Annotated in this window: 82 protein-coding genes, 2 tRNA genes, 3 pseudogenes and 1 riboswitch (1 of these 88 only partly in view); of the genes and pseudogenes, 42 read left to right on the forward strand and 45 right to left on the reverse strand. The window is 68.7% G+C overall.

Annotated features, from left to right (window positions below; genetic code table 11):
* From IE209_RS20060 to IE209_RS20085, 6 genes are all read right to left on the reverse strand, one after another.
* On the reverse strand, positions 1 to 548 hold the 5' portion of the coding sequence (locus IE209_RS20060) for a DUF924 family protein (protein WP_189688681.1). 31 nt of this gene lie to the left of the window's left edge; 548 of the gene's 579 nt are visible here — the first part of the coding sequence; its start codon is at positions 546 to 548; its stop codon lies beyond the left edge, outside the window.
* The gene (locus tag IE209_RS20065; RefSeq protein ID WP_189688682.1) at positions 523 to 2,313 is read right to left on the reverse strand and encodes a monovalent cation:proton antiporter-2 (CPA2) family protein; all 1,791 of its coding nucleotides are present in this window, start codon (positions 2,311 to 2,313) and stop codon (positions 523 to 525) included. Before IE209_RS20065 ends, IE209_RS20060 begins: the two co-directional genes overlap by 26 nt.
* A 105-nt stretch (positions 2,314 to 2,418) precedes the next feature.
* Positions 2,419 to 2,688 (reverse strand): hypothetical protein, encoded by a 270-nt coding sequence (locus IE209_RS20070; RefSeq protein ID WP_189688683.1) that lies wholly within the window; start codon positions 2,686 to 2,688, stop codon positions 2,419 to 2,421.
* A gap of 39 nt (positions 2,689 to 2,727) precedes the next feature.
* Positions 2,728 to 3,252, reverse strand: coding sequence for a hypothetical protein (locus IE209_RS20075; protein ID WP_189688684.1), 525 nt, complete (start codon positions 3,250 to 3,252; stop codon positions 2,728 to 2,730).
* 4 nt (positions 3,253 to 3,256) lie between these two features.
* Positions 3,257 to 4,633, reverse strand: coding sequence for an aldehyde dehydrogenase family protein (locus IE209_RS20080; protein WP_189688685.1), 1,377 nt, complete (start codon positions 4,631 to 4,633; stop codon positions 3,257 to 3,259).
* Positions 4,634 to 4,666: 33 nt separating this feature from the next.
* A complete protein-coding gene (locus tag IE209_RS20085; protein WP_189688686.1) occupies positions 4,667 to 5,440 on the reverse strand; it encodes an SDR family oxidoreductase in 774 nt (257 codons plus the stop codon).
* 102 nt (positions 5,441 to 5,542) lie between these two features.
* On the opposite strand from IE209_RS20085, the gene IE209_RS20090 reads away from it, so the two are divergent.
* A complete protein-coding gene (locus IE209_RS20090; RefSeq protein WP_189688687.1) occupies positions 5,543 to 6,460 on the forward strand; it encodes a LysR family transcriptional regulator in 918 nt (305 codons plus the stop codon).
* Positions 6,461 to 6,468: 8 nt separating this feature from the next.
* Here IE209_RS20090 and IE209_RS20095 read toward each other — a convergent pair whose 3' ends face one another.
* Positions 6,469 to 7,401: a LysR family transcriptional regulator gene (locus tag IE209_RS20095; protein WP_189688688.1), complete on the reverse strand. Its 933-nt coding sequence runs from the start codon at positions 7,399 to 7,401 to the stop codon at positions 6,469 to 6,471.
* Positions 7,402 to 7,498: 97 nt separating this feature from the next.
* On the opposite strand from IE209_RS20095, the gene ilvD reads away from it, so the two are divergent.
* Positions 7,499 to 9,190 (forward strand): dihydroxy-acid dehydratase, encoded by a 1,692-nt coding sequence (gene ilvD, locus IE209_RS20100; protein ID WP_189688689.1) that lies wholly within the window; start codon positions 7,499 to 7,501, stop codon positions 9,188 to 9,190.
* A 190-nt stretch (positions 9,191 to 9,380) separates the two neighbouring features.
* Here the strand turns inward: ilvD and IE209_RS20105 are convergent, their stop codons facing one another.
* Positions 9,381 to 9,623, reverse strand: coding sequence for a TIGR04438 family Trp-rich protein (locus IE209_RS20105; RefSeq protein WP_189688690.1), 243 nt, complete (start codon positions 9,621 to 9,623; stop codon positions 9,381 to 9,383).
* A gap of 93 nt (positions 9,624 to 9,716) precedes the next feature.
* On the opposite strand from IE209_RS20105, the gene IE209_RS20110 reads away from it, so the two are divergent.
* From IE209_RS20110 to IE209_RS20120, 3 genes are all read left to right on the forward strand, one after another.
* Positions 9,717 to 10,028, forward strand: a complete 312-nt coding sequence (locus tag IE209_RS20110; protein WP_145545553.1) for a c-type cytochrome — start codon at positions 9,717 to 9,719, stop codon at positions 10,026 to 10,028.
* A gap of 86 nt (positions 10,029 to 10,114) precedes the next feature.
* A complete protein-coding gene (locus IE209_RS20115) occupies positions 10,115 to 10,828 on the forward strand; it encodes a helix-turn-helix transcriptional regulator (protein ID WP_189688691.1) in 714 nt (237 codons plus the stop codon).
* Between the two features lie 53 nt (positions 10,829 to 10,881).
* Positions 10,882 to 11,496: a glutathione S-transferase family protein gene (locus IE209_RS20120; protein WP_189688692.1), complete on the forward strand. Its 615-nt coding sequence runs from the start codon at positions 10,882 to 10,884 to the stop codon at positions 11,494 to 11,496.
* Position 11,497: 1 nt separating this feature from the next.
* Here the strand turns inward: IE209_RS20120 and acs are convergent, their stop codons facing one another.
* Positions 11,498 to 13,483, reverse strand: a complete 1,986-nt coding sequence (acs, locus tag IE209_RS20125) for an acetate--CoA ligase (RefSeq protein WP_189688693.1) — start codon at positions 13,481 to 13,483, stop codon at positions 11,498 to 11,500.
* Between the two features lie 178 nt (positions 13,484 to 13,661).
* On the opposite strand from acs, the gene IE209_RS20130 reads away from it, so the two are divergent.
* Positions 13,662 to 14,225: a TIGR00645 family protein gene (locus IE209_RS20130; RefSeq protein WP_373305390.1), complete on the forward strand. Its 564-nt coding sequence runs from the start codon at positions 13,662 to 13,664 to the stop codon at positions 14,223 to 14,225.
* Positions 14,226 to 14,252: 27 nt separating this feature from the next.
* On the opposite strand, the gene IE209_RS20135 is transcribed toward IE209_RS20130, so the two are convergent.
* On the reverse strand, positions 14,253 to 14,528 hold the full coding sequence (locus IE209_RS20135; protein ID WP_373305391.1) for a BrnA antitoxin family protein: 276 nt from the start codon (positions 14,526 to 14,528) through the stop codon (positions 14,253 to 14,255).
* Entirely contained in the window at positions 14,515 to 14,793 is a 279-nt protein-coding gene (locus tag IE209_RS20140; RefSeq protein ID WP_189688696.1) for a BrnT family toxin, read from the reverse strand. Before IE209_RS20140 ends, IE209_RS20135 begins: the two co-directional genes overlap by 14 nt.
* 458 nt (positions 14,794 to 15,251) lie before the next feature.
* On the opposite strand from IE209_RS20140, the gene proV reads away from it, so the two are divergent.
* The 3 genes from proV to proX are packed head-to-tail and all read left to right on the forward strand — an operon-like array spanning position 15,252 to position 18,728.
* On the forward strand, positions 15,252 to 16,451 hold the full coding sequence (gene proV / locus IE209_RS20145) for a glycine betaine/L-proline ABC transporter ATP-binding protein ProV (RefSeq protein WP_189688697.1): 1,200 nt from the start codon (positions 15,252 to 15,254) through the stop codon (positions 16,449 to 16,451).
* Positions 16,452 to 16,471: 20 nt separating this feature from the next.
* On the forward strand, positions 16,472 to 17,701 hold the full coding sequence (proW, locus tag IE209_RS20150) for a glycine betaine/L-proline ABC transporter permease ProW (protein WP_189688698.1): 1,230 nt from the start codon (positions 16,472 to 16,474) through the stop codon (positions 17,699 to 17,701).
* A 22-nt stretch (positions 17,702 to 17,723) separates the two neighbouring features.
* Positions 17,724 to 18,728: a glycine betaine/L-proline ABC transporter substrate-binding protein ProX gene (proX, locus tag IE209_RS20155; RefSeq protein ID WP_189688699.1), complete on the forward strand. Its 1,005-nt coding sequence runs from the start codon at positions 17,724 to 17,726 to the stop codon at positions 18,726 to 18,728.
* 126 nt (positions 18,729 to 18,854) lie between these two features.
* Here the strand turns inward: proX and IE209_RS20160 are convergent, their stop codons facing one another.
* Positions 18,855 to 19,154 (reverse strand): nucleotidyltransferase family protein, encoded by a 300-nt coding sequence (locus IE209_RS20160; protein ID WP_189688700.1) that lies wholly within the window; start codon positions 19,152 to 19,154, stop codon positions 18,855 to 18,857.
* 191 nt (positions 19,155 to 19,345) lie between these two features.
* Here IE209_RS20160 and IE209_RS20165 point away from each other — a divergent pair, with 191 nt between their 5' ends.
* Together IE209_RS20165 and IE209_RS20170 are read left to right on the forward strand one after the other, a co-directional pair.
* A complete protein-coding gene (locus IE209_RS20165; RefSeq protein ID WP_189688701.1) occupies positions 19,346 to 20,197 on the forward strand; it encodes a hypothetical protein in 852 nt (283 codons plus the stop codon).
* Complete coding sequence (locus IE209_RS20170) at positions 20,194 to 20,397, forward strand: hypothetical protein (RefSeq protein WP_189688702.1); 204 nt, start codon at positions 20,194 to 20,196, stop codon at positions 20,395 to 20,397. Before IE209_RS20165 ends, IE209_RS20170 begins: the two co-directional genes overlap by 4 nt.
* On the opposite strand, the gene IE209_RS20175 is transcribed toward IE209_RS20170, so the two are convergent.
* A complete protein-coding gene (locus IE209_RS20175) occupies positions 20,394 to 20,834 on the reverse strand; it encodes a hypothetical protein (protein ID WP_189688703.1) in 441 nt (146 codons plus the stop codon). The two genes, IE209_RS20170 and IE209_RS20175, sit on opposite strands and share 4 nt — an antisense overlap.
* 205 nt (positions 20,835 to 21,039) lie before the next feature.
* Between IE209_RS20175 and IE209_RS20180 the strand changes: the two genes are divergently transcribed.
* On the forward strand, positions 21,040 to 22,077 hold the full coding sequence (locus IE209_RS20180; protein ID WP_189688704.1) for a GGDEF domain-containing protein: 1,038 nt from the start codon (positions 21,040 to 21,042) through the stop codon (positions 22,075 to 22,077).
* Here the strand turns inward: IE209_RS20180 and IE209_RS20185 are convergent.
* From IE209_RS20185 to IE209_RS20200, 4 genes are read right to left on the reverse strand one after another with little or no spacing between them, the layout of a single operon-like run.
* Positions 22,074 to 23,066: an acrylyl-CoA reductase family protein gene (locus tag IE209_RS20185; RefSeq protein WP_189688705.1), complete on the reverse strand. Its 993-nt coding sequence runs from the start codon at positions 23,064 to 23,066 to the stop codon at positions 22,074 to 22,076. The genes IE209_RS20180 and IE209_RS20185 overlap by 4 nt on opposite strands.
* A 1-nt stretch (position 23,067) precedes the next feature.
* Positions 23,068 to 24,045, reverse strand: a complete 978-nt coding sequence (locus tag IE209_RS20190) for a tripartite tricarboxylate transporter substrate binding protein (RefSeq protein WP_189688706.1) — start codon at positions 24,043 to 24,045, stop codon at positions 23,068 to 23,070.
* A 19-nt stretch (positions 24,046 to 24,064) separates the two neighbouring features.
* A complete protein-coding gene (locus tag IE209_RS20195) occupies positions 24,065 to 25,228 on the reverse strand; it encodes an acyl-CoA dehydrogenase family protein (protein WP_189688707.1) in 1,164 nt (387 codons plus the stop codon).
* 17 nt (positions 25,229 to 25,245) lie between these two features.
* Positions 25,246 to 26,448 (reverse strand): CaiB/BaiF CoA transferase family protein, encoded by a 1,203-nt coding sequence (locus tag IE209_RS20200; RefSeq protein ID WP_189688708.1) that lies wholly within the window; start codon positions 26,446 to 26,448, stop codon positions 25,246 to 25,248.
* Between the two features lie 131 nt (positions 26,449 to 26,579).
* Here IE209_RS20200 and IE209_RS34355 point away from each other — a divergent pair, with 131 nt between their 5' ends.
* Positions 26,580 to 28,187 carry an IclR family transcriptional regulator gene (locus IE209_RS34355; RefSeq protein WP_189688709.1) on the forward strand — a complete coding sequence of 536 codons (1,608 nt, stop codon included), beginning with the start codon at positions 26,580 to 26,582 and terminating at the stop codon, positions 28,185 to 28,187.
* Here IE209_RS34355 and IE209_RS20210 read toward each other — a convergent pair.
* The 7 genes from IE209_RS20210 to IE209_RS20240 all read right to left on the reverse strand — a co-directional run bounded on the left by IE209_RS20210 (position 28,184) and on the right by IE209_RS20240 (position 34,775).
* Positions 28,184 to 28,975, reverse strand: coding sequence for a THxN family PEP-CTERM protein (locus tag IE209_RS20210; protein ID WP_189688710.1), 792 nt, complete (start codon positions 28,973 to 28,975; stop codon positions 28,184 to 28,186). The genes IE209_RS34355 and IE209_RS20210 overlap by 4 nt on opposite strands.
* Before the next feature lie 66 nt (positions 28,976 to 29,041).
* Positions 29,042 to 29,254 (reverse strand): hypothetical protein, encoded by a 213-nt coding sequence (locus tag IE209_RS20215; protein WP_189688711.1) that lies wholly within the window; start codon positions 29,252 to 29,254, stop codon positions 29,042 to 29,044.
* 58 nt (positions 29,255 to 29,312) lie between these two features.
* Positions 29,313 to 30,311, reverse strand: a complete 999-nt coding sequence (locus tag IE209_RS20220; protein ID WP_189688712.1) for an SGNH/GDSL hydrolase family protein — start codon at positions 30,309 to 30,311, stop codon at positions 29,313 to 29,315.
* A gap of 237 nt (positions 30,312 to 30,548) precedes the next feature.
* A complete protein-coding gene (locus tag IE209_RS20225) occupies positions 30,549 to 31,211 on the reverse strand; it encodes an N-acetyltransferase (protein WP_189688713.1) in 663 nt (220 codons plus the stop codon).
* Positions 31,208 to 32,191: a universal stress protein gene (locus IE209_RS20230; protein ID WP_189688714.1), complete on the reverse strand. Its 984-nt coding sequence runs from the start codon at positions 32,189 to 32,191 to the stop codon at positions 31,208 to 31,210. Before IE209_RS20230 ends, IE209_RS20225 begins: the two co-directional genes overlap by 4 nt.
* Before the next feature lie 320 nt (positions 32,192 to 32,511).
* Positions 32,512 to 33,498, reverse strand: a complete 987-nt coding sequence (locus IE209_RS20235) for a hypothetical protein (protein ID WP_189688715.1) — start codon at positions 33,496 to 33,498, stop codon at positions 32,512 to 32,514.
* A 149-nt stretch (positions 33,499 to 33,647) separates the two neighbouring features.
* A complete protein-coding gene (locus IE209_RS20240) occupies positions 33,648 to 34,775 on the reverse strand; it encodes an alpha/beta fold hydrolase (protein ID WP_189688716.1) in 1,128 nt (375 codons plus the stop codon).
* 275 nt (positions 34,776 to 35,050) lie between these two features.
* Here IE209_RS20240 and IE209_RS20245 point away from each other — a divergent pair, with 275 nt between their 5' ends.
* Positions 35,051 to 36,451, forward strand: a complete 1,401-nt coding sequence (locus IE209_RS20245; RefSeq protein ID WP_189688717.1) for a GntP family permease — start codon at positions 35,051 to 35,053, stop codon at positions 36,449 to 36,451.
* A gap of 12 nt (positions 36,452 to 36,463) precedes the next feature.
* On the opposite strand, the gene IE209_RS20250 is transcribed toward IE209_RS20245, so the two are convergent.
* The 3 genes from IE209_RS20250 to IE209_RS20260 form a co-directional block, all read right to left on the reverse strand.
* Positions 36,464 to 37,612: a Fic family protein gene (locus tag IE209_RS20250; protein ID WP_189688718.1), complete on the reverse strand. Its 1,149-nt coding sequence runs from the start codon at positions 37,610 to 37,612 to the stop codon at positions 36,464 to 36,466.
* A gap of 230 nt (positions 37,613 to 37,842) precedes the next feature.
* A complete protein-coding gene (locus IE209_RS20255; RefSeq protein WP_189688719.1) occupies positions 37,843 to 38,415 on the reverse strand; it encodes a PEP-CTERM sorting domain-containing protein in 573 nt (190 codons plus the stop codon).
* Between the two features lie 44 nt (positions 38,416 to 38,459).
* Positions 38,460 to 40,859, reverse strand: coding sequence for a S8 family serine peptidase (locus IE209_RS20260; RefSeq protein WP_189688720.1), 2,400 nt, complete (start codon positions 40,857 to 40,859; stop codon positions 38,460 to 38,462).
* Positions 40,860 to 42,184: 1,325 nt separating this feature from the next.
* Between IE209_RS20260 and IE209_RS33930 the strand changes: the two genes are divergently transcribed.
* From IE209_RS33930 to IE209_RS20280, 4 genes are read left to right on the forward strand one after another with little or no spacing between them, the layout of a single operon-like run.
* Positions 42,185 to 42,769: a KwaA family protein gene (locus tag IE209_RS33930; RefSeq protein WP_229882954.1), complete on the forward strand. Its 585-nt coding sequence runs from the start codon at positions 42,185 to 42,187 to the stop codon at positions 42,767 to 42,769.
* The gene (locus tag IE209_RS20270; RefSeq protein WP_189688721.1) at positions 42,762 to 43,676 is read left to right on the forward strand and encodes a Kiwa anti-phage protein KwaB-like domain-containing protein; all 915 of its coding nucleotides are present in this window, start codon (positions 42,762 to 42,764) and stop codon (positions 43,674 to 43,676) included. Before IE209_RS33930 ends, IE209_RS20270 begins: the two co-directional genes overlap by 8 nt.
* 33 nt (positions 43,677 to 43,709) lie before the next feature.
* A complete protein-coding gene (locus IE209_RS20275; RefSeq protein WP_189688722.1) occupies positions 43,710 to 44,801 on the forward strand; it encodes a ParA family protein in 1,092 nt (363 codons plus the stop codon).
* An 8-nt stretch (positions 44,802 to 44,809) separates the two neighbouring features.
* Positions 44,810 to 45,592 carry a RelA/SpoT domain-containing protein gene (locus IE209_RS20280; protein WP_189688723.1) on the forward strand — a complete coding sequence of 261 codons (783 nt, stop codon included), beginning with the start codon at positions 44,810 to 44,812 and terminating at the stop codon, positions 45,590 to 45,592.
* Here IE209_RS20280 and IE209_RS20285 read toward each other — a convergent pair whose 3' ends face one another.
* Entirely contained in the window at positions 45,593 to 46,495 is a 903-nt protein-coding gene (locus IE209_RS20285) for a LysR family transcriptional regulator (RefSeq protein WP_189688724.1), read from the reverse strand. It abuts the gene before it with no gap.
* 72 nt (positions 46,496 to 46,567) lie between these two features.
* Between IE209_RS20285 and IE209_RS20290 the strand changes: the two genes are divergently transcribed.
* Complete coding sequence (locus IE209_RS20290; RefSeq protein WP_189688725.1) at positions 46,568 to 46,999, forward strand: PACE efflux transporter; 432 nt, start codon at positions 46,568 to 46,570, stop codon at positions 46,997 to 46,999.
* 18 nt (positions 47,000 to 47,017) lie between these two features.
* On the opposite strand, the gene IE209_RS20295 is transcribed toward IE209_RS20290, so the two are convergent.
* From IE209_RS20295 to IE209_RS20310, 4 genes are all read right to left on the reverse strand, one after another.
* Positions 47,018 to 48,370 (reverse strand): sulfatase-like hydrolase/transferase, encoded by a 1,353-nt coding sequence (locus IE209_RS20295; RefSeq protein ID WP_189688726.1) that lies wholly within the window; start codon positions 48,368 to 48,370, stop codon positions 47,018 to 47,020.
* Positions 48,367 to 49,341 carry a Bug family tripartite tricarboxylate transporter substrate binding protein gene (locus tag IE209_RS20300; protein ID WP_189688727.1) on the reverse strand — a complete coding sequence of 325 codons (975 nt, stop codon included), beginning with the start codon at positions 49,339 to 49,341 and terminating at the stop codon, positions 48,367 to 48,369. Before IE209_RS20300 ends, IE209_RS20295 begins: the two co-directional genes overlap by 4 nt.
* 28 nt (positions 49,342 to 49,369) lie before the next feature.
* Positions 49,370 to 50,701: an arylsulfatase gene (locus tag IE209_RS20305; RefSeq protein WP_189688728.1), complete on the reverse strand. Its 1,332-nt coding sequence runs from the start codon at positions 50,699 to 50,701 to the stop codon at positions 49,370 to 49,372.
* 92 nt (positions 50,702 to 50,793) lie between these two features.
* A complete protein-coding gene (locus IE209_RS20310) occupies positions 50,794 to 51,711 on the reverse strand; it encodes a LysR family transcriptional regulator (protein WP_189688729.1) in 918 nt (305 codons plus the stop codon).
* Between the two features lie 226 nt (positions 51,712 to 51,937).
* On the opposite strand from IE209_RS20310, the gene IE209_RS20315 reads away from it, so the two are divergent.
* The 3 genes from IE209_RS20315 to IE209_RS20325 all read left to right on the forward strand — a co-directional run bounded on the left by IE209_RS20315 (position 51,938) and on the right by IE209_RS20325 (position 54,975).
* Positions 51,938 to 52,882, forward strand: coding sequence for a phosphate acetyltransferase (locus IE209_RS20315; protein WP_189688730.1), 945 nt, complete (start codon positions 51,938 to 51,940; stop codon positions 52,880 to 52,882).
* Positions 52,883 to 53,000: 118 nt separating this feature from the next.
* The gene (locus tag IE209_RS20320; RefSeq protein WP_229882955.1) at positions 53,001 to 53,681 is read left to right on the forward strand and encodes a GAF domain-containing protein; all 681 of its coding nucleotides are present in this window, start codon (positions 53,001 to 53,003) and stop codon (positions 53,679 to 53,681) included.
* Between the two features lie 298 nt (positions 53,682 to 53,979).
* Positions 53,980 to 54,975: a 2-hydroxyacid dehydrogenase gene (locus IE209_RS20325; protein WP_189688731.1), complete on the forward strand. Its 996-nt coding sequence runs from the start codon at positions 53,980 to 53,982 to the stop codon at positions 54,973 to 54,975.
* 4 nt (positions 54,976 to 54,979) lie between these two features.
* Here IE209_RS20325 and IE209_RS20330 read toward each other — a convergent pair whose 3' ends face one another.
* Both IE209_RS20330 and IE209_RS20335 read right to left on the reverse strand, forming a co-directional pair.
* Positions 54,980 to 55,591, reverse strand: a complete 612-nt coding sequence (locus IE209_RS20330) for a nitroreductase family protein (protein WP_189688732.1) — start codon at positions 55,589 to 55,591, stop codon at positions 54,980 to 54,982.
* Positions 55,592 to 55,916: 325 nt separating this feature from the next.
* Positions 55,917 to 56,822 carry a LysR family transcriptional regulator gene (locus tag IE209_RS20335; RefSeq protein WP_189688733.1) on the reverse strand — a complete coding sequence of 302 codons (906 nt, stop codon included), beginning with the start codon at positions 56,820 to 56,822 and terminating at the stop codon, positions 55,917 to 55,919.
* A gap of 108 nt (positions 56,823 to 56,930) precedes the next feature.
* Here IE209_RS20335 and IE209_RS20340 point away from each other — a divergent pair, with 108 nt between their 5' ends.
* The 5 genes from IE209_RS20340 to IE209_RS20360 all read left to right on the forward strand — a co-directional run bounded on the left by IE209_RS20340 (position 56,931) and on the right by IE209_RS20360 (position 63,479).
* Positions 56,931 to 58,124 (forward strand): M20 aminoacylase family protein, encoded by a 1,194-nt coding sequence (locus tag IE209_RS20340; RefSeq protein WP_189688734.1) that lies wholly within the window; start codon positions 56,931 to 56,933, stop codon positions 58,122 to 58,124.
* 26 nt (positions 58,125 to 58,150) lie between these two features.
* Positions 58,151 to 59,494 carry an MFS transporter gene (locus IE209_RS20345; RefSeq protein ID WP_189688735.1) on the forward strand — a complete coding sequence of 448 codons (1,344 nt, stop codon included), beginning with the start codon at positions 58,151 to 58,153 and terminating at the stop codon, positions 59,492 to 59,494.
* Positions 59,495 to 59,606: 112 nt separating this feature from the next.
* Positions 59,607 to 59,701: riboswitch (glycine riboswitch) on the forward strand.
* 159 nt (positions 59,702 to 59,860) lie between these two features.
* A complete protein-coding gene (locus IE209_RS20350; protein ID WP_189688736.1) occupies positions 59,861 to 61,132 on the forward strand; it encodes a D-amino acid dehydrogenase in 1,272 nt (423 codons plus the stop codon).
* Between the two features lie 217 nt (positions 61,133 to 61,349).
* On the forward strand, positions 61,350 to 63,008 hold the full coding sequence (locus tag IE209_RS20355) for a tannase/feruloyl esterase family alpha/beta hydrolase (RefSeq protein ID WP_189688737.1): 1,659 nt from the start codon (positions 61,350 to 61,352) through the stop codon (positions 63,006 to 63,008).
* A gap of 9 nt (positions 63,009 to 63,017) precedes the next feature.
* Complete coding sequence (locus IE209_RS20360) at positions 63,018 to 63,479, forward strand: MarR family winged helix-turn-helix transcriptional regulator (protein ID WP_189688738.1); 462 nt, start codon at positions 63,018 to 63,020, stop codon at positions 63,477 to 63,479.
* Between the two features lie 13 nt (positions 63,480 to 63,492).
* Here the strand turns inward: IE209_RS20360 and fumC are convergent, their stop codons facing one another.
* Entirely contained in the window at positions 63,493 to 64,878 is a 1,386-nt protein-coding gene (gene fumC, locus IE209_RS20365; RefSeq protein WP_189688739.1) for a class II fumarate hydratase, read from the reverse strand.
* 104 nt (positions 64,879 to 64,982) lie between these two features.
* Between fumC and IE209_RS20370 the strand changes: the two genes are divergently transcribed.
* From IE209_RS20370 to IE209_RS20380, 3 genes are read left to right on the forward strand one after another with little or no spacing between them, the layout of a single operon-like run.
* Entirely contained in the window at positions 64,983 to 66,536 is a 1,554-nt protein-coding gene (locus tag IE209_RS20370; protein WP_189688740.1) for a fumarate hydratase, read from the forward strand.
* Positions 66,536 to 67,378: a glutamate racemase gene (gene murI / locus IE209_RS20375; protein WP_229882956.1), complete on the forward strand. Its 843-nt coding sequence runs from the start codon at positions 66,536 to 66,538 to the stop codon at positions 67,376 to 67,378. The genes IE209_RS20370 and murI overlap by 1 nt, the downstream gene beginning before the upstream one ends.
* A gap of 22 nt (positions 67,379 to 67,400) precedes the next feature.
* Entirely contained in the window at positions 67,401 to 68,318 is a 918-nt protein-coding gene (locus IE209_RS20380; protein ID WP_189688741.1) for an SDR family NAD(P)-dependent oxidoreductase, read from the forward strand.
* Between the two features lie 3 nt (positions 68,319 to 68,321).
* Here the strand turns inward: IE209_RS20380 and IE209_RS20385 are convergent, their stop codons facing one another.
* Positions 68,322 to 68,990 carry a glutathione S-transferase family protein gene (locus IE209_RS20385; RefSeq protein WP_189688742.1) on the reverse strand — a complete coding sequence of 223 codons (669 nt, stop codon included), beginning with the start codon at positions 68,988 to 68,990 and terminating at the stop codon, positions 68,322 to 68,324.
* A gap of 175 nt (positions 68,991 to 69,165) precedes the next feature.
* Here IE209_RS20385 and phhA point away from each other — a divergent pair, with 175 nt between their 5' ends.
* The 4 genes from phhA to IE209_RS20405 all read left to right on the forward strand — a co-directional run bounded on the left by phhA (position 69,166) and on the right by IE209_RS20405 (position 71,439).
* Positions 69,166 to 70,065, forward strand: coding sequence for a phenylalanine 4-monooxygenase (gene phhA, locus IE209_RS20390; RefSeq protein ID WP_189688743.1), 900 nt, complete (start codon positions 69,166 to 69,168; stop codon positions 70,063 to 70,065).
* Between the two features lie 14 nt (positions 70,066 to 70,079).
* Positions 70,080 to 70,153, forward strand: a tRNA-Cys gene (locus IE209_RS20395).
* An 81-nt stretch (positions 70,154 to 70,234) separates the two neighbouring features.
* Positions 70,235 to 70,327 (forward strand) — tRNA-Leu (locus tag IE209_RS20400).
* A gap of 68 nt (positions 70,328 to 70,395) precedes the next feature.
* Entirely contained in the window at positions 70,396 to 71,439 is a 1,044-nt protein-coding gene (locus tag IE209_RS20405) for a patatin-like phospholipase family protein (RefSeq protein ID WP_189688744.1), read from the forward strand.
* Positions 71,440 to 71,442: 3 nt separating this feature from the next.
* On the opposite strand, the gene IE209_RS20410 is transcribed toward IE209_RS20405, so the two are convergent.
* A complete protein-coding gene (locus IE209_RS20410; protein ID WP_189688745.1) occupies positions 71,443 to 73,836 on the reverse strand; it encodes a glycerophosphodiester phosphodiesterase family protein in 2,394 nt (797 codons plus the stop codon).
* A 220-nt stretch (positions 73,837 to 74,056) separates the two neighbouring features.
* On the opposite strand from IE209_RS20410, the gene IE209_RS20415 reads away from it, so the two are divergent.
* Entirely contained in the window at positions 74,057 to 75,118 is a 1,062-nt protein-coding gene (locus tag IE209_RS20415) for a P1 family peptidase (RefSeq protein WP_189688746.1), read from the forward strand.
* Here IE209_RS20415 and IE209_RS20420 read toward each other — a convergent pair.
* Positions 75,108 to 75,353, reverse strand: coding sequence for a hypothetical protein (locus tag IE209_RS20420; RefSeq protein WP_189688747.1), 246 nt, complete (start codon positions 75,351 to 75,353; stop codon positions 75,108 to 75,110). The two genes, IE209_RS20415 and IE209_RS20420, sit on opposite strands and share 11 nt — an antisense overlap.
* Positions 75,354 to 75,707: 354 nt before the next feature.
* On the opposite strand from IE209_RS20420, the gene IE209_RS20425 reads away from it, so the two are divergent.
* Entirely contained in the window at positions 75,708 to 76,346 is a 639-nt protein-coding gene (locus IE209_RS20425; RefSeq protein WP_189688748.1) for a DUF6806 family protein, read from the forward strand.
* A gap of 4 nt (positions 76,347 to 76,350) precedes the next feature.
* Here the strand turns inward: IE209_RS20425 and IE209_RS20430 are convergent, their stop codons facing one another.
* The gene (locus tag IE209_RS20430; RefSeq protein ID WP_189688749.1) at positions 76,351 to 77,262 is read right to left on the reverse strand and encodes a DMT family transporter; all 912 of its coding nucleotides are present in this window, start codon (positions 77,260 to 77,262) and stop codon (positions 76,351 to 76,353) included.
* A gap of 115 nt (positions 77,263 to 77,377) precedes the next feature.
* Between IE209_RS20430 and IE209_RS20435 the strand changes: the two genes are divergently transcribed.
* Positions 77,378 to 78,718 carry an NAD(P)H-dependent oxidoreductase gene (locus IE209_RS20435; protein ID WP_189688750.1) on the forward strand — a complete coding sequence of 447 codons (1,341 nt, stop codon included), beginning with the start codon at positions 77,378 to 77,380 and terminating at the stop codon, positions 78,716 to 78,718.
* On the opposite strand, the gene hppD is transcribed toward IE209_RS20435, so the two are convergent.
* Both hppD and IE209_RS20445 read right to left on the reverse strand, forming a co-directional pair.
* Entirely contained in the window at positions 78,719 to 79,804 is a 1,086-nt protein-coding gene (gene hppD / locus IE209_RS20440) for a 4-hydroxyphenylpyruvate dioxygenase (RefSeq protein ID WP_189688751.1), read from the reverse strand. It lies immediately after the preceding gene.
* Between the two features lie 127 nt (positions 79,805 to 79,931).
* Positions 79,932 to 80,630 (reverse strand): SDR family NAD(P)-dependent oxidoreductase, encoded by a 699-nt coding sequence (locus tag IE209_RS20445; protein ID WP_189688752.1) that lies wholly within the window; start codon positions 80,628 to 80,630, stop codon positions 79,932 to 79,934.
* A gap of 104 nt (positions 80,631 to 80,734) precedes the next feature.
* Here IE209_RS20445 and IE209_RS20450 point away from each other — a divergent pair, with 104 nt between their 5' ends.
* Positions 80,735 to 82,099, forward strand: coding sequence for a class II 3-deoxy-7-phosphoheptulonate synthase (locus tag IE209_RS20450; protein WP_189688753.1), 1,365 nt, complete (start codon positions 80,735 to 80,737; stop codon positions 82,097 to 82,099).
* 225 nt (positions 82,100 to 82,324) lie between these two features.
* Here the strand turns inward: IE209_RS20450 and IE209_RS20455 are convergent, their stop codons facing one another.
* Positions 82,325 to 83,293, reverse strand: a complete 969-nt coding sequence (locus IE209_RS20455) for a tripartite tricarboxylate transporter substrate binding protein (protein WP_189688754.1) — start codon at positions 83,291 to 83,293, stop codon at positions 82,325 to 82,327.
* Positions 83,294 to 83,318: 25 nt separating this feature from the next.
* A pseudogene (locus IE209_RS20460) lies at positions 83,319 to 83,840 on the reverse strand (CoA transferase); the annotation flags it as partial.
* Between the two features lie 1,878 nt (positions 83,841 to 85,718).
* Between IE209_RS20460 and IE209_RS20465 the strand changes: the two are divergent.
* The 4 genes from IE209_RS20465 to IE209_RS20480 all read left to right on the forward strand — a co-directional run bounded on the left by IE209_RS20465 (position 85,719) and on the right by IE209_RS20480 (position 90,539).
* The gene (locus IE209_RS20465) at positions 85,719 to 86,909 is read left to right on the forward strand and encodes a CaiB/BaiF CoA transferase family protein (protein ID WP_189688756.1); all 1,191 of its coding nucleotides are present in this window, start codon (positions 85,719 to 85,721) and stop codon (positions 86,907 to 86,909) included.
* Between the two features lie 23 nt (positions 86,910 to 86,932).
* On the forward strand, positions 86,933 to 87,907 hold the full coding sequence (locus IE209_RS20470; protein WP_189688757.1) for a tripartite tricarboxylate transporter substrate binding protein: 975 nt from the start codon (positions 86,933 to 86,935) through the stop codon (positions 87,905 to 87,907).
* A gap of 212 nt (positions 87,908 to 88,119) precedes the next feature.
* The gene (locus IE209_RS20475; protein ID WP_189688758.1) at positions 88,120 to 88,638 is read left to right on the forward strand and encodes a hypothetical protein; all 519 of its coding nucleotides are present in this window, start codon (positions 88,120 to 88,122) and stop codon (positions 88,636 to 88,638) included.
* Positions 88,635 to 90,539, forward strand: coding sequence for a pentapeptide repeat-containing protein (locus IE209_RS20480; protein WP_189688759.1), 1,905 nt, complete (start codon positions 88,635 to 88,637; stop codon positions 90,537 to 90,539). The genes IE209_RS20475 and IE209_RS20480 overlap by 4 nt, the downstream gene beginning before the upstream one ends.
* Positions 90,540 to 90,929: 390 nt before the next feature.
* On the opposite strand, the pseudogene IE209_RS20485 reads toward IE209_RS20480, so the two are convergent.
* A pseudogene (locus IE209_RS20485) lies at positions 90,930 to 91,322 on the reverse strand (transposase); the annotation flags it as partial.
* Between the two features lie 68 nt (positions 91,323 to 91,390).
* Positions 91,391 to 91,563 (reverse strand): annotated as a pseudogene (locus IE209_RS33940) (IS3 family transposase); the annotation flags it as partial.

Genomic DNA, 91,563 nt, shown 5'->3' on the forward strand with positions numbered 1-91,563 from the left:
GCCTGCTCGGCCACCGTGGTCGCGCGCCCCAGCATGGCGTTGCGGTGCGGAAAGCGGCCGAAGCGCGCCACGATGTCCAGGTGGCCCTGCGCATGGCTGGCGAACGGCTCGCCCAGCGCGCGGTTGAGCGCCAGCGCCCGCTCCTGGTCGGGCAGATGCTCGGAATGCGAGAGCGGCAGGTAGAAGAACAACCGCAGGTCCTGCGGCACCTGCCGGTCCAGGCCGGCGTCCAGCGCCTGGCGACAGAACATGCGGGCCAGCGGATCGGTCGCGTACATGTGGCCGGTGCCGCGAAAGCTGTTGCGCGGGTACTGGTCGAGCAGCAACAGCAAGGCCAGCGCGCCCTCGGCCGTCGCCACCCAGGCATCGCAGCGGCGCGCGGCCGCGGCGAAATGCAGGTCGTGGAAACGTTCGCGGAACGCGCGGTCGAAGGCCGCGTCCTTGGCGAACCAGCGCGCAGAACCGGCGTCGCGCCAGAACTGCACGACGGCGGCAGCCTGCGCCGGCGGCACGGGGTCGTGCTCAGGCGGGCTTGGCTTGCGTGGCATCGTCGTTCTCCTTGTTGCGCAGATGGCCCAGCACCAGGGCCCGGCCGGCGAAGGCGTCGCCGGCCACTTCCAGGTCGAAGCGTTCGCCGTCCAGGCGGCGCAGGTCGGCCATCACGGCATCGGCCTCCTCCGGCGTGGCGCCCGTGGCCAGCACCGCCTCGCGGCCCAGAAGCATGGCCGACTCGAAGGTCTCGCGCACCACATAGTCGGCGCCGCCGGTCTTGACCAGCTCCAGCGCATGCTCGCGGTCGAAGGCCCGCACCAGCACGCGCGCATGCGGGCATTCGGCCTTGGCGTTCTCGGCGATGCGCGTGGCGGCTGCCTTGTCGTCCACGCAGACCAGGATGGCGCTGGCGCTGTGCGCACCGGCCGCATGCAGCACGTCGGCACGGGCGCCGTCGCCGTAGTAGACCTTGAAGCCCAGGTAGGACTGGGCGTCACGGATGACCTGGGTGTCGTTGTCGATCACGGTCAGCGAGGCGCCGCGTGCCACCACGCCCTGGCTGGCGATCTGGCCGACGCGGCCGAAGCCGATCACGAGCACGCTGGCACGCCGGTCCTGCGCAGCCTCCACGCCCTCCATCGAACTGGCCGGCCGCGGGCCGAAGCGGCCGTGCAACAGCACCACCAGCGGCGTGAGCGCCATGGACAGCACCACGATGGCCGTCATGTTGGCGTTGACGGTCGCGTCGATCACGCCGGCGCCCAGCGCCGCGGCGAACAGCACGAAGGCGAACTCGCCGCCCTGGGCCATCAGCACGGCGCGGTCCAGCGCATCGGCGTGCGAACTCCTGGCCAAGCGCGCCACGCCGTAGATGCAAAGCGCCTTGACCGCCATCATCGCGACCACGCCCGCCGCGATCAGCGGCCAGTTGCGCGCCACCACGGCCAGGTCCAGCGACATGCCCACGCCCAGGAAGAACAGGCCCAGCAGCAGGCCGCGGAAGGGCTCGATGTCGGCCTCCAGCTGGTGGCGAAACGTGGACTCCGAAAGCAGCACGCCGGCCAGGAAAGCGCCCATGGCCATGGACAGGCCACCCAGTTGCATCAGCAGCGCCGCGCCCAGCACCACCAGGAGCGCGGCCGCCGTCATCACCTCGCGCGCCTTGGCGGTGGCCAGCACGCGGAACAGCGGGTTGAGCAGCCACACGCCGGCCGCCACCAGTGCGGCCAGCGCACCCAGGGCCAGGCCGACGACGCCCCAGCGCGAGGGCGCCACCGCCTGCGCATCGAGCGCGGGCGGCGCGATGAAGGCGACGATGGCCAGCAGCGGCACGATCAGCAGGTCCTCGAAAAGCAGGATGGAGACGATGCGCTGCCCGCGGGGCGCGGCGATGTCGCCGCGCTCGCCCAAGAGCTGCATGACGATGGCCGTGGAGGTCAGCACGAAGCCCATGGCGCTCACGAAGGACACGGCCAAGGGAAAGCCGAAGCCGATGCCCACCAGCGTCAGCAGCAAGCCGCAGACCAGGCACTGCAGGCTGCCCAGGCCGAAGATCTGGCGCCGCAGGCTCCACAGGTGCGAGGGCTGCATCTCCAGCCCGATCACGAACAGGAACATCACCACGCCGAGCTCGGCCACGTGCAGGATGGCCTGCGGATCGTCGAACAGCCTGAGCCCGAACGGCCCGATGGCCAGGCCGGCCGCCAGGTAGCCCAGCACCGAGCCCAGGCCGAGCCGCTTGAACAGCGGCACGCCGACCACGGCTGCACCGAGCAGACTGACGACCCGCACGAGATCGTTCGCACTTCCTTCTACCGCCATCGAGGCCCTCCCAAAAACAAAAAAGCGCGGCCCTTGCGCAGGCCGCGCCCATATCCAGCACGGATCAACGGGGTTCGCACCCCGAACGGATGCTTCTTCTTGTGATCAGCTGCGCGACAGTTGCCAGGCCACCAGTCCTGCCACCAGCGCCGGAACGGCGAACACGACGAGCAGGATCGGCAATTCTTCCCGCACTGTATAGCCAGCGTGCGTCACGCCCACCCACATGTTGAGCAGCGCGACCAGCAGCCAGACCGGCACGAAGGCCTTGGCGGCCAGCGCCATGGCGGCGCCGCTGGCGCCCCACAGCCATCCGAACAACACGAACACCACGAGCAGCAGCACGCCCGCCCCCATCGTCATCGCCATGTGCATGGCAGCCTCCCTTTCAAGGTTTGAAACATGTCCGGCGCGCTAGCGTAGCAGCGCGCGGTAGAAGTCCAGCCCGGCCTGCAGGTGCGGTCCCAGCGGCAGGCCGCGGCCCAGCATCTCGTCCAGCGCGGGCTGCGCGATCTCCATCACGTAGCTGCTGCGCGTGGCGACCAGCCGCGTGGGCGGCAGGCCCAAGGCCACCATGTCACGCCCGCCATACCACTTGGCCGGGTCGGCATGTCCCGCCGCGATGCTGCGGCCGGCCACCTGCAGCTGCCAGCCACCGTCCAGCAGCGTCCAGAAGCTGTCGATGCCGCGCTGGCTGCTCGCCACCTCGGCCCCGGGCTCGACCGACCATTCGCGCGAATGGTCGATGACCCATTGCAGCTGCTCGTTCGACATGCCGCGGAACATCGGCACCTTGGCCAGAAGATGCAGGTAGGTGACCGAGGCCTTCATGCCGGGGCCGGGCGGCGTGGCGCCGGAGCTCGCGCACCCCGGCAGTGCGGCGCCCAGGGGCAATGCGGCCGCAGCGGCGAGCCATCGGCGTCGGGTGGAAATGCCCATGTGTTCACTCCGAGAAGACCGACAGGTTCTTGGCGATGTCCTTGCCCGCGTAGGGCGGGAACACGTCGAGCACCTGGTCGGGGTTGCCCAGCAGCATGGCCTTGGTGTTGGACAAGGCGTCGAAGCCGGCCTTGCCGTAGTACTTGCCCATGCCCGAGTAGCCGACTCCGCCGAACGGCAGGCTGTCGATCCAGCAGTGCAGGTTGGTCTGGTTCACGCAACCGCCGCCGAACGAGACGCGGCCCAGGAAGCGGTCGATGTGGTCCTGGTTCTTGCTGAAGATGTAGGCCGCCAGCGATTTGGGCTTGCGCATGATAGTCTCCACCATGGCGTCGAAGTCCTCGTAGGGCAGCACCGGCAGCACGGGGCCGAACACCTCCTGCTGCATGGCCGGGTCGTCCCAGCTGGAGGGGTAGAGCACGGTGGGCTCGACGTAGCGGTCGGCGACGTCGTGGCGGCCACCGTGCACCACCTTGTCCGGCAGGATGTAGGAAGCCACGCGCTCGGTGTCGTGCGTGCTGATCATGCGCGCGAAATCGGGGCTTTGCTGCGGATCGCTGCCGTACATGGCCGTCAACGAGCGCTTGAGCCGCGCGATGAAGTCCTCGGCGATGGAGCGGTGCACGTAGACATAGCCCGGTGCGATGCACCACTGGCCCGAGATCGCGTTGTGGCCCCAGGCGATGCGGTCCACCGCGATGTCCAGGTTGGCGGTCTCGTCGACCACCGTGGGGTTCTGGCCGCCGAGTTCCAGAACGACGGGCGTCAGGTGCTCGGCCGCCGCCCGCATGACGACCTTGCCGACATTGGAACTGCCGGTGAAGAAGATGAAATCGAACGGCAGTTCCAGCAGCGTGGCGATCTCCTCGCGCCCGCCTGTGACGATGGACACGGCCTCGGGCGCGAAATAGCGTGGCACGAGTTCGGCCAGCAGTGCCGCCACGCGCGGCGTGGTGTTCGCCGGCTTGAGCACCACGGTGTTGCCGGCCGCCAGCGCCGCGATGGCCGGATCGAGCAGCAGCAGGATGGGGGCGTTGAACGGGCCGATGACCAGCGTGACGCCGTACGGCTCCTTGTGGACCACGCCGCGGTTGCCTGCTGCCTCCAGCCCCTTGGGAATGGCGACCGGCTGCGGCGCCATCAATTCGGCCAGGTTGTTGCGGTAGTACGCGATGACGCCCAGCGGCACCGTGATCTCGAACAGCTGCTCGAACGGTGGCTTGCGGAAGTCCTGGTAGAGCGCATCGCACAGCGCCTGCTGGTTCTCGCGCAGCAGCCGCTCCATGCGCCCGAGCTGGTCCGTGCGCCAGGCATGGGACCGGCTCGCGCCGCTGAAGAAGAATTCCCGCTGACGGTCCAACAGGGGTTGGAATCGGTTCATGGTGTCCCTTCCCGGCGGCGCGTGCCGCAACGTTCAGCGGGTGGTGTAGCCGCCGTTGGCGAAGATGGTCTGGCCCGTGATCCACCAGCCTTCGGTCACCAGGAACTTGACGATGGGGGCGATGTCCTCGATGTCCGTCAGTCCCTTCTTGGAGTAGCCCGACAGCGCGGCCGCGGACGAGTGGTAGGCCGTCGACTCCTTGGATTCCTGGCCGTAGAAGAACGGCGTGTCCATGGGGCCGGGGCCGATGGCGTTGACGCTGATGCCGCGGGCGCCGAACTCCTTGGAGGCCGCGCGCGTGTAGTGCTCCACCGGCGCCTTGCTGCCGGGGTAGACGGCGTAGGAATCGGTGTAGGCCGCCAGCAGCGAACTGACGATGGTGACGATGCTGCCGCGCTCGGCCAGCACGCGGCCGGCCTGCTGGATGAAGAAGAACGCCGCCTTGGAGTTGGCCGCGAAGCTCTTTTCGTAGTCGGCCTCGGTGATCTGCAGGATGGGCTTCTTGATCACGACACCGGCGGTGTTGATCGCGACGTTGAGCTCGCCGAACTGAGACACGGCGCGGTCAAAGAGCTGCACGCAGTTCTCGACCACGGACAGGTCGCCCTGGAAGGTGAGGACGCCAACGCCCTTGGCCTTCAGCGCGGCCGCGGTTCTTTCCGTCTCGTCGCGCGAACCATCGCTGTTGTAGTGAAGAACCAGACCGCGCACGCCGGCATCGGCGAACTGGTGGGCGATCAAGGCTCCCAGGTTCTTACCACCGCCGCTGATGACAGCCACTTTGTCCTTCAAGGTCGGAGAAGACATTCATTACCCCTTTGTATGGAATGGAGAGAGAAGTCTATGTTTGGAAACAATCAGGATAAAGTCGGCTCTCCTGTCTACACCATCCAGGAATCACGAACAATCATGGACCGGCTGGACCACCTGAGGATCTTTCTGCGCATCGCGCAGTGCAGCAGCTTCACTCTCGCAGCGGACCAGCTCGGCTTGCCGCGCGCCAGCGTCTCGGGCGCGCTGCAGCAGCTCGAGGCCCGTCTTGGCGCGCGTCTGCTGCACAGAACTACCCGGCGGGTGCGGCTCACGGCCGAGGGCGAGAGCCTGCTGGAGCGCGCGCGCTCCCTGGTCCACGGGATGGAGGCGCTGGAGCAGCAGTTCAGCGCGGCCGGCCAGGGGCTCCGAGGCCGGCTGCGCGTGGAGATGCCCAGCCGCATCGCCCACCGGCTGGTGGCGCCGGCGCTGCCCGAGTTCCTGGCCCGCCATCCCGGCGTGGAGCTGGAGCTCGGTTCCAGCGACCGCGCCGTGGACCTGGTGCACGATGGCGTGGACTGCGCGCTGCGCGTGGGCCCGCTGGCGCCCAGCAGCCTGGTGGCGCGTCCGCTCGGTTCCTTCGCGGTGATCAGCTGCGCCAGCCCGCGCTATCTCGCGCGCCACGGCACGCCGCGCGACATGCACGACCTGCTGACCCAGCAGCACCGCCAGGTGAACTACGCCGCTGCTGCAGGCGGGCGATACGCGCCCTGGGAATGGACCGAGGACGGCCGCACGCGCTCGGCCATGCTGCCCGGCGATGTGGCGGCCGGCAATGTGGAAACCTACATCGCCTGCGCGCTGGCCGGCGTGGGACTGGTGCAGGTGCCGGCCTACGACGTGCAGGACCACCTGGAGAGCGGCGCCCTGGTCGAGGTGCTGTCGCCATGGTGCCCGCCGGCCCTGCCCGTGCACCTGGTCTATCCGCACCGCCGCCATCTGGCGGACCGTGTGCAGGCCTTCGGCCACTGGATCGAGGACCTGCTCCGTCCCCATCTGGACCGAGCGGCAAGCTGAGCGCGCGGTCAGGCCGGGCTGCGCGCGCGCACGAAGTCGACGAAACGCGCCAGCGCGGGCGACATCGCCCCGGCCGGCCAGACCAGGCTGGTCTCGCAGACCGGCAGCACCGGCCGCTTGCGGCCCAGGGCCAGCCGGGCCGCTTCGCGGTAGACCACCCCGGCGCGGCGGAACTGCATCACGCTGGCCGGTACCCAGGCCAGGCCATTGCCGCCCCAGACCAGGTTCACGATGGTCTGCATCTGGATCGCCTCCTGCGCCACGCGCGGCACCGTGCCCTGGGCGCGGTACATCTCCACCACCGCGTCGTGCAGCGATGGCAGGATGCGGCGCGGGAACAGCACCAGCGGTTCGGCCAGCACGGCGGCCAGCGGCAACGGGTCCAGCCGTGCCAGCGCATGGCGCGCGCCCAGCGCCAGCACCAGCGGCTCCTGGCCGACCACCAGCCGATCCAGCCCGGCCGGCGCCTGACCCGGCGCGTGCAGCATGAGGCCGGCGTCGATGCTGCCGCGCGCGAAGGCGTCCAGCTGCACGTCGCCCGTGGCCTCCATGAGCTCCAGCGCCACGCCGGGGCTCTCGGCATGGAAGTCGCGCACCCACAGCGGCAGCTGCGCGAAGCCCACGGTGGACACGAAGGCCAGCCGCACGCGGCCGTGCTCGCCCGTGGCCGCCGCCCGCGCCAGCGCCGGCAGGGCTTCGGCCCGCGCCAGCAGTTCGCGCACCTCGGGCAGCAGCGCCTCGCCAGCCGGCGTCAGGCCCACACGCCGGCGCGTGCGCTCGAACAACGCCACGCCCAGGCCCTTCTCGAGCTGGGCGATGGCCTGGGTCAGCGGCGGCTGCGTCATGTGCAGGCGCTGCGCCGCGCGGCCGAAGTGCAGTTCCTCGGCCAGCACGGCGAACTGGCGCCACACGCGCAGGTCGGGCGACACCGGGTTTTTCATATGCCAAGCATATCAATGAGCGCTGCAAAAGCGATTGGAACCAATCAAGCATCGTTGGCATACTGCGCGCTCCCCTGTTCCCCACGAGAGAGACACGATGGAAACCAAGACCATCCAGATCAACCGCCGCTCGGCCAACATCACCGAAGGCAAGTCGCGCGCACCCAACCGCTCCATGTTCTACGCCATGGGCTACGAGGAAGGCGACTTCAAGAAGCCCATGGTCGGCGTGGCCAACGGCCATTCCACGATCACGCCGTGCAACAGCGGCCTGCAGAAGCTGGCCGACGCAGCCATCGCCGGCATCGAGGAAGCGGGCGGCAACGCCCAGGTGTTCGGCACGCCCACGATCTCGGACGGCATGGCCATGGGCACCGAGGGCATGAAGTACTCCCTCGTGAGCCGCGAGGTCATCTCCGACTGCATCGAGACCTGCGTGGGCGGCCAGTGGATGGATGGCGTGCTCGTGGTGGGCGGCTGCGACAAGAACATGCCGGGCGGCATGATGGGCATGCTGCGCGCCAACGTGCCGGCCATCTACGTCTACGGCGGCACCATCCTGCCGGGCCGCTACCAGGGCAAGGACCTCAACATCGTCAGCGTGTTCGAGGCCGTGGGCGAGAACGCGGCCGGCAAGCTCAGCGACCACGACCTGACTGAGATCGAGAAGCGCGCCATCCCGGGCACGGGCTCGTGCGGCGGCATGTACACGGCCAACACCATGTCCAGCGCCTTCGAAGCCCTGGGCATGAGCCTGCCCTACTCGTCCACCATGGCCAACCCGCACGACGAGAAGCAGAACTCGGCCAAGGAATCGGCCAAGGTGCTGATCGAGGCGATCAGGAAGGACCTGAAGCCGCGCGACATCGTCACCCGCAAGGCCATCGAGAACGCCGTGGCCGTGATCATGGCCACGGGGGGCTCCACCAATGCCGTGCTGCACTTCCTGGCCATCGCCCACGCGGCCGGTGTGGAATGGTCCATCGACGACTTCGAGCGCATGCGCAAGAAGATCCCCGTGATCTGCGACCTGAAGCCCAGCGGCAAGTACCTGGCCGTGGACCTGCACCAGGCCGGCGGCATTCCCGCCGTCATGAAGGTGTTGCTGGACGCCGGCCTGCTGCACGGCGACTGCATCACGATCACGGGCAAGACCATCGCCGAGACGCTGGCCGACGTGCCGCCGCTGCGCGCCGACCAGGACGTGATCCGCCCGATCAGCAACCCCATGTACGCCGAAGGCCACCTGGCCATCCTCAAGGGCAACCTGTCGCCCGAAGGCGCCGTGGCCAAGATCACGGGCCTCAAGAACCCCGTCATCACCGGCCCGGCCCGCGTGTTCGACGACGAGCAGTCGGCGCTGAAGGCCATCCTGGACGGCAAGATCCGGGCCGGCGACGTGATGGTGCTGCGCTACCTGGGCCCCAAGGGCGGCCCCGGCATGCCCGAGATGCTGGCGCCCACGGGCGCGCTGATCGGCGCCGGCCTGGGCGAGTCTGTCGGCCTGATCACCGACGGCCGTTTCTCCGGCGGCACCTGGGGCATGGTGGTCGGCCACGTGGCGCCCGAGGCCGCGGCCGGCGGCACCATCGCCTTCGTGCACGAGGGTGACTCCATCACGATCGACGCGCACCAACTCAAGCTCGAACTCAACGTGCCCGAGGCCGAGATCGCCAAGCGCCGCGAGGGCTGGACGCCGCCCGCGCCGCGCTACACGCGCGGCGTGCAGGCCAAGTTCGCGTTCAACGCTTCCACCGCCAGCAAGGGCGCGGTGCTGGACGATTATTGAAATCGCCCCCGTCTGGACTTCTCACTGCGTGTAGAAGTCCTATACCCCCCAGGGGGCGCCGCCAGCGGCCGGGCAGAGCCCGTTCCGCGGCGTCCGCTGGCATGGCCTGCTCCGCGGCCTTCTGAGCCTTTGCATGCGTGCCGCCTCTGTGCCTTGCAAGCGGCAAGCGGGAGGGGGAGGGCCGAGGGCCTCAGCGCCGCTTCCGGGGATTCAGCCCCAGCGCATCGCGCTGGCGGTCGACGCGGGCGGCCTTGCGTGCCGCCTCGCGCTCCATGGCCTTGCGCTTGGTGTAGCCCGAGGCGTCGGCCCAGGCCCACCACAGGATGGCCAGACCGAACGGCGCCAGCACCACCCACCAGGCCCACCCCGCCACGGGCCCCCACTGCGCCCACTTGAGCAGCAGCAGCACCAGGCCCAGACCCAGCAGATACATGACGGCCTCCTTGTGCGTGTTTCGGCGAGCCGGGGAACCCTGCTCTCTAGAATGGGTCGGAAGACTGTACCCCAACCCCCACGAGGAAGAACGATGAAACAAGTGTTGCTCGGCGCCGTGCTGCTCGCAGGCGGTGTGCTGGCCCTGCCGAGCTGGGCCGACGAAGCGCTGGCCAAGTCCAAGAACTGCATGGCCTGCCACGCCGTCGACAAGAAGCTGGTCGGCCCGGCCTACAAGGACATCGCCGCCAAGTACAAGGGCGACGGCAGCGCGGCCGACAAGCTGGCCGTCAAGATCCAGAAGGGCGGCTCGGGCGTCTGGGGTCCGGTGCCCATGCCCGCGAACCCGCAGGTCAACGAGGCCGATGCCAAGAAGCTGGCCGCATGGGTGTTGAGCCTGAACTGAACACGCCCCGCCTCGCGCCAGGAGCCCGCCGCGCCGCGGGCTTTTTTGTGGGCGTTCGCCACCGCACGCCTGCCTAAACTGCCACCATGTCGAGAGCCGCCCGCCTGCTGCACCTGCTGGAACGTCTGCGTGCCCACCGCCGCCCGCTGCCCGGGGCACAGCTGGCAGCCCAGGCCGGCATCAGCCTGCGCACGCTGTACCGCGACATCGCCACGCTGCGCGAACAGGGCGCGCGCATCGAGGGCGATCCAGGCGTGGGCTATGTGCTGCGGCCCGGCTTCACGCTGCCACCGCTGATGTTCAGCGAAGAGGAACTCGAAGCCCTGGTGCTGGGCGCACGCTGGGTGGCCAGCCAGTCCGCCGACCCGGCGCTGGCACAGGCTGCCCAGGGCGTCGTCAACCGCATCGGCAGCACGCTGCCCGAGACGCTGCGCCTGGCCGTGGAGACCAGCGGCCTGTTCGTGCCGCCGCGCGCGGACCCGTATCCCAGCGCCCCCTGGCTACCGGCGCTGCGCCAGGCCGTGCGGGCCGAGCATGCCGTGTGGCTCGACTACCTCGACGAGGCCGGCCGGACCACGCGGCGGCGCGTGTGGCCCTTCGCGCTGGCCTTTTTCGACCAGGCGCGGCTGGTGGCGGCCTGGTGCGAACTGCGGCAGGACTTCCGGCACTTCCGTGCCGACCGCGTGCGCGACCTCGCCGACACGGGCGAACGCTATCCCGAACGCCGCCACCTGCTGATCCGCCGCTGGAGCGTGCAGATGGGCCACGCGCGCCACATGGACGCTGCTGACAGAAGCTGACACCGGCCCCCGCGACACTGGTGCCACTCCCTCCCAACCAAAGGACCTGCACCATGAATGCCGCACTGACCTTCTACACCAACCCCATGTCGCGCGCCCGCGTGACGCGCTGGATGCTCGAGGAAACCGGCCTGCCCTACCAGACCGAAATCCTGGAATACGGCACCAGCATGAAGGCGCCCGCCTACCGCGCCATCAACCCCATGGGCAAGGTACCGGCGATCCGCCACGGCGACACCGTGGTGACCGAGAACGCCGCCATCTGCATGTACCTGGCCGACCTCGTGCCCGAGAAGAAGCTCGCGCCGCCCGCAGGCAGCCCGGCGCGCGGCCCCTACTACCGCTGGATCAGCTTCATGGGGCCGCTGGAGCAGCTCATGGTGGCCAAGTCAACCGGCGTCCAGCTGCCCGACCCGGGCATGGCCGGCTTCGGCACCGAGGAAGACCTCGTGCAGACGCTGGCCGGCGCCGTGGAAGGCCGCGACCACCTGGCGGGCGACCACTTCACGGCCGCCGACCTGCTCGTCTCGGCCTACATCGGCTGGTACCTGCAGTTCCAGCTGCTGCCGGCGCTGCCCGCGTTCACGCGCTTCGTCGAACTGCACCGCAAGCGCCCGGCGGCCGCGCGTGCCAACGAACTGGACGGCCCGATTCCGGCGCGCGGCTAACTCAGTTCGACTGGGCGAGTTGCTCCAGGATTGCGGGATTTTCCAAAGTGCTCGTGTCCTGCGTGATCGCCTCGCCCTTGGCGATGGACCGCAGCAGCCGCCGCATGATCTTGCCGCTGCGCGTCTTGGGCAGGTTGTCGCCGAAGCGGATGTCCTTGGGCTTGGCGATGGGCCCGATCTCCTTGGCCACCCAGTTGCGCAGTTCGGCCGCAATGGCCTTGGCCTCCTCGCCCGTGGGCCGCGCGCGCTTCAGGACCACGAAGGCGCAGACGGCCTCGCCCGTCACGTCGTCGGGCCGGCCGACCACGGCGGCCTCGGCCACGAGGTCGGTCTTGGCCACCAGGGCCGACTCGATCTCCATGGTCCCAAGCCGGTGGCCGGAGACGTTGAGCACGTCGTCGATGCGGCCCGTGATGCGGAAGTAGCCGCGGTCCGCCGAGCGCACCGCGCCGTCGCCGGCCAGGTAGATGCGACCGCCCATCTCTTCGGGAAAGTAGGCCTTCTTGAAGCGCTCGGGGTCGTTCCAGATCGTGCGGATCATCGAGGGCCAGGGCCGCTTGATGACCAGCATGCCGCCTGCGCCGTGGGGCATGTCTTTGCCGGTCTCGTCGACGATGGCAGCCGCGATGCCGGGCAGCGGCAGCGTGCACGAGCCCGGCACCAGCGGCGTGGCACCCGGCAGCGGCGTGATCACGTGGCCGCCGGTCTCGGTCTGCCAGAAGGTGTCGACGATGGGGCAGCGCTCTCCGCCCACGTTCCGGTGGTACCACATCCAGGCCTCGGGATTGATCGGCTCGCCGACCGAACCCAGGATGCGCAGGCTCTGCAGGTTCCAGTTCTTCGGGTGCACCTTCTCGTCGGTCTCGGCCGCCTTGATCAGCGAGCGGATGGCCGTGGGCGCCGTGTAGAAGATCGAGACCTTGTGCTTGTCGATCATCTGCCAGAAGCGTCCTGCATGCGGGAAGGTCGGGATGCCCTCGAACACCAGCTGTGTGGCGCCGGCGGCCAGCGGCCCGTAGGCCACGTAGCTGTGGCCCGTGATCCAGCCGATGTCGGCCGTGCACCAGAACAGGTCGTCCGGCCGCAGGTCGAAGGTCCAGTCCATCGTGAGCCTGGCCCACAGCAGGTAGCCCGCGCTGGAATGCTGCACGCCCTTGGGTTTGCCCGTGGAGCCCGAGGTGTAGAGGATGAACAGCGGGTGCTCGGCATCGACCGGCACGGGCGCGCATTCCGTGGCCTGGCCGGCCAGCGCTTCGGCAAAGGTCTTGTCGCGCCCCTCGACCCTGTTCCAGGCCGTGGGCGTGCGTTCGTAGACCAGCACGGTCCTGAGCGTGGTGCAGCCGCCCAGGGCGATGGCGTCGTCGACGATGGACTTGAGCGGCAGCTCCTTGCCGCCGCGCAGCTGGTAGTTGGCCGTCACCACGGCCACGGCGCCGGCGTCGATGATGCGTTCCTGCAGCGCCTTGGCCGAGAAACCGCCGAACACCACGGAGTGCGTGGCGCCGATGCGCGCGCAGGCCTGCATGGCCACGATCCCTTCCACGCCCATGGGCATGTAGACCACCACGCGGTCGCCCTTGCCGATGCCCTGGGCTTGGAGCGCGTTGGCGAACTGCGCCACGCGACCCAGCAACTCCTTGTAGCTCACGCGCGTGACGGCGCCGTCGTCGGCCTCGAACACGATGGCCGTCTTGTCCTGCACGGGCGTGCCCATGTGCCGGTCCAGGCAGTTGGCCGAGACGTTGAGCTGGCCGTCGTCGAACCAGCGGTAGAACGGCGCATTGGATTCGTCCAGCACGCGCGTGAAGGGGCGGGTCCAGGCCAGGTTTTCGCGCGCCAGCCGCGCCCAGAAACCGTCGGGGTCGCGCGCCGCCTCGTCGCACAGCGCCTGGTAGGCGGCCATGCCGGCGATGCGGGCGCCCTGCACGGCAGCGGCGGGCGGCTCGAACACCCGGTTCTCGACCAGCACGGATTCGATGGCGCTCATGGATCTGTCTCCTTTTGTGGTGGGTGCGAAGCGGCGTGGACTGTGGAAGCCGGCCTTTACAGCAGGCTGACAGCCGACACCTCGCCTTCATTTTGCGGGCACGGGCAATCCCTACAATCGCGCGTCCCCGCTTTTGCGCCCTTCCATGTCCGACCCGAATCTGTCCAGCCGCTCCCCGATGCGTCCCCTGCCCAAGCTGATCTTCGCCAGCCGCTGGCTGCAGCTGCCCCTGTACCTGGGCCTGATCGTGGCGCAGGCGGTCTACGTGGTGCATTTCCTGGTCGAGCTCACGCACCTGGTCGAGGCCGCCTTCGGCAGCCAGACTGCGCTGCAGGCCCTCATCAGCAGCATCGGCTACAAGACCGACGCGCCCATCACCACGCTCAACGAGACGGTCATCATGCTGGTGGTGCTGGCATTGATCGACGTGGTCATGATCTCCAACCTGTTGATCATGGTCATCGTGGGCGGCTACGAGACCTTCGTGAGCCGCATGAACCTGGAAGGCCACGAGGACCAGCCCGAATGGCTGAGCCACGTGAACGCCTCGGTGCTCAAGGTCAAGCTGGCCATGTCCATCATCGGCATCAGCTCCATCCACCTGCTCAAGACCTTCATCAACGCCGACAACTACAGCGAGAAGGTGCTCGTCGCGCAGACCGTGATCCACATCGCCTTCCTGCTGTCGGCCATGGCCATCGCCTACACCGACAAGCTGATGTCGGGCAACGGCAAGCACTGAGAGGCGGGCGTCCGGCCTTGCCGCCCCTCAAGCGGCCCTGATCCGGCCCGCACGGATGTCGGCCCGCAGAGCGTCGTTGACGCGGGTCTGCCAGCCAGGGCCTGTGGCCTTCAACGCAGCGAGGATGTCCGGATCCAAGCGGAGCGTCGTCACCGCCTTGGTCGGCTCTTTCTGAGGCCCCCTGCGGCGGACGCCGAGCGTCGCCTGCAGTCCGGCGGGCAGCACCTCGTGGGCCGGCCGGAAGGCCGCGAGGTCCTCGGCCGTGATCTCACGGACCTCTCCGTCCGCATCAGTCATGGGCATGCGCTTGCTCATAAGCTTTGATCTCCCGGTTGTTCGCCTTGCGAAAACTGATGACACGGATGCCCGCGTCGATCGGCGTGAAGCACAGCACGTGCAGACGCCGACGAAGAAAGCCGATGGCCACGTACCGGACTTCGGGATAGGCCTTGCGGTCGTCTTCGCAGACGAGCGCGGTACCGAAGTCGAATGCGGTGACCTCGGTAAAAGACAGGCCGCGCTCTGCGATGTTCCTGTCGTTCTTGCCGGCATCGAACGCGATGTGCATAGAGCAAATTGTATTGACAAAAAGCCAGAATGGCGAACGTGCCGAGGGCCCTGCACCATGCCCGCGGCGCCGCTGCGTCAACGCAGCGGATGGCTTGGAAATGGGTCATGGCTTGACATTCCTTAGATCGAAAAGTTACAATTCCGCGCTTTCAACCAGTCAACAACATCTGTTGACGGTCTGAGCGCTACTCGCGGAGCACCTCGCCTCCCGTCGCGGCGCCAGACATCCCCCGCCGGGTCCGCCCGGCATCCGGCTGGTTTTCCAGCCAACCGACGCCGCGTCATACCGCCCCGTCCAGCCCCCTCGACCAGGCCGCTGAACGGACCCCACGGTGTGTGACAGGCGCTGGCTGCGGCTCCGTCGTCTTCAGTGCCTGCCCTTGCGGCTGCGGATCGCGGCCGCCTGCGCCATCCAGGCGGCCATTGCCAAGCCCACCTTCCAGGAGGCCCGCCGCAATGGCAAAAGACATCCAGATCGACCATGTGTTCAAGGTCTTCGGCGACGATCCCGACGCCGCACTCGCGCTCGTGCGCGACGGCAAGACCAAACAGGAAATCCTGGCCGAGACCGGCCAGTCCATCGGCGTCTTCGACGCCCACTTCCACATCCAGGCCGGCGAGATCTTCGTGATCATGGGCCTGTCGGGTTCGGGCAAGTCCACGCTCGTGCGCCTGCTCAACCGCCTCATCGAGCCCAGCGCCGGCCGCGTCGTGGTCGATGGCGAAGACATCTTCCAGCACGGCAGCCGTGCCTTGCGCGCACTGCGCCGCAAGGACATCAGCATGGTGTTCCAGTCCTTCGCGCTGATGCCGCACATGACCGTGCGCGACAACACCGCCTTCGGCCTGGAACTGGCCGGCGTGCCCAAGGCCCAGCGCCTGGCCGCGGCCGACGATGCGCTGGCCCAGGTCGGCCTGGCCGGCTGGGGCGACAGCTACCCCGACGAGCTTTCGGGCGGCATGCAGCAGCGCGTGGGCCTGGCGCGGGCGCTGGCCTCCGACCCCTCCATCCTGCTCATGGACGAGGCGTTCTCGGCCCTGGACCCCATCATCCGCACCGACATGCAGAGCGAGCTGCTGCGCCTGCAGCAGGTCAAGCGCCGCACCATCGTGTTCATCTCGCACGACCTGGACGAGGCCATGCGCATCGGCGACCGCATCGCCATCATGAAGGACGGCCAGGTCGTGCAGGTCGGCACGCCGGAGGAGATCCTGCGCAACCCGGCCGACGACTACGTGCGCAACTTCGTGCGCGGCGTGGACGCCGCCAAGGTCTTCAAGGCCGGCGACATCGCGCGGCGCAGCCAGGTCGTGGTGTCCGAGAACCCCGCCCGCGGCGCCCGCCCCGCGCTCAAGATGCTGGAAGACCAGGACCGCGAGTTCGCCTACGTGGTCGACCCGCAGCAGCGCTTCCTGGGCATGGTCTCGGCCGATTCGCTGCGCACCGCACTGAAGGACCACGAAGGCACGCTGGGCCTCGCGCGCGCCTTCCTGCCCGGCGTGCAGACCGTGGCCGCCATCCACCCCGTGAACGAATTGTTCGGCCAGGTGGCGCAGTCGCCCTGGCCGCTGCCCGTGGTCGACGACCAGGGCCGCTACATCGGCGCGATCAGCAAGACCACGCTGCTGCGCTTCATGGACAAGAACAGCGACTGACCCATCGAGGAGGATCCCACATGAACGACAACACCACCCTCGCCCAGACCGACCTCACGCCGGGCGCAGATCCCTGGGCGAGCTCGGCACCCGACGCTGCGCCCGCCGTGCCGTCCGCCCCGGCCGCCGATCCCTGGGGCGCCGCCGACGCAGCACCTGCCACCGACAGCACCGACGCCTGGTCCGCCGGCACCGATGCTGCCGCCGGCAGCGACTGGCTCGGCGCCGCCACCGACGCCGCGTCCACGGCGCCCGACGGCTTCTCGCTCACGCAGCTGTGGGACGGCAGCCTGCCCGTGGAGTCCTGGATCAACCACGGCCTGGCCTGGACGGTGGAGCACTTCCGCCCCTTCTTCCAGACCGTGCGCGGCCCCATCGACGCCACGCTGTCCAGCGTCGAAGGCCTGCTGCAGTCCGTGCCCACCGTGGCCATGATCGCGCTGCTGGGCCTCTTGGCCTGGCAGTTCGCAGGCCGTGCCGTGGCCATCGGCGGCGTCATCTCGCTCATGCTCGTGGCCATGCTGGGCATCTGGCCCGAAGCCATGGTCACGTTGTCGCTGGTGCTGACCTCGCTGGCCTTCTGCCTGGTGCTGGGCCTGCCGCTGGGCATCCTGCTGGCCTCGAGCGACCGCGCCAACCGCATCGCCCGCCCCGTGCTGGACGCCATGCAGACCACGCCGGCCTTCGTCTACCTGGTGCCCGTGGTCATGCTGTTCGGCATCGGCAACGTACCGGGCGTGATCGTGACCATCGTGTTCGCGCTGCCGCCACTGGTGCGGCTCACCACGCTGGGCATCCGCCAGGTGCGCCCCGACCTGATCGAGGCCGCGCGTGCCTACGGCGCCTCGCCCTGGCAGCTGCTGACCAAGGTGCAGCTGCCGCTGGCCATGCCGTCCATCATGGCCGGCATCAACCAGGCGCTGATGCTGTCGCTGTCCATGGTCGTCATCGCCTCCATGATCGCCGTGGGCGGCCTGGGCCAGATGGTGCTGCGCGGCATCGGCCGGCTGGACATGGGCCTGGCCACCGTGGGCGGCCTGGGCATCGTGCTCCTGGCCATCACGCTGGACCGCATCACCCAGGCCATGGGGCAGGCCCGCCGCGAGAACGGGAAAGGGGTGCGCCACTGGTGGCAGACCGGCCCGGCCGGCCTGCTCGTGCGCGCCCTGCAGCGCAGGCCCCGGCCAGCCGCCAGGGCCGAACACACCGCTTCCGACGCGACGGCCGCCCTGGCCGCACGCATCCACTGAATCCCCAGAAAGGAGCCTTCGCATGACATTCCCGACCCTTCGCATCGCCTTCGCGGCCGGCCTGCTGGCCGTCTCTGCAGCCGGCATGGCCCAGAACCTGCCCGGCAAGGGCATCCAGGTGCAACCGCTGCAAAGCTCGATCGCCGAAGAGACCTTCCAGACCCTGCTGGTCAGCCGCGCGCTGGAGAAGCTGGGCTACGACGTGCAGCCCATCCGCGAGATCGAGTACGCGACGGCCTATGTGGCCATCGCCAACGGCGACGCCACGCTGATGGCCGCCAGCTGGAACCCGCTGCACGACGACTTCTTCAAGAACGCCGGCGGCGCGGCCAAGCTCTGGCGCCAGGGCACCTACTCGACCAACGCACTGCAGGGTTACCTGATCGACAAGAAGACGGCCGAGGCGCACAAGATCCGCAGCATCGACCAGCTCAAGGACCCGGCCATCGCCAAGCTGTTCGACACCGACGGCGACGGCAAGGCCAACCTCACGGGCTGCAACCCGGGCTGGGGCTGCGAGGGCGTCATCAACCACCACCTGCAGGCCTACGGCATCGCCAACACCGTCCAGCACGTGCAGGGCAGCTACGCCGCGCTGATGGCCGACACCATCACGCGCCACCAGGAAGGCAAGCCCATCCTGTACTACACCTGGACTCCGTACTGGGTCAGCGGCGTGCTCAAGCCCGGCAGCGACGTGGTCTGGCTGCAGGTGCCGTTCTCCTCGCTGCCCGGCGCGCAGAAGGGCACGGACACCAAGCTGCCCAATGGCCAGAACTACGGCTTCGTGCCGAACACGCAGCACATCGTGGTCAACAAGGCTTTCGCCGAGGCCAATCCGGCCGCGGCCAAGCTGCTGTCGGTGATGCAGCTGCCCGTGGCCGACATCAACGCGCAGAACCTGCGCATGCGCAACGGCGAGAACAAGGCCGCCGACATCGCGCGCCACACCGATGGCTGGATCAAGGCGCACCAGAAGACCTTCGACGACTGGATCGCGCAGGCGCGCGCGGCGGCCGCGGACTGACCGCGGCCCGGACGCCCGGTCAGCGGCTGACGAGGAACTCCTGCACCTCCATGCCGGCCAGCATGCCCCGCAATTCGCGCACGAAGCCGCGCATGTCGTGCAGATGCGCCGGGAGCCGGTCCGCCGTCATTGGAACGGGGGCTTGAGTTCCGGCTCGATGGCGCGGCGCCGGAACGGGTTGTCGAGCACCGACGGAAACGCCAGGTCCACTGCGCGCCCTTCGAACACCGCGGACAGTTCGTCCTGCAGGTCGACCAGCGCAAAGCCGCTCGGTGCCCGACCGGGCGCAAATTCCACCAGCAGATCGACATCGCTGGCCAGTGTCTCGTCGCCACGTGCGACCGATCCGAACATCTGCAGGCGCTGTACGCTGTAGCGGCGGCAGATGTCCGCGATGTGTTGGCGTTGAACCGGTCCGAGCAGCATCGGGCCATGATACGGGAGGCGCCGTCCGCAACTCAACGCCCCCGCCCAAGCGCGCGGCGCATCCGGGCATGTCCTACAGACGCCAAGCGGCCCACGGCGTAGCGTCGATGTTCGCCCCATCGGGCAGAACAACAAGGCACAGGCCATGCACCCGCACAACAACAAGCACCACCGTCCGCGGCCGGCCCGCCATGGCTGAGCCCATCACCCTGTGGCGCACCACCCTGTGGACGGTCGCCCTCCTCAACATCGGCCTCTGGAGCTGGACCGCCTGGCGCGTGCACCGCGGCGACCTGCCCTGCGACGCGCGCTGGCACGGGCTGCGCCGGCTGCAGCTGTGGCTGTCGGCCGGCTACGTGTTCGGTTGCGCGTTCCGCTCGGTCGTGCCGGTCTACGACATCCCGCGCCTGGTCATGGTCGATGCGCCCTGGTCCAACGCGCTGGTGGGCCGTTCCGTCGCGACCCTGGCCGAGCTGTGTTTCGCCGCGCAATGGGCGCTCATGCTCCAGGACACCACGCGCGGCGGCGACCGCCCCGTGGCGCGCCTGGTCGCGCTGCAGATCGTGCCGCTGATCCTCGTCGCCGAATGCTTCTCCTGGTACTCGGTGCTGAGCACCTCCAACCTGGGGCACACCATCGAGGAAAGCCTGTGGGGCCTGTGCGCCGCGCTGGTGGCGCTGTGCCTGGCCACCCTGTGGCCGCGCGTGGCGCCGGCCCAGCGGCCGGTGCTGGCGCTGTGGGTGGCGGCCGCCGCCGCCTACGCGCTGTACATGTTCGCGGTCGACGTGCCGATGTACTGGCAGCGCTGGCTGGCCGACGAGGCGGCGGGCCGCGCCTATCTCGGCCTGGGCGCCGGTGTGGCCGACATGGCGGGCCGCGTGGTCGTGTCCACGCAGTGGGCCGACTGGAAGACCGAGGTCGTCTGGATGACGCTGTACTTCAGCGTGGGCGTGTGGGCCAGCATCGGCCTGGTCCATGCGCCGCGGCTCGCGCTGCAGGCGCAGGCGCGGCGGACGCGGCCATCACAGAAAATCGCTGCATGACGACAGCCACCTACGAGATCAGCCTGATCCTGCCCGACCCCCACGACCCGCGCCCGCGCAGCATCCGCGTGAGCGAGAGCTACGTCCAGCAGGAGAAGGACCTCAGCGCCGCGCAGAAGGCCGCCATCCTGGCCTTGCCACCGGGCGGCACCTGGGCCGGCCGTGCCATCCGCATCCAGCGCCTGGCCGACGGCAGCTAGCGCGGCGCCTCGGCCGCCTCCTGCACGCGCCGCTCGAAGGTCTCGGCGCAGCGCCGGTAGCCCTTGTGCTCCTTCTCGAACTTGGCCACCGCCTCGCGGTCGGCCGGCTCGAACACCTGGCCGATGCCCTGCTCCACGGGCTCGAAACCACGGTGCGCGAACAGCAGCAGCCGGCGCGGGTTGAGCGCCAGCTGCGCCTGCTCGAAGCTGCAGCCGCACACGTCGCGGCTGGCGCGCAGATAGGCCATGGCCTTGGCGGAAAAGCCGGCCTCCTTGGACAGGCGGTTCAGCAGCAGTTCGTCCAGCGGGTACAGCAGCGCGGTGCAGCGCGCCAGGTAGGTCTCGCGGTCGACCTCGATCTTCTGGGCCGCGGCCAGGCCGGGCAGGAGCAGCAGCAGGGCCGAGCAGGCCAGCGCGGGAATGGGGCGCATGGGCATCGTGGTGGCGGTTCAGCGGCCGGCCATGGTAGTGCATGACGCCCCCCGCCCCACGCAGGCGCCACGCGCCACAGCTGCTACCATTTGTCAACAGGACCGGGTCAAAGAACGCCTGGATTTGACCCAAAGGCTGGCCGAAATCGCCCGCTCCGCGGCGTACAGCGCACACATCCCAGCCGCAGACCGCCCCGACGAGGAACCCGCCGTGCACATTGCGAAGACGCTGCTGGAGCAGTTCAACATCAACGAGATGGAGATCATCCGGCGCATGGAGCTGCTGGACCTCACCCAGCGCGAACTCGATCTGCTCGCGGCGCAGCAACCCGTGATCGAACGCAAGCTGGCCTACATCGTCGCCCGGTTCTACGAGAAGCAGACCGCCTTCGACGAGATCGCGCTGCTGATCGGCGACGCCGACACGCTCGCCCGGCTGCGCGCCGCGCAGACCCGCTACATCCAGGACCTGTTCGCGGGCGACTACGGCCACGCCTACGTCAACGGCCGCCTGCGCATCGGCCTCGTGCACAAGCGCATCGGGGTGGAGCCCAAGCTGTTCCTGTCGGCCGCCTGCACGCTCAAGTACCTGCTGTCCGAGGTGCTGGCCCACGAGATCGAGGACCGCAGCACGCTGCTGGACGTGCTGCGTGCGCTCGACAAGCTCATGAACTTCGACAACGCCCTGGTCTTCGACACCTACATCGGCACGCTGCTCAGCGCCATGGAGAGCGCCAAGAAGCGCATCGAAACCTATGCCCATGCACTGGAGCAGAAGTCCAAGATCCTGAGCACGCACGCCGAGCGCGATCCGCTCACCGAGCTGTACAACAAGCGCGGCATGACCATGGCGCTGACACGCGAACTCAATGCCGCGCAGCGGCGCAAGAGCCAGGTGTCGCTGGTCTACATGGACGTCAACAAGTTCAAGTTCATCAACGACACCTTCGGCCATGCCAAGGGCGACGAGGTGCTGCGCGCGCTGGGCGAGGCCATCGCCAAGAGCTGCCGCAGCACCGACTTCGCCTGCCGCGTGGGCGGCGACGAGTTCTGCGTGATCCTTCCCGACGCCGCGCCCGACGTGGCCGAGGGCATCGCCGAGAAGATCGCCGAAGCCTTCACAGCCCTGTTCCCCGAGTTCTCGGTCGCCGCCGGCGTGGCCGGCACCGGCCCCGAGCAGTTCATGACCGAGAGCGAGCTGCTGGAGGCGGCGGACAAGGCCATGTACGCGGCCAAGCGCGCCGTCTAGAACCCCAACACCATGCGCCCGCGCGTGCCACGTGCGCGCATGCGCGCCATGGCCTCGGGCAGCTGCGCGAACGGCAGCTGCTGCGCGATGCGCGCCAGGTAGCGCGGCTTGTAGTCGCTGGCCAGCCGCGCCCACACGGTCCGGCGCAGCGGCATCGGGCTGTTGGCGTTGATGCCGATGAGCCGCACGCCGCGCAGGATCAGCGGCAGCACCGTGGTCTGCAGCTCGGCGCCGCCGGCGTTGCCGAAGCTCGTGATGACGCCCTCCGGTGCCGCACTGCGCAGCAGCCAGGCCAGCATCGCGCCGCCCACGGCGTCCACGGCACCGGCCCACTGCGCCTTGTCCAGCGCGCGGCCGGCGCCCGCGGCCGCATCCGGCGCCAGCACACGCGCCGCGCCCAGCGCGCGCAGGTAGCCGTCGGCGTCGCCCTTGCCGCTGACCGCGACGACCTCGTAGCCGCGCCCGGCCAGGATGTCGATGGCCACACTGGCCACGCCGCCGCTGGCCCCCGTCACCAGCACCGGCAGGCCGCCTGGCGCCAGGCCGTTGTGTTCCATCCAGTGCACGCACAGCGCAGCCGTGTAGCCGGCCACGCCCAGCGTGCCGGCCTCCTCCAGGCTCAGCCCGGCCGGCAGCGGGAGCGCCCAGTCGGCACGCACGCGGGCGAACTCGGCATGGCCGCCGTCGTGGTCGACGCCGATGCCGAAGCCGTGCACGAGCACCGCATCGCCCGGCGCGAAGCGCGGATCGTCCGAGGCCACCACCTCGCCGGCCAGGTCGATGCCGCCGATGCGCGGGTACTGCCGCACGATCTGGTTCAGGCCGGCCGCGGCCAGCGCGTCCTTGTAGTTGACGCTGGTGTAGGCCACGCGGACCAGCAGCTCGCCGGGCGAGAGATCGTCCACGCCGAGCTCGACGAAGCGGCCGGCCACCGGGCCACCAGCGGCCTCCTGGTGCAGCCGGAAGGCGCGGAAGCGTTCGGGCCGCATCTCAATCCGCCTTGATGCCGGCGGCCTTGGCCACGCGGCCCCACTTGTCCGTCTCGGCCTGGATCAGCGCCGTGAACTCGGCCGGGCTGCAGCTCTCGGGCTCGATGCCCAGGCGCGCCAGGTGCTCGCGCATCTGCGGCGTGGCCAGAGCGTCCACCATGGCCTTGTTGAGCTTGGCGACGATGGCCCGCGGCGTGCCGGCGGGCGCCAGCAGGCCCCACCAGGACGAGGCCTCCATGGGCACGCCCAGCTCGCCCGTGGTCGGCACGTCCGGCAACAGCGCGCTGCGCCTGGCGGCGGCCACGGCCAGCGGGCGCAGCTTGCCCGCCTTGATCATGCTGTTGGTGGGCGGCAGGTTGTCGAAGCTGAGGTCGATCTGCTTGCCCACCAGCGCCGCCACCGCCTCCGAACTGCCCTTGTAGGGCACGTGCAGCAGCCGCGCCTGGGTGTTCGCGCGGAACAGCTCGCCGGCCAGGTGCGGGATGCTGCCGTTGCCGGCCGTGCCGTAGCTGAGCCCGTCCTTGGTGCTGCGCGTCTGCGCGATCAGGCCCTTCAGGTCCAAGACCTTCGAATCGGCGTGGACCACCACGTAGACCGGCGCCTTGGTGATGAGCGAGATCGGCGTGAGGTCGCGCTGCGCGTCGTAGGGCAGCTTGTCGAACAGCACGGCATTGGTCGCGAGGTTGGCCGTGCCCAGCAGCAGCGTGTAGCCGTCGGGCGCGGCGCGCGTCACCGCGAGCGTGCCGGTCTGCGTCGCGGCGCCGGCCTTGTTCTCGACGATGAAGCTCTGGCCGAAGACCTCGGTCAGGCGCTGGCCGATGGCGCGCGCCGCCGTGTCCGCACCGCCGCCCGGCGCATAGGGCACGATGATGCGCACGGGCTTGTCGGGGTAGTCGGCCGCATGGGCCGCAGGCACAAGTGCGGCAAGGGCCAGCAGGCAGGCGCCGACGGCGCGGCGCGCGAACAGGGGTTGGTGCATGTCGTCTCCTCGGGGTGGTTCAGTGCTGCCCGGCGCGCGCCAGCGTGCGCTTGGCGATGTTGAGCTGGTGGATCTGGCTGGTGCCCTCGTACAGGCGGAACAGGCGCACGTCGCGGTAGAAGCGCTCGATCGCATGGCCGCGGATGAAGCCGGTGCCACCCAGCATCTGCACGCAGCGGTCGGCCACGCGGCCGCACATCTCCGAGGCGAAGTACTTGCACATCGACGCCTGCATGGTCACGTCCTCGCCGGCATCGCGCGCACGGGCCGTCTCCAGGATCAGCGCGCGCGCCGCGTGGATCTCGGTCTGGCAGTCGGCGATCAGCGCCTGCACGAGCTGGAACTCCGCCACCGCCTGGCCGAACTGGCGGCGCTGCGTCACATGGGCCACGGCCTCGTCCAGCATGCGGATGGCCGGCCCGGTGCACAGCGCGGCCAGGTGGATGCGCTGCTTGTTGAGCACCTTCATCGCGGTCTTGAAGCCGTTGCCGGTGTTCTGGGCGCCGCCCACGATCTGGTCCGCATGCACGCGGCAGTCGGCGAAGAACACTTCCGAGACGGGCGAGCCGGCCTGGCCCATCTTGTCGTAGGGCTGGCCCGTGGACAGGCCCGGCGTCTCGCGCTCGACCAGGAAGGCCGTGATGCCGCGGGCCGAGCGGTCCTCGGGATCGGTGCGCGCCATCACCGTGAACAGCCCGGCGATGGGCGCATTGGTGATGAAGCACTTGCTGCCGTTCAGCACGTAGTGGTCACCGTCGCGCACCGCGCTGGTCTGCAGCGCCACGGCGTCCGAGCCAGCCCCGGGCTCGGTCAGCGCGAAGCAGCCCGTCAGCTCGCCGCGCGCCATGCGCGGCAGGTAGCGGTCCTTCTGCGCCGGCGTGCCGTCGGCCACCAGCGCCTCGGAGCCGATGCCGGTGTTCGTGCCCACACGGGCGCGGAAGGCCACCGAGGCCTGCGACAGCTCCATCGCGGCCAGCACCAGTTCTTCGGTCGTCATGCCGGCGCCGCCATAGGCCTCGGGGATGGACCAGCCGAAGTAGCCGCTGCGCGCCAGGTCGGCGACCAGGTCGTCCGGCACGGCATCCAGCCGCTCGACCTCGGCCTCGCGCGGGATCATCTGTTCGCGCACCTGGCGGCGCACGTTGGCCAGCAGTTCGCGGAATGCCTCGGGGTCGCGGATCATGTGCGTGTTCTCCTTCTTCAAATCACGTGGGCGGCGCGCAGGGCGGCCAGGTCGGATGCCGTGAGGCCCAGCGTGCCGTAGACGGCTTCGTTGTGCTCGCCGCAGGCCGGGCCCGTGCGCGGCGGTGGCGGCGCGGCACCGAAGCGCGGCACCGCGGCCGGCGCCGGCAAGGAGCCCAGCTCGGGATCGGGCAGGCGCCAGAACGCGCCACGCGCGCGGTAGTGCGGGTCTGCCAGCGCGTCGGCGATCGAATAGATCTTGCTGAACGGCACGCCATGCGCCTCGAGCCGTTCGGCCAGGGCCGCGAAGCCGTGCGCGGCGAACCAGGCGGCGATGGCGCCGTCGACCTCGTCCAGGTGGCGCACGCGCGCCGGGTTGCTCGCAAAGCGCGGATCGTCGGCCAGGGCCGGCGCGTCCATCGCGGCGCAGAGCCGGCGGAAGATCGCGTCCGACGAGCCGACCAGCGTGATCCACTGCCCGTCCTGCGTGCGGTAGATGTTGGACGGCGCCGTGTAGCTGGCGCGCGCGCCGCTGCGCCCGCGCACCTCGCCCAGGCATTCGTGCTCGGCCGCCAGCGGCTCCAGCACGCGCAACAGCGCCTCGGTGGCCGAGAGATCGACCTCGCGACCCGGCGCCTGCGGGTCGCGCGCCCGCTCGGCCGCCAGACTCGCGATGGCGAAAGCGCCGAACAGGCCGGCCACCGCATCGCCCACTGGGAAGTTGATGTGCAGCGGATGGCCGCCGGCCTCGCCCGTCAGGTGGGCCAGCCCGCCCATGGCTTCGAAGATGCGCGCGAAGCCGGGCCGCCCCGCATAGGGTCCGGTCTGGCCGAAGCCCGTGAGCCGCAGCACAGACAGGCGCGGGTTGGCCGCCTGCAGCGTGGCCCAGTCCAGGCCCCAGCGGTCCAGCGTGCCGGGGCGGAAGTTCTCCACCAGGATGTCGAAGCCGGCGATCAGCCGGAGGAACAGCGCGCGGCCCTCGGGCTTGCGCACGTCCAGCGAGATGCCGGCCTTGCCGCGGTTCAGCACCTTCCAGTACAGGCCGGTGGGTGCCAGGCCGCGCAGCGGGTCGTTGCCCTCGGGCAGTTCGAGCTTGACGACCTCCGCGCCGGCATCGGCGCACAGCGTGGCGCCGAACGGGGCGGCCACCACGGTGGCCATGTCCAGGATGCGCAGGCCGCTCAGCGGGCCTGACGTGGCGTGGCGGCTCGCCGGGCTCATGGGGCCGCCTCGTGCAGCGCTGCACAGTCGTTCGTTCGCATCCGGGGTCTCCTGTCGTTCGGGGTCGATCCGGCGCGCAGCTTAGGTGGGCCACCATCCGGCGCCAATCCTTGTTTCGCTATATTGAACGCGTGCCCGCCGCCACCGATCCCCGCTACGCCAGCAGCCTCGCCCACGGCCTGGCGCTGCTCGACGCATTCGCCGACGCGCCGGCCGGCCTGTCCAACAAGCAGCTGGCCGAGCGCACCGGTCTGTCCAAGGCCAGCGTCTCGCGCCTGAGCACATTGCTGCTCGCGCGGGGACTGCTGCTGTTCGACGCCGGCACGCGGCGCTACCGGCTGGGCAGCACTGCGCTCACGCTGGGCTACCCGCTGCTGGCCAGCCTGGGGGTGCGCCGGCTCGCGCGGCTGCCCATGGGCCTGCTGGCCGAGGAACTCGGCGGCGCGGTGTCGCTGGCCATGCGCAAGCACCACCAGATGGTCTACGTGGAGACCTGCCGCTGGCACCAGCCTTCGGCCTTCCTGCCCGACGTGGGCGCCACCCTGCCGCTGCTGGCCAGTGCCGTCGGCCGCGCCTGGCTGGCCAGCGCCGCGCCCGGGGAGCGCGCCGAGGCGCTGGCCGCGCTGCGCGCGCACGCGCCAGCCCAGCTGGCGGCCTGGGCGCCTGCGCTGGCCCAGGCCGGTCGCGATTTCGCGCACCGCGGCCTGTGCTTCTCGCCCGGCCATTTCCACAGCGGGGTGCACGCCGTGGCCGTGCCGCTGGATGTGCGCCTGGGCGGCGAGCGCCTGGTGCTCAACTGCGGCCTGCCGGCCCGGCGCCTGGCACCGGGCGAGCTGGCCGGCCTTGTCGCGCCGCGGCTGCTGGCCCTGGCCCGGCGCATCGAGCAGGAATGGCGGGCCGAATCCAGCGGCGCTGCGCCGCCCGCCCCCTGGCCAGCGCCGCCGGCGCCAGCACCAGCGCGGCGGCGTGCCGGCGAGGACGCTGCCCATGCCGCGGCGCAGACGCTGGCGCGCGGCCTGGACCTGCTGGCCTGCTTCGAGCCCGGCGACGAGGTGCTGGGCAATGCCCAGCTCGCGCGGCGGCTCGGCCTGTCACCGCAGACCGTGGTGCGGCTCACCTACACGCTGGTGCAGCTGGGACTGTTACGGCGCGACCCGCTGGGCAGCAGCGGCTACCGCCTGGGTGCGGGCACCGTGGCCATCGCCTACCCCATGCTGGCCGGCCTGCGGCTGCGCGCGCTGGCGCGGCCGGGCATGCTGGCGCTGTCGCAGAAGATCGGCGGCGCGGTCTCGCTGGGCCTGCGCCACCAGGCCGGCATGGTCTACGTGCAGACCGCCTGGCGCACCGACGGCCGGCTGCTGCCGCCCGACACCGGCGCCGTGATGCCCATGCTGGCCACGGCCATGGGCCGCGCCTGGCTGTGCGGCGCGCGCCCGGCCGAACGCCGCGCCGTGCTCAACGAGATCGCCGTGCGCGACCCGGCCGCGGCGCGCCGGCATGCGGGCGTGGTGGAGCGCGCCATGGCGCAGTTCGCGCGCCACGGCCACTGCAGCTCGCGCGATTTCCGGCCCGAGATCGAGGCCGTGGCCGTGCCCTTCACGCAGCCCGTGGACGCGATCCGCTTCGTGCTGAACTGCGGCGTGCTGGCGCCGCAGCCGCTGCCCTCACGCACGGTGCTGGCACTGGGCAGCGCGCTGACCGAGCTGGTGCACGCGCTCGAAGCCTCGCTCGCGGCTTAGGCGCGCGGCGCGCGGCGGCGCAGGCCGACCAGCCCGAGCAGGCCCGCGCCCAGCAAGGCGATCGAACCGGGTTCCGGCACTTCGATCGCCCGGCTCGTGATCGCCAGGTTGAAGTTCACGGCCGTCGACATGAACTCCTGCGTGGTGAAGCCGATGCAGCCCGAACCCGCGCCGGCAGCCGCGCAAACGGCGTCGTCCAGGGTGTTCAGCGCGGGTGCCGCGAAGAAGCTCACGAAGTACTCGAAGCCGTCGTAGACGAAGGCCTCGTTCAGCGAACCGGAGATCACGAAGATGTCGTCGCAGGCGACCGCGCTTTGCACCACGCAGGTGCCGGGCGTGTTGGGCGTCTCCGCGAAGTTGATGGTGTAGCTCGCCAGGTAGGAGGCGTAGGGCAGGCCCGAGCCGCTGGGACGCAGCTGCAGCTGCGCGTCGATCTGCGTGGTCAGCAGCGAGACGCTGTTGCGGCCGAGGTTGCCATTGTTGACATGGGTGTAGGTGTTCGCGAGCTGCGAAGCGCCGTCGGTCACCAGCACGCCGCTGCTGGGCGTGGCCGAGATCTCCAGCGCACTGCGGTTCACGCCCACGCTGCCGTTCGCCGCGCCCCAGCTGATCTGCAGGTTGGACGGAGCCACCGTGCCGTTGCTAGACGCGCGTCCGGACGAGAACGTGGTCGCGGCCGCGTTGAAGGCACTGTCGACCACGTAATCCCACTGCATCACCTGCGATGCGAATGCCGGCAGGGCTGAAAAGGCCGCTGCGGCAAGAAGACCTGATTTCACCAATTTCATTTTCTGCTCCGGGTTATCGAAATCATGGGGTGCCGATACCGTTTGAAACAAGGGCCGGCCAACCCGTTACGCGGAAATCGCTCGCGCGGCCTCGCTTTTGAGCCGGGTTTCCAGCCAATGCGAATGCGGTCCGTGCGCGGCCAGGGCCTGTGCCAGCCGCTCGCGCAAAAGCCACCGGTTCATTTGCGAACCTTCCATCCATTCGCAATCGAAACGACGCTGGCCGACGTGCAACGAATTGGCATCGCACGAGATTCTGATTTGCTGCACATGGTCCATGGCGAAATCGTCCAGAATTTCAAGTCCAAACCCGGGAATCTCCGCGAGCCCGCGGTATTCAATTCTGCTTTTGCAAAGCCCGGTACATGGCACTGCCAATCACGCCGTGCACCTGCGTGGTGGGATGCAGCACGTCCCAGAACAAAAATGGGGGCAAGAACGCCTGGAAATTCACGTCGACGCAGGTCGCGGGATTGCGGAACAGGCAATCTGCCGCGCCGCTGCCGGGCGCCAGATATTCCAGCGCCGGCAAATCCGTCACCACCTGCCCGCTGCCGACCACCGTGGCCCCGAGCGCGAAGACGTCAAGCGACACGATGCGCGCGGCCGGCAGCTCGCGGGCCAGCCGGGCCAGGGTGCTTTGCAACAGCGCGTTGTGCGCCTGGCTCAGCTGCGTGAAGGCCGGGCCGGCATTCTGGACCTGGACGAACGGCGCAAGTCCCATGTCAGCCAGGTTGGGCACCAGGAACGCACGCGCGCCCATGCCATAGAGCTGCCGCACCGCCGTGACCACATTGCTCACCACCGCCGAGGGGCTGCTCGTCAGACCCTGCAGATAGTCGTTCGATCCGCTCCAGACCACGTACAGCGCATTGGCCGGCGCCTTCTTGCCGGCCAGCAGCGTGTCGAACATCTGGACCTGGCCCAGCAAGCCAGGCACGGTGAAACCCAGGGGCGAGTGCGAACTGATTCCGGTGGTGGAGCCGCCGAACGCGAAACTGACACCGGATTTCTTCACGCGGCTGTCCAGAACCAAGGACGGGGTCAGTTCAGACCCGTTCTTGCGGTTCATCAAATCCCAGAGATATTCGACAGCGACCGGCCCGTTGGTATAACGCCCCTGCCAATACGATGCATACGGCGAGCGCGATGGCGGCAATGCGGGCACCATTTGCTGCGCCGTCGTCGCGACCAGGGAATTTCCCGTGTCCGACAGGCTGTCGCCGAAGACATACAGCTCCTGGTAATTGGCGCGCCCGGCCCAGGAAATCTGGGTCACCCCGATTCCGATCACGACCAGCAGGCTGCGGCAAAGGTTTTTTACACGGAATTTCATTGGTTACCTTTTCGGGGGGCGGCGCGACTATAAGCCGCCGGGCACCCCGCCGGCCTCGCCCCTGCGCTGCTTACAAAAAAAGAAGGATTTGTCTTACAAATTGAATTACCGGCCCTAGCCGCCCGCGCCACGTGGTTTTTCGATGCGCCAGGCACTGCCCCTCGCCAGCCGACGCTGGTACTAGGCATTCGCATTTCGTCGGCCGGGCCGGCCGGCGCGAATCGCGGCCGGTGGATTTCAGGTCCGCGCCGGGCCGTCCAGCCAGCGCAGCCGCTCGCGCGCGCCGCTCCACAGCATGAGCCGCACGTCCAGCGCGTCGGCCAGCGCCGGCGCCATGTGCGTGCCCAGCCAGCGCAGGCGCCGGCCCGCCACCTGCACGTAGCCCAGGCCGTAGCGCCGCCCCAGCGCCTGCCAGAGCGCGTGCGCGCCGGGCGACTGGCGCGCACCGCTGACCAGGCAGATGCCGCTGTCCAGCGCCCAGGCGTAGACGGCCGAGGCGATGCCGCGGCGCTGGTAGGCCGGCAGGTAGCGCGAATGCGGCGAGCGCACATGCGGGTCCACGGCGCGGCCCACTTCCACGAGCCGGTTCAGCACCGTGGTGCCGGCCAGGCAGCCGGCCGCCATGTCCTCCACGTAGACGTAGTGCTCGCCATCGGCCTGCCGGTGCCACAGCCGCAGCCCCGGCATGGGGCCGGGCAACAGCAGGCTGGTGGCTTGCAGCGTGCCGTCGGCCAGGCGCCCGTGCAGGCCTTGCAGTTCGCGCGCCAGGCCGTCCAGCGGCCGGTCCACGTCGATGCGCAGAAAGGTCCACGGCGCCAGGCAGCGGCCCAGCCGTCCGAGGGCGCCGGGCAGCGGCGCTGCGGCCATGGGCGCGGCCGGCCATGCCAGCGCGGCGCTCATGGCAGCGGCCTGGCGTCGGCAGGCTGCGGTGCGAGCACGGACGCACCGCCGGGCGGGGCGGGCCAGGCTGCGCCTTGCGCCGCGTCCAGGCGCGCGCGCGCCACCCGCGCGCCGGGCTCCGGCGTGGGCAGCCACAGCACGTCGCTGGCCACGCGCGCGGCCAGCTGCCGCGCCAGTGCCGGCCGCAACAGGTCGGCCCAGCGGCTGCGCCGCGGCTTGCCCACGACCAGCAGCGAGGCTGCGCGGCTGTGCTGCGCATGCAGCAGCCGCGCGAGCGCCGGGCCCTGCAGCACCAGCGCCTGGCCCGCGGGCAACCCGGCCTGCACGAGCTGCTGGCCCAGGGCCAGCTCGGCGCGCCGCCGGGCGGTTTCCATCCACGACTGCACGGTGGCCAGCGGCAGGTCGGCCGCATGCAGATGGCGCTGGATCGTCGGGTCCAGCACATGGCAGGCCAGCACCGCGCCAGGCCGGCACAGCCAGCCGGCCGCGTGCAGCAAGGGCCCGGCGGCCTCGGCGTCCGGGCCCGTGGCCACCAGCGCGCAGCGGTGCGCCGTGCCGGCCGGGCGCCGCACCAGCAGGACCGGCACGCCCGCCTCGCGCAGCAAGCGCTCGGCCAGGTTGTCCTGCCACCACCCTGCCGCCCCCGCCGGACCGGCCGACACCGGCACGACCACCAGGCTGGCCGTGCGCACCTGCTGGCGCAACAGCGCACCGCCCTCGCCTTCCAGATCGACCGCCACCGCCGGCCGGATGCCGATGGCGGCGGCCATGCTGCCGGCCAGATCGGCCAGCGCCGCGCGCATGCGCACGGGCGGCGCACTGGGGCCGTGCCGCGAGGCGGGGTGGCTGTCGGGCAGCGCCATCGGCGCCACCAGGCTCAGCGTGGCGCCATGCGCCCAGGCCAGGCGCGCAGCGCGCCAGCCCGCCTGCACACCGGCGGCGGACGCGTCGACAACGGCAAGGATCTGCCGCAACTGCATGGGAACTCCTTCATCGCACAGGGTGCGAACGCAACGACCACCCCCGGCGCGCGGACGCACCAGGGCCTTGGGGCGGTGGGGGCCCGGCGATCGGCAGCGAGGAAGGGGAAGTGCTTCTGGTGCGGACCGCCGGGCTCAGGAATGGCCGGCGGTTCGGCGCGGAGCGGCGCACCGGGCCAGCACGCTGCGCGCGCGGCAGGGCCGGTCGGCTTGCGGGCGGGCGTGGTGGGAAGGCATGGGCGCGCAGTCTAGGCGGCCTGGGCGCTCGGTGCGGCCATGGCCCCACGGTCCTTGCCAGATTGGAAGGCCGCAGGCCGCGCTCAGAGGCTCTCGCCGGGCACGCGCCAGCGACCGCCCAGCAGGCGCCGCACCGTCGCCAAGGCGAGCGTCTCGGCCGAGGGCGGCACCGGCTCGGGCGCCGTCCGCCCCACCCCAGCCGCCGCCACCGCCGCACCGATGGCTTGCAGCACCGCACGCATCTGCGCGTTGTCCTGCACCCAGCGGGTGAACCACGCCAGCCCCATGGCCGCGGCGAGCGCCGCGCCCAGCACCAGGCTGAGCGGGTCGTAGCCGCCCGTGCGCTGTTCCGCCGGCGTCGGCGCGGGCGGCACCACGGGTACGGCAGGGCGCGCCGCCAGCTCGAGCGCCGCCACGCGCTCGCGCAGCCGGGCCGCTTCGGCCTTGGCCTCCACCAGTTCCACCATGGCGGCCTTGAACTGCGGCGAGGCCTGCAGCTCGCGCAACTGCGCCTCGGTCAGCTGGGGCCCAGGTGCCAGCGCCAGGCCCAGCAACAGGCCCAGCACCAGCGCGAGCAATGCCGCCAGCCACGCCCAGCCGCGGGCCGGCGCCGCGCCGCCTGCGGCCGGCGTGGGCTGCCCGGACCGCAGCACCTGCACCAGCGCGGCAAGCGCCGCCAACACGCACAGCCCCGTGAGCACCCAGGCCAGCCACCCAGCGGACTGGAACTTCAGGCCGATGCCCTTGCCGAGGTTGATTTCCACCGAGGTCGGCAGGTTCGCGGGATCGACCGTGCACTTCTCGACCGGCGCCGGTGGCGGGCACACGGACGGTGGCGCCGTGGCGCTGGCCGTGGCGCTGGCCGGGGCGACCGGCACGGGCGCCGGACTGCAGTAGACGAAGTTCTGCAACTGCAGCGGCGTGGCCTTGGCCGCAGGCGCAGCCGGGGGCCGGGCGGCGGGGCGCGGCGGCGCGGCCTGGCAGGCGGGCGGCCCGGGCACGGGGCCGGCCGCATCGGCCACCGCGCCGACGGCGGCCAGCGCCGCTGTCCCCACACAGAGCAGTTGCAAGAACCGCCGCATCCTGTCGGAGCGAAGACACTGCACCATGGTCCCTCCCGTGGCCGCCCGGCTGGGCTGCGCGCAGCGTACCGCAGCCGTGTGCCGGCTTCCTCCTCCAACCGATGGACGGATGGGGCGGACGCGGTGGCGCCGCGTTCTCAGCCTTCGCGCAGGAAGGCGATCAGGGCGTCGTTGAACTCGCGCGGGTGCGAGGTGTTGAGCCCGTGCGGTGCGCCGGGCACCGTCACCAGCTTGCTGTGCGGCACGGCGCGGTGCGTGCGCAGGCCCGAGCCTTCCACAGGCACGATGCCGTCGGCATCGCCGTGCAGCACCAGCGTGGGCACGGTGAGCTTGGCGAGGTCGTCGCGGAAGTCGGTGGTGCCGAAGGATTCCATGCAGGCCAGCGCAGCCTGCTGGTCGGACTGGCGGCACAGCGCCACCGCTTCGGCGCGCTGCTGCTCGCTGACCATGAGCCGCCCGCTGGCCGAGAAGAAGTCGCGCGTGAACTGCTCGAAGAAGGCATCGCGGTCCCGCTCCAGGCCCTGCTTCATCTCCTGGGCCTTCTCGGGCGTGAGCGGGCCCTCGGGGTTGCCCCGGCCCTGCATCATGAAGGGCGGCACGGCTGCGGCGAACACCACGCTGCGCAGGCGGGCCTGGCCATGGCGCGCGACATAGCGCGCCACCTCGCCGCCGCCCATGGAGAAGCCGACCAGCGTCACGCCCTGCTGCAGGCCGCATTCGTCCAGCACCTGGGCCAGGTCGTCGGCCAGCTGGTCGTAGCCATAGCCGCTGGCGGGCTTGGCCGAGCGGCCGAAGCCGCGCCGGTCGTAGGCCACGACGCGGTAGCCGGCAGCGGCCAGCAGCGGCACCTGGGCCTGCCAGGCCTGGGCGGACAGCGGCCAGCCGTGGATCAACACCACCGGGCGGCCATTGCCGCCGCTGTCCTCGATGTGCAGGCCCACGGGCCTGCCGGCCACGGCCTTGCCGGCCGCTGCGCCGCCCACCGCACCGGCGACGCCGCCAATGGCGCCGCCCACGACCACGCCCGCGGGGCCGCCCACGACCGCGCCGACGGCGGCACCCGCCGCGGCTCCGGCCAGCACGCCGCCGCCAGCGAGCGTGCTGCCGGCCTCGCGCGTGGCCTCGGCCGGGAGCTGCGGCAGCTGCGCACCGGGCCGCGGGTCTTGGGAAGGCACGCCGTAGCCCGGGCGGGCCTGGGCCGCGAGATCGGCGTCGGCCGCGTCGGGCGGGCTGGGTGGGGTGATCGGGGTCGGGGTTTCGGGCATGGTGTTCTCCTGCTGTCTTGCCGGCGGGCCGGCAACAGGCGGCCCGTCCACCAGCGTTGTAGAAGCCTGACCATGCCCGCGGCGCCGGCTGGCACAGCATCAGGCCGTCAGACGTTGAGCCAGTGGCTGCGCGCCCGCGCGCCTTGTAGCTGCCAGCCGCCGCCGAGGCCAGCGTCGGCCAGTGCCTCGCCCGGCTCCTGCGATGCCCCTGGGCCACCAGCAGACACCTGCCCACTTGCTACAGTGCGCCGCTGTTGCACAAGGGAGCCCCAGGCATGGCAGGTATGTTGGCGATCGTGGTGTCGTTGTTGTTGTTGATGTTCTTCGCGTACCGCGGGGTCACGGTGCTGCTGCTGGCACCGTTGATGGCCGCGCTGGCCGTGCTGCTGTCTGGCGATGCCGCGCTGCTGTTGCCGATTTACACCAGCACCTTCATGCCCGCGCTGGCCAACTACGCGATGGCCTTTCTGCCGATTTTCCTGCTGGGTGCGCTGTTCGGCCAGCTCATCGCCGACTCGGGCGCGGCCCACACGCTCTCCAGCTGGATCGTGCGCGTGGTCGGCCAGCGCCATGCGGTGGTCGTCGTGGTGGCGGCCTGCGCGCTGTTGACCTATGGCGGCGTTTCGCTGTTCGTCGTGGCCTTCGCGGTCTACCCCATCGCCAAGGATCTGTTCCGCACGGCGCAGATTCCCAAGCGGCTGATCCCGGCGGCCATTGCGCTGGGTTCGTTCACCTTCACGATGACCGCCCTGCCCGGCACGCCGGCCATCATCAACGCCATCCCGGTCAAGTACTTCGGCACCAACGGCTTCGCCGCGCCAGGCCTGGGCCTGATCGCCGCCGCCATCATGCTGAGCGGCGGCCTGTGGTGGCTGCAGTCGCGCGTGGCGGCGGCGCGCCGGGCCGGCGAAGGCTATGGCGAGCATGAGGACGAGCAGGCCACCGCGCCCGCCGACGCGGCCATCAGCACGGCCGACATGCCGGTCTGGCAGGCCCTGCTGCCGCTGCTGCTGGTCGTGGGCATCAACGCGCTGTTCACCTACATCGTGTTCCCGGGCATGGACCTCGGATTCATGCGCGAGGCCTTCCCGAATCTGAACACCGCCACCAGCACCGGCCTGTGGTCGCTGATCGTGGCGCTGGCCGCCGCCTGCACGCTGCTCGTGCTGATGCGCCTGGGCCATTGGGCGGACCTCAAGACCAGCGTCAACAAGGGCGTGTTCGGCTTCATGCTGCCGCTGTTCAACACCGCATCGGAGGTGGGCTACGGCGCCGTGGTCGCCGGCCTGGCGGGCTTTGCCATCATCAAGCAGGCGGTGCTCAACGTCTCGCCCAACAACCCGCTGATCTCCGAGGCCATCGCCATGAACATCCTGGCCGGCATCACGGGCTCATCCTCGGGCGGCCTCAGCATCGCGCTGGAGGCGCTGGGCGCGGACTACCTGCGCATGGCGCAGGAGGCCGGCATCAGCGCCGAACTGCTGCACCGCGTGGCCGTGATGGCGGCCGGCGGCATGGACACGCTGCCGCACTGCGGGGCCATCATCACGCTGCTGGCGATCTGCAAGCTCACGCACCGGCAGTCGTACCTGAACGTCGCGGCCGTGACGATGGTGTTCCCGCTGGCGGCGCTGGTGACGGTCATCACGCTGGGGACGCTGTTCGGCAGCTTCTGAGGCCGCAGAGCCTCACGCAGACAGCAGGTCCACATAGGCCTGGTAGCCATAAACGCGGTTCTTCTTCTGCCCCGTGAGTTCGGTCACGATGCCCAGCGCCTCGAGCTGCCGCACCGCGGCGCTGGCGGTGGGAACCGTCGTCTCCAGCCGCTGGCGCACATGTTCCACGCTGAAGCGCGGCATCATCGGCAGCAACTCGAACAGCCGGTAGCTGGCCGACCCGGCCTGCGGCGAAGCCAGCAGCCGCCTGCGGTCTGCGGCGATCAGGCTGGCCACGTCGATGATGTTGCGCTCAGCCTCGGCCGCTGCCACGGCCACGCCCTCCAGGAAGAACGCCACCCAGCCCTCCCAGTCGCCCTCACTGCGAACGGCCGACAGACGCCGGTAGTACTCGGCCTGGTGCCGCTGGAGGTAGCCGCTCAGGTACATCAGAGGCTGCTGCAGCAGCCCCCAGTGCTCCAGCAGCGCTGCGATCAGCAGCCGCCCGATGCGCCCGTTGCCGTCCAGAAAGGGATGGATGGTCTCGAACTGCGCATGGACCAGCGCAATGCGCGCCAGCGGCGGCAGGTCTGGCGTCGGCGCATGGACAAAGCGTTCCAGGTCTGCGAGCAGCGCCGCAACCTGCTCGGGCGGGGGCGGCACGAAGGCCGCGTTGCCCGGCCGCGTGCCGCCGATCCAGTTCTGCGAACGGCGCAGTTCGCCGGGCTGCTTGCCGGCACCGCGCGCGCCGTCGAGCAGCAGCCGGTGCGCCTCGCACAACAGCCGCACACTGACCGGCAGGCCCTGCGGATCGCGCAGTTGCCCCTGCACCCAGCGGAAGGCGCGCAGGTAGTTGGTGACCTCCTCCACATCGTCGGTGTTGCCGATCTTGAGGCCCGCCTCCTCGTCGAACAGGTCGGTCAGCGTGGCCTGCGTGCCCTCGATCTGCGAAGTAAGCAAGGCCTCCTTGCGGATGGCGCTGTAGAGCAACCAGTCGACCGACGGCACGAGGCCCGACACCCCGGCGAGCCGCGCAAGGGCGAGCTCCGCGTGCCGGCTCTGGTCGATGAAACAGTTTGGCGCCAGTGGCGGATCCGCTGGCGGCAGAGGCTGCGGCACAAAAGCGCGCACAACCTCACCCAAGGTCGTTGTGATCGCGTAAGTGCCGGTGATACGGGGCATGGAAAGCAAGCTTTGCGATGGGCAGGGTCAAATTAAAGCATTCTTTAATTTGAAGCGAGTCCATGAAAGAAGGCTTTCACATGATCGCCGTCCATGCCGGTCACCGTCGCCGCCGCAAGCATCGGCCGATGACGGCGCGCGCGCTGGAGACGCTGTTCGGCAGCGCCTGAAGGCCACGGCGCCGCCAGCCGCCGCCATGGGCGTGACGGACAACCGGACGACCCAACGCCTCAGCTTGCCTTGCGCCGGCGCATCAGCAGCAGGCCCGCCAGCGCCGCGCCCATCAGGGCGGTCGTCGCGGGCTCGGGCACGGACGTCACCGTGACCTCGTCCAGCGACAGGAAGCCGACCGGGTCGAAGAAGTCGAAGCTCAGCGTCATGTTCTCCGCCGTGGTGAGGCCGCTGAACTGGTAGACCACGTAGTCGCTGGCCACGGGATCGGTGATCGACAGCAGCGTCTTGCCGCCGAAGCTCACCGTGAAGCTGCTCGGCATGCCGCCATCGGGCATGAACGCGAACGCCAAGGTCCAGGTCTTGCCGATGCTGCCGACATCGATGGTCTGCGCGATCCCGCCCTGCGACGAGAAGGGGCCGAAGTAGGCGCTGCAATTGCCCGCATACACGCTGGCGCCGGGCCCGGCGCACTGCACGCCGTTGAAGTCGGACTCACCGGTCTGCGTCCAGCCGGAGAAATCGCCGGTCTCGAACCCGCCGTTGGTGACGAGGTTGGCCTGCGCCGGGGCCGCAAACACCGCCGTGGCGGCCAGCGCGAGGCCTGCGATCGACGAACCGATTTTTTTCATGCTCATTTCCTTCAGTAGACAAACAAAACGGGTGCGGCGCGCCATCACACCGCGGTGACCGTCACGCGGCCGCCCTGGTAGGAGATGCGGAACTGCCGCCCGCCCGACGGGAAGCTGGCGCCCTCGGGCAGGCCTGCGAAGGTGCCGAGGATGCTGCTGGCCTGGATCAGCGTATAGCTCTCGCCCGCGTTCGGCGCCACCGCCGCCGACAGGCTCAGGCTGCCGCCCAGCGCCACGCTGCCCGAAGCCACCAGGCGCGAGGACACGCCGCCGCCCTTGAGCGTGGCGGCGAACGCGCCGCCCAGGCCGATCTTGGCCGTGGTCGCACGCAGCACATCGCCCGCGGCCACCGTCACATCGGCCACCACGGCGGTGACGCCCGCGGCCTCGGCCGCGGTGACGCCCGGCGCCAGCACGCCGCCGCTCATGACGACGATGGCGCCCGCCACCGTGCCCGTGCCGCCCAGCGTGCCGCCGCTGGTGACCGTCACGCCCGAGCCGTTGGTGCCGACCACCGACAGCTTGCCGCCCGCCACCGTCGAGCCGCCCGCATAGCTGTTGTTGCCCGTGAGGATCAGCGTGCCGCTGCCGGTCTTGGTCAGCGAGGCCGTGTACTGGCCGCGGTCGATCTTGCTCTGGATGTAGTCCGCGCGCGCGTCCATCCACTCCTTGCGCCAGGCCACCGCATTCGCATAGGGGATCTTGTCGTAGGTCTCGGGCCGGCCGTTGGTGATGGCCTGGATGGCCGGGTCGTTCAGCAGGCCCTGGACCATGAAGGCCTGCGGGCTCAGCGTGCCGTTCTGGTTCAGCACGTTGGGGCCGAAGGGGCCGGCCAGCGCGATGCCCTGCTGCTTGTAGCTGGCCAGCCACTGGCGGTCTTCCTGCTCGCGCTGCTTGACCGCGACCTGGCCGATGTCGTTGGACCAGACGTCCAGCGGGGCCTTGTTCATGGCGTAGACCATGGGGGCCAGGAACTGACGCGGGCCGTGCACGCCCTTGGCCAGATCGGGAATGCCCCAGCCCCAGCGCTCGTCCGGCAGGCCGTCGGGTGCGGTCCAGGCGATGGAGGCGCCGGTGGGCGAGGTCTGGCCCGTGCCCAGGAAGCGCACGCCGTCGGACATGCGGTTGTTGGCCGTGGTCAGCATCACGTCACGCACCTGCTTGGCGTCCATGTTCGGGAAGCGCGAGAGCAGCACACCCATCACCGCGGTGGCGACCGGCGTGGCCGGCGAGGTGCCGCTGGAGTTGGAGTAGTTGGTGTCGCCCGCGCTGCTCGTAGTGCGCACGCTGTTCGACGGGGTGGACACGGACCACCACTTGGCCAGCCCCGCCTCGTTGTAGCCGAACTGCTTGGTGTATTCCGGGTTGGCCGCCGTCGGCGGCTGCACGCCGCCCACGGCCACGAACTGGTTCTCCGCCAGCGGGTTGAACAGCGGGTACGCGGGGCGGAAGTACGGGTTGCTCCAGTCGTTGTTGCCGGCCGAGCGCACGTTGACGGTGCCGGTGACCTTGATGGCCTCCCAGATCGCGTCCATGAACGAGCGCCCCGGGTAGGCCGGGTTGTACTGGATGCCGCCGGCCGAGTAGGTCTTCTTGGTGAAGAAGTACTGGTACTCCAGATCCTTGAAGGTCTCGTTCGGGATCATGGTCGCCATCGCGGCGGGGTTGGCGCTGTCCTTGCCGGCGATCTGGTACGCATTGGCCAGGTTGCCGTTGGCGCCCAGGTCGTTGCCCGACGCGTCGAACTGCGTGCGGTTCAAGGTCTGGACATAGGAGCCCCAGCTGCTGTTGATCACCTGGGCGCCAGCATCCACCAGGGCCTTGTTGGCCGTGTACCAGTACACGTAGTCGTGGAAGGGGCCGTGCGACTGCGTGTCGGAGCCGCCGGTCTTGGCCACGACCATCTTCGAGGCGAAGGCGATGCCGTGCTGGTCCAGGCCGTCGCGGATGCCGGAGGTCACGCCCAGCATGCCGGTGCCGTGCGAGTAGTCGCTGGTGCGCGCCTGGTCGCCATCGACCACGAAGGCCTCGCCGGCCGTGAACGGGTTGCCCGGCGTGGGCGTGCTGCGGTAGCCGAAGCCCGAGGTGGCATAGACGCCGCCGGCCCGCACCGGCGCGATCATGGTGGTCTGGAAGCCCTGGTGCGTGGTGCGGTAGCCCGAATCCATCATGCCCAGCGTGACGCCCTGGCCGTAGTAGCCCAGCGCGTAGGCCGTGGACGCGTTGACGGCGACGAGCTGCCACGGGGCCGTGATGGCCGTGCCACTGCCCAGCGTGCCGAAGTAGGTGCCGTACTCGGGCGTCTCCCAGCTGGCCTTGGCGCCGGGCACTTCGGCCGCGCTGCGGGCGACGAAGCCGGGGTCGCCGGGGTAGGACCACTGGTTGGCGCCGGCCGGTGCGGCCAGCAAGGCCAGCAGCGACAGGCAGGCCAGCTGCACGTGCATGTTTTTCAGCGCCGGTGGCGTGGCGCGTGGGCGCCGTGCGCGCGCTGTGCGCCGTGTGCCATGGCTGCGGATTTCCTGGTACATCCCTGATCCCTCAATTGACGTTGGACTTGGCGGGCTGCCACGCGCAGCGGACATGCCACGCAAGGCCGGTGCGCGCATGCAGCCCTTCTAGAGGACAAGACCCTCGTGGCTTGCAGCGCACGATCCGTGCCATCGGTGAGAACTCGATTTGCGTGGGATGCCACGGGTCTTTACGAGCTGCCGCGAGTTGGGGAATGGCTGCTGCGTTTGCACCTCTGAGGGCCGCCGGCACATGCATGGCCGAGGCACAGGGGCGGTCGCCGCTTCTGTGCAAAGGAGCCGGCCGGCCGGTCGGAGGCCCTGGCCGGCGGGTCGATGGCGACGCGCGACGAAGCCCGCAATGGACGGTTTTCCGAACGACCCGCACGTCAACGTTCGGCCACCCGAACGGAAACTGGAGCGGCGCGCTCCCGCCGCAGCAGCTGTCTGCAAGGCGGACGAAAGAGAATGCTGGGTGGCTCAAAAAAACCACAAGGTGCACAAAGCCGGCGCCGGCGGGCGTGTAGGGTGCCGCGAAGGCATGCAGCGCCGTTTAGCTGGTCCACTGACTCCGTGTGCTTCCTGCACTGGGCCGCGTCGATCCGCTGGAGCCGATGCCGCCGGCTGGCCGTACGTCCTCTTGGTGAGTCGGAAACCACGGAGCCAGGCTCCTGCCTGTGCGGTCTGCCCCCAGCCGACAACCCCGTCGCCGGAGTGGGAACGCGCCTGCCACCGGCCGCACAGCAACCTTGATGCCTGCACCGTTCCACTACCCGATGGGCTATTTGCAAGGTCCGTAGTTCGGCCAGCACATTCCCGACTCGGGCGCGGCGGACACGCTGTCTTGCCGGACCGTGGGCGTGTCGGCCAGCGCCATGCAATGTCGTGGGGCTAGCGGGCCTCGCAGAGGCTTCGCTCCACCTTGGTCATCCGGCGCCACGTGTCAACAGGCCGCTTGGCAAGTGCCACTTCCACCAAATGGAGGAAAACGGATGCGCTGAGATTTCAGTGGATGTACAAATCCCTTCTAGGATTGTTTCAGAAGGTTTCTGAATCGACCCCCTGTACGCGAGGGAGAAGACTCCGCACCAGTGCTGCGCAGAAGATCTGAGCAATTTATCGCTCCAATCTTGTAAAAAAAGAGCCATTTATTTCAACGCGAATTTCTTCCGTTGCGAAACCGAGAATATGAGGCATTGCTCGTTTGATGACAAGAATTAAGAGAAAACCTCTTATAGCCGAAGCAATAAAGAAATAAAGAGATGCAGTTCAAATCAGTTCCGGCTTTCCTCATTTTTCTTGGATCTTACTTCCCCTTAGCTCTAATACTTGCGCTGCAGGACGTGAGCGAAAAAACATGGGAGTCTAATTTATGCAAGAAGCTCACTGAATGCGTTTTACCAGAATTCAATCATCCAGCGCTTTCATCTTTCGGACTACTTTTAACTGGATTTTGCTTGGTTCTCACGCTCTATGTTATTTCAAAAATTCGTTACAAATATCCTTTAAAAGTCGTTGAGTCGAAACCAATTCCCGGGGAACTTATAAGCTACAGCTTCCCATATATCGTTTCATTTATGGGGGTTGACTATAGCTCCCCCGGAAAAATTGCAGGATTGGCAGCGTTCTTAATTTGGCTCTTCCTGATTACATACAAAGCACGCCAAATAATAATGAATCCAATCCTCTTGATATTTGGCTGGAGCTTGTACGAGGCAAAAATATCGACAGGAAAACACGAGCGCAGTGTCAAAATTTTGAGCAAAACATTGATTCCGCCGGGAGTCTATATCTGCCAAGAAATCCAAGGAAGTTACATTACTCTCGGAGAAACCGATAATGCCTGATTTTTCTGCTTGGAGAACGTTCGATTATGATTCCGCAACTGTCCAGCTCTGGGTCTTCAAAAAGAGTACAACAGGGCTTAAATTCCGAGCGTGGCACGTCAGAACTGACGAAACAATTGAGGCCCTGTTTAAAGAAACTATCAAACGAGAAGTCAACGCCACAAATGAAAAATTTGCGTACACTGCAATTGCACAGAACAACGAAGCGAGCTGCCTAGTACACGCGCTTGAAGATAGCGAAAATCTTATTACGCTACTAAATCTAGTTGATTCCCCCGAAGCCGAAAATACAGATGCCGAACTCAAGCACCTTAAGGGCGCTGCGGGTTATCTTGTGAAGTTTCAGAGCGGCGAACGCACCGTTTATGCAGTTCGCAGAACTGCCCCCAACTGGAAGCCAAGAGTTCGCAGCAGTCTAATTAACGCTATTTTCAAGAACGGCGAACTCTCCGCAACACCTGAAGAGACATTCTCTTTCGATTCGTTCTTCGATTTTTATTGCATAAATGAAACCGTGCTCGTCAAATCGAAGCGTGCCTATGAAAGCACAATGTCTGAAAAAAAGAGCTATCAAAAGAATTTCGATAGTCTTACTCTCGATCCAAAATTCACCTCAATATTTTCCGACATAATTCCACTGAAAGAATATGTTGGAACTAATGCCATGCAACTTCGAAGAATCACGGTGATTCAGCAGAAGGCCGTATATCTCCGAGAGGAATTTCCCGAGCGAGTTAGATTGGTGAACGGCACCCGAAATTATGGACTCAATTTCGACGCCGAGGGCAGAATAATAGTCTGCAGCAAGACCGCCAAAACGGTAATGCAAATACTTCTAGATCATCGCCTGCTTAGCGAAATAACAGACAGTATATATGATGTACAGGATACTGAGGCTGTTAAATGAGCGGCCCAACCAAACTTCTACCATTGCATATAAATGAAGATTATCTCAATATTCAACAATAAAGGTGGAGTCGGAAAAACGACATTGACTTTCCATCTTGCACATGCGCTAGCTGAGCTTGGGCACAAGACGCTGATAGTTGACATGGATCCTCAATGCAACGTCACCATATTAGGTCTTGGGGAAACGACGCTAGCACGCGTTTGGCACGATGAGGAAGATTTCATTGACGATTTCGCTGCGGCGTACGGGAAAATGCCTCCCGCAGATTTCGAGAAACTAATGAAGTCGCCGCGATCAATTCATTTTCTGCTAAAGCCGACAGAAAACGGACTATCCGACCTCACAACATTCTCCCCGCCCTTTGCACTGGCATCTAATCTGCACCTCATTCCGGGGCGACTGACGATGCATATGTATGAAGATGTCATATCGCGTCGCTGGAGTGATGTGTATCAAGGCGACCCACTTGCCGTGAGGACGATGACAAAAGCCCGAGATATTGCAGTCAACTACGCAAAGATGTACGGGTACGAATTTGTGATTATGGACACATCGCCCAGCCTCGGAGCATTAAATAAGTTGCTCATCTCGACCGCTGATGGATTCATGATTCCCTGCATGCCAGACATGTTCTCACTATATGGAATCAAGAATATCGGCAATGCACTTACGGCATGGAAGAAGCAATTTGACACCATTTACCATTTGCTTTCCTCCGACAAGCGAGCCGCCTTTCCCGCATCTTTCGTGAAACTTCTTGGTTTCACACTTTTCAATGCCAAAAAATACACAGGCGGCGAATGGGATCTTGCGACTGCGCACTACAACTTTGCCCAGCAAATCCCGGGGGCAATTCGGAACTATATTCAACCAGAGATACGAGACCTCTTGCCTGACGACGTTTTAACCAATCCAATTGGAAAAACGGCAATCATGCATACGCATAACACCATGCCTGCAATGGCTCAGCGATACAACACTCCAATGTGGCTTGTTCCCAGAACAGCATCTGGAGCAGATGCGAGCACGGTCGGAGGAAACCGATCGACTTACGAGGATACACAAACCAAATACCATACTTTCGCAGAAGATTTTCTTTCACGCGTGAATTTTCTAGGTTAATTCATCAAATGGAAAATCTCGACAATTCCATCGCTGCCCTCACCCGCTTCGACGCCCTCAATCATGAACTGACAATTTTCATGAAGGCAATTGCGGATTGGCTCTCGACTCATCCAAGCTTAGTTGGTGGTAAATTTCCACTGCTACACACGGTTAAGTCAAGAGTAAAGGACAGAGAACATTTGAGAGAGAAGATAAACCGCAAGCAAGAGGAAGGCATACATGTAGACGGAAATAATCTTTCGCAAGAAATTACGGATTTAACGGGGGTGCGTGTTCTACATATTCACCAAGAGCAAGCCAAAAATATTCATGCGGCAATCATTCATAAAATTGACGTACTGAAGGACTGGGTCTTGCACGAGCCGCCGAAAGCGTATACCTGGGATCCAGAATCAAAGCGATTCTTTGAAGAAATGGGCGTTGCCGTCGAAGTGAAAGAGTCCTTCTATACCAGCTTGCACTATGTGGTCCGCCCCAAGGAAGGTTCTCCCTTAGTTTGCGAAATACAAGTCCGCACCCTGTTCGAAGAGATTTGGGGGGAGGTTGACCACTCGTTGAACTATCCCGTAAAGTCGAAAAGTCTCGCTTGTAGGGAGCAGCTACTTGTACTCGCGAAAGTAGTGGGGGCCGGAAGTCGGCTGTTAGATTCAATATTTCGAACTGAGAACCCCGTTGTGCTGCAGCCTATTGTCAAATCAGCGCTAGAAACTAATTTAAAAGAGGACAAAGCGGGGGCGCTTGTAGATATTGCGATGCCCGTTCCAGTCGTCACGGGATACGCAAAATAGTTATGTACTAACTTTCGATCTTTCCGCCATCCCCTCCACCAAGGCCCTCCCCCCCAACCCCAACGGCCTCTCCCGCGACCACACCACGTCCACGCAGAGCGCCATCCCGTTGTCCAGCGTCTTGAGCGGCAAGGCCACCAGCCGCTCCCGGTCCAGCCGCTCCTGCACCAGGCTGGTCGGCAGCCAGCCCCAGCCCAGGCCGGCCTCGAGCAGGCTCATCGCGGCCTCGGGGCTGTCGGTGTGCCACACGTGGCGGCCGAACACCACGCGCGGGTCGGCCACGCCGGCGTCGCGGCCCGCGATCACGATCTGGCGCGTGTTGGCCAGCTGCAGCGCGCCCAGGCCGCCCGGCTGATCGGCCTCGCCCAGCAAGCCATGGCCGGGCGCCACCACGGCCAGCAGCGTCTCGTTGCCGACCTGGCGGAAGGCCTCGCGCCCGTCCAGCCGCGGGCGCTCGAACACCAGGGCCAGCTGCGCGCGGCCGGTGTGCAGCATGGCCAGCGCATCGGCCTGGGGCGAGACCAGCACTTCCACGTCCAGCAACGGATGCTCGGCCGCCAGCTGCGCCAGCGGGCCGGTCCAGCGCGACGACAGCAGTTCGGGCGTGATGGCCAGAGTGAGCCGCTCCTCCAGCCCCTGCGTGAGGGCCAGCGCATGCGCGTCGAGCGCGCGCAGCTGCTGCGCGAGCTGCCGGGCCTGCGGCTCCAGCGCGCGCGCGGCGGCCGTGGGCTGGGGCTCGCGGCCGCTGCGGTCGAACAGCGGGATGGCCAGCTCGGCCTCCAGGTTGGCGATGGCCATGCTGACGGCCGAGGGCACACGGCCCAGCGAACGGGCGGCGGCGGAAAAAGAACCCTGGTCGAGCACGGCCAGGAACAGCAGCACGTTGTCGGAAGTGAACACCATCGCCGCAATCTATCAGCTGCGCTGACATGAGTTGACTTTTTCTTTCAGCCGGCGCGCCATAAAGTGCCGGCCATGCAAGGCATTCAACGCAAGATCGTCTACGTCACCCTCTACGAAGGGATCGCCATCCTGTGCGCCAGCGTGGGCCTGGCCGCCATGTCCGGTGCGGGCGCGGGGCAGTCCACGGTGCTGGCCACCATCGCCTCGGCCATCGCCATCGCCTGGAACCTGGTGTTCAACACGCTGTTCGAGGCCTGGGAGAAGCGCCAGCCCGTGCGCGGCCGCTCGCTCAAGCGGCGCATCGCCCATGCGCTGGGCTTCGAGGGCGGGCTCGCGTTCATCCTGGTGCCGGTGTTCGCCTGGTACCTGGGCGTGGGCCTGTGGGAGGCCCTGCTCTACGACGCGGCGCTGCTGCTGTTCTTCCTGGTCTACACCTTCGTCTTCAACTGGGGCTTCGACCGCGTATTCGGCCTGCCGGCCTCGGCCGCGGCGCAGCCGGCCTGAACGCGGCGACGGCGCCGTTCAGAACGTCGCACGCGGCAACTGCTTCTCGGTGAACACCAGGTAGGCCCTGGCCTCGGCCGGGATCTCGGGCAGCGTGGCATTCCACTGCGCCCAGGCCTCGCGCAGCGCGGCGAACTGTGCGGGTTCGCGCTCCTTGCGGTTGGCGCGCTCGCGCGGGTCGGTGTCCAGATCGAACAGGTAGTCGTGGCCGTCCACGCTGAGGTACTTCCAGCGCCCGCGCATCGCCACCTTCTGGGCGCGGTGCGTCATGCGCCAGAACAGCAGGCGTTCGGCGCCCTGCTGCGCGGCGGCCGCATCGCCGGCCAGCAGCGGCAGCAGGCTCGCGCCGTCCAGCGGGTAGCCGGGGTGCGGCGCGGCGCCGGCGGCGGCCAGCATGGTGGCCGTCCAGTCCATGGTCTGGTTGGGCGTGGCGCACACGCTGCCGGGCGCGATCACGCGCGGCCAGCGCGCGAGCAGCGGCACGCGGATGCCGCCTTCCAGCAGGTCCATCTTCTGGCCCACGAGCGGCCAGTTGTTGGCGTAGCGCTCGCCGCCGTTGTCGCTCGTGAAAACCACCAGCGTGTTGTCGGCCATGCCGCGGCGCGCCAGTGCGTACAGCACCCAGCCGATGCCCTCGTCCATGTGGTGCACCATGCGCTGGTAGGTCTGGAGCGAACCGCCGTCGGTGTGCTTGCCCACGCCGGCGATGCGGCGCGATTCGGCGGCGTCGTCGCGCGTGAGCCAGGGCCAGTGCGGCGCGCTGTAGTGCAGGCTCAGCAGGAAGGGCCGGTCGGCCGGCTGTTCGTCGATGAAGCGCACGGCCCTGCGGCTCAGCAGGTCGGTCAGGTAGCCCTCTTCGCGGATGGGCGTGTCGTCCTGCCAGAGGTCGGGCTGGCCGCGCGGGTTGCAGTGCGCGAAGTAGTCGTTGCCGCCCGCGTGGAAGCCGTAGAACTGCTGGTAGCCCGACAGCCTGGGCGAGAAGTGGGGCGGGTAGCCCAGGTGCCACTTGCCGAACAGCGCCGTGGTGTAGCCCGCAGCGGCCAGCAGCGAGGCCAGGCTGGGGTGCCCGGGCGGCAGGCCCAGCACCTTGTCCTCGGCCACGGTGGGGATGGGCTCCTCGGCGCCGCCGCGCAGCCGGTACTGCCAGCGCCCCGTGGCCAGCGCGAAGCGCGTGGGCGAGCACACGGCCGAGTTGGCGTAGCCGCGCGTGAAGCGCATGCCCGCGCGGGCCAGGCGGTCCAGGTTCGGCGAGACATCGGCGGGCCGGCCTTCGGCGTCGCGCGCGCCCGTGCAGCCCAGGTCGGCATAGCCCAGGTCGTCGGCCAGGATGAAGACGATGTTGGGGCGCGGGGCGCCGGGCCTGGCGCTCATTGCAGGGTGATGTTGCTGCGGTGGGCCAGCGCGTTGAACTTGCTCAGGCTCTGCACCACGAAGTCCTGCGTCTGCGCCGGGCTCAGGCTGCCGGGCAGCTGGCCCGCGGCCTCGAGCGCCGCCTTCACCTCGGGCGTGGTCAGCGCCGCGGCGATGGCCGCGTGCAGCTTGCCGACCACGGCGGCGTCCGTGCCCGCGGGCACGGCGGCCACGAAGAACTGCGTGGCGTCGTAGCCCTTGAGGCCGGCCTCGGCCATGGTCGGCACATCGGGCAGGCTGGGAATGCGGAACGGCGTGGTGACGGCATAGGCGCGCAGCTTGCCGGCCTTGATCTGCGCCAGCACCGGCGTCACGCCCAGCATGCCCAGCGAGACCTGGCCGCCCACCACGTCGGTCACGGCCTGGCCGCCGCCCTTGTAGGGCACGTGCACCATGCGGGTGCCGGCCATGGTGTTGAAGAGCTCGCCCGCCAGGTGCTGGCCCGTGCCGGTGCCCGAGCTTGCGAAGTTCCAGCGGTCGGGCTCCTTCTTCATCGCGGCGATGAGGTCCTTGAGCTGCGGCGGCGTGCCCGCAGCCGCGCCCACGAAGACGATGGGGCCTTGCGACAGCAGCGCCACGGCCGCCAGCTCGCGGCCGATCTCGGGCTGGCGCTGCGCATGCAGCACGGGGCCGGGCACGGTGACCAGGGTGTAGCCGTCGCTGCCGGCGCGCGCGGCGTACTGCAGCGCCAGCGCGCCCGAGGCGCCGGGCCGGTTGTCGACGACGATGGACTGGCCGATCCGGTCTGCCACCACGCGCGCCACGGCGCGCGTGAGCACGTCGACCGAGCCGCCCGGCACGAAGCCCACGATCCAGGTGATGGGCTTGGCCGTGGGCCAGGGCTTGGGGGCTTCGGCGTGCGCGGCGAGTGCCGCGAGCGCGAGGGCGCAGCCGGCGAAGGCGCGGCGGGTGAAGACGGAACGCAAGGTCATGGCGGTTCTCCGGATGGTTCAGGATCAATCAGGCGGGGTCTTTGGCGCCGGGCCGGGTGTGGGGGTGCAGTTCGGCGCTGTCGTTGAAGGCCTTGACCATGCGCAGCATGGGGCCCATGACCCATGTGTTGAAGACCAGCACGTCGCTCTCCTCCTTGGGGTCGCGCGTGAGGTTGAACAGGTAGGGCGATTCGAGCTTGCCCTTGCCCTCGTTGACCTCGGGCTCCCAGTAGAAGTGCAGCTTCCAGTCGCGCCACTTCAGGGCCCGCATCTCCTGCTTGATGTAGAAGATGAAGCCCTCGCGCGCGGACTTGCTGTCCTGCGCGCCGAACAGGAAGTCGCGCTGGTCCACGCCGTCGATGGGCCGGTCGGCCGGCAAGGCGGCACCGGCCACCCGCGCCAGCGTGGTGAAGAGGTCGGTCACGTGCACGATCTCGTTGCTCACGCGGCCGGGCTGGATGCGGCCGGGCCAGCGCGCGATGAAGGGCACGCGCAGGCTGCCTTCCATGGCCGTGTGGTAGGTGCCGCGCCAGGGGCCGGCCGTGCCGCGGTAGGGCTGGCGGAACTCGGGGCCGTTGTCGCTGCAGAAGATGAACAAGGTGTCCTGCGCGATGCCCAGGCGCTCGACCTCGTCGACGACCTGGCCCACGCGGTGGTCCATCTCGGCCATGGAATCGGCGAAGTCGCCGTGGCCGGTGCGGCCCGCGAAGTCGGCGTGCGGCAGCGTCGGGAAGTGCAGGTGCACCATCGGGAAGTACAGGAAGAAGGGCTTGCCGGCCGCCACGTTGCGCTGCATGAAGGTGCATGCGCGCTGCACCAGTTCGGCGTCGATGCCGCGGCGCGCGTCCAGGTCGTAGAGCTTGACCTGCTGCGTCGGCTCGCCGGCCTTGCCTTCCATGATGAAGGGCAGATCGGCCACCGTCGGGTCGTAGCCGATGCTGGAGGTGAACTGGCTTTCGTCGGTGGTACGCGGGATGCCGTACCAGTGGTCGAAGCCGCGGTCCGAGGGGTAGCGGCCCTCCACGTCGCCCAGGTGCCACTTGCCGTAGTGGGCCGTGGCATAGCCCTGCTGCGCGAGCAGCTGCGCCAGCGTGATCTCCCAGCGCGTGAGGCCTTGCGGCAGGCCGGGCGGCACGGACTGCAGGCTGCCCGTGCGGATCGGGTGGCGGCCGGTCATGAGCGCCGAGCGCGTGGGCACGCAGTCGCTTTCCACGTTGAAGTTCTGCAGCAGCAGGCCTTCGCGCGCCAGTGCGTCGATGCGCGGTGTGGGGGCGCCGCGCAGCGCGCCGCCGCCGTAGCAGCCCAGTTCGCCCCAGCCGAGGTTGTCGGCCAGGATCAGAACGATGTTCGGAGAAGACATGTGAAGCCCAGGACAGTCGTGAAGGCTTCATCCTCATGCGAGATGCGCGCCGCCAGCATTCCTGGCGGGCGCAAAAGCATGAACTCAGGGAATCATCGGTCGCTCGACGGCAGTGGCGCGGGCCGCTGGTCGAGCACGAGCTGGCGGAAGGCCGCCATGAGCGGCGTCCACTGGGCCTGCGGGTGCGACAGCAGCACCTGGCTGCGCTGGATGGCGAACTCGCGCAGCGGCAGCGGCTGCACACGGCCGAGCCAGCTGCGCAGCGCCGAGGCCGGCACGAGGGCGAGCAGGTCGGTGGCCATGAGCACGCCCATCACGGCCTCCGAGGTGTATTCGACCTCCACGCAGACATGCGGGCGCGGTGCCGCGTGCCGCGCGAAGATCTCCAGCACATGGCGCCGGGCCGCGCTCTGCGCCGACGGCATGACCCAGCCGTAGGGCGTGAGGTCGTGGATGGCGGGCGCGGCCAGGCGCAGCAGCGGGTGGTCGGCCCGCACCACCACGTGCATGCGGTCCTCGCCGATGTCGATCCTGGTGCAGCTCAGCGCCTGGCCGCTGTAGGTGGGCACGACGGCCAGGTCGAGCTCGCCGTTCTCGACCTGGTCGTGGAGCAGGTCGGACTTGCCGATCTCGAGCTGCAGCCGCATGGCGGGGCGCCGGCGCACCAGCTCGGCGATCGCGCGCACCGCGATGCTGTCGGCGGCCGGGCTCGTGATGCCCAGGCGCAGCAGGCCGGCGTGGCGCGCGCGCAGGTCGGTGGCCAGGCGCACGAGCTCGAAGTGCTGGGCCTCGAAGCGCCGTGCGGTCTCCAGGAACATCTGGCCCTCCCCGGTCAGCCGCGCCCCCTTGGCGCCGCGCTCCAGCAGGGGCACACCGACTTCCTGCTCCAGCCGCCGGATCGCCTTGGAGATGGCGGGCTGGGTCTGGCCCACCTTCTCGGCGGCCCGGCTCACGCTGCCGCAGCGCACCACCTCGATGAAGGTGGCGACGTCGTTGTTGAAGAAGTTCATGGTCCGCGGGAAATGCAAGCTTCGGTCCCGTGGCATGGTAGGGCCGCGGCGCAGGCGGTCGGCGGCGGTGCGTCCAGCGGGTGGCCGTGGCGCGAGGGTGCCGGCGACCGGGCCCTACACTGGCCCGGCGGGAGCGCCGGGCTCCCGGCATCCCTGACGGAGGATTTCATGCTGCCCCTGCGCTGCAACCGCACCGAACCCGCCATGGCCCGAAAGCGCCGCTGACATGGCGCAGGCGACCCACCCCCATTACGACCGCCTGATCGCCGCCGCCCGCGCGCTGCCGCCGCTGCGCATGGCGGTGGTACACCCGACCAACGCCGTGGCGCTGCAGGCCGCCCTGGAGTCGGCCCGGCTCGGCCTGATCACGCCCTTGCTGGTCGGCCCGCGCACGAAGATCGACGCCGCCGCGCATGAACTCGGCGCCGACCTGTCCGGCGTCGAATGCGTGGACGCGCCGCACAGCCATGCCGCGGCCGAGGCCGCCGTGGCCCTGGTGCACGAGGGCCGCGCCGACGCGCTCATGAAGGGCAGCCTGCACACCGACGAGCTGATGGGCGCGGTGGTGCGGCGCGAGGGCGGGCTGCGCACGGGCCGGCGCATCAGCCACTGCTTCGTGATGGACGTGCCGGGCCATGCGCAGCCGCTGGTCATCAGCGATGCGGCCGTCAACATCGCGCCCACGCTGGAGGAGAAGGTCGACATCGTGCAGAACGCGATCGACCTGGCCCACGCGCTGCGCTTTCCGGCCGTGCGCGTGGCCCTGCTCTCGGCCATGGAGACCGTGAACCCGCGCGTGCCCTCCACGCTGGACGCGGCCGCGCTGTGCAAGATGGCCGACCGAGGGCAGATCACGGGCGCCGTGCTGGACGGCCCGCTGGCCATGGACAACGCCATCGATGCCGAGGCCGCGCGCATCAAGGGCATCGTCTCGCCCGTGGCGGGCGTCGCCAACGTGTTGATCGTGCCGGACCTGGACGCCGGCAACATGCTGGCCAAGAGCCTGAGCTTCCTGGCCGGCGCCTACGCAGCCGGCATCGTGCTGGGCGCCAAGGTGCCCATCGTGCTGACCAGCCGGGCCGACGGCGAGACGGCGCGGCTGGCCTCCTGCGCGCTGGCCGCCATGGTGGCGCAGGCGGCGCGGGCCGGCAGCATCAAGGCGGTGGGCTGAGAACTCCTGCAACCGTCCCCGCCGCTTCAGACGCCAACGGCGCATCGGCATTTTTGTGTCCAAACCGGGCGGTCATGGCGTGCGTGGACAATCGCGCCCTCTCCAGCCGAGGAATACCGTGCCTACCCGCAAGCAAAGAATCGACGACCTGACCGCCCTGATCCAGAGGGTCGCGGACGGGGACAACTGCATCCAGCGCATGGAAGCGCTGGTGGCACGCGCCGGCGAACGCGGCGAACCGACCGCAGACCTGTTGCGCTACCTGGAAGACATGCGCCGCGTACAGGCCTCGTTCAGCCACAACCGCGATGCGCTGGCCAAGGCCCTGGGCGAGAGCGCGCGCATCGCCGCCCTGCAGGCGCTGAACGTGATGGACTCGCCGGAGGAGCGGGCCTACGACGACATCACGCGCCTGGCCGCCTCGGTCTGCGGCACGCCGATCGCGCTGGTGTCGCTGGTGGACGGGACGCGCCAGTGGTTCAAGGCGCGCGTCGGATTGCAGGCCAGGGAAACGCCGCGCGAACTGGCCTTCTGCGCGCATGCCATCCAGACCCCGGAACAGGTGATGGTGGTGCCCGACGCGCAGGCCGATCCGCGCTTCGTCGACAACGCACTCGTGACGGGCGATCCGAACATCCGCTTCTACGCCGGTGCCCCGCTGGTCACGTCGGACGGCCATGCCCTGGGCACGCTGTGCGTGATCGACACGGTGCCGCGCACCATCGGGCAGGAGCAGCTCCAGGAGCTGGAGTTCCTCGCGAACCAGGTGATCGCCGTGCTGGAAAAGCGCGGGGCGTGAGCGGCACGGGGCGCGGCGGCTGACCTTCGGAGTGGACACGATTCGGATATGGTCGGTCCATCTAGGCTCGGCAGCCCGACACCATGCCCCTCCAGATCCGCACCGCGACCGCAGACGAGGCCGGCCCGGCTTGCGCCGTGTTGTACCCCTCGGTCAGGCAACGCTGGAGGGACGACCGCCCCGCGATGACTGCCTCGGCAGACGGCAGGCATGCGGGCCTGACGCTGTCCGCCCACGTCGACAACCACGACCTGCGCCAAGCCGCCTTGGCGCCAACGCCCCCACGGAGCCCGACCCCATGAAAACCGCCGTCTTCAGCGCGCGCCGCTACGACCAGTCGCTGCTGGCCCAGGCCAACCGGGATGCGGGCCACGAACTCGTGTTCATCGCCGACCGGCTCACCGCCGACACGGTGCCGCTGGCGGCCGGCTGCCCGGCCGTCAGCGTGTTCGTCAACGACCAGGTCGATGCCGCCGTGCTGCGCGGCCTGGCGGCCCAGGGCACGCGGCTGGTGGCCACGCGCTCGACCGGCTTCAACCACATCAACCTGGACACCGCCCAGGCGCTGGGCATCGCCGTGGTGCGCGTGGCCGACTACTCGCCGCATTCCGTGGCCGAGTTCGCCGTGGGCCTGCTGCTGGCCGTGAACCGCAAGATCGCGCGCGCCAGCATGCGCACGCGCGACGGCAACTTCGAACTCGACGGGCTCATGGGCTTCGACCTGCACGGCAAGACCGTGGGCGTGGTCGGCACGGGCAGGATCGGCGCGATCTTCGGGCGCATCATGGCCGGCTTCGGCTGCACGGTGCTGGGCCACGATCCGTTCCCGAGCCCGGACTTCGCGCAGGCGGGTGGGCGTTACGTGGAACTGGACGAACTGCTGGCCGCCGCCGACGTGGTCTCGCTGCACTGCCCACTGACGGACGGCACGCGCCACATCGTCAACGCGCGCACGCTGGCCGGCGCCAAGCGGGGCGCGCTGCTCGTGAACACCAGCCGCGGGGGCCTGGTCGACACCGAGGCCGCCATCGCGGCGCTCAAGACCGGCCAGCTCGGCGGCCTGGCCATCGACGTCTACGAGCAGGAGGCCAGCCTGTTCTTCCAGGACCTTTCGTCCACCGTGATCACCGACGACGTGATCCAGCGCCTGGTGTCCTTTCCCAACGTGATCGTCACGGGCCACCAGGCCTTCTTCACGCAGGAGGCCATCGGGCAGATCATGCAGACCACGGTGCAGAGCCTCACGGCCTTCGAGCGCGGGGATGCGCTCGTGCACCGCGTGCAGGCCGGCTGACCGTTCAGTTTCCGGGGCCGTGCCACTCGCGCACGTGCGGCGCGATGTCGGCCCGTGCGGGCGGCTGCCTGTCGCGGTTCTGCGGTGTGCCCACGTAGACGAAACCCAGCAACTGCTCGTTGGCGGCCAGGCCCAGGCCGGCGTGCACGGTGGCGTCGTAGGCGTTGGGCCCGGAGACCCAGAAGCAGCCGTAGCCCTGCAGGTGCAGCGCGTTGAGCAGGTTCATGGTCGCGGCGCCCGTGGCCACGGTCTGCTCGATCTCGGGCACCTTGGGGTGCGGCTGCACATGGGCGACCACCGCCACCAGCAGCGGCGCGACCAGGGCCTTGCGGCGAAAGCGCTCGGCATCGCCCTGCGGATCGCGCAGGCGCGCGGCCTGCACGAACAGTTCGCCCAGGCGTTCGCGCGCGGCGCCGCGGACGAGCACGAAGCGCCAGGGGCGCAGCGCGCCGTGGTCGGGCGCGCACATGGCGGCGGCGAAGGCACGCGAGAGTTCGGCTTCGCTCGGGATGGGTTCGATCAGGGGCCAGGGGGAATGGCGCGTGAGCAGCCGGTCCAGGGCGTCGGCCCCGGGGCTGCGCGTCGCGCCGGGCATCGGCGCTGTGGCAAGGGTCATGCGGGCACTATAGATGAGAATTTCTCTCAACCAGAGCGCGCGCGGCAAAGACCCCGCGCACAGCCGCCGGGCGGTCGCGCGGCCGCGGCCCCGGAGGGTTCTCAGAACGTGTGAATGAACCGATCGCGCCCACGACGGGGTGCGGCGGGCCGCAGGCGAAGGCGCAGGCCGCAGACCGGGCTGGTGCCCGGGCAAGGACTGCAACGCCCGCATGCGGCCTGGCGCGCCCCGGCCCGAAGGGCGAGGCCCCGGGCGCGACGATCATGATGGAAACAGGAGCTTATTGGGGGCCTCGCGTGGGTGTGAGCGGTTCGTTCACACGTTCTCAGCCCCCGGCCGGCACCTCGGCATCGCGCATGCGCCGGCGCATCAGGTCGCGCACGATGGCCAGCGCCGGCGCCTCGGCACGCGCGGCCAGCGTCACCAGGCCGAACTGCGCCGGCAGCGCGATGGCGGGCTTGACCGGCAGCTCGACGAAATCCGGCGCGGCGGCGCGGATGGCCAGCACCACGGTGTCGCTGTCGCGCGCCACCTCGACCAGGCTGGCGACCTCCTCGCAGCGCAGCGTGACGCATTCCTGCGGATGGGCCTGGGGGCCGTAGCGCTCCACCAAGTGGCGTGCCACCTCGTCGCTGAGCGGTGTCGAGGCGATCGGGTACTGGCGCAGCGCGGCAAAGCGCAGCGCACCTTTCCAGCGTGTGAGCGGGTGGCCCGGCCGGCACAGGAAGGCGCCGCGCATGTCGACCACCTCGCTCACGCGCAGGTCGGCGCCGGGCGGCATGGCGCGGATGTCGAGCACCAGCGCGTCGAGCTCGCGCTCGCGCAGCGCCTGCACCAGCACCGCGGTGTGGCCGCGCGCGATGGTCAGGCGCACGCTGGGGTGGCGCGTGGCCATCTCGTGGCCCAGCGCGGTCATCAGCATCGCGCCGGGGCCGGAACTCATGCCCACGCGCAGCGCACCGGCGCGCCCAGCGCCCATGCTGCGGCCACTGGAAGACAGCTCGTCGGCGTCGAACACGATCTGGCGCGCGCGCTGCGCGATCTCGCGGCCGAAGGGCGTGAGCTCGGTGCGCTTGCCCACGCGGTCGAACAGCGGCTGGCCCAGCTCGTCCTCGAGCGCGCGGATGCTGCGGCTGAAGGCCGGCTGGGTCAGGAACACGGCATCGGCCGCGCGCGTGAACGAGGCCGCATCGGCCAGTGCAATGAGGTGGCGGAGTTGGACGAGGGTCATCAGTCGTTACCTGCAGCCAATGCATCATATCCCTGTGAAAGATGCATTGGATGTTTGGTTTGGCGACTCCTACAGTCCGCCCCATCCCCACTGCTGGACCCGCACCACATGCATCCCGTCACCGAACCCGAAGGCGCTTACCTGGCCAGCGCCCGGCAGCACGCTGTCGACGAATTCATCCGCATCCGCCGCGAGATCCACGCCGAACCGGAGCTTGGCTTCGCCGAGCACCGCACCGCCGCGCTGGTGGCCGACAAGCTGGAAGGCTGGGGCTATGCGGTGGAGCGTGGCGTGGGCGGCACGGGTGTGGTCGGCCGGCTGGTGCGCGGCGACGGCCAGCGCCGGCTGGGCCTGCGCGCCGACATGGATGCCCTGCCCATGGCCGAGCACAGCGGCAAGCCCTGGGCCAGCCGCAGGCCCGGCGTGATGCACGCCTGCGGCCACGACGGCCACACCGCCATGCTGCTGGCCGCCGCGCGCCGGCTGGCCGAGGACAGCCACTGGAGCGGCACGCTGGTGCTGATCTTCCAGCCGGCCGAGGAAGGCGGCGGCGGCGCGCTGCGCATGATGGAGGACGGCCTGTTCGAGCGCTACCCCTGCGACGCGGTCTTCGCCATGCACAACATGCCGGGCCTGCCGCTGGGCCACCTGCAGTTCCGCGAGGGAGCGGCCATGGCGTCGAGCGACTACGCCACCATCACCATCGACGGCCTGGGCGGCCACGGTGCCATGCCGCAGCATGCGGCCGATCCCATCGTCGCTGCGGCCAGCCTGGTGATGGCGCTGCAGACCATCGTGGCGCGCAACGTCGACCCGCAGCAGACCGCCGTGGTCACCGTGGGCGCGCTGCAGGCCGGCCAGGCCAACAACGTGATCCCGGCGCAGGCGCGGCTGGAACTGAGCGTGCGCGCGCTCGATGCCGGCGTGCGCGCGCTGCTGGAGCGTCGCATCCGCGCGCTGGCCGCCAGCCAGGCCGAGGGCCTGGGCTGCACGGCCACAGTGGACTGGCGGCGCGGCTATACGGTGCTGGTCAACACGCCGGCCGAGACCGCGCTGGCGCGGGCCGTGGGCCTGGAACTCGTGGGCGCCGAGCGCGTGACGCTGCAGGGCCCGGCGCTGACGGGCAGCGAAGACTTCGCCTTCATGCTGGAGCGCGTGCCGGGCAGCTACCTGCTGGTGGGCAACGGCGACGGCGAGGGCCATTGCATGGTCCACAACTCGGGCTACGACTTCGACGACCGCAACATCGCCGTCGGTGCGGCGTACTGGACGCTGCTGGCGCAGCGCTTCCTGACGGCCTGATCTCCCCCATTCCTCCGAAAGCCCCCATGTCCACCACCATCCTCACGCGCGATGCAGCGCCCGCACGGCGCGCGGCCACCGCACGGCGCGCGGCCACCGCGCGCGCACCCGCCACCACCCAGGGCGTGCCGCGCCGCATCGTGGCCGCCACCGTCGCGGGCAACGCGCTCGAGTTCTACGACTTCGTCACCTATGCCTTCTTCGCGGTCTACATCGGTCGCGCGTTTTTTCCGGCCTCCACGCCGCTCGCCAGCCTGCTGCTGTCGGTGGCGGTGTTCGGCGTGGGCTTCGTCACGCGGCCGCTGGGCGGTGTGCTGATCGGCATGTTCGCCGACCGCGCGGGCCGCAAGCCGGCCATGCTGCTGACCATCGCCCTCATCACCATCGGCACGCTGGGGCTGGCGCTGACGCCCTCCTATGCGCAGATCGGCATCGCCGCGCCGCTGATCGTGGTGTTCTGCCGCCTCGTGCAGGGCGTCGCGCTGGGCGGCGAGGTCGGGCCGGCCACAGCCTTCCTGGTCGAGGCCGCGCCGCCCGGCCGGCGCGCCTTCTACTCAGGCTGGCAGCTCGCCAGCCAGGGCATCGCCACCCTGGTCGCCGGCGTGATCGGCATGGCCGTGATCGCCACGCTCACGCCCGAGCAGCTGCAGGCCTGGGGCTGGCGCCTGCCCTTCCTGCTGAGCCTGCTGCTGGTGCCGCTGGCCGTGTTCCTGCGCCGCGAGATGCCCGAGACGCTGCACGAAGGCAGCGCGGTGCGCGAGCACGCCGGCCTGGCGACGCTGCTGCGTCACCGCCGCACCATCGGCACCGCGGTGCTGGTGATCCTGGGCGGCACGGTGTCCAACTATGTCTCGACCTACATGACGACCTACGCCATGGCCACGCTGCAATTTCCGCCGCTGGTGGCCATGGGCGCCACCGTGATGGTGGGCGTGGCCACCTTCGGCTTCGCGCTGCTGGGCGGCTGGCTGGCCGACCGCCACGGCCGCAAGCCCGTGATGCTGTGGCCGCGCCTGGCCACGGCCGTGCTGGTGGTGCCGGCCTTCCTGTGGCTGATCGCGCAGCCCAGCCTGCCCGTGCTGCTGGCCGTGACGCTGCTGACCACGGCCCTGGGCGCGATGAGCGGCGGCGCCAGCATCACGGCCATCCCAGAACTGCTGCCGCGCGGCATCCGCGCCAGCGGGCTGTCGATCGCCTACGCGGTGGGCGTCGCGCTGTTCGGCGGCACCACGCAGTTCGTGGTGACCTGGCTCATCGAAGTGACGGGCAACAAGGCCGCGCCGGCCTGGTACGTGGCCATCACCAGCCTGGTGACGGCGGCCGCGATGCTGGCCATGCCCGAGAGCCGCGACCGCGACATCAGCGGCTGAAAAACCACAGCGCGCCCGGACGGCTTGGCAGTCCGGGCAGGCCGCGCCACAATCGCGGCCCTGGTGGCCCCACAAGGGCCGCCGCACCCGGCCGGCATCCGCGATGCCGACCGGCGTGGGATCGGGAGAGTCCGCACCGCAGCAGCGGTCGGCGCCGAAGGAGCAACCGCCCCGGAATCTCTCAGGCCACAGGACCGGCCCCACGAACAGAACTCTGAAGAGCGCCCGGCGGCCACGCCAACCGGGTGCACCGAAGGAGCAAGCGCAACGCCACCGTTGCGTGAATCTCTCAGGTCCAGAACAGAGGGGGTGTCCGCTGCACGGGCGTGCTGCGGTCCCCACCCCTGGCGCGTTCTGGAACTGAACATGAAGCAATCCCACATCGCCGTGGTCGGCGGCGGCATCACCGGCGTCACCACCGCCTACGCACTGGCGCGCCGCGGCTTTGCCGTGACGCTGTACGAGCGGCACCGCTACGCCGCCATGGAAACCTCGTTCGCCAACGGCGGCCAGCTCTCGGCCTCCAACGCCGAGGTCTGGAACCTGCCGTCCACCATGCTCAAGGGCCTGAAGTGGATGCTGCGTGCCGACGCGCCGCTGCTGGTCTCGCCCAAGCCGAGCTGGCACAAGCTGTCGTGGTTCGCCGAGTTCATCGCCGCGATGCCGCACTACGAGCGCAACACGGTCGAGACCGCGCGTCTGGCCATCGCCGCGCGCGAGCACCTGTTCGGCTGGGCCGCGGACGAGGGCATCGCCTTCGACCACAAGCGCGAAGGCATCCTGCACATCTACCGCGACCGGGCCGGCTTCGAGCACGCGGAGCGGGTGTCCCGCCTGCTGGCCCAGGGCGGCCTGGAGCGCCGCCCGGTGACGCCCGGCGAAATGCGCGCCATCGAGCCCACGCTGGCAGGCAGCTACTACGGCGGCTGGTACACCGAGAGCGACAGCACGGGCGACATCCACCGCTTCACCTTCGGCCTGGCGCAGGCCGCCGCACGGCGCGGCGTGCAGTGCCTGTACGAGCAGCAGGTGGCCTCGGTGCAGCACGATGCCGACGGCGTGACCGTCACCTCCACCGGCCCCGATGGCCAGACGCTGGCGCGCCGGCACGACGGCGTGGTGGTCTGTGCCGGTGTGGCCAGCCGGCGCTTCGCGGCCATGCTGGGCGACCGCGTGAACATCTATCCGGTCAAGGGCTACTCGATCACCGTGCACCTGGACGACGAGGCCAGCCGCGCTGCCGCGCCCAACGTGAGCCTGCTCGACGACGCGACCAAGCTGGTCACGAGCCGCCTGGGCCCGGACCGCTTCCGTGTGGCCGGCACGGCCGAGTTCAACGGCGAGAACCGCGACATCCGCGCCGACCGCATCCGCCCGCTGGTGGACTGGGTGCGCGACTGCTTCCCGGGCGTGGACACGCGCCGCGTGACGCCCTGGGCCGGGCTGCGGCCGATGATGCCGGACATGCTGCCGCGCGTGGGCCGCGGCCGCGCCGCCCATGTGTTCTACAACACCGGGCACGGCCACCTGGGCTGGACGCTGTCGGCCGTGACGGCGGACATGGTGGCGGGGACGGTGGCCGCGGCCTATGGCGGCGCGGCCAAGGCCGTGGTGCAGCGCCCGCTGGCCGCCGCCTGAACGCGCCGGCGCTGCGCCACGGCGGTGCGCGGCGGCGCCGCTTGCACCGGTATGAATAAGTGTACGCACTCGAATTCGTCTACCGATGACCGCGGGCAGCGCTCGACAGGGTGATCGCATGGCGCGCAGCTTGCTAAGCTGATCGAGCGTACGCACTGCAAGTGGCACAGCTGCCGCTGCGGTGCTGCGTGCCATGCCCTTCACCCTGGAGTACCCCATGAGAAGCTTGCGCCATGCCACGATGCCCGCTGCCGCCCTGCTGACCCTTGCCCTCGCGGGCTGCGGCGGCAGCGACGGCGACCCCGAACCGACCGCGATGACGCTGGAGCAGTTCCAGTCGGCCTGCGCCGCGCTGAACGGCACGGCCGTCACGGGCGGCGCGGTCAGCGAAGCCACCTTCACCCCGGCATCCGACGGTGCGGTGACGGCCACCTCGGTGCCGCAGCACTGCCTGCTGCGCGGCGCGATGAACCAGCGCACCGGCATCGATGGCAAGCCCTATGCGCTGGGCTTCGAGCTGAGCCTGCCGTTCGGCTGGAACCAGCGCTTTTACTACCAGGGTGGATCGGGCGTGGACGGCACGCTGTTCCGTGCGCTGGGTGCCTACACGGGCGGCGGCAACACGCGCAACGCGCTGCTGGACGGCTATGCCGTGGTCACCACCGATTCGGGCCACCGCGCCGAGACGGGCGTGGCCAACGGCGCCTTCCTGTTCGGCGCCGACCCGCAGGCGCGCTACGAGTACGGCGACCAGCAGTTGCCCCAGGTGACGGCGGCGGCCAAGGCGCTGATCCGCAAGTTCTACGGCATCGTGCCGGTGCGCTCGTACTTCGTGGGCTGCTCCAACGGCGGACGCCAGGCCATGGTCGCCGCACAGCGCTACCCCGACCTGTTCGACGGCATCGTGGCCGCGGCACCGGGCTTTCGGCTCACGCAGGCATCGATCCAGGGCTCGGTCTACCAGGCCCGGATCGCCGCGGCCATCGCGCCGGCGGGCACGGACGGCCGGCCGGACATCACCAAGCCGCTCACCGCGGGCGACCAGGCCGTGGTGCGCCAGCGCATCCTGGACGCCTGCGACGCGCTGGACGGCGCGGTGGACGGCATGGTGAGCCGCATGAGCGCCTGCCGGCCCGACCCGCTGGCCTGGGCCTGCCAGGCCGGCGAGAGCGCCAACTGCCTGTCGCCAGCGAAGGCCGGCTACGTGAAGCAGCTGTTCGACGGCGCGAAGACCGCCGCCGGCGCGCAGATCTACGCACCCTGGCCGTTCGACCCCGGCATGGCGGCGCAATCGGCCAATCCGTTCTACACGATCTTCGCGGGCGAGGCCTCGCACATCTACACCACGCCGCCCACCATCACGGCCGACCTGCTGGGCTACGGCCTCACGGCGGACGTGGACACGGAGTTCGCCAAGCTCAGCGCCACCACGGCGACCTTCACGCGCTCGGGCAACGACTTCACCAACGCCGAGTCGCCGGACATGGACCGCTTCCGCGCGCGCGGCGGCAAGCTCATCGTCTTCAACGGCGCGGCCGACCTGGCCTTCTCCATCCACGATGTGGAGGCCTACTACAACAAGGTGCAGGCACGCTACGGCGCCGAGCAGGCGGCAAGCTTCGCGCGCGCCTTCTTCGTGCCGGGCATGGGCCATTGCTCGGGCGGCGCCTACGGCACCGACCAGTTCGACGCGGTGGGTGCGCTGGTGGACTGGGTCGAGAAGGGCCAGGCGCCCGAAGCCATGGTGTCCACGGCGCGGGCCGCGGCCGGCGTGGCCTGGCCGGGCCGCACCCGGCCGGTGTGCGCCTACCCGAAGGAAGCCATCTACAAGGGCACCGGTAGCATCGAGGACGCCGCCAACTTCAGCTGTCAGTAGCGCCACCGCATGCCCCGCAAGCCCCCTGCCCCGCCGCACGACCCGGCTGCCGACTACGCCGTCACGGCGCAGGTGGGGCACCTGCTGCGGCGGGCCTACCAGCGGCATGTGGCGCTGTTCCAGTCGGAGATCCCGGATGCGCAGCTCACGGCGGCGCAGTTCGTCACGCTGTGCGCGGTGCGCGACATGGGGGCCTGCTCGCTCAACGACGTGGTCAAGCGCACCGCGATCGACCAGGCCACCGTGCGCGGCGTGGTCGAGCGGCTGGCCGCGCGCGGCCTGCTCACCGTGTCGGCGCACCAGCGCGACGGCCGCAAGCGCGCGCTGGCGCTGACCGCGGCCGGCGCCGACCTGGTGGCGGCCACGGTGCCCTTTGCCCAGCGCGTGACCGAGCGCACCTTCGGCGACTTCAACCCGGCCGAGCGGCTGGCCCTGGTCTACCTGCTGCAGCGCATGGCGGAGATGCCCTGAGCGGGCGGGCCGCTCAGCGCCCGACCATGTTCTCCGCCACCACCCACTGGTCGAACTGCTCGGCGGTGACGTAGCCCGAGGCGATGGCCGCCTCGCGCAGGCTGAGGCCTTCCTTGTGGCCCTTCTTGGCGATGGCGGCGGCCTTGTCGTAGCCGATGTGCGGGTTCAGCGCGGTGACCAGCATCAGCGACTGCTGGACCAGGTGGTCGATGCGCTCGAGGTTGGGCGCGATGCCGACTGCGCAGTTGTTGTTGAAGCTGACCATGCCGTCGGCCAGCAGGCGCACGCTCTGCAGGAAGTTGTGGGCCACGACCGGGCGGAACACGTTGAGCTCGAAGTTGCCCGAGGCGCCGCCGATGTTGATGGCCACGTCGTTGCCGAACACCTGGGCCGCAAGCATGGTCACGGCCTCGCTCTGCGTGGGGTTGACCTTGCCCGGCATGATGGACGAGCCGGGCTCGTTCTCGGGAATGCTCAACTCGCCGATGCCGCTGCGCGGGCCGCTGGCCAGCCAGCGCACGTCGTTGGCGATCTTGTTCATGCTGGCGGCCAGGGTCTTGAGCGCGCCGTGGGCGTGCACCAGCGCGTCCTGCGAGGCCAGCGACTCGAACTTGTTGGGCGCCGTGACGAACGGCAGGCCGGTGATCGCGGCCAGCTCCTGGGCCACGCCTTCGGCATAGCCCTTGGGCGCGTTCAGGCCCGTGCCCACGGCCGTGCCGCCCAGGGCCAGCTCGTACAAATGCGGCAGCGCGGCCTGCACATGCTTCTTGCCATGCTCCAGCTGGGCCACCCAACCCGAGATCTCCTGGCCCAGCGTGAGCGGCGTGGCGTCCTGCAAGTGGGTGCGGCCGATCTTGACGATGTGGTCGAAAGCCTGGGCCTTCTCGGCCAGCGTGTTCTTCAGCACATCGATCGCGGGCAGCAGCTTGTGGGTCAGCGCATCGACGGCCGCCACGTGCGAGGCGGTGGGGAACACGTCGTTGGACGACTGGCTCTTGTTCACGTCGTCGTTGGGGTGCACGAGGCGGCCTTCGCCGCGCTCGCCGCCCAGCAGTTCGCTGGCGCGGTTGGCGATGACCTCGTTGAGGTTCATGTTGGTCTGCGTGCCCGAGCCGGTCTGCCAGACCACGAGCGGGAACTCGTCCGGGTGCCTGCCCTCGATGACCTCTTGCGCGGCGGCGACGATGGCGTCCTTCTTCTTCGCGTCGAGCAGGCCCAGCGCATGGTTGACGGTGGCCGAGGCCCGCTTGACCTGCGCCAGCGCCTTGATGATCTCGCGCGGCTGGCGCTCGCCCGAGATGTCGAAGTTCTGCAGCGAGCGCTGGGTCTGCGCGCCCCAGAGCTTGTCGGCAGGGACTTCGATGGGGCCAAAGGTGTCGCGTTCGGTACGGGTGGTCATGGGAAAGCCTCAGCAAACAAGAGCAATTCTCATCTTAGCGGAGCGGCGCCGCCTCGACGCGTTTGGGGATAATTCCGGCCGCTTTCTCCAACGAACCCCACGCCATGACCACCACCATCCAGCAGGCGGACCTGATCGACTCGATCGCGGGCGCCCTGCAGTACATCAGCTACTACCACACGCCGGACTTCATCGCCCACCTGGCCCGCGCCTACGAGCGCGAGCAGAGCCCCGCGGCCAAGGATGCGATGGCGCAGATCCTGACCAACTCCAAGATGAGCGCGACCGGCCAGCGCCCGATCTGTCAGGACACCGGCATCGTCAACGTGTTCCTCAAGGTGGGCATGGACGTGCGTTGGGGCGGCTTCACCATGGGCTTGGAAGACGCCGTCAACGAAGGCGTGCGCCGTGGCTACAACCACCCCGACAACATGCTGCGCGCCTCGGTCGTGGGCGATCCGCAGTTCGCGCGCAAGAACACCAAGGACAACACGCCGGCCGTGATCAACGTGCAGATCGTGCCCGGCGACAAGCTGGACGTGACCGTGGCCGCCAAGGGCGGCGGCTCGGAGAACAAGTCCAAGATGGTCATGATGAACCCCAGCGACAACCTGGTCGACTGGGTGCTCAAGACCGTGCCGACCATGGGCGCCGGCTGGTGCCCGCCGGGCATGCTGGGCATCGGCATCGGCGGCACCGCCGAGAAGGCCGTGCTGCTGGCCAAGGAGAGCCTGATGGGCGACCTGGACATGTACGAGCTGCAGCAGAAGGCGGCCCGCGGCGAGAAGCTCGACCAGGTCGAGGAGCTGCGCCTGGAGCTGTTCGAGAAGGTCAACGCGCTGGGCATCGGCGCCCAGGGCCTGGGCGGCCTGACCACGGTGCTGGACGTCAAGATCGCCATGTACCCCACGCACGCGGCCTCCAAGCCCGTGGCCATGATCCCCAACTGCGCGGCCACGCGCCACGCCCACTTCGTGATGGACGGTTCGGGCCCGGTGTACCTGGACGCGCCCTCGCTGGACTTGTGGCCCAAGATCGACTGGGCGCCCGACTACAACAAGTCCAGGCGCGTGGACCTCAACACGCTGACGAAGGAAGAAGTGGCCAGCTGGAAGCCCGGCGACACCCTTCTGCTGAACGGCAAGATGCTGACCGGCCGCGACGCGGCCCACAAGCGCATCCAGGACATGCTGGCCAAGGGCGAGAAGCTGCCCGTGGACTTCACCAACCGGGTCATCTACTACGTGGGCCCGGTGGACCCGGTGCGCGACGAGGTCGTCGGCCCCGCCGGCCCGACCACCGCCACGCGCATGGACAAGTTCACCGACATGATGCTGTCGCAGACCGGCCTGATCTCCATGATCGGCAAGTCCGAGCGCGGCCCGGTCGCCATCGAGGCCATCAAGAAGCACAAGAGCGCCTATCTGATGGCCGTGGGCGGCGCCGCCTACCTGGTCAGCAAGGCCATCAAGAGCGCCAAGGTGGTGGGCTTCGCCGACCTGGGCATGGAAGCGATCTACGAGTTCGACGTGGTCGACATGCCCGTGACCGTGGCCGTGGACGCGGGCGGCACCAGCGCCCACACCACCGGCCCGGCCGAGTGGAGCAAGCGCATCGCCAGCGGCGAGTTCAAGGGCATCGCGCTGGCGACCGCCTGATGCTGCCAGCCACGCCAATGGGCGACCCCCGACCCATCGGCGTGTTCGACAGCGGCACGGGCGGCCTGTCGGTGCTGCGCGCGCTGCACGCGGCGCTGCCGCACGAGGACTTCGTCTACGCCGATGACAGCGGCTTCGCGCCCTACGGCGAGCGCGACGCGGGCTTCGTGCAACAGCGCACGCACGCGATCACGGCGGCGCTGCAGGCGCGTGGCGTCAAGGCGCTCGTGATCGCCTGCAACACGGCCACCGCCGCGGCCGCCGAGGCCGTGCGCGCCGCGTGGCCGCAACTGCCCATCATCGGCGTGGAGCCTGCGCTCAAACCCGCCGTGGCCGCCAGCCGCACGCGCCGCATCGGCGTGATCGCCACGCGCGGCACGCTGGCCAGCGCGCGATTCGCGGCGCTGCAGGCGGCCGTGGCGGCCGACGTGGATTGCGTCGTCCAGCCCTGCGACGGCCTGGCCGCGGCCATCGACGCCTCGGTGCACCAGGACGACGGGCCCGATGCGGTGCAGCCGCTGGCGGCGCGCTACCTCGCGCAGATGGGGCGGTTCGGCACCGGCCCGGGCGAGATCGACACGCTGGTGCTGGGCTGCACCCACTACGTGCTGATCGCGCCGCTGCTGCAGGCGCTGGTCGGCCCCTGGGTGCGGCTCGTGGCCACGGGCGAGGCCGTGGCGCGCCAGACGGTGCGCCGGCTCGGCCCCGACGGCCTGGCACGGCGCGCGCGGCTCGGCGAGCTGAGCCTGCTCAGCAGCGGCCAGACCACGCAACTCGACCGGGCCGCTCGGCATTGGCTGGCACGGCTGCACGTGCCCGCTGCCTGTGGGACCATGGCATGACCGCTTCCTCCACGAGGCCGCCATGCCACAAGACCTGACCCCCGCCCCACTCGCCGGCTGCATCGCCGTCGTGACGGGCGCCAGCCGCGGCGCGGGCCGCGGCATCGCCCTGGAACTCGGCGCCGCGGGCGCCACCGTGGTCGTGACCGGCCGCAGCACGCGCGGCCAGGCCGCGTCGGGCTACGACAGCATCCTCGCGCTGTCGGGCCAGACCCGGTTGCCCGGCGACATCGACAGCACCGCCGAGGCCGTCACCGCCGCCGGCGGCCGCGGCATCGCGATCGCCTGCGACCATGGCGACGAAGCCCAGGTGCAGGCGCTGTTCGAGCGCGTGTTGCGCGAACACGGCCGCATCGACCTCCTGGTCAACAACGCCTGGGGTGGGCACCAGAGCTTCGACGGCGTGTTCGACGCGCCGTTCTGGCAGCACCCGCTCGCGCACTGGGACAGCATGCTGCAGCACGGCGTGCGCCACCACCTGCTGGCCAGCCGCCAGGCCGCGCCGGCCATGGTCGCGCAGCGCCGCGGGCTGATCGTCACGACCACCTTCCACGACCGCGGCCACTACCTGCGCGGCAACCTCTACTACGACCTGGCCAAGGCCGCGATGACGCGCCTGGCCTTCGGCATGGCCGAGGAGCTGCGGCCGCACGGCGTGGCTTCGATCGCGGTGTCGCCGGGCTGGATGCGCACCGAGTTCGTGCTACAGGGGCACCGCACCGACGAGGACCACTGGACCGAGCGGCCCGAACTCGCGCGGACCGAATCGCCGCGCTACCTGGGCCGGGCCGTGGCCGCACTGGCAGCCGACCCGCAGGTGCTGGACTGGAGCGGCCAGGTGCTGCTGGTGGCCGAACTCGCGCAGCGCTACGGCTTCACCGACGTGGACGGCCGGCAGCCGCCGGCCTTCACGCTGGACGCGCCGCCGGCCGGGCGCTGAGCATCAGGCCGTGGCCGGCGCCACGGCCACGCCCTGCGCCCTGGCCGCCTGCTCCTGCGCCGCCAGCGCGCGCAGGTGGCCGGGCCGCTGGCGCAGCCGCTCCCAATAGGCCTGCACGCTGGCCGGGTACTGCGCCGACAGGCCCAGCACCTCGCCCAGCATCAGCGCGTAGCCGACCGAGATGTCGGCCCCCGTGAAGCGGTCGGCGGCCAGGAAGGGCTTGTGCTCCAGCCGCGCCGCGATCGCGCGCAGCCGCGCCAGGAACCAGCGGCCGTAGTCCTCGGCCACCTGCGGCAGGCGCCGCTCGGGCGGCTCGAAGCGGCCATAGCGCAGCACCAGGGTCTGCGGAAAGGTCAGCGTGGCCTCGCCATGGTGCAGCCAGTTCAGGTAGTGGGCATGGTCGCGCTCGCCGCGGCCCACCCACAGGCCCAGGCGGTTGTCCGGGTCCTGCGTTTCCGCAAGGTACTGGCACATGGCGGCCGACTCGGTCATGGTCTGATCGCCATCCTCGAGGAAGGGCACGGTGCCCAGCACGTTGATGTCCAGGTAGCTGCGCTGCAGCGCGCGCGGCGGGAACGGCAGCATCTGGAGCGCATAGGGCACCTGCAACTCTTCGAGCATCCACAGCGGCCGGAACGAGCGTGCGCTCATGCAGTGGTAAAGGGTGGGCATGGCGGCGAAGGATAGCGATGGCGTTGCAGGATTCTTGCGCCAATGCGCTGGCTGCACTGTCGCGCGCAGGATATCGGCGTTGTGCGCGCGAAGAGGCGCGCGTCCTCTTGCGCGGTGGCGCGCGGCGCAGTGCAATGGGCGCAGACAAGCCGCATTCGGCGGACCGGGAGACGACATGCAAGCGCAAGCACCCACCCAGACCAGGCACGGACTGGCCGCCGGCGAGGCCGGCCGCCCGGCGCGCGCGGACTGGACCATCCCCCAGGACTGGGCGCGGTACACGGCCACCGAGCACGCGGTCTGGAAGACGCTGTTCGAACGCCAGAGCCGACTGCTGCCCGGCCGCGCCTGCGACGCCTTCGTGCAGGGCATGCGCGACCTGCCGATCGGCCCCGAGCAGATTCCCGACTTCGAGCGTCTCTCGGAGATCCTCATGGCGCGCACGGGCTGGCAGGTCGTGGCCGTGCCGGGCCTGGTGCCCGACGAGGTCTTCTTCGAGCACCTGGCCAACCGGCGCTTTCCGGCGGGCCACTTCATCCGCCAGCCGCACGAGCTCGACTACCTCGAAGAGCCCGACGTGTTCCACGACGTGTTCGGCCATGTGCCCATGCTCATGAACCCGGCGATCGCCGACTACATCCAGGCCTACGGCGTGGGCGGCCTGCGCGCGCAGCAGCTGGGCGTGCTGGACAAGCTCGCGCGGGTCTACTGGTACACGGTGGAATTCGGCCTCGTGCAGCAGGCCGAGGGGCTGCGCATCTACGGCGCTGGCATCGCCTCCTCGTACACGGAGACGGTGTTCGCGCTCGACGATCCCTCGCCCAACCGCATCGCCTTCGATCTGGAGCGCGTGATGCGCACGCGCTACCGCATCGACGATTTCCAGGAGAGCTATTTCGTGATCGACGACCTCGACCAGCTGCTGGAGCTGGCCCGCATCGACTTCGCGCCGCTGTACGCGCGCACCCAGGGCCAGGCCGAGCACGCGCCCGGCAGTGTGCTGGCCAGCGACCGCGTGCTCGTGCGAGGCACCGGGACCTACCACGCGGCCAAGAACGCCAAGAACTTGGTATAGAATCGTGGGCTTTTGGCGCGATAGCAAAGCGGTTATGCAACGGATTGCAAATCCGTCTAGCCCGGTTCGACTCCGGGTCGCGCCTCCAAATTCTTCGTGATGATTTCGTGAAGATCGGCAGCCCCTGCAGCCCTGTGCTCCAGGGGCTGTTTCGTACCGGCGCCACCCTGCCCCGATGGTGAAACTGGCAGACACAGCGGACTTAAAATCCGCCGCTTACCCGCGAGGGGGCGTACCGGTTCGATCCCGGTTCGGGGCACCACACACCTCCTGCGGCCCGACCGCCTGAACGCATCGGACGGCGGCCCCCTCCCCACACCCATGTCCGGCATGCGCTCCACCACCCTGCGCACTTCCTCGCCCCGCACGACCTGGGCTCGCCCGGTCGCACTGCTGCTGGCCGCCGCGCTCGCGGCCTGTGGCACGCCGCCGCCTGCCAGCACCACCGCTCCCCCGGCCGCGCAGCCCACGCTCAAGATCGGCATCGCGCTCGGCGGCGGCGCCGCCAAGGGCTTCGCGCACATCGGCGTCATCAAGATGCTCGAGGCCAACGGCCTGGCGCCTGCCGTGGTGGCAGGCACCAGCGCCGGCAGCGTGGTGGGCGCCCTGTACGCCAGCGGCATGAACGCGTTCGAGCTGCAGGAAAAGGCCGTGGCGCTGGACGAAGCGAGGATCCGCGACCTGCAGCTGTCCTCCGGCGGTCTGCTGCTGGGTCAGAAACTCGAGGACTACGTGAACGAACAGGTGCGCCGCCTGCCGCTGGACCGGCTGGCCAAGCCCTTCGCGGCCGTGGCCACGCGCCTGGAGGATGGCGAGCGTACGGTGTTCTCGCGCGGCAACACGGGCCAGGCGGTGCGGGCCTCCAGCAGCGTGCCGGGCGTGTTCCAGCCCGTCACCATCGGCAAGTTCCACTACGTCGACGGCGGCGTGGTCAGCCCGGTGCCGGTCGACGCGGCGCGCCAGCTCGGCGCCGATCTCGTGATCGCGGTGGACATCTCCAACAAGGCGCGCGGCCAGGCGCCCGCCGGCATGCTGGGCACGCTGGGCCAGTCCATCGCCATCATGGGACAGAAGGCGGGCCAGGCCGAGCTGGCGCGTGCCGACGTGGTCGTGCGCCCGCAGGTGCTGGACATCGGCGCGGCCGACTTCACGCAGCGCGCCAGTGCCATCCTTGAGGGCGAGAAGGCGGCGCTGGCCGCCATGCCGCAGATCCGCGCGCGCATCGCGCAGTTGCAGGCGGCACGCGAGGAGGCCACCCGGCTGGCCCAGCGCCAGGCGGCCGAGGCCCAGCACCAGGCCTGCCTGGAGCAACGCTCGCGCCTGCAGAAGCTGGCCGGCATGGCGGGGCTGGAGGGCGGCTGCCCCGCGCCATGAGCCTCACTGCACCGTCACGTTGACGGGCGGGGCCACGACCACGTAGCTGTAGGTGCCGTCGCCCATGGCGTGGCGGTAGCCCGGCATGACCACGGCAGTGCCCGGACCCGTGAAGCGCAGCGTGCCGTCGGCCGCGACGCTGTGCGGTGCGCTGCCATCGATCACGGCCGCCACGTTGCTCGTGGCGGCATAGGACACACCGGCCTGCGTGGTCAGCGTGATGGCCATGCCGAAGGCCTGGCCCACGGGCGCACTGGCGCTCGCGGCGCTGGCGATCGCGACCGGGAAGTCCTGCGCCCACCAGGCGTAGTCCGTGGTCAGGCCATGCGTGCCCTGGCTGTAGAAGCGGTAGAAGGCGGCCTGGTCGTTGATCGTCCAGGGCCAGAAGGTGATGCCGCGGTGCTTGCCCGCCTCCATCGCCGCCGCGCTCAGGTTGGCGTAGGACGGGTTGAAGGTCGCCGAATACTGCTGCGTGACGCTCAGGATGTTGCGCAGGTCCACCAGCGGGTCGCTGCCGCCGGCCGCGCTGTTCAGGTAGCCCACCGTCACCTCGGGCAGCGTCGTGCCCATGCGCGTGAGCTGGTTGCCATCGAAGGAGATCGCCACCACCTGGTCGCGCACCCCCAGCGCATCGAGCTCCTGCTGCAGCAGGGGCACGATGTCGGCGTTGGCGCTCTTGAGCTCCACGAAATGCGTGATGGGCCGGCCCTTGAACTCCTGGAAGAAGGCGCGCAGCGTCGGCACCTGGCGGCCGCGCGTCTTGGTCTGCAGGGCCTGGACCTGGGCCAGCGTCATGGCCTCGATGCTGCCGCTGCCGTTGGTCGTGCGGTCCACCGTCGCGTCGTGCATCACGACCAGGTGGCCGTCGGTGGTCCGGTAGATGTCGTTCTCGATGGCATCGGCGCCGGCCGCTGCGGCGGCCCGCGCGCCTTCCAGCGTGTTCTCGTCCTCGGTGGAGGGCATGCCGCGGTGGCCGGTCACCAGCGGCTTGCGCAGCAGCGTGCCGGCCGGCAGCGCGCGCAGCACCTGGGCGAAGGCGCGGGTGTCGGCGGCCAGCACACCGTGGACGCCGGTGGTCAGCACATTGGCGGCCTCGGCCGGCGTCGCCGCGTCGGCCTGCGCCCAGACCGTGATCAACAGGCGCTGCAGGTGCGCGACCGTGGCCCGCTGGATCATGGCCGCCGGCAGCACGGCGATCTTGGCCTTGGCCCGGTTCGTCGCACCGACCACCTCCAGGATGTCCTGCGGCGTGTTGCCCAGGCTGGTGCGTTGCGTGAAGTCGACCGCGGTGCGGACGGCCGGCAATGCACGCCGCGCGCTGGCCAGCAGTTCCACATCGGCGGACAGCAGCGTCACGTCGCCCAGGTCCAGCCGGTCCTGCGCGGCCGCCAGCGCGCCCACGGTCGCCGCGTCGGCGATGCGCAGCACCGGGATCGTCGCGCGGCCTGGGCTGGCCAGGTACTGGGCCAGCGCGCCGAGCCCCTCGCCGTTCGCGGCGTGCAGGTTCAGGCCCGCGTCGACGGCGTAGAGCACATTGCTGGCGCCGCTGGCCGCGAGATCGGTGTTGGCGGCCATGGCCTGCACCAGCGTGGGCGCCATGGCGGCCTGCGTGCCGGTCTCCTGCACCGCGACGAGCTTGCCGATCTCGGGCAGCGGCTGGAGCTGCTCGGTCACCTTCACGCTGCGCACCCGCATCACCAGGCCCGTGGTCTGCAAGCCGATGCCGCCTGCGGCCATGGCCTCGTCCAGCGTCATGTCGTGCGTGAGCACGTTGTCGAGGTACTGGCGCACGCGCCTGCCGTGCACCACCACGGTGGCCGTGTAGGTCTTGCCCGGGTCGATGTTCTCGCGGAACGCCTTGGTGCCCTGCACGTTCCAGCCATTGTTGCGGCGCAGGGCGAACTCGGTGCCGTTGGCCGCCGTGGCGGCCTGGCGGATCGCGAACTGGTAGTACGGCTCGTGCGGGATGGCGGCGTTCGCCGGGCCGGCCCGGTACATCACGCTGCCCCAGCGGCTGCTGTTGTTGGGCTGGGCGAAGGTGAACACCACGTCGATGCGGTAGTTCGACAAGGCCTCCAAGCGCGCCGGCAGCATCACCGCCGTCATCAGCGAACTGTGGGCCCGGCCGTCGATGACCAGCTCACCATCGGCCACCGAAACCGTGCCGCGGTTGTTGGCCGGCAGGCTCCAGCCCGCGGGCAGCGCGCTGAGTCCGGCGAAGCTCTGCTCGAGCAGGACCTGGGGCTGAACCTCGGGCTGCGGCGTGGGTGTGGGTGCGGGCACGGTGGGGTCGGTCCCGGGCCCGGGTGAGGGGGCGGCCTGGTCGTCGTCGCCACCGCCGCATGCGGCCAGGGCCGTCGCCAGGGCCAGAACGCCGACCCACTTCATCTTGTCCATCGCCATCCTCTGCGATCTCCCGCGTGAAAAGGGGCGGACTCTAGGAAGCGCGCATGACATCCGCATGTCTTCCAGCACGCAGCATGCGGGAATGTGCGGCCGCGCCGGCATGGCGTATCACGCGCGCGATGCCTTCAAGGCGACATGCGCAGCGCGGAACTTGTGGACACTGGCGGCCGCGCCGCCCGGCGGCACCCGACCCATCCCCCAAGGAAGCACCATGGATCGACGACTCTTCATTGCCGGCGCCAGCGCCCTCATCGCCCTGCCCGGGCGCGGCGCATTCGCGCAGCCGCGCCCCGCCTGGCAGGACGACGCCGGCAGCATCACCGACGTGCCCGGCCTGCGCGTCGGCCACTTCACCGACAGCCGCAGGCCCACGGGCTGCACGGTCGTCATCACCGAGGAAGGCGCGGTCGGCGGTGTCGATGTGCGCGGCTCGGCACCGGGCACGCGCGAGACAGATCTGCTGCAACCGTCCAACCTCGTCGAGAAGGTGCATGCGGTGCTGCTGTCCGGCGGCAGCGCGTTCGGGCTGGATGCGGCCTCGGGCGTCGTGCGCTACCTCGAGGAGCGCAAGATCGGCTTCGACGTGGGCGTCACGCATGTTCCCATCGTGCCCGCGGCCATCATCTTCGACCTCGGTGTCGGCGACGGGCGCGTCCGCCCGGACGCGCAGGCCGGCTACCGTGCCTGCGAAGCCGCCAGCACGCAGCGGCCGGCCGAAGGCAACGTGGGCGCCGGCGCGGGCGCCACGGTCGGCAAGCTGTTCGGCGCCAGGCGCGCCATGAAGGGCGGGCTCGGCATGGCCTCGCTCCGGGTGGCCGGCCTCACGGTCGGTGCCCTCGTCGTGGTCAATGCGGTCGGCGACGTGATCGACCCCGACACGGCCCAGCCCATCGCCGGCGCGCGCACCGAGGACGGCCGCCGGCTGCTGGACACACGCCGCGCCATCGCGGCCGGCGAGGTCCCGCAGCGCCTGCTGGCCGGCACCAACACCACGGTCGGCCTGGTCGCCACCGACGCCGTGCTCACCAAGGCCCAGGCGCAGAAGATCGCCCAGATGGCGCACGATGGCCTGGCGCGCAGCATCAACCCGGTCCACACCATGAACGACGGGGACACCCTGTTCGCGCTGGGCACGGGAAAGTCCGGCAAGACGGGCAACCCCAACCTGCTGGGCATGCTGGCCGCCGAAGCCATGGCGCGCGCCGTGGTGCGCGCCGTGCGGGCTGCCGGCAGCATCGAGGGCTACCCGAGCGCCGCGGACTTCAGGACGTGAGGGACACCTCGAACCAGGCGTCCGTCTGGTCGGCCAGGCTCTGCAGGCCCGTGTAACGCGCGGCGGCGTTGGCGCGCTCCCACCGCCGGACCAGCTCGGGCGCCGGCGGATCGCCACCGATCTCCGCCTGCATGAGCTGGCGCACCAGGGCCGCGACCTCCTCGGGCGAGCCGAGCCGGTCTTCCAACGCGGCCTCGAAGCGCATCTGCGCCGCGTCGCGTTGCCGATGGGTCATGCCCGCGCCTTCGCGCAGGACCGCGGCATAGGGCCGCGGCGGGGGCGGTGGTGGGGCCGGTGGCGCCGGGGGTTGAAGATCCAAGCAGAGTTGGACGGGATCCATCACGCAGCTCGATAACTGTATTGAAAAACAGTATAAGCGCCGCGACATGGCGACCACGGTCCCACCGGGCGCGGCGGCAGCGTGTTGCAAAATACCGGGCTTGCCGAACATCCGCAGGATGCCCCCACGCCCGGCCTGCCGGCCGCAGAACGACGGCGTCCGAAGGCCGCGACACCTTGCGCGGTCCCGGTCCGCCGCCCCACGAGACACCGCGTTGGCACCGCCCCACGCACCCGCTACCATCCCCCTATGTCACGCTACAACGCCCCCTTCGAGATCCACGTCCACGGCCAGGTGCCGCTGCGCGCGGACGTGAACTACGAGCAGATCCAGGAGGCGCTCAAACCCCTGTGGAAGTACGCCGGTGCCCGCTCGCTGGCCGCCGCCGCGGCCAGCGCCTACGAGGAAGAGCCCGGCATCCGCTTCGAGACCACCGAGCACCTGCTCGACATGTGCTGGACCGTGCCCGGCGACGAGGACTTCAAGCAGGCGCTGGACGAGATGTGCATGAGCCTGAACGAGCTGTCCGAACGCGGCGCGGCCATCGAGGTCAGCTTCTACGACGCCGAGTTCGACGAGGACGACGAGGAAGCGCCCGAGGACGAGGAGTCGCGCGACGACTTCATCATGCTGTTCGTCGGCCCCGATCCCGCGGCCATCATGCAGGTGCAGCGCGACCTGCTGGTGCAGGACGTGATCCACACCATGGAGCGCCACTTCGATGCGAGCGAACTGTCGGGCGTGGTGGCCGAGATCGACAAGCTGTTCACACAGCGCTTCGACGCGCTGACGAATTCGCTGGACCTGGGCAAGCCCTCGCGCGGCCCCGGCTCCGGCGGCGGCAGCCACGGCGGGGGCAGCGGCCGCCGCCCCCGCCACCTGCACTGAGGGGTCAGGAGCGTCCGGTGCCTGCGGGCGCCGGCGCGCGCCACAGGTTCAGCAGGTTGCCCGACAGGATCAGCGCCGTGCCCAGCGCCATCAGCAGGTCGATGCGCTCGGCATAGAACAGCCAGCCGGCCAGCGCCGTGAGCGGCACGCGCAGGAAGTCCATGGGCACCACCACGGTCGCGTCGGCATGGCGCATCGCACTGGCCATGCAGTAGTGGCCATAGGTGCCGGCCACCGCGACCAGCGTCACCCAGCCCCAGCCCGCCGCCGAGGGCCATTGCCACACGGCCAATGCCGGCCACAGGCCCAGCACGGTCTGCACCAGCAGCATCCAGAACATGATGGTCACGGCCTGCTCGGTCCGGGCCAGCGCCTTCACGGCGATGATGGACACCGCAAAGCCCAGCGCCGCACCCAGCGCGATGAGCTGGCCCGCACTCATGCCGCTGCCGCCACCGGGCTGCACGATCATGGCCACGCCGATGGCGCCCAGGGCCACGGCGGCCACCTTGCGACGGTGCAACGGCTCGCCAAGGAACAGCGCCGCCAGCACCACGGTCCAGATCGGCATCGTGAACTCGATGGCCACCACCTGACCCAGGGGGATCAGCGTCAGCGCGAAGAACCAGGCGTACTGCGCGCCGTAATGCACGATGTTGCGGCCCACATGCCGCGGCAGCTGGCGCGTGCGCAGGGCCGACAGCCCCCCGGCCGCACGCACCAGTGGCAGCAGCAGCACCAGCCCCATGACCGAGCGCATCAGCATGATCTGGAACACGTCGAGCTCGCGCGTGGCCTGGCGGCCGGCGACCGCGACCACCAGCATCAGCCCCAGCCAGCCTGCCATCCATGGCGCAGCGCGCCGGGCCTGGACGAGGACGGTCAGCGGCGGGGCGGGTGCGGGAATGCTGGACATGCCATGGACCGGGCTCGGGCGGACCGGTGTCTCCTGTGGTTCGGGCCGTCACTGTACAGGCCGACGCGTTGCGCTATGGTCGCGAACCCAACACCAACGACTGGAGACAAGACCCATGAGCCTGCACCGTCAACTGCAGCAGCGCGCCGCCGAGAACCGCCCCATCCGCATCGGCCTGATCGGCGCCGGCAAGTTCGGCTCCATGTACCTGGCCCAGGTGCCGCGCACGCCCGGCGTGCAGCTGGTGGCCATCGCCGACCTCTCGCCCGTGGCGGCCCGCGCCAACCTCGCGCGCGTGGGCTGGGAGGCCGGCCGCAGCGCCGCCCGCTCGGCCGACGAAGCGCTGCGCGAAGGCACGACCTGGATCACCGAGGACTGGCAGGCCGTCACGCGCCATCCGCAGATCGACGTGGTGGTCGAATGCACGGGCCACCCGGTGGCGGCCGTGGCGCACTGCCTGGACGCCTTCGCCCACGGCAAGCATGTGGTCAACGTGACGGTGGAAGCCGACGCCTTTTGCGGTCCGCTGCTGGCGCGCCGTGCGCAGGAAGCCGGCGTGGTCTATTCGCTGGCCTTCGGCGACCAGCCTGCGCTGATCTGCGACCTCGTGGACTGGGCCCGCAGCTGCGGCTTTCCGGTGGTGGCGGCCGGGCGCGGCCACAAATGGCTGCCGCACTTCAGCGCGTCCACGCCCGAGACCGTCTGGGGCCACTACGGCCTCACGCCCGAGCAGGCGCAGCGCGGCGGGCTCAACCCCAAGATGTTCAACAGCTTCCTGGACGGCTCCAAGCCCTCCATCGAAAGCGCGGCCGTGGCCAACGCCACCGGCCTGGCCGTGCCCTCCGACGGCCTGCTCTACCCGCCAGCGGCCATCGACCAGATCCCCAACGTCACGCGCCCGCGCAGCGAGGGCGGCGTGCTGGAGCACAAGGGCATGGTGGAGGTGGTGTCCTCGTTGCAGGCCGATGGCACGCCCATCCCCTACGACATCCGCATGGGCGTGTGGGTCACGGTCGAGGGCGAGACCGCGTACATCCGCAACTGCTTCGAGGAATACAACGCGAAGACCGACGACAGCGGTCGCTACTTCACGCTGTACAAACGCTGGCACCTGATCGGGCTGGAGGTGGGCATGTCGGTCGCCAGCGTGACGCTGCGGCGCGAGCCCACCGGCGCGGCCGTGGCCTGGAACGCCGACGTGGTGGCCACCGCCAAGCGCGACCTGGCCGTGGGCGAGACGCTGGACGGCGAAGGCGGCTACACCGTCTGGGGCAAGCTGCTGCCCGTGCAGCGCTCGCTCGCCTTCGGCGGCCTGCCGCTGGGCCTGGCACACGACGTGAAGCTCGTGCGCCCCGTCAAGGCGGGCCAGAGCCTTTGCTGGGACGACGTGGTGATGGACCAGACCACGCCGGCCTTCCAGCTGCGGCGCGAGCTCGAGGCGCTGTTCGCGCGCTGATCAGGCCTCGGTCTCCAGCACGCCGCGGTTGATCTGGTCGCGCTCGAGCGACTCGAACAGCGCCTTGAAGTTGCCCTCGCCGAAGCCTTCGCGGTAGTCGCCCTTGCGCTGGATGAACTCGAAGAACACCGGGCCCAGCAGCGGCTCGGAGAAGATCTGCAGCAACAGGCGCGGGCGGCCGCCCTCGGTCGTGCCGTCCAGGAGGATGCCGCGCGACTGCAGCTCGGCCACCGGCTCGCCGTGGCCGGGCAGGCGCGTTTCCAGGTTCTGGTAGTAGACGTCGTTGGGCGCGGTGAGGACCGGGATGCCGGCCATCTGCAGGCTGTCGATGGCGCCCAGCAGGTCGTCCGTCAGCAGCGCGATGTGCTGGATGCCCTCGCCGTTGAACTGCATCAGGAACTCCTCGATCTGGCCGCCGCCCTTCTTGGCTTCCTCGTTGAGCGGGATGCGGATGAGGCCATCGGGCGCGGTCATGGCCTTACTGGTCAGGCCCGTGTACTCGCCCTTGATGTCGAAGTAGCGGATCTCCTGGAAGTTGAAGAGCTTGTTGTAGAAGTCCGCCCAGTGCGCCATGCGGCCGCGGTAGACGTTGTGCGTGAGGTGGTCCACCACCTGGAAGCCGTGGCCCTTGGGCCGGCGGTCCACGCCGGGCAGGAACTCGAAGTCGATGTCGTAGATGCTCTTGCCGTCCTCGAAGCGGTCGATCAGGTACAGCGGCGCGCCGCCGATGCCCTTGATCGCCGGCAGGCGCAGCTCCATGGGCCCGGTGCCGATCTCGATGGGCTGGGCGCCGAGCTCCAGCGCCCGGTTGTAGGCCTTGTGCGAATCCTTCACGCGAAAGGCCAGGCCGCAGGCCGAAGGGCCATGCTCGGCGGCGAAGTAGCCGGCCTCGCTCTTGGGCTCGTTGTTGACGATGAAGTTGATGTCGTTCTGCCGGTACAGCAGCACGTTCTTGGAGCGGTGGCGCGCCACCAGCGTGAAGCCCATCTTCTCAAAGATCGGTTCCAGCACGCCCGGCGTCGGCGAGGCGAACTCCACGAACTCGAAGCCGCACAGGCCCATGGGGTTGTCGAACAGGTCGGCCATGTCTTATCTCCGGTGAAATGGGGATGGAGCTACAGAAAACCTCAATGCTAGGCAAATGCTACGCACGATTCCTGCGTTCTTCTGCAAACCCACGCCGCCGTCTGCAGGAATCGCGCGGCCACGGCCTTCAGACCAGCCCGCTGACCGGCACCGCCGCGCCGTGCACGGCGCGCGCGGCGTCCGAGGCCAGGAACAGCATCACGTCGGCCAGCGCGTCCGGGTGCACCCACTGCGTGGCATCGGCCTCGGGCATCGCGGCGCGGTTGTCCGGCGTGTCGATGATGGAGGGCAGCACGCAGTTGACGTTCACACCCTGGTGCCGCAGCTCGGCCGACATGGATTCTGTGAGCCGGATCAGCGCGCTCTTGGACGCCGCGTAGGCGCCCATCTGCGCCCCGCCCCTGAGCGCCGCGCCCGCGCCCACGGTCACGATGCGGCCGCCGCCCTGTGCGAGCAGGTGCGGCACCAGCACGGCCGCCACGTTGACGAGGCTGCGCGCGTTGAGGTCCATCAGGAAGTCCCAGTTGCCGGCCGAGGTCTCGTGCACGGCCTCGCCCATGCGGAAGCCGCCCGCGATGTGCAGCAGCGTGTCGATGCGCCCCAGCCGCGCGATCTGCGGCGCCAGCGCCTGGGCCAGCTGCGCGCGGTCCAGCAGGTCGGCGGCCAGCAGGCCCTGGTCGTCTCCGTAAGCACGCTGCAGCGCCGCGGCATCGCGGTCCAGCAGCAGCAGGCGCGCGCCCTGGGCGCGTGCGCGGGCGGCCGCGGCGCGGCCCAGGTGGCCGGCGGCGCCGGTGATGAGGATGGTGCGGGCGGGGGTGCTGGCCATGGCGATGCTCCTGTGCAGGTGGTCGTGGTGCGGCCGCAGCCGCGAAGGCGCCAGTGTCGCTCGGCCCCCCCTGCAACGGCCCGCAAAGCGCATAAGCTCGCGCCATGCAAGACCTTGGCAACTGGACCCCTTCCTCCTGGCGTGCGCGCCCGGCCCTGCAACTGCCCGCCTATGCGGACGCGAACGCCCTGCGCGCCGCCGAGCAGCGCCTGGCTACCTCGCCGGCGCTGATCTTTCCGGGCGAGATCGCGCAGCTGCGCACGCGGCTCGCGGCCGTGGCGCGCGGCGAGGCCTTCCTGCTGCAGGGCGGCGATTGCGCCGAGAGCTTCGACGAGATCGGCCAGGACGCCGTGGAATCCACCTTCCGCGTGATCCTGCAGATGGCGGTGGTGCTCACCTACGCCGCCGCCTGCCCGGTGGTCAAGCTCGGCCGCATCGCCGGGCAGTTCGCCAAGCCGCGCTCCTCGGAAACCGAGACCGTGGACGGCTGCACCCTGCCCTCCTACCGCGGCGACATCGTCAACGGCAGCGCCTTCGACGCCGCGGCCCGCGCGCCCGACCCGGCCCGGCTGCTGACGGCCTACGCCCACTCCACCACCACGCTGAACCAGCTGCGCGCGCTGGCCCAGGGCGGCTTCGCCGACCTGCACGAGGTGCACCGCTGGACGGCCGACTTCGTGCGCACCAGCCCGCAGGGCGAGCGCTTCGCCGAACTGGCCGACCGCATCACCGAATCGCTGGCCTTCATGGAGGCCTGCGGCTTCGACGCCGCGCGCACGCCGCAGCTGCATGCGGTGGAGTTCTACACCTCGCACGAGGCGCTGCACCTGCACTACGAGCAGGCGCTCACGCGGCACGACGCGCGCAGCGGCCGCTGGTACGGCGGCTCGGCCCACATGCTGTGGCTGGGCGAGCGCACGCGCCAGCTGGACGGCGCCCACATCGAGTACCTGCGCGGCATCGACAACCCGGTGGGCGTCAAGCTCGGCCCCGGCGCCGTGGCCGACGACGTGCTGCGCCTGCTGGACCGGCTGGACCCGGACCAGACGCCCGGGCGCACCGTGCTGATCAGCCGCATGGGCAGCGACAAGGTGGCCGAGCGGCTGCCGCCGCTGCTGCGCGCGGTGCGCCGCGCCGGCCGCACGCCGGTGTGGTGCTGCGACCCCATGCACGGCAACACCGTGACGGCCTCCAACGGCTACAAGACGCGCGACTTCGGGCGCATCCTCACCGAGATGCGCGGCTTCTTCGCGGCGCACGCCCAGGAGGGCACCTACGCCGGCGGCCTGCACTTCGAGATGACGGGCCAGGACGTGACCGAGTGCCGCGGCGGCGCGCAGGCGCTGACCGACGCCGGCCTGGGCGACCGCTACCGCACCGCCTGCGACCCGCGCCTGAACGGCTCGCAAAGCCTGGAGCTGGCCTTCCAGATCGCCGACGTGCTGAAGGCCGCGCGGGCCGGGCGCTGAGAACGTGTGAACGAACCGCTCACACCCACGCGAGGTCCCCAATGAGCACCTGTTTCCATCATGACCGTCGCGCCAGGGGCCTCGCCCTTCGGGCCGGGGCGCGCCAGGCCGCATGCGGGCGTTGCGGTCCTTGCCCGGGCACGAGCCCGGGCTGCGGCCCGTGCCTACGCCTGCGGCCCGCCGCGACCCGTCGTGGGCGCGATCGGTTCATTCACACGTTCTGAGTCAGTCGAGCGACACGTTGGCCTTCCTCGCGAGTGCCGCATAGCGCGCGGCCTCGCTGCGGAAGAACTTCGCCGCCTCCTCGGGCGAGGTCGGGCGGATCAGGTTGCCCTGCTTGGCCATCGCCTCGGCCACCTCGGGGCTGGCAAAGCCCCGGACGAAGGCATCGTGCACGCGCCGGACCTCGGCCGCCGGCATCCGGGCCGGGCCGACCACGGCGAACCAGCCTTCCACGTCGTAGTCCGGCAGGCCCTGCTCGGCGATGGTCGGGATCTCGGGCGCGGCCGGCGAGCGCTGCGCGCCGCACAGGCCGATGGCCTTGACCATGCCGCTCTTGATGTGGGCCTGGATGGCCGGCAGCGCGACCACGCCGAACTGCACCTGGCCGCCCAGCAGGTCGTTGACCATGGCGCCCGTGCCCTTGTAGGGCACATGGCGCACGCGTAGCCCGGCCTGCTCGACGAACATCTCGCCGGCCAGGTGGATGATGGTGCCGTTGCCCGAGGAGGCGTAGTTCAGCGCGTCCGGCTGGGCCTTGGCCAACGCCACGAGCTCCTTGACGTTGCTGGCCGCCACGCCCTTGCCGGCCACCAGCACCAGCGGCGTGGCGCCGATCACGCTGATGGGGGTGAAGTCGGCGATCGCATCGAACGGCATCTTCTTGTAGACCGCCGGGTTGATCACGTGGTTGTTGGAGACCAGCCCCAGCGTGAGCCCGTCGGGCGCGGCCTTGGCCACCACCGCGGCGCCCGTGATGCCGCCCGCGCCCGGCAGGTTCTCCACCACCAGCGGCGCACCCAGCGCCTTGCCCACGGCCACCGAGGCCGCGCGGGCGATCACGTCCACGCCCGAGCCGGCGCTGATGGGCAGGACCAGCCGCACGGGCTTGTCGCCCTGGGCGAAGGCCGGCAGGGCCAGCGCGGCGGCGGCGGCCAGCAGGCCGCGACGACGGATCGAGATCGGGTTGTGCATCGTGTGTCTCCGTGGATGGATTGTTTCAGTGGGCGGCGGCCTGCTGCAGCGCGCCCAGGATTGCGTCGGTGTGCTCGCCCACCTTGGGCAGCGGCATGCGCACGCCGGGGCGGCGCCCGCCCAGCGTCAGCGGCAGCAGCACCACCTCGGTCGTGCCGCCGTCGTCGGTGGCCATGGGCACCAGGCCGCCGCTTTGCCGCAGGTGCGGATCGTCACAGAGCTGCTCGGGCCGCACGATGGGCGCATACGGGATGCCCGCGGCTTCGAGCCGCGGCGCAAGGTCCTCGACCCGGTGCTGCGCCAGGATTTCGCCCAGCAGGGCCAGCAGCTGCGGGCGCACCGCCACGCGCGCAGCGTTGTCGCGAAAGTCCGGCACCTGCAGCAGTTCTTCGCGCTCCAGCACCTGGCACAGCGTGGCGAACTGCTTGTCGCTGACGGCGCCGATGAACAGTTGCGCGCCAGCCGCCAGCGTGAACACGTCGTACACGCTCCAGGCCGACACGCGCGCGGGCATGGGCGGCGGCGGTTCGCCCGTCATGTCAAGTTGCGCGATCCCCGACGCCAAATGAACCGCAACCGCCCCCAAGTTTGCGCGTTTCCGACCTCGAAACCGCCCACGATTCAACCAATCGCGAGTGAAACTTCGCAAACCTAAATCCAAACGCTTCCCAACTTGCGAAAGCGCGCAGGTAGTTGAATTTTTAATGAGCCTCCGAGCAGTTTAGAACGGAATTGGTCCACCAAACGACCAAAGATTGCCGCTTTCGCAAGTTCGCGGGCGTTTTGAGCGAAGAATTTCCAGATTTTTCATGGCGACTGGATGTCAACGTTCATCACCGCTCAAAAAAAGCGCCGGATCAAGCCCCGAGGTCCGCAACACGCCGATTTTCGCGAAATTCATCGGCTAAAGTCTGTCTTTGCAGCGATAAGCGATCACGCGGAGTGCTTGTGGGAAAAAACGATCCGTTTTCGGAGCGTGAGCACAATCAAAATGCAACCCAACTTGATGACATGAACCACAACATGCTCCGCTGTTTCAGCCTTGGAATAAGCGTTCCGGAACAAGTGGATCGGGTGCACCTACGGCATCTCATGTGGTCGAATTCGTCGGCTCATCCTCGCGCGCTCGAAAATTGAATCAATTTTTGATACAACGAAGCGTTCCTTGGCAAAGTTACCCGTATCGCCCATTCAGATGACAGACCCGCACCACCATCAAGCTTTACGACAATCTTCGCCGATCCAAATCAAAAATTTTTATCCCACTCCCACGAGAGGCGCAAGATAAGGGCCACAGTCTCAAGCATTCGCACAAGCCTCTACTACTGTGCTATCCCATCGGCCACCGTGGCCTAATAGAGCATGTCGGGAGGCCACAATTCTCCTTGCGCCGACCAAGCCTTCGGCGAAGGGGGCAACACGTTCGGCCGGAATGGACGCAAAGCAATCGAGGAACAGACGCGACGCTCACGCGGACAGCACTTTGTACCAGTGAATGACGAAAAAAATCATCGCCAGCGCCCAACTGCCTACGACCATCACGTAAAACAGGACACTCATCCTGTCGGGGCAAAAATTAACAAAATCCCGAAATAGCTTCTCCACCACTTACCTCGCCATCAGAGTGCGTAGCAGCTTATATTATGCTCCTTAAGACGGCATAGCAACCAATTCCCCCCACCAAGAGAAATTGCGACTGCTTGATTATTTCTCCTTCGTCTGGCAGACGGTTCAGAATCCTGCCACCCCCTGAATCCGCGTCACGATCCAACGAGGCCAAAGTACAAATCATTATCAGAAGACAGGAGTAAACAAGTAAACAGACAAAAACAAAGTAAAAGCGGCCTGATAGCACTGGAAGTGCGCTCGATGCCTTGATGTCAAAAATGCAGAAATAGACAACGTGGCCGAGGGCCAAAGCAACTGCCCGTCTTTCATTGCGCCGCGAAAGGGGTATTTTTGTTTTCCATCGCGCTTGCCTGGAAACACGTAATGGGTGATCACAATGAATACAAAGGGCAATGCGATTAGCAACGCGACAGCCGAGAACACCCAACTTGTGTAGCTATTAGAAATATCCATTCAAGCAACGTCGTACCAAACGAGACAACAAACGGCCAGCCCAAGCGGGCCACGGAAGCAAAGTATCCCCACTCGCTGCGCAGATCAGCGGGAACGCCCTCGCTGCAACTAAATTTCTTCCGCAGTGCGATGAAGAATCAGTTGGCCGTGTGGAGGCATGCTCCGTAGGACCGAAAAAGCGACCAAAGCCAAGTCCCAAAAGATGAGCTCAGCCATTCCCAAAGGGAAGCGCTGAGCAGCCAAAACATCGCTTCACCTCCGCACCTGGCATGCCTAAAGTCCCGTCCACCGTCAGCTCTGGCCAGCCGGCCCGCGGCGACATCCCGACAACGAAGGAGCACGCATGCCATCCCCCACGCCGCCATCAGCGGTCGTCGCCCCGCCCTCGCCCACATCGCTCCCGCTCACCGGCATCCGCGTGCTCGAGTTCACCCACATGGTCATGGGCCCCACCTGCGGCATGATCCTCGCGGACCTCGGAGCCGAAGTCATCAAGGTCGAGCCACCCGGCGGCGACAAAACCCGCAAGCTGCCCGGCCTGGGCATCGGGTTCTTTCGCAGCTTCAACCGAAACAAGAAAAGCATCGTGCTGGACATCACCAGCGAAGAAGGCCGGGACACCGCCGCCGAGCTGGCCGGCCAGTGCGACGTCGTGCTCGAGAACTTCCGCCCGGGGCTCATGGAGAAGCTCGGTCTGGACCACGCCACGCTGTCCGAGCGTTTCCCGAAACTCATCTACGTCACCCACAAAGGCTTCCTGCCCGGCCCGTACGAGCACCGCCTCGCCCTCGACGAAGTCGTGCAAATGATGGGCGGCCTCTCGTACATGACCGGGCCGGCCGGCCGGCCCCTGCGCGCTGGCACGAGCGTCAACGACATTATGGGCGGCATGTTCGGCGCCATCGGCGTGCTGGCCGCGCTGCGCGAACGCGACCGCACCGGCCGCGGACAGGAGGTGCAAAGCGCGCTCTTTGAGAACTGCGTCTTCCTCGCCTCCCAGCACATGCAGCAGTACCTCATGACGGGCGAGGCCCCGCCGCCCATGCCGTCGCGCGTGTCGGCCTGGAGCGTGTACGACGTGTTCACGCTGGCGGGCGGCGCGCAGCTGTTCATCGGCGCCGTCAGCGACAAGCAGTTCGCCACGCTGTGCCAGGTGCTGGGGCGTGAAGAGCTGCTGCAGGTTCCGGGCTTTCGCGACAACGCTTCGCGCGTGGCGGTGCGCCCGCAGCTGCTGGCCGTGCTGGGCGAGATCCTCGCGCAGCACCGGGTCGAAGAACTCACGCCGCGGCTCGAGGCCGCTGGCATCCCGTATGCGCCCATCGTGCGGCCCGAGCAGCTCTGCGACGATCCGCACCTCAAGCAGAGCGGCGGCCTCGTGCCCATGGCCACCGACGACGGCGGCACGACCGAGGTGGTGCTGCTGCCGCTGACCCTGGGCGGGCGCCGCCCCGGCGTGCGCATGCCGCTGCCCAAGGTGGGCGAACACACCGACGAGATCCTGGGGGCCCTGCGGCAGCAGCACGCCACCCACTGAGAATCCAACAACGGAGACAGACGATGAACACACCGACCCGAATCTTGATCCGCCGCCGCGGCCTGCTGGCCGCCGGCGCCGCGGTGGCGCTGCCGGCCCTGGCCCAGAACGACAAGCCTGTGCGGCTGATCCTGCCCATCAGCGCCGGCTCCGGCGTGGACGTCATCGCGCGCGCCGCCTCGGCGGCCGTGGGCAAGGCGCTGGGCGCACCACTGGTGGTCGAGAACCTGCCGGGGGCGGGCGGCATCACCGGCGCCGCGGTGGTGGCCAAGGCCGCGCCGGATGGCCTGACCTTGGGCATGGTGTCGAACAACCACGTGATCAACCCGGCCGTCTACAAGAAGATGCCGTTCGACGCGATCGCCGACTTCACGCCCATCAGCGTGATTGGTGCCACGCCGCTGGTGCTGGTGGCCGGCAAAGGTGTGGCGGCAAGCAACGTCAAGGAGCTCGTGGCGCTGGCCAAGGCCCAGCCGGACGCGCTGAACTACGCCTCCTCGGGCAACGGCACCATCATCCACCTGGCCGGCGAGATGTTCGTCGAGCAGGCCGGGCTGCGCGTGCGCCACATCCCGTACAAGGGCACGGGCCCCATGGTCAACGACCTGCTGGGCGGCCAGGTGCAGTTCGGCGTGGTCGCACTGCCGGCCATCCAGGCCCACATCAAGAGCGGCATGGTCAAGGCCATCGGCCTGTGCGGCGCGCAGCGCTCGCCGGCCGCGCCCGAGATCCCGACGATCGCGGAGCAGGGCCTGCCGAACTACGACGTGGAGGGCTGGGTCGCAGTCATTGGCCCTGCGAAGCTGGCCGAGGCCGAGGTCAGGCGCGTGCACGACGCCTTCGTGCGCGGCTTCGCCAGCCCCGAGGTGGTCGAGGCCATGGCCAGGCAGGGCAACGTGATCCGGCCGACCTCGCCCGAGGAGGCGGCCAGGTTCTTCCGCAGCGAGGCTGCGCGCTACGCGGAGCTGGCCAAGAAAGCCAAGGTTGTGCTGGAGTGAACGCGTTGCGTCCTCTAGACGTTCGGAAATGCCAGCTTCGCGCGCCGGCGCCTCCGGCACCGGCTGACACATCGACTTTGAACCTTCGTGTGTCCGCGCCAATCACTTACGCCCACAGCTAGCGGCTAAAATCGGTCAGGCGCTGCCCCGAGGCGCCTTCTCAGAATCGCGTACTCCTACAGAGCCCTAACTCATGCATACAGGTTTGGCTGTTGATTGAGACACTCGAAAACATCCCAGGGTATTTGAGCGCCTTGATAGGCTCCTCCGAAGTGGTCGAATCTCATTACCTCGAGCGTGCTTACCATGGCACATCCAAGGTGGCGCCGGACGATGCTCGCCGGGAATTGGGCCTTCCCCGTCGCGGGGACGTGCTGGATCTTCTGCTTCATGTCGAGCCTCCACCGCAGTGGGACACGGAGCGCTCGGCATTCCGAGGCACGGTTCCTTTTCCGGCATATCCTGCTTTCCCACACCAGTCGGCCGCCGAATGGGCAGCCGAACACGGCTGGGTTTATGAAGTGTGCGGCTTTCGTGGTTACGAGTTGAATTCACTGCTCGATTTAAGGATACCCAATGGAAGAGGTGGTTTTAGAAGGCCGCTGATGCAGGAAAACGAGACGGCCATTCCAGCTCGTGTACCCTGTCGTTTCATTACCAAGGTTGGGCAAGTGCTGCAAGGGCGGTCAGGACTGGTGGTCGAGTGGTGCACTGATTGGAGTTGCTCATGAACACATATTCCACCGAGGTGGTCAACGGAGGGGCTGCAAGACCACGTGCGCGGTGGCCTGAGGCTCTTGTGGAGAAAGTCTCCGGAGCCATCAAAGGGCGAAAGGCGTTTCCACCGGAAATCGAGAAAATTCGTGTGTCGTTTGAGGGAAGGGACATTGAACTATTCGATCTTCGTGACGCGCCGCTCGCAGGACGAGACTTCACGAACGGCGACCTTAGTTACACCGCGCTCGACGGTGCCGACCTTTCTGGATGCAACTTCACTGGAGCTTGGCTGCAGTATTGCCGATTGAACGGTGCATCTCTCAACGAAACGGTTTTTTATCAAAGCCAAGCTTCGCCGGTGGATGCCCGAAAAGCTGATTTCCGCGGATCGCGGCTATCAAAAAGCTTTTTCATGTACTCCGATTTTTCCTGCGCTGTGCTCGACCGTTGCAAACTTGATGGAAACTTCTTTGAAGGCGCGTGTTTGACGAGCGCGTCCTTTAACGGAGCCTTCGGAGCAGACTACGATGCTGTTAAATCACAGTCCTTGACTGGGGATAGGCTTGTACCCGAGCCTGCGGGACGGCCCAGCTCGGCTGCGTTTTTTCAAATCCTATCGGATTGGATCGATGGCGAAAAGCAACGCGGAGCACCCATCGGCTACACCGATTGCGCCCTGACGATCAAACTTGGCCGGGCCGTCTTGACACGCAACGAAGACATCGCGGCGAGTTCGATCCAAGAGCACATTGAGGTGTCCGCTTATCCTCTGGCGATGTGGCTGGCCAAGTCATGGTGGCGACTTGTTTGGGAGCCGCTGCCCAAACTGTTCAATGCCCAGCCGCCTCAGGGGTGGCGAAATAGCCATGAGATGGTCGCAGCCGGCGAAGGTTTTCTTTGGCCGCAGGTGGTTTTCGCTTCCGACACCGAAACGATGCAGATCTCAGCCAGCGCGGAGGAAGATGACATCGACCGGCCCATTCGATTCCTGACAAGGGCCAGACAGTCTCTTCGCTTGGGTTCGTTTGAATCAAGCCTGGACTCCTTCGTTTCGAACGTCTTGAACCGACTGGAGGGCCGAGCACATCGCGGAACTGATCTGAGGACGCTTTGGGACTCTGTCGTAGGCGAACGGCACGACCCGATTGCCACGCGGTATCGAAAGATGGAAGCGGCTATGGGTTACGACGTGAGAGAAGCGCCGCGCGATTTCATCGAAGAAGTTCTCAATTTTCGCGAGAGCATTGGCAGCGACGCGTTGGCCGAGCTGGCGCCTTTGTACGGGCGCTTCGGAGGCGGCGAGTCGCTAGCCCATCTCGCTCAACTGCGAGAGGCGCCAGGCCTTCTAGGAAAGCCGAATCTGCCTCGGTTGACTTCGAAGGCCGTCGGAGCGGACGATCGTCCCTGGGTCCGTGCAGTCGCCGCTGCACAGGAGCTGCGCCGCCAATCAGGGGTCGTCGCAGACAAGGTTTCCGATCGATCGCTCCTTGACCTGCTGGGCGTTCACAGTTCGCAAAGTTGGGAACCGAGCACCTCCCGCACATCATCCGTCGGTGTGCCACTGTCCCAGGGGCAGGTTCGGTTTGTCCCGCGAAAGACCCATCCTAATCCTCAGCGATTCGAGATGGCGCGGTTCTTGGGCGACTTGGTCCATACCGAAGGGCAGCATAAGTGGCTAGCTTCGACCGATCTGATAACAGCGCGTCAGAAGTTTCAACGAGCGTTCGCCGCCGAGTTTTTGTGCCCTGCAGACCGTTTGCTAAGCTTCCTCAACGGCGATCATTCAGACTCCGCGGTGGAGGACGCAGCAGTCCACTTCGCTGTTGGCGAACAAACCGTTCGATACGTCTTGGCAAACAACGGAAATCTGGGGATGGACAGTCAGTTCGGGCGGCACGCAGCGCTGTACGCTTAAGCAACAGGGTTTGGCAACGCGAAGCTGGATCCTCCAGATGCTGTGGGTCTAAGGAGCCCGTACCTGCTCCCGACCAGGCCAGCCGCTCAGCGGCTTTCAGTTCTCGTACCGCTCTTCGATGGCCGAGCTAGGCACCAATCGGATAGCGCATCGGATGCCTTCGGTGGGGCCATCCCAGCTTCGGCGTAGCACGACCACCTTCGCCGCATCCATCGTCTGAGAGCCTGAGAGTTTTTCGATTCTGGAGCAGCAAGACGCCACCGCTGCCTGCAGTGGTGGCGAACGCCAGTGTGCAGTGAGCATACACACAGTGGTAGATGCTGTTGGCGTTGGGCGTGAAGGCCACCGATCGTGGCTGTACGGTGCTCTGCGCTGTGCGGCGCAACGCCTTCAGGCCAGGCCGGCTGCCGCTGCAGACGCACCAGTGCCCCAACCGATGAGTTGCGGCGCCAGCGCGGCCGTCCTCATCAGGTTGTGTGCCAGCGCATACCACCAGGCCACGCACTTGACCTTGCCCAGCCCGCGCACCGGCATGCGCAGCAAGCCGCGGTTGCGCGCTTGCGCGTTCACGCACTCGGCCGTGGCCGCCCTGTCCTTGTAGATCGCTCGGGCCGCATCGGTGCCCATGCGCTGGCGCCACTGCGCCACAGCTTCGCTGTCGCCGGCCTTGGGTTGGAACTGGCTACCCGGTGCGGGCGGATCCTCGTCGTCACCCTGTCCTTTGCCTTTGGCCGCCCTGGCATGGGGCACAGGCGCGTAGACCTCGGTTTTGTCAGCCACTGAACCGCCCCGGTTTTGAACTGACCCCCAGAAGTTGGACGGTCACGATGCCGCCGTTCAGGCGGTGCTTCTCAATCGGTACGCCACCGGACTGACCCCTGCAAACCGAGCTTGATGCGCTCGTGGTTGTAGTAGTGGACGTAAATGCACGCCCGTTTCAAGCGCATCAATGCTGTCGGGCTTCTCGAGATGAAAGTACTCGGCCTTCAGGGTGCCGAAGAAGCTCTCAATTGCCGCGTTGTCG

This window comes from Pseudorhodoferax aquiterrae (genome assembly GCF_014652235.1).
GTDB classification, from domain to species: Bacteria; Pseudomonadota; Gammaproteobacteria; order Burkholderiales; family Burkholderiaceae_C; genus Pseudorhodoferax; species Pseudorhodoferax aquiterrae.

Coding starts and splice junctions, on each gene's coding strand:
- IE209_RS20065 (WP_189688682.1), bottom strand. CDS start 2,313: ATGGCGGTAGAAGGAAGTGCGAACGATCTCGTGCGGGTCGTCAGTCTG.
- IE209_RS20070 (WP_189688683.1), bottom strand. CDS start 2,688: ATGCACATGGCGATGACGATGGGGGCGGGCGTGCTGCTGCTCGTGGTG.
- IE209_RS20075 (WP_189688684.1), bottom strand. CDS start 3,252: ATGGGCATTTCCACCCGACGCCGATGGCTCGCCGCTGCGGCCGCATTG.
- IE209_RS20080 (WP_189688685.1), bottom strand. CDS start 4,633: ATGAACCGATTCCAACCCCTGTTGGACCGTCAGCGGGAATTCTTCTTC.
- IE209_RS20085 (WP_189688686.1), bottom strand. CDS start 5,440: ATGTCTTCTCCGACCTTGAAGGACAAAGTGGCTGTCATCAGCGGCGGT.
- IE209_RS20090 (WP_189688687.1), top strand. CDS start 5,543: ATGGACCGGCTGGACCACCTGAGGATCTTTCTGCGCATCGCGCAGTGC.
- IE209_RS20095 (WP_189688688.1), bottom strand. CDS start 7,401: ATGAAAAACCCGGTGTCGCCCGACCTGCGCGTGTGGCGCCAGTTCGCC.
- ilvD (WP_189688689.1), top strand. CDS start 7,499: ATGGAAACCAAGACCATCCAGATCAACCGCCGCTCGGCCAACATCACC.
- IE209_RS20105 (WP_189688690.1), bottom strand. CDS start 9,623: ATGTATCTGCTGGGTCTGGGCCTGGTGCTGCTGCTGCTCAAGTGGGCG.
- IE209_RS20110 (WP_145545553.1), top strand. CDS start 9,717: ATGAAACAAGTGTTGCTCGGCGCCGTGCTGCTCGCAGGCGGTGTGCTG.
- IE209_RS20115 (WP_189688691.1), top strand. CDS start 10,115: ATGTCGAGAGCCGCCCGCCTGCTGCACCTGCTGGAACGTCTGCGTGCC.
- IE209_RS20120 (WP_189688692.1), top strand. CDS start 10,882: ATGAATGCCGCACTGACCTTCTACACCAACCCCATGTCGCGCGCCCGC.
- acs (WP_189688693.1), bottom strand. CDS start 13,483: ATGAGCGCCATCGAATCCGTGCTGGTCGAGAACCGGGTGTTCGAGCCG.
- IE209_RS20130 (WP_373305390.1), top strand. CDS start 13,662: ATGCGTCCCCTGCCCAAGCTGATCTTCGCCAGCCGCTGGCTGCAGCTG.
- IE209_RS20135 (WP_373305391.1), bottom strand. CDS start 14,528: ATGCCCATGACTGATGCGGACGGAGAGGTCCGTGAGATCACGGCCGAG.
- IE209_RS20140 (WP_189688696.1), bottom strand. CDS start 14,793: ATGCACATCGCGTTCGATGCCGGCAAGAACGACAGGAACATCGCAGAG.
- proV (WP_189688697.1), top strand. CDS start 15,252: ATGGCAAAAGACATCCAGATCGACCATGTGTTCAAGGTCTTCGGCGAC.
- proW (WP_189688698.1), top strand. CDS start 16,472: ATGAACGACAACACCACCCTCGCCCAGACCGACCTCACGCCGGGCGCA.
- proX (WP_189688699.1), top strand. CDS start 17,724: ATGACATTCCCGACCCTTCGCATCGCCTTCGCGGCCGGCCTGCTGGCC.
- IE209_RS20160 (WP_189688700.1), bottom strand. CDS start 19,154: ATGCTGCTCGGACCGGTTCAACGCCAACACATCGCGGACATCTGCCGC.
- IE209_RS20165 (WP_189688701.1), top strand. CDS start 19,346: ATGGCTGAGCCCATCACCCTGTGGCGCACCACCCTGTGGACGGTCGCC.
- IE209_RS20170 (WP_189688702.1), top strand. CDS start 20,194: ATGACGACAGCCACCTACGAGATCAGCCTGATCCTGCCCGACCCCCAC.
- IE209_RS20175 (WP_189688703.1), bottom strand. CDS start 20,834: ATGCCCATGCGCCCCATTCCCGCGCTGGCCTGCTCGGCCCTGCTGCTG.
- IE209_RS20185 (WP_189688705.1), bottom strand. CDS start 23,066: ATGCGGCCCGAACGCTTCCGCGCCTTCCGGCTGCACCAGGAGGCCGCT.
- IE209_RS20190 (WP_189688706.1), bottom strand. CDS start 24,045: ATGCACCAACCCCTGTTCGCGCGCCGCGCCGTCGGCGCCTGCCTGCTG.
- IE209_RS20195 (WP_189688707.1), bottom strand. CDS start 25,228: ATGATCCGCGACCCCGAGGCATTCCGCGAACTGCTGGCCAACGTGCGC.
- IE209_RS20200 (WP_189688708.1), bottom strand. CDS start 26,448: ATGAGCCCGGCGAGCCGCCACGCCACGTCAGGCCCGCTGAGCGGCCTG.
- IE209_RS20210 (WP_189688710.1), bottom strand. CDS start 28,975: ATGAAATTGGTGAAATCAGGTCTTCTTGCCGCAGCGGCCTTTTCAGCC.
- IE209_RS20215 (WP_189688711.1), bottom strand. CDS start 29,254: ATGGACCATGTGCAGCAAATCAGAATCTCGTGCGATGCCAATTCGTTG.
- IE209_RS20220 (WP_189688712.1), bottom strand. CDS start 30,311: ATGAAATTCCGTGTAAAAAACCTTTGCCGCAGCCTGCTGGTCGTGATC.
- IE209_RS20225 (WP_189688713.1), bottom strand. CDS start 31,211: ATGAGCGCCGCGCTGGCATGGCCGGCCGCGCCCATGGCCGCAGCGCCG.
- IE209_RS20230 (WP_189688714.1), bottom strand. CDS start 32,191: ATGCAGTTGCGGCAGATCCTTGCCGTTGTCGACGCGTCCGCCGCCGGT.
- IE209_RS20240 (WP_189688716.1), bottom strand. CDS start 34,775: ATGCCCGAAACCCCGACCCCGATCACCCCACCCAGCCCGCCCGACGCG.
- IE209_RS20245 (WP_189688717.1), top strand. CDS start 35,051: ATGGCAGGTATGTTGGCGATCGTGGTGTCGTTGTTGTTGTTGATGTTC.
- IE209_RS20250 (WP_189688718.1), bottom strand. CDS start 37,612: ATGCCCCGTATCACCGGCACTTACGCGATCACAACGACCTTGGGTGAG.
- IE209_RS20255 (WP_189688719.1), bottom strand. CDS start 38,415: ATGAAAAAAATCGGTTCGTCGATCGCAGGCCTCGCGCTGGCCGCCACG.
- IE209_RS20260 (WP_189688720.1), bottom strand. CDS start 40,859: ATGCACGTGCAGCTGGCCTGCCTGTCGCTGCTGGCCTTGCTGGCCGCA.
- IE209_RS33930 (WP_229882954.1), top strand. CDS start 42,185: ATGCAGTTCAAATCAGTTCCGGCTTTCCTCATTTTTCTTGGATCTTAC.
- IE209_RS20270 (WP_189688721.1), top strand. CDS start 42,762: ATGCCTGATTTTTCTGCTTGGAGAACGTTCGATTATGATTCCGCAACT.
- IE209_RS20275 (WP_189688722.1), top strand. CDS start 43,710: ATGAAGATTATCTCAATATTCAACAATAAAGGTGGAGTCGGAAAAACG.
- IE209_RS20280 (WP_189688723.1), top strand. CDS start 44,810: ATGGAAAATCTCGACAATTCCATCGCTGCCCTCACCCGCTTCGACGCC.
- IE209_RS20285 (WP_189688724.1), bottom strand. CDS start 46,495: ATGGTGTTCACTTCCGACAACGTGCTGCTGTTCCTGGCCGTGCTCGAC.
- IE209_RS20290 (WP_189688725.1), top strand. CDS start 46,568: ATGCAAGGCATTCAACGCAAGATCGTCTACGTCACCCTCTACGAAGGG.
- IE209_RS20295 (WP_189688726.1), bottom strand. CDS start 48,370: ATGAGCGCCAGGCCCGGCGCCCCGCGCCCCAACATCGTCTTCATCCTG.
- IE209_RS20300 (WP_189688727.1), bottom strand. CDS start 49,341: ATGACCTTGCGTTCCGTCTTCACCCGCCGCGCCTTCGCCGGCTGCGCC.
- IE209_RS20305 (WP_189688728.1), bottom strand. CDS start 50,701: ATGTCTTCTCCGAACATCGTTCTGATCCTGGCCGACAACCTCGGCTGG.
- IE209_RS20310 (WP_189688729.1), bottom strand. CDS start 51,711: ATGAACTTCTTCAACAACGACGTCGCCACCTTCATCGAGGTGGTGCGC.
- IE209_RS20315 (WP_189688730.1), top strand. CDS start 51,938: ATGGCGCAGGCGACCCACCCCCATTACGACCGCCTGATCGCCGCCGCC.
- IE209_RS20325 (WP_189688731.1), top strand. CDS start 53,980: ATGAAAACCGCCGTCTTCAGCGCGCGCCGCTACGACCAGTCGCTGCTG.
- IE209_RS20330 (WP_189688732.1), bottom strand. CDS start 55,591: ATGACCCTTGCCACAGCGCCGATGCCCGGCGCGACGCGCAGCCCCGGG.
- IE209_RS20335 (WP_189688733.1), bottom strand. CDS start 56,822: ATGACCCTCGTCCAACTCCGCCACCTCATTGCACTGGCCGATGCGGCC.
- IE209_RS20340 (WP_189688734.1), top strand. CDS start 56,931: ATGCATCCCGTCACCGAACCCGAAGGCGCTTACCTGGCCAGCGCCCGG.
- IE209_RS20345 (WP_189688735.1), top strand. CDS start 58,151: ATGTCCACCACCATCCTCACGCGCGATGCAGCGCCCGCACGGCGCGCG.
- IE209_RS20350 (WP_189688736.1), top strand. CDS start 59,861: ATGAAGCAATCCCACATCGCCGTGGTCGGCGGCGGCATCACCGGCGTC.
- IE209_RS20355 (WP_189688737.1), top strand. CDS start 61,350: ATGAGAAGCTTGCGCCATGCCACGATGCCCGCTGCCGCCCTGCTGACC.
- IE209_RS20360 (WP_189688738.1), top strand. CDS start 63,018: ATGCCCCGCAAGCCCCCTGCCCCGCCGCACGACCCGGCTGCCGACTAC.
- fumC (WP_189688739.1), bottom strand. CDS start 64,878: ATGACCACCCGTACCGAACGCGACACCTTTGGCCCCATCGAAGTCCCT.
- IE209_RS20370 (WP_189688740.1), top strand. CDS start 64,983: ATGACCACCACCATCCAGCAGGCGGACCTGATCGACTCGATCGCGGGC.
- murI (WP_229882956.1), top strand. CDS start 66,536: ATGCTGCCAGCCACGCCAATGGGCGACCCCCGACCCATCGGCGTGTTC.
- IE209_RS20380 (WP_189688741.1), top strand. CDS start 67,401: ATGCCACAAGACCTGACCCCCGCCCCACTCGCCGGCTGCATCGCCGTC.
- IE209_RS20385 (WP_189688742.1), bottom strand. CDS start 68,990: ATGCCCACCCTTTACCACTGCATGAGCGCACGCTCGTTCCGGCCGCTG.
- phhA (WP_189688743.1), top strand. CDS start 69,166: ATGCAAGCGCAAGCACCCACCCAGACCAGGCACGGACTGGCCGCCGGC.
- IE209_RS20405 (WP_189688744.1), top strand. CDS start 70,396: ATGCGCTCCACCACCCTGCGCACTTCCTCGCCCCGCACGACCTGGGCT.
- IE209_RS20410 (WP_189688745.1), bottom strand. CDS start 73,836: ATGGACAAGATGAAGTGGGTCGGCGTTCTGGCCCTGGCGACGGCCCTG.
- IE209_RS20415 (WP_189688746.1), top strand. CDS start 74,057: ATGGATCGACGACTCTTCATTGCCGGCGCCAGCGCCCTCATCGCCCTG.
- IE209_RS20420 (WP_189688747.1), bottom strand. CDS start 75,353: ATGACCCATCGGCAACGCGACGCGGCGCAGATGCGCTTCGAGGCCGCG.
- IE209_RS20425 (WP_189688748.1), top strand. CDS start 75,708: ATGTCACGCTACAACGCCCCCTTCGAGATCCACGTCCACGGCCAGGTG.
- IE209_RS20430 (WP_189688749.1), bottom strand. CDS start 77,262: ATGTCCAGCATTCCCGCACCCGCCCCGCCGCTGACCGTCCTCGTCCAG.
- IE209_RS20435 (WP_189688750.1), top strand. CDS start 77,378: ATGAGCCTGCACCGTCAACTGCAGCAGCGCGCCGCCGAGAACCGCCCC.
- hppD (WP_189688751.1), bottom strand. CDS start 79,804: ATGGCCGACCTGTTCGACAACCCCATGGGCCTGTGCGGCTTCGAGTTC.
- IE209_RS20445 (WP_189688752.1), bottom strand. CDS start 80,630: ATGGCCAGCACCCCCGCCCGCACCATCCTCATCACCGGCGCCGCCGGC.
- IE209_RS20450 (WP_189688753.1), top strand. CDS start 80,735: ATGCAAGACCTTGGCAACTGGACCCCTTCCTCCTGGCGTGCGCGCCCG.
- IE209_RS20455 (WP_189688754.1), bottom strand. CDS start 83,293: ATGCACAACCCGATCTCGATCCGTCGTCGCGGCCTGCTGGCCGCCGCC.
- IE209_RS20465 (WP_189688756.1), top strand. CDS start 85,719: ATGCCATCCCCCACGCCGCCATCAGCGGTCGTCGCCCCGCCCTCGCCC.
- IE209_RS20470 (WP_189688757.1), top strand. CDS start 86,933: ATGAACACACCGACCCGAATCTTGATCCGCCGCCGCGGCCTGCTGGCC.
- IE209_RS20480 (WP_189688759.1), top strand. CDS start 88,635: ATGAACACATATTCCACCGAGGTGGTCAACGGAGGGGCTGCAAGACCA.